Raw genomic sequence first — 114015 nt, forward strand, 5'->3', positions numbered from 1 at the left:
GCCGCAGCAGCATCGGGATCTGCGTGAAGGTGAACAGGAACGACAGCGCGCTCACCCCCCACAGCTTCACCATGAGCCAGGTGTCAAACGACAGCGTGTGGCGCAGCGCTTCGTTGAGGCCGGCGAGGAACAGGAAGAACCACGCCCAGTTGCGCGAAAGTTTCAGCCAGCCTTCGTCCGAAAGCCCGTCGAACGCGCTTTGCAGCATCATCTTGAGCATGGGCTTGCCGCGCAGGAGCCCGCCGAACAGCACGCCGGCAAACAGCAGGTAGACCGCGGTCGGCTTGATCTGGATCCACACCGGATCGCCCAGGAACACGGTCAGCGAACCGAACCCGATGATCAGGATCGTCGAAAGCCACAGCATCGGCGAGATGTGCCCAAGCCGCCACTTGGAAACGACCAGCGCGGCCACCGTCGCCACCATGAACACCACGGTGGACTTGGTGACTGCAACCACCGCGCCAAGGCTCTGGCTGTCCGGGTCCTTCGGGCTGAACCAGCGATAGGCGAGGAAGAACACCAGCAGCGGCCCGTAATCGACCAGCAGGTTCACCCACGATGATTTCGGCTTTGCCGCAGGCTCGCTCACCGCACCACTCCCGCAATCACCCGCGCGACAAGGTCGGGGTCGAAAGGCCTCAGGTCATCGATCTTCTCGCCCACGCCGATGGCATGGATGGGGAGGCCATACTGTTCCGCCGCCGCCACCAGCACACCGCCGCGCGCGGTGCCGTCGAGCTTGGTCATGATAAGGCCCGAAACGCCCGCCACTTCCTTGAACGTCTCGATCTGCTGCAGCGCGTTCTGTCCGTTCGTCGCATCGAGCACGAGCACCACATCATGCGGCGCTTCGGGATTGAGCCGGCCCAGCACGCGGCGCACCTTGGCCAGTTCGTCCATCAGTTCGCGCTTGTTCTGCAGGCGCCCGGCCGTATCCACGATCAGCGCATCGATGCCCTTGTCGGTCGCGGCCTTCACCGCGTCGAACACGATGGAGGCGGGATCGCCGCCTTCCGCGCCCGAGACGATCTCGATCCCCAGGCGGTCGGCCCAAACCCGAAGCTGCCCGATCGCCGCGGCGCGGAATGTGTCGCCCGCCGCCAGCATCACCGAATAGTCCTGCTCCTGAAACAGGTGCGCCAATTTGGCGATCGTCGTGGTCTTGCCCGAACCATTGACGCCGATCACCAGGATCACCTGAGGGCGCGGGAAGGCCACGATTTCCAGCGGCTTTGCAACCGGGCGCAGGATCGCGGCGATTTCCTCGGCCACCGCCTCTGCGAGCGCGGCTTCGTCCACGCCCTTTTCGAAGCGCGCCGAGGCGAGCTTCGCGCGTATCCGCGAGGCCGCGCGCGGGCCCAGGTCGGAGAGGATCAGCGCATCTTCCAGATCGTCGAGCTGCGCGTCGGTCAGCCGGGTGCCGCCGGCAAGGCCCGCAAGGTTCTCGGTCAGGCGCTCGGATGTCTTGCGCAATCCCCCCAGCAGGCGATCCGTCCAGCCGCTTTCGGTGGTTGCGCTGTCTTCAGGGGTCATTCCAGCAGGCCTTCGCGAATTCGGGTCGGGGTCAGCGTGACGAGTGTGCCCGGCGCGGTGCCTTCGGGCAGGCGGTAGGGCGCGAATTCGGGGGAATGGCCGGTTCCGTCGCGCTCGGCAAGCACTTCGCGCGTGGCGCCGATCAGCCCCTCCAGCCAGTGCGCGCGGGTCAGCGCCACGGCGGCGCGCACCTCGGCCGCCCGCTCGCGCACCACGGGTGGCGGTACTGGCGGCATCCGCGCGGCGGGCGTGCCGGGGCGGGGGGAGTAGGGGAACACGTGCCCGTGGACGATCCCGCAGTCTGCCACGATGGCCACATTGGCCGCGTGCATCGCCTGGTCCTCGGTCGGAAAACCCGCGATCAGGTCTGCGCCTATGGCGATATCCGGCCGCGCGGCACGCAGCCGCGCGCTGAGCGCCACCGCCTCGGCGCGCGTATGGCGGCGCTTCATGCGCTTGAGCGTCAGATCGTGCCCGGCCTGCAAGGAAAGATGCACATGCGGCATCACCCGCGCCTCGCCGGTGATCAGCTCGAACAGCAGACCGTCGATCTCCACCCCGTCGAGCGAGGAGAGCCTGAGGCGGGGCAGGGCGGGGAAGGCGCGCAGGATCGCCGCCACCAGATCGCCGAGGCGCGGCGTATCGGGCAAGTCGGCGCCCCAGCCGGTCACGTCCACGCCTGTCAGCACGACTTCGCGCACGCCGGCGCCAAGGTGTTCTTCAACAGTGCGCAACACCTCGGCGATGGGCTGTGACACGCTTTTGCCGCGCCCCGCCGGGATGATGCAGAACGTGCAGGCGTGGTCGCACCCCGTCTGCACCGGCACGAACGCGCGGGTGTGGCGTGAAGCGGGCAGCGGGGTCAGCGGCGGGGCGTGGAGCGGGGCGTGGAGCGGGGCAGGGGGCATCTCGGCCAGCCACGCCGCCGCATCCAGCTTCGCCGTATTCGCCACCACGCCGTCCACTTCGGGCATGGCGGTGAAGTCCCCGGGGCTGATCGTTGCCGCGCAGCCCGTCACCAGCAGCCGGGCATCGGGGTTCGCCGCGCGCAGCCGGCGCACCGCCCTTCGGGATTGCCGCACCGCCTCGGCTGTCACCGCGCAGGAATTGACCACCACCGTCGGGCGCTCCGCGACGGCGATCAGGTCCCGGATCGTCTCGCTCTCGGCCAGATTGAGCCGGCAGCCCAGCGTGACCACGCTCTCTGTCAAAGCCCGGCCCTCACAGGGGATAGTCGTCCTCGTCGAACGTGCCGGCAAAGCTGAACGCCGCCGGACCCGTCATCAGGATCGTGCCGCCCGGTTCCCAGGCGATCTCGAGTGGCCCGCCGGGCAGCTCTACGCGAACCGGACCCGTCACCAGCCGCCGCCGCAGCGCCAGCACCGCGGCCGCGCAGGCGCCCGTCCCGCAGGCGCGGGTCAGGCCCACGCCGCGCTCCCACACGCTCAGCCTGAGATGGCTCGGCCCCGTCACAGAGGCGACGCCGACATTGACCTTCTCCGGAAACAGCGGATCGGTCTCGATGACCGGGCCCAGCCGCGCGAGATCGACCGCATCCGCGTCCGGCACGAAGAACACCACATGCGGATTGCCGACATTCACCGCCGCGGGGTTTTCCAGCTCTTCCCAGCCGACCGGCATGTGCAGGGTGTCCATGGCATAGGCCAGCGGGATCTCGTCCCAGCCGAACCGCGCGGGGCCCATGTCCACGCTCGCGCCGCCGGCCGTCGCGGTCGAGGCCAGCATCCCGCCCAGCGTCTCGATCCGCTGCGCTCCGCCCAGCAGCATGCCGACCGCGCGCGTGGCATTGCCGCAGGCTTCCACTTCGCTGCCATCGGCGTTGAAGATGCGCATGCGCACGTCCGCTTCGGTCGAGGGCTCCAGCACGATCAACTGGTCGCAGCCGATCCCGGTGCGCCGCTCCGCCAGCGCGGCGGCGCGCGCGGCCGACATAGCCACGGGCCCGTTCCCGGACAGCGGGCGGGCGTCGATCACGATGAAATCGTTGCCGAGGCCGTGCATCTTGCGGAAAGCGACAGACATGGCGCCCGTCTAGGCACCAAGCGCCCGCTCTGCAATGGTTTCAGGCGCGCCGCGCAGTCGCGGTGTCGGTGATCGGTGCATCCGGTGCGGGCGCGTTTTCCGCGGTGCTTGTCAGCAGCCCCAGCGCCGCCAGTTCGCGTTTCACGTCCTCGGCCGAGGCGGGTTGGCCATAGAGGTAACCCTGGCCCTTGAACTGGCCAAACCGGCGCAGCGCGGCCAGCACGTCAGCCGTCTCGATCCCCTCCGCCGTGATCGGCAGTGCCATGCCCCGGCCCAGCGAGGAAATCGCCTCGATGATCGAGGCGCTGTCCGCGCTTTGCCCGAGCGAGGAAACGAAGCTGCGGTCGATCTTGATCCGATCGAAGGGCAGCGTGCGCAGCTGGGCCAGGCTCGAATAGCCGGTGCCGAAATCGTCGAGACTGATGCAGATGCCCTGGTTCTTCAGGCTGGTGATCAGCGTGCGCACCACCGCGATGTTTTCATGCAGGCACGTTTCGGTGATCTCTATTTCAAGCCGTGCCGGCAGGAAATTGGCCGCGACCAGCATCTTCAGCAGCCGCTGCGCGAACCAGGGATCGCGCAGTTGCAGCGGCGAGATGTTGACCGACAAGGTCAGGCGCGGATCCCAGGTCCGCGCATCCTCCAGCGCCAGCGCGATCAGCGCCTCAGAAAGCTCGGCGATCAGGCCGATTTCCTCGGCGACCGGGATGAACACTTCCGGGCTCACCAGGCCGTACTGCGGCGAAATCCAGCGTGCCAGCATCTCGAAGCCGGTGAGCTCGCCCGTCTCGAGGTCGATCTGCTTTTCGTAATAGGGCACGAATTCGCCGCGCTGCAGGCCTTCGCGGATGCCCTGCTCCAGCTCGCTGCGAAAGTGCAGTTCGGTTTCCATGTTCGGCTCGAACCACGCGAAGCGGTTCCGCCCGCGCCGCTTGGCCTGGTACATCGCAAGGTCGGCGCGGTGCAGCAGATCCTGCGAGACATGGGCAGCATTGGGCACCACCCCGCGTGAGCCGACGGCGATGCCGATCGAGGCTGTCACGGCGGCGCGCAGCCCGAACGCGTGGATCGGCTCGGCCAGTGCATCGTTGATCTGCAGCGCCAGCTGCTCGATCACGGTCTCGCTGTCCGGGGCGACCACTGCCGCGCAGATGAATTCGTCGCCGCCCAGCCGCGCGAGCAGCGCCCGCGGCGGCAACAGCGCCTCGATCCGCTGCGCGGTTTCGACCAGCACGGCATCACCCACCTTATGACCGAGCAGATCGTTCGAGCGCTTGAACTTGTCGAGGTCGATCATCATCACGGCGACCTCGCCCCCGCTCTCCGCCGCGCTGTCGACAAGGGCGATGATCGCCTCGTCGAGGCTGCGGCGGTTGAGGCAGCCGGTCAGCGCATCGGTGCGGGCAAGCCGGGTCGCATGTTCCTCGGCCTTGCGGCGTTCGGCAATCTCGCTGTTCAGTTCGGCATAGCGGCGCCAGCCGAAGAGCAGCAACGCGATGTTGAGGATCAGCGCATTGGTCAGCAGCACGTCGGGTTTGCCGACTCCGTAAATCCAGCTGCGCGCCATGCCGGTCAGGACAGTGGAGCCGGTGCCGACGAACAGCAATATGGCCGCAACGAGAATGCCCAGCGCCACGAGATCACGCTCGGCGCGGTGAAGCGGGGCCCCGCGCGCCGCCGTGTCCGTTGTGTCCTGCCCAACTGTCGCCATAAGCGGCTTGCCCATTCCTTTCCGGTGCAATCCGGATAGTTAGCCAAGTGCCCTGAAGTTTTGGTTAAGATCGTCTTGCCAAGCCGCTTTCGCGCTGGGGACTTGCGCTGGCGCGGCGTTTCGCGTAGGCGCGCCCCACTGACCGGCGGCTCTGGCTGCCTGTTCAGGACAGTTTGATCCCGGTTTCCGTGATGGACGCCATACGCTGGTCGGCGAGGTTTCGCCCACCGGCGTTTTTCGCGTTTCGCCACCGGTCACTCGGGAAGCAGGAGCAATGCGGCGTGTTCGATAGTCTGTCAGACCGGCTTGGAGGCGTTTTCGACCGCCTGCGCGGCCGCGGCGCGCTGCGCGAGGAAGACGTCACCGCCGCCATGCGCGAAGTGCGCATCGCGCTGCTCGAAGCCGATGTCGCGCTTCCGGTTGTTCGCCGTTTCATTGATAAGGTGACCGAGGAGGCCACCGGCCAGCAGGTCCTGAAGTCGGTCACGCCCGGCCAGCAGGTCGTCAAGATCGTCAACGACGCGCTGGTCGAGATGCTGGGCTCGGAAACCGCCGGTCTCGATCTCGCCGCGACGCCGCCGGTCGTCATCATGATGGTCGGCCTGCAGGGGTCGGGCAAGACGACGACAACCGCCAAGATCGGCAAGCTGCTCAAGGAAAAGCAGGGCAAGAAGGTCCTGATGGCCTCGCTCGACGTCAATCGTCCGGCGGCGCAGGAGCAGCTCGCGGTGCTGGGCGAGCAGGCCGGTGTCGCCACGCTGCCGATCGTCCCTGGCCAGAGCCCTGTCGATATCGCCCGCCGCGCGATCAATGCCGCCAAGCTGCAGGCGGTCGATGTGCTGATGCTCGATACCGCGGGCCGCCTCCACGTCGATCAGGCGCTGATGGACGAGATGAAGGCCGTCGCCGAAGTCTCGGCCCCGCGTGAAACCCTTCTGGTCGTCGATTCGCTGACCGGTCAGGACGCGGTGAACGTCGCGCAGAACTTCGCGGGCGAGGTTGATCTCACCGGCGTCGTGCTCACCCGCATGGACGGCGATGCGCGCGGCGGTGCGGCGCTTTCGATGCGCGCCGTCACCGGCAAGCCGATCAAGTTTGCCGCCACCGGTGAAAAGCTCGACGCGATCGAGCCGTTCAATCCGGAGCGGGTCGCCGGTCGCATCCTCGGCATGGGCGATATCGTTTCCATCGTCGAGAAGGCGGCCGCCACGGTCAAGGCCGACGAGGCCGAGAAGCTCGCGCAGCGTATGGCCAAGGGCCAGTTCGACATGAACGACCTGCGCACCCAGCTGCAGCAGATGCAGCGCATGGGCGGGCTCGGCGTGCTGGCAGGCCTCATGCCGGGCATGAAGAAGGCCAAGCAGGCGATGGCCAATTCGGGCATGGACGACCGCGTGCTGCTCCACATGGACGCGATCATCGGCTCGATGACCCCCAAGGAGCGCGAGCGCCCCGAACTCCTCAACGCCAAGCGCAAGATTCGCGTCGCGAAGGGCTCCGGCACGCAGGTGCAGGACGTCAACAAGCTCATCAAGATGCACATGGAAATGGCGAAAGCCATGAAGCAGATCCGCAAGATGGGCGGGCTCAAGGGCCTCGCTGCCATGTTCGGTGGCGGTGGGATGGGCGGTCTTGGCGGTGGTGGTGATGCCGGCCCCGGCCCCGGCCAGCTTCCCGGCGGCGGCATGGGTGCAGGGATGGGCGGCATGCCCGGAGGCCTTGGTGGTCTGCCCGGCCTTGGCGGCGGCAACATGCCGGCCAACCTCGGCGATCTGCTCAAGAAAAGATGATTTCGGTTTCAGTTCAAGTTTCAGTTTCACTCGGAAAGGTTTGAAGTATGTCGGTTTCCCTTCGTCTCTCGCGCGGTGGCTCGAAGAAGCGCCCCTACTACAAGGTCGTGGTCGCCAACAGCCGCTCGCCCCGCGATGGCGCCTACCTCGAGCAGGTCGGCACCTACAACCCGCTCCTCGCCAAGGATGACGCGAACCGCGTTCGCCTCGTCGAGGACCGCGTGCGCTACTGGCTCGGCGTTGGTGCCCAGCCGACCGACCGCGTTGCCCGCATGCTCGACAAGGCTGGCATCAAGGAGCGTGCGCCCACCAACAACCCGAACAAGGCCGAGCCCGGCAAGAAGGCCAAGGACCGCGCCGAAGAGCGCGCCGCCAAGCTGGCCGAAGCGGAAGAAGCACGCCGCGAGGCCGAGGAAGCTGCTGCCGCCGCGGCTGCTGCCCCCGCTGAAGAAGCCCCTGCTGAAGAGGCTCCCGCTGAGGAGGCTCCCGCCGAGGAAGCCGCTGCCGAGCAGGCCGAAGGCTAAGTCCGCATGAGCGCCCGCCCCGTCACGCTCGCCGCCATCAGCGGTGCGCATGGCGTGGGCGGCGAAGTGCGCCTGAAGCTGTTCGGTGAAGGGGTTGAAAGCCTCAAGCCCCACCGCGCCTTCAACGAGGGCGCGCTCACGCTCACCAAGCTGCGTGATGACGGCAAGGGCGGCGCGATTGCCCGCTTTGCCGAGGTGGCGGATCGCACCGCCGCCGAAAAACTGCGCGGCACCGTGCTGACCGTGCCACGCGCAAGCCTGCCGCCCCTGGCGGAAGGCGAATACTACTACACCGATCTCATCGGCCTCCCCGCCGTCTCGACCGCAGGCGAGGGGCTCGGCACCTGCATCGCTGTCGAGAACTTCGGCGCAGGCGATGTGCTGGAGATCGAAAGACCAGCCGAGGAAGGCAAGCCGCGCCGGCGCTTCATGGTGCCGATGCGGCCCGAGGCCGTGCCCGAATGGAACGGCGAGCGACTGGTGATCGAAGCCGCCTACGCCGCCGACTGACAGGTTCCCGCGTCGCCGCACGGCGCCTGGGCCTGCGGCAGGGCCGGTGGGCTGATCAGATCGCGCACCAGCCTGCGCAGATCATTCCACAGACTTGGCATAGGCTGACCGTCCCGCACCAGCGCCTCGTGCGCCTGCAAGGCTGCCTTGTGGGCTTCCATCCAGCCCCGGCTCCACACTTCATCCATCATCGCGCGTCTCCTCTGCGTGATGGCGGCATTGTGCCCGCAGGCAGCGCGCCCGGCCAACAAAAGCTCTGGCATGTTTCATAAGCTGGCCTTATCAATTTGGTGTGCCTGATCTGCCGCCGCTCTCCGCTGTCCGCGTGTTCGAAGCCGCCGCGCGGCTCGAAAACTTCAGCCGTGCGGCGGAGGAACTGGGCATGACGCAGGCCGCCGTCAGCTATCAGGTGCGCCAGTTGGAAGACCGCGTCGGCCGCCCGCTGTTCCTGCGCGAGAAGGGCCGGGTGCGCCTTTCCGAAGCCGGGCGGCGGCTCGCACCTGCCGTGTCCGCCGCGCTTGCCGATATTGCCGCCGCCTTCGCCCAGCTCAGCGCCGATGATAGCGGTGTGCTGGCGATCAGCACGATCCCCTCGTTCGGCGGAACCTGGCTCAGCGCGCGGATCGGGCGCTTTCAGGTCGCCATGCCCGATCTGGCGCTGCGTCTTGCCACCACCGGGCGCCTCACCGATTTCACGCGCGACGGCATCGATCTGGCGATCCGCTCCGGGGTCGGCCCGTGGCCCGGGCTCGCGGCCGAATTCCTCATGCGCTACCACGTCACGCCGCTCTGCTCGCCGGCCTTTGTCGAAGCACACGGCATCCGTGAACCCGCGGACCTCTTGCGGGTGCAGCGCCTAGCGCCCGATGATCCCTGGTGGGCCGGCTGGTTCGCGCTGTGCGGCGTCTCCGTGCCGCCCGCCGCGCCGCGCCCCGGCATCGCGCTCGATAGCCAGATGGAGGAAGCCCGCCTCGCCGGCTCGGGTTTCGGGGCGGCGCTGATGACACCGATCTTCTGGCGCGACGAGATCGCCGCCGGCACCCTCGTCCAGCCGTTCCCGCACGTCTATCTGGCCCCCGTCTCGCTCTGGCTGGTGCGCCCCGAAAGCCGCCACGGCGTGCGCAAGATCAAGCGGTTCCGCGAATGGCTGCTCGCCGAAATGGCCGCCGAACGCGCGCGGGGGCAGGCGCCGTCAGCCGTCTGGACCGCGCCCGAACAGCTTGGGTAGCCAAGCGCCCGCGCTTGCGGCAAACTGCGCGCCATGCTCGCCGTCCTGTCCGATATCCACGGCAATCTCCCCGCGCTTGAGGCGGTGGTGGCCGATGCCCGCGCGCGCGGCTGCACCCGGTTCGTCAATCTCGGCGATGTGCTCTCCGGCCCGCTCTGGCCGCGCGAGACTGCGGATTTCCTCATGGCGCTGGATTGGCCTACGATCAGTGGCAACCACGATCGCGAACTCGTCACCGGCACGCCAGAGACGATGGGCCGTTCCGACGCGCACGCCCTGGCCGAACTCACGGACCACCACCTCGCATGGCTGCGCAGCCTGCCCGCCGATCTCGCGCTGAGCGAAGACCTCTATCTGTGCCACGCCAATCCGGCGGACGATATCCACTACCTCATGCACCGCGTCGAGCCCGAGCGCATCCGCGATGCCCACACCCACGAGATTGCCGAGATGCTGGGCGGCCGGGATCACCCGGCGATCGGTTGCGGCCATTCGCATCTGCCGCGCCACGTGGTGCTGGAGGATGGGCGGCAGGTGTTCAATCCCGGCTCGGTCGGCCTGCCTGCCTATGCGTGGGACTACCCCCACCTCCACCGCATGGAGGAGGGCTCCACCCGGGCGCGCTATGCGATCGTTGCTTGGGAAGGGGAGGCACTGACCATCCACCTTCACGGCGTCGCCTACGATCACCTCGCTGCCGCCGCCCGCGCCGAGGCGAACGGCCGGATGGATTGGGCCATCCCGTTGCGCACCGGGTTCGTCGGCTAGAAACCGCTTGCCGCGACACACCTCGCTGCGCCACCCTTCACCGTGAAGTACGGGGAGAGCTGCGCATGAGATTCAAGGCACTGCTGTTGGCGCTTCTGACCGCCGCTCTGCCGCTGCCTGCGCAGGCGCAAGCAGCCGACCCCGCCCCGCTTGATGGCGAAATCGGCGCCATCCTGAGCAAGTGGATGGCTGAGAACCACATCCCCGGCATGGTCTTCGGTCTGGTGAAGGATGGCCGCCTCGCCTACGTCAAGGCCGAGGGGGTGCAGGATATCGCCCTCAAACGCCCCGTCACGCCGGATACCCTGTTCCGCATCGCCTCGATGACCAAGGCGTTCACCGCGATGGCGATCCTCAAGCTGCGCGATGAAGGTCGCCTCGCGCTCGATGATCCGGCAGACCGCTACGTCCCCGAAATGCGCGGCTGGACCTATCCCACCAGCGACAGCCCGCGCATCACGATCCGCGATCTCCTCACCCACAGCGCCGGTTTCGTCACCGACGATCCGTGGGGTGATCGGCAGACGCCCCTCTCGCAAAGCGCCTTCACCGCCTACTTGCGCGGCGGTGTCCCGTTCACCCGCGCGCCCGAAATGCGCCACGAATATGCCAACCTCGGCTACGCGATTCTCGGCCGCGTGATCGCCAACATCACGAAGGCCCCCTACCGTACGTTCGTCGAACAGCGCCTGCTAACGCCGCTGGGCATGACCGCCAGCGGTTTCGATGTCCTTGTCCATCCCAAGGACAAGCGGGCGGTGGGCTATCGCTGGGAAAACGAGGCCTGGGCCGAAGAGCCGACCATGAAGGACGGTGCCTTCAACGCCATGGGCGGCCTCGAGGTGAGCGCCACCGACTACGCCAAATGGCTCGGCTTCATCACCTCTGCCTGGCCTCCCCGGGATGGTGAGGATGTGGGCCCCGCCAAACGCGCCACCGTCCGGCAGATCATGCGCGGCGCCAACAACGCCGCCGTGTTCCATCGCTACGCCACCGGCGGCGACAAGCAATGTCCCGGCGCCATCGCCTATGGCATGGGCTGGCGGGTCATCACCGATTGCGATTACGGCACGGTGCTGGCCCACGGCGGCGGCTACCCGGGTTACGGAAGCCACGTCATGGTCCTTCCCGAATACGGCGCCGCGCTCTTCGCGCTGACCAACAAGACCTATGCCGGGCCCAGCCAGCCGGTGTGGGATATCGCCGCGCTCCTCACTGCCAAGGGCGTGCTGGTGAAGCGCACGGAGCCCGTCTCGCAAGACCTCGCGAGTTTTTACGCCGCTGCGCAGGCTGTTTGGGCCGCAGGCACAATTGACGCCCTCACTGGCCGCGTTGCGATGAACTTCCCGATGGACCGCACCGCCGCCAACTGGGCCAAGGTGCTGGCGGAAACCCGGACCAAGTCCGGCACGTGCGACACCGCCGCGCCCATCACAGCCGAGGGCGCGATGAGCGGCACTTTCACGTGGACATGCGAGAAGGGGAGCATCAAGGGGACAGTCTTGCTGGCTCCGACGAGGCCGATCACCTTGCAATCGCTGGGCTTTGCGTTCGAAGCCAAGGATTGACCGTTGCGTTCGATTTGTATATACGCGATGTATATACGGAGATGGCGATGAGCGACGAGTATCACGGCAAAGTGTTCAAGTCCGGCAATTCCGTCGCCCTGCGACTGCCCAAGGCGCTCGGTTTCGAGGAAGGCACTGAAGTGCGCATGGTCAAGGAGGACCGCATGACCTTCCGTGTCGAACCGGTGGACCAGCCCAAGCGCAAGATCGACATCAGCGGCTTCTGGGGAAAGGCCCGCGGCCTCACGCTCCCGCCGCGCGAGGATTTCGAGGAACGGCCCAGTACGATTGCGGCGCGCAAGGCAAAGCCTGAGGCGTGATCCGCTTCCTGATCGATAGCGACTGCGCGGTCTATGCCATGACCGCGCGGTTTGCTGCTCTTGGTGAGCGTCTGTCGCAGCTCGAGCCGGGAGAGATTGCGATTTCGTCGATCAGTTTTGCCGAAGTGGCTTTGGGAACCATCGCCGGCAAGCCGCCCGAACCGTCTGTTCTGGAAGCCTTTGTTGCCGTCATCCCGATCCTGCCCTTCGACGAAGCCGCCGCGCGCGAGTACGCTGGGCTGCCCTTCAGGCGCGCGCGCTTCGACCGCCTGCTCGCCGCCCATGCGCTCAGCATCGGGGCTACGGTGGTGACGAACAACGAGGCGGATTTCGCCGATGTGCCGGGGCTCAGGACCGAGAACTGGACGATTTAGAGGCTGCCGATTTGGAACTACTGTTCTTCCTTGCAGTGGGCGCGATAGCTGCGGCAATCGCCTTGAGAATGTTTGGCAGACCCTTGCCAGCACTCGGTTGTGCGCTGCTCGCTGGCGCAAGTGTCGGGCTTGTCCCCGCCGTGGCTGTCGGCATATTTTTCGCTGCATTTTCGCTTGATGAAGCGACAGGTTGGCGCTTCGTCCAAGTGTTTGGTGGCGTAACCTTGGCGATCTTCGCTCTCCTCTCCCTGACGGGCGGGGCAGTTTCCGTTCTTATCTGGAAATGGCGCAAAAATTGACCTTCCACGCCACCGTCCTCACGCTCTACCCCGAAATGTTCCCCGGCCCCCTCGGCGTCAGCCTTGCGGGCCGCGCCATGGCGGAGGGCAAGTGGGCCATCGATATCGTCCAGATCCGCGACTTCGCGGCGGACAAGCACCGCACCGTCGATGATACGCCCGCAGGCGGCGGCGCGGGGATGGTGCTGCGCGTCGATGTGCTGGCCAAAGCCATCGACCACGCGCGCGAAGGGGGCGCCAGCCGCCCCGTCATCGCGCTCACACCGCGCGGCAAGCCCCTCACGCAGGCCCGCGTGCGCGAACTGGCAGACGGCCCCGGTGTCATCCTGCTGTGCGGCCGGTTCGAAGGTTTCGACGAACGCATCTTCGAAGGGCGGGCTGTCGAGGAAGTCTCCGTCGGCGATATCGTGCTTTCCGGAGGCGAACCGGCGGCGCTGATGCTTCTCGATGCTTGCATTCGGCTGCTTCCCGGCGTAATGGGCGCGCCTTCCAGTGGGTCAGAAGAGTCGTTCGAGAACGGCCTCCTCGAGTACCCGCACTATACCCGACCCCAGGAATGGGAAGGGCGCACGATCCCTGAAGTGCTGCGATCGGGGGATCATGCGAAAATCGCTTCATGGCGGAAACGCCGGTCTGAAGACGATACCCGGTCACGCAGGCCGGACCTTTGGGAGCGCCACACCGGTGCTCGGGTCCAGTCTGCCTCTGGCGCGCAGCGTGAAGTGCAGGACGATTAAGTCATGAACATCATTCAGCAGCTCGAAGCTGAAGCCATCGCCGAATTCAAGGCGAAGAAGACCATCCCCGATTTCCGCGCCGGCGACACGCTACGCGTGGGCGTGCGCGTCGTCGAAGGTGAGCGCACCCGCGTCCAGGCCTACGAAGGCGTGTGCATTGCACGCTCGAACCGCGGCCTCGGCTCGAACTTCACCGTTCGCAAGATCTCGTTCGGCGAAGGCGTGGAGCGCGTGTTCCCGCTCTACTCGCCCAACATCGACAGCATCACCGTGGTCCGCCGCGGCGTGGTGCGTCGTGCCAAGCTCTATTACCTGCGTGGCCGCACCGGCAAGTCGGCGCGTATTGCCGAGCGCAAGACGATTAAAACCACTGCGGAAAGCTGACCGGGGCGGGCTGACATAGCCCACCGCCTGGGGCACCGCAGCGTGCTTCAAGAGGCGCCCCGGCAGAACCGCCGGGGCGCCTCTTTTCGTTTCGCCATACCTCCCGCAAGGACCATCGCACCCATGCGACTGCTGACCTCCCTGCTTGTTGCCAGCGCGCTTGTTGCAGCTGCGCCCGTCCTTGCCGCCGAGCCTAAGGAAACCGCCGTGACCGCACCGCAAGCCGCGCCTTCCCTGACCCTCGAGCGCGTCTTTGCCAGCCCCAGCCTTGCAGGCCCGGTGCCGCGAGCGGTCAAGCTCTCGCCCGATGGCCGCTATGTCACGGTGCTGCGCGGCCGGCCGAACGACCGCGAGCGCTATGATCTCTGGGGCTTCGACCGCAAGGCCGGGGCATGGCGCATGCTGGTCGATTCCCAGAAGCTCTCCTCGGGCCGCGAGCTCTCGGAAGCCGAAAAGATGCAGCGCGAGCGCCAGCGCATCGGCGATTTGAAGGGCATCGTCAGCTACGAATGGACGGCAGACAGCACCGCCGTGCTCGTCCCCATCGATGGCGATCTGCTGCTGGCCGGCCTCGATGGATCGGTGCGCAAGATCGCGGGCACCAAGGGCGGCGAGCTGGATCCCTCCCTCAGCCCCAGGGGCGGCCATGTCGCCTTCGTGCGCGACCAGCGCCTCTTCGTGGGGGCAGTGGACGGCAAGACCGAGCCGCAGGCCGTCACCCCCGCCGAAAGCGCCGCCACGGTGCACTGGGGCGAGGCCGAATTCGTCGCGCAGGAGGAAATGAACCGCTTCAAGGGCTACTGGTGGTCGCCCGATGGCGCGCGCCTTGCGGTCGAGCGCTTCGATGAGGCCAGGGTCGGCACCGTTACCCGCGCGGCCATTGGCGCGGAGGGCACGAAGACCTTCGAGCAGCGCTATCCCGCCGCCGGCACACCCAACGCGGAAGTCTCGCTCTGGGTGATCGGCGCGGACGGCCAGAGCCGGGTGCAGGTGGACCTTGGCGCCGAGAAGGACATCTACCTCGCCCGCGTCGATTGGGCGCCCGATGGCAAGGCGCTCTACGTCCAGCGCGAGGACCGCGCGCAGACGAAGCTCGACATGCTCAAGGTCGATCCCGCGACCGGCAAGGCGGAGGTTCTGTTCACCGAAGAGGCCGCGACCGGCAGCTGGATCAACCTCTCGGACGCCTACCGCTTCCTCGCCGATGGCAGCCTGATCTGGCTCTCGGAACGCGACGGGTTCGCGCACCTCTATCACTTCAAGGCGGGCCTCAACGGTGGCGGTACCTGGCATCAGCTGACCAAGGGCAACTGGGTCGTCACCGACCTCCTTGGTGTCGATCAGAAATCCGGCCGCGTCACTTTTGTCGGCACGAAGGATGATGTCCTCGCGCCGCAGGTCTATGCCTTCGATCTGAAGCACCCCGAACAGCTCGAGCGGCTGACCGATCCGGCCTTCCACAACAGCGCCGCGATGGACCGCAAGGGCCAGACCCTCGTCGTCACCCGCAGCGCCGACGCCCAGCCGCCGCAGTCCTACCTCGCCGATGCCTCCGGCAAGCGCCTTGCGTGGATCGAGGAAAACCGTGTCGAGGGTAGGCACCCTTATGCGCCCTACCTCGCCAGCCACCGCGCCGCGCAGTTCGGCACGATCCCGGCGGATGACGGCACCCCGCTCCACTGGATGATGATCACCCCGCCGCTGGAGCCCGGCAAGCGTTACCCTGTGTTCTCCTACCACTACGGCGGCCCGCACGCGCAAGTCGTGAGCAAGGGCTGGCAGGGCGCGCTGGCGCAGGCGATCGTCGACAAGGGCTATATCTACTTCGCCATCGACGGGCGCGGGTCCGACAATCGCGGCGTGGCCTTCGAGAGTGCGATCAACCGCGCGATGGGCACCGTTGAGGTGGCCGATCAGCTGGCCGGCGCGCGCTATCTGAAGTCGCTTGCCTTCGTCGATCCCAAGCGGGTCAGCACCTTCGGCTGGTCCTATGGCGGCTACATGTCGCTCAAGATGCTCGAAGCGCATCCGGACGAATGGGCTGCCGGCATCGCGGTCGCCCCCGTCACGCGCTGGGAGCTGTATGACACCCACTACACCGAGCGCTATCTCGGCGATCCCAACAAGCAGCCCAAGGTCTATGAAACCTCGGGCGCGCTTGCCGATGCCGCGAAGATCAGGGATCCGCTCCTGGTGATCCACGGCATGGCCGATGACAACGTCGTGTTCGAAAACTCGACCGCGCTCATCGCGAAGCTGCAGGCCGAGGCCGTGCCCTTCGAAATGATGCTCTACCCAGGCTTCACCCATCGCATCGGCGGGCCGAAGGTATCCAAGCATCTTTACGAAACCGTATTTCGCTTCCTCGATCGCAATGGCGTGGGTAGCGGGCAATAGTCATCTGGGGCCGCGGAGGCCGCCGCAAGGAGAATGCAATGGGTTACCGGGTAGTTGTCGCTGGCGCGACCGGCAATGTCGGGCGCGAGATGCTCAATATCCTCGCCGAGCGCGAGTTCCCGATCGACGAGATCGCGGCCGTCGCCTCTTCGCGCTCGCAGGGGACCGAGATCGAGTTCGGCGAGACGGGCCGGATGATCAAGGTCCAGAACCTCGAGAATTTCGATTTCGCAGGCTGGGACATCGCGCTCTTCGCCATCGGCAGCACGGCCACCCAGGTCCACGCCCCGCGCGCGGCGGCGGCCGGCTGCGTGGTGATCGACAACTCCTCGCTCTACCGCATGGATCCGGACGTGCCGCTGATCGTGCCCGAGGTGAACCCCGACGCCATCGACGGCTACAAGGCCCGCAATATCATCGCCAACCCCAATTGCTCGACCGCGCAGATGGTCGTGGCGCTCAAGCCCCTGCACGATGCGGCGAAGATCAAGCGCGTCGTCGTCGCGACCTACCAGTCGGTCTCGGGCGCGGGCAAGGAAGGCATGGACGAGCTGTTCGAGCAGAGCCGGGCGATCTTCGTCGGCGATTCTGTGGAGCCCCGCAAGTTCACCAAGCAGATCGCCTTCAACGTGATCCCGCACATCGACAGCTTCCTCGATGATGGCTCGACCAAGGAAGAGTGGAAGATGGTCGCCGAGACCAAGAAGATCCTCGATCCGAAGATCAAGCTCACGGCCACCTGCGTGCGCGTTCCGGTGTTTGTCGGCCACTCCGAGGCGATCAACATCGAATTCGAAGAGGAAATCTCCGCCAAGGAAGCCCAGGATATCCTGCGCGAGGCGCCCGGCGTCATGCTCGTCGACAAGCGCGAGAACGGCGGATACGTGACGCCGATCGAATGCGTCGGCGATTTCGCGACCTTCGTTTCCCGCGTGCGCGAAGACCCGACCGTCGACAGCGGCCTCTCGCTGTGGTGCGTCTCTGACAACCTGCGCAAGGGCGCCGCGCTCAATGCGGTGCAGATCGCCGAACTCCTCGGCCGCCGTCACCTCAAGAAGGGCTGAGGACGATGACGGAGACCTTCCCCGGATTTGATGGGGCACCGCTGGCGCTTCACCGCCTCGGGCCCGAAGTCGGGGAAGGTCGTCCCGTCATCCTCCTCCACGGCCTGTTTTCCTCCGCTGAGGTCAACTGGCTCAAGTTCGGCACCGCCGCGCAGCTCGCCGCCGCCGGGTTTGCGTGCCTCATGCCCGATCTGCGCGCCCACGGGATGAGCGCCGCGCCGCACGATCCTGCCGCCTATCCGCCCGATGTGCTGGTCCGCGATCTCGAGGCGCTGATCGCCCACTTCGGCCTTGCCGATTACGATCTGGTCGGCTTCTCGCTCGGTTCGCGCACCTCCGCCCGTGCCGTGATAGCGGGGGCGCAGCCCCGGCGGCTGGTGCTCGCCGGCATGGGCCTCGAAGGCCTCGCCGGCTGGGCGCGCCGCCAGCAGTTCTTCCGCGATATGCTGGACCGGTTCGGCACGATCCGCCCCGGCGATCCGGCCTATCTTTCGCAGCAGTTCCTCAAGAGCATGGGCACCGATCCCGCTGCCGCGCGCCTCCTCCTCGGCACGATGGAAGACACCCCGCCCGAAGCCCTTTCGGCAATCACCATGCCCACGCTCGTCCTCTGCGGCGACAAGGACGACGACAACGGCAGCGCCGACCGCCTCGCAGCGGCGCTTCCCGATGCCCGCCGCGCGGTGATCCCCGGCACCCATATGTCGAGCGTCACCGAGGCTGCGTTCGGCGCAGAACTGGTTTCATTTCTGACCGCTTGACGGCGCGCGGCACGGGCTTATCGGTGACGGCAAGGGCTGCCCGGGAGGCGGTCCACGCCCACTGACCGGAGAGCCAGTCCCATGAAAAGCCTCGTTTCCCTCGCCGCGCTCGCGGCCTCGCTCGTGGCCATGCCGGCCCTCGCGCATCAGCCGCCCCTGCCTGAGCAAGATGCCGCATCTGCCGAAATCTGGATAAAGGCTGCAGATCAGCGCTATTTCGACGAAACTGTCCGCGCCGGCCGCGTCCAGTGGGTCTATGAAACCAACATCACCGACGATACCGAAGCGCTTGTCGCTGCTTCCAATGCGCAGCAGAACACCTTCATGGTCTGGACCGCAACCGGAGCTGCGCGCATGGCCAAGGTTCCCGGTCTCTCCGCGGAAAACCAGCGCAAGCTCGTCATGATGCGCACCCAGATCACCAGCCCCGTGCCCACCACGCCCGGCGCGGCGGAGGAGTTCGGCACCCGCCAGGCGCGCATCCAGGGCCTCTACGGCAAGGGCCACGGCACCCTGCGGGGGCAGCCCATAAACGGCAGCGATATCGAGGCCGCGATGGGCACCAATCGCAACCCCGAAGAGCTCAAGGAAATGTGGCTCTCGTGGCATGACAGCGTCGGCAAGCCGATGAAGGCCGATTATGCCCGCATGGTCGAGCTTTCCAACGAAGGTGCGCGCGAACTGGGCTTTGCCGATACCGGCGCGCTGTGGCGCTCGAACTACGACATGGATCCGGCCGCTTTCGCCGCGCTCACCGAGAAGATCTGGAACGAGGTCAAGCCGCTCTACGTCCAGCTCCACTGCTACACCCGCGCCAAGCTAAACGAAAAATACGGCGACGCGGTGCAGAAGAAGACCGGCGCGATCCGCGCCGATCTGCTCGGCAACATGTGGGGCCAGGCCTGGGGCAATATCTACGATGTGGTCGCCCCCAAGGGCGCGGGCGATATCGGCTACGATATCGGCGATCTGCTCACCGCCAAGGGCTATGATCCCGTCAAGATGGTCAGAACGGGCGAGGGCTTCTACTCCTCGCTCGGCTTCGCTCCGCTTCCGGAAACCTTCTGGGCGCGCTCGCAGATCACGAAGCCGCGCGACCGCGAAGTCGTCTGCCATGCCTCGGCGTGGGATATCGACAACAAGGACGACCTGCGCATCAAGATGTGCACCAAGGTCAACTCGGACGATTTCGTGACGATCCACCACGAACTCGGCCACAATTACTACCAGCGCGCCTACAGCCAGCAGCCCTCGCGCTACTACATGGAAGGCGCCAATGATGGCTTCCATGAAGCCATCGGTGATACCATGGCGCTCTCGATCACGCCCGAATACCTCGTCCAGATCGGCCTGATGGGGCGCGACAAGGTGCCCTCGGCCGACAAGGACACCGGCCTTCTCCTGCGCCAGGCGCTCGACAAGATGGCGGCGATGCCGTGGACCCTGCTGGTCGATCGCTGGCGCTGGGGCGTGTTCGATGGCTCGATCAAGCCCGAGAACTACGAAGCCGCGTGGAACCAGATGCGTCTGAAGTATCAGGGCCTCGTCCCGCCGGCAGAACGCGGCGCCGATGCCTTCGATCCCGGCGCGAAGTTCCACATCCCCGCGGTCGTGCCCTATACGCGCTATTTCCTCGCCCGCGTGCTGCAGTTCCAGTTCTACGAGGCGGCGTGCAAAGAGGCCGGCTGGCAGGGCCCGCTCCACCGCTGCAGCTTCTATGGCAACAAGGCGGTCGGCGCGAAGCTGAACGCCATGCTGAGCATGGGCGCCAGCAAGCCCTGGCCCGATGCGCTGGAAGCCTTCACCGGCAGCCGGGAAATGAGCGGCAAGGCGATGATCCGCTACTTCGCCCCGCTGCAGAAGTGGCTCGAGGCGCAGAACAAGGGGCAGGCCTGCGGCTGGTAGTGTCAATGACCTCCCCGTCCCAAAGGGATGGGGAGGTGCGCACCCGGCGGGTAGTGGAAGGCCAATTCGCGCTCTAACCTTCCGGCAGGAGAATCGCCCCCATGCTCAAGACCCTGCTCGTCTTGCTGGCCTCGCTCGCGCTTGCCACACCCGCGCTTGCTGCCGAACCCCCGGTGCAGGTCATGGTCCTTGGCGCTTATCACTTCGGCAATCCCGGCCTCGACGTGAACAACGTCAAGATCGAAAGCGTGCTTACGCCGGAACGGCAGCGCCAGCTGGAAGCCGTCGCGCAGGCGCTGCTAACCTTCCGGCCCACGCGCGTGATGGTCGAGCGGGAGAGCAGCGCGCCGGATCTGGCCGTGGCCGATTATGCCGCCTTCACCCCCGCCAGGCTCCTCACCGATGCCAACGAGATCAGCCAGATCGGCTACCGCGTCGCCAGCCTCGCCAAGCTCCCCCTCGTCAGCGGCATCGACGAGCAACCGGCGGCGGGCGAGCCGGACTACTTCCCCTATGATCAGATGCAGGCCGCCGCGCAGAAGTTCGGCCAGCAGGCGCTGATCGATGAACCGCAGGCGGTGCTCAGGACACAGCTGGCCAGGTTCGAGGCCGATCAGAAGACCGCCAGCATCGCCCGGCTGCTGCTGCGGGTGAACACCGATCCGATCTACACCCGGATGGACGATTACTACACGTGGCTGCGCATCGGCGATCACGACAACCAGGCCGGGGCCGATCTCAACGCCATGTGGTATCTGCGCAATGCCAAGATCTGGGGCAAGCTCCTTTCCGTCGCCCGGCCGGGTGACCGGGTGCTGGTCATCTTCGGCGCCGGACACGGCTATTGGTTGCGGCATTTCGCTTCGGCGACCCCGGGCGTCGTCGCGGTCGATCCCGTGCCCTTGCTCAGGCAGGCCGCAGCCCGATCGCGCTGAGGGCCGCATAGCCCGCTCCGGCCGGCCCGGTTGCCAGAATCCGTTTTCCTACAGGCCCCGTCCTGCGGCATGTATCGTGCTGCTCTTTGAACCTGTGGTCCTGTCGCACCCTTCGGGTATGGCCCCGCCGTCCCCCCCGGAATCCGTTTCCCGCGCCGTCCGGACCGGGGGTCCAGAAATATCATAATAAATCAGTAATTTGAGCGGATTGGCCGGGGTTGACACATTTCCCTCAGGACTGTGTCAACCGTGTCAACTTGTCCCTCAGCGGAACGGCGGCTCGTTGAACGCGCGCAGCTTGCGGCTGTGCAGGCGCGCCCCTTCGGCCCTGAGCAGCGCGCAGGCGGTCGTGCCGATGGCGAGGTGGCTCGAGATCGCCTCCTCGTAGAAGCGGTTGGCCTGCCCCGGCAGTTTCAGCTCGCCGTGCAGCGGCTTGTCCGAAACGCACAGCAGCGTCCCGTAGGGCACGCGGAAGCGGTAGCCCTGCGCGGCGATGGTGGCCGATTCCATGTCGATGCCGACCGCGCGGCTGAGGCTCAGGCGCCGGGCCGAATGCGAATAGCGCAGCTCCCAGTTGCGGTCGTCGGTGGTGACGACGGTGCCGGTGCGCATGCGCCGCTTGAGGTCCGATCCGCCCGCGCCGCTGACGATCTCCGCTGCCCTTGCGAGGGCGACCTGCACTTCGGCAATCGCCGGGATCGGGATTTCGGGCGGCAGCACCGGATCGAGCACGTGGTCATCGCGCAGGTACGCGTGGGCCAGCACATAGTCGCCGATCTTCTGGGTGGGGCGCAGGCCGCCGCAGTGGCCGATCATCAGCCACGCCTCGGGCCGCAGCACCGCAAGGTGGTCGCAGATCGTCTTGGCGTTGGAGGGGCCGACGCCGATGTTGACGAGCGTGATCCCGCTGCGGTCCGGCGCGATGAGGTGGTAGGCCGGCATCTGGTGCCGCCGCCACGCGGTGTCCGACATGCGCTCGCGCGCATTGTCGGTCGGCGCATCGAGATGCAGGCCGCCGGCACCCGACAGCGCGGTGTATTCGCCCGTGCCCAGCTGTTTGCCTGCCCAGTCCACGAACTCGTCGACATAGCGGTGGTAGTTCGTGAACAGGATATAGCGCTGGAAGTCCTCGGCCGGCGTGCCGGTGTAGTGGGTCAACCGCGCAAGGCTGAAGTCGGTGCGCAGGCCATCGAACAGCGAAAGGGGCAGGGGGCCGTCGCCGACGTTGTACTCGCCGTCGGCAATCTCGTCGCCGATATGCGAAAGCTCCGCATTCGGGAAATGCCGCGCCAGCTCCTGCGGGGTGACACTCCCCATCTGCGCGCCGAGGCTGCCGTCGAGCACGTAGGCGAAGGGGATTTCCTGCCGCGAGGGCGCCGCCTCCACCGTCACGTCGAAGCCCTGCAGGATGATCGCGAGCTGCTCGGCCAGATAGTCGGCAAACAAGGCGGGGCGCGTCACCGTGCAGGCGTAGGTGCCCTTCTGGCTGAGCCGTCCGAACGAATGCCCGGTGGGCTCGATGCTCGGCTCGCCGCCGAAGTGGATGCGCAGCTCGGGATAGCAGTAGCTGCCATCATGCCGCCGTTCCTCCGGCGGCAGCGTGCCCTTGGCGGCAAAGGCCATCACATCCTCGCGCAGCCGGGCGACCGAGGCGGTGTAGATGCGCGAAAGCTCGTCGAGCACGGAGGCGATATGATCCATGCCCTAGGTGTAACTGCCTGTCGTGACCTTTGGAAGTCGGGGCTTCAGCGCATTCGTTTGAGCACCTTGGTCGAGACGACGTGGGCCTTGAGGTCTTCGGGATAGAACCACACCTCGCGCAAGTTGCCGGCGGCGTAGCGGTCCACCTGATCGCCGAAGTGGGGCGAAGCCGGATCGGCGCTGGTGCCGCCAATGCTCACCGCGCGGGCGCGTACCCTGGGGCCGAACTCGACCACCGCGACGAAGCTGTTGCCGCTGGTGCCGTACATCCGCTTCGTGCCCGGATAGCGCTGCGCCCCGAACGAGGCGAGGCTGCCCCAGTTGCCGCTGGCGAACGGGATCGGCGTGCTGGGCTTTGCATCATCGAAGGTCTGCGTGATGGCCCCGTCATTGCGCTGATAGCGGTTGAGCGCCCCCCACGGCACCCGCCACGAGCCGAAATCGCCGACAAGCCGGTTCACCGCATCGTCCAGCGCGGCAAGGCGCTGGGCATCGGTGATCCGATTGTTCATGCGCTCCCACAGGCTTTCCTCGTCGCCGTCGCTCATGGCTGAAACGCGGTTCCACAAGGCTTCGGCATAGCCGACCGCAAGGCTGGTGGCGGTGGAGCCGAGCGCCCACTTGTGGTCCCAGCCCTTCAGCAGCGTGATGGGGTCATCCCGCTTCGCATCCGGCGCTGCGGCGTGCGCAGCGAAGAGCGGCGGCAACAGGCGGTCGAACGCGGGGAGGGCGGGGTCATAGGCTGCCGCCATCAGCTTCTCGGGCGTGAAGTCGTGCCGGCCTTCCAGCACCGCAAGGGCGTGGGCTTCGCGTGCATTGGCGCCAACTTCATCCATGTAGCGCGGGTAGGCGTCCTTCTTCGGGCTGTCTGCCCCTGCGGCGGTCCACGGGGCATTGTTGACGTTGAAGACCCAGCCGTTGGCGGGCTTCAGCACGTTCGGCAGGCTCGAGAGAGGGTGAAGGCCCTGCCACCGGGCGGCCGGGTTGCTGCCGTCGACGGGTTTGCGCCAATCAAGGCTGTTGTCGCGGATGGGAATGAACTGCGGGTGCAGGTACGCGATCTCGCCCCTGGTATCGGCGAACAGGGTGTTGTTGCTCGAATTGGCCTGCAGTCCGGCCACCTTGAGGAAGCTCGCGAGATCGCGGGTCTTGGTGCGCAGGAAGCTCTGCTCCAGCGCCGGGATGGGCCGGTTCATCAGGCCGTAGGCAATCCACTTGCCGCCCTCCTCGCGCACCACCGGGCCATGCTCGCTGGCATAAGTCGTGAAGCTGCGCGGGGTGAACGAGCCGTCCGGCTGGCGAACCTTGATCGTGACCGACTGGGCAGAGAAGGGCTTCACGGCATCGCCGACACGGTAGGCGGGCGCCTTCCCCGGCTGCTGCACCACGGTTTCGGCAAATTCGTCGATCCGGTCCGCCCCCGTGGTCGTGTGCATCCAGCCTGCGTTCTGGTTGAAGCCCTGGTAGATGAAGAACTGTCCCCAGGTCGCCGCGCCATAGGCGTTGAGGCCCTCGCCACTCGTGACTTGCTGTTCGGCGCGGAAATAGAAGCTGGTGTGGGGGTTGATGAGCAGCAGCGCATGGCCGTTCGCGGTGCGTGAGGGGGCGATGGCGATGCCGTTGGAGCCGGCCGGTTCCGTGAGGCGGCGGCCCAGTTCCTCGTCGGTCATGGCAACCTGGCGGGCGCCGTAGAACGCCTCGACCTGCGAGACCGGCACGCGCTCGATATCGCCGCCGATGCTGCCTTCGGTGAAGCTGAGGGCCATCCACGGCTCGAAGTGCGTCAGGACCTTCGGTCGTACGTCCGGATGATCCGCAAGGTAGGCGTTCAGGCCGCCAGCCCAGGCATCCATCAATTTGCGGAGCCACGCGGGGCTTTTGGCATAGTCAGCCTTCAGTACAGCAGGGTCGATCCACAGCCGCTGGCGCAGATCCTGCCAAAGCGCTGCTTCGCCTTCGGCTTCGGCAAGACGACCCAGGCTCACGAGGTAGTTGCGCTCGATTCGGGGAAAGTCATCCTCCGCCTGCGCATAGATCATGCCAAAGACAGCGTCGGCGTCGGTCTTGCCCGAGACGTGCGCGATACCCCACTCATCGCGTTCGATTTTCGCTTCGCCGATTATTTCGGAACTTTTCCCGAGCGAGTTAACCGGTGCAGCACCGACAAGGAGTGCAACAACTGCGACGACATGTTCACGCTTCAAGGTATCCTCCACTCACTTCATCGCAGTCTAGGATTCCAAGTGTTTGGGATCAAACATTCTTTTCGCCACCGTGGAGATTGGTTCGATACGGTGAAATGCCCGAATTTTAAGCATCTAGGTTAACGCCTTAGGGGTATTCCGCAGCCATTGTACTTAAAACGTCCTTCGGCATGCTCTGCGCATAAGACGGACAGTCAAGGAGATGCGCGATGGGGATCATTGGAACTACTGGCACGGGACTCGACCGGGCCGTCGATTTGATTGCGAACGATTACGGTCTCAACATGGGCACATCCGGCGCGGCCATCCGTGAAGGTGCGGCTGCTGCCGATGCGATGAACGGCCTGATCGTGAATGCGATCCGGACGCTTGGGCTTGCCAACGATGGCGAGATCACCGTTTCGGACATCTACTCGCTCAACAGCTATCTGCGCGGCAACAGCCTCGCCAAGTTCACGGCGCTCTACGGAACCGAGACCAACGGCGTCGAAACCGGCTTCCAGCTTGTTTCGGGTGAGGGCGCGGTAACGCGGCTGTTCGGCGAGGCCGGCGTCGACCGGGTGCTCGACGGCATCTACGACATCGCCTTCGATATCAAGGACGGTCATCTCACCTCTCCCCGCAACTACTGGGGGCCGGGTGTCGATGATGTGGCGCATTGGCTCAACACCCTGCTCGCACCCGAACTCGCTGCCGGTACGCTCAAGAACACCAAGGCCGATCCGCAGGCGCATGGCACCACCGGCACCGGACTCGACCTGATCGCCGAGCGCCTGCTCGACGACATCGGGCTCAACCACCGTATCTCGCAAAAGCAGATCAACGATGCCTCTGTCTCGGCTGACGGGATGGCCAAGATCATGCTTCAGGCGATCAAGGCAACCGGTGTCGCGGACGACAACAAGCTCGATCCGATGGACATGGTCGATCTCAACCACTGGATCATCGTCAACAAGCTCGACGAATGGACCAAGCTCCACGGCGATGACGAAGGCGCGTTCGAAAGCGGCCTGCACTATGCGCAGGGCGATGGCGGCCGCGACTACATCTACGGCGACCTCTCGGTGGATACCGTGGCCGACGGCATCTACCATATCGGTTTCAAGATCAGCGGCGACCGCTTCGAGAACGAGGACGGCAATGCCAACCAGCGCATCACCGATACTTCGGACTGGATCAGCCTGTTGCTGAAGGACGATCTGGCATCGGGTTCGCTGCATTCGAACCATGCCGCAGTCGATGCCAACTCGCTCAAGCCCAATCTCGTGTTCAGCAAGGCGGGCCTTGTCACCGACGACGGCACCAAGGGCTCGGTCGATCTGGGCAAGCTGCCGACGACCAGCGTGGCCGAAGGCACCATCGCGCTGGACTTCGTAGCGAACCATGCCGACGACGGCGCGACCCATGTGATCTTCTCGAAGGATGGCGCTTCCAACGCGGATGGCGATATCACCACCTTCATCCGCGACGGCGAACTCTACGTCATCCTGCAGGATGGCAGCCGTGACTGGTGGCTCAAGGCAGAAGGCGTGACGATCGAGAGCGGCCGCCAGTATTCGCTCGCGATCACGTTCGGGCAGGATGGGCTCGGCCTGTTCCTCAACGGCAAGCGCGTGGCTGCCGATGTCGACGCGACGAGCGGTCTTGGACCCAACACCCGCGGTCTCGTGCTCGGTGCCGGCACCTGGGGCCGCGATGCCAGCCACATGAACCAGATGGACAGCCACCTCGATGGCAAGGTCGGCAATCTTGCGGTCTATGATCGCATTCTCGATCCCTTCGAGCTGCGGGCGATCAACCATTCGGGCGCACTGCCGGCCGAGTGGAACGGCACGGCCGCGCTGGAGGGCGATCAGCCCGCCGTTCGTGCCGGAACGGGCCTGAAGGGCGAGATCTTTGATCGCGGCACCAGTTTCGATTCGATCGACGATCTCATCGCGCAGACCGCGACGAAGAACGCCAACTACCACCTCACCGCATCGGCTGTGAACTTCGGCGGGTTCAAGGAAGTCGCCACGCTCGGCCAGTTCCTCGATGGCAAGGGCCAGATGACCGATGGCGGTGCGGACACCGCGATGAACACGATCGGCATGCGCCTGCAGGGCTACATCTGGCTCGAAAAGGGGCAGCACCTTGTCAACGTGCGCTCGGACGATGGTTTCCTGCTCAAGCTCGGTGGCGATGAATTGTCGAGCTTTGCCGGAAATCGCGGCTTCACCGGTACCAGCCAGACGATCACTATCGACAAGTCCGGGCTCTATGCCGTCGATCTCTACTATTTCGACAACACCGGTGCGGAAGGCCTGCGACTGGAACTCGACGGCGATCCAGTGGGCGCAGACCGGCTTTACGCCTCGATCGACGACTACAAGTCGGCGCTTGCCGCCAATGGCGCGATGCCCCAAGGCGGCCTGCCCTATGCCTATGACGGTCCGGTGGGTACGACGGGCACCGGGCTCGATCAGCTCATCCAGATCGTCGGCGAGGATGTCGGCCTGAAGAACAACATCTCCGCCGCGCAGATCCGCGAAGGTGCGGCGGCTGCGGACAAGCTCAACCACATCATCATCGATGCGATCAACGCCACCGGGGCCATGGATGATGGCCACCTGACCGTTGCGGAAACCTACGACCTTTCGGCGTGGATCCGCGCCAATCAGTCGGCCGCGTTCCTTGCCGCACATGGCAACGACGAAAACATGATCGAGACCGGCTTCCACAAGATCCAGGGCGATCACGGGGCCAGCTACCTGCTTGGTGACAGCGCGATCGATACGGTGATGGATGGCATCTATCACATCGGTTTCGCTACCAAGTGGGACCGCTTCCTCAACGAGGACGGGAACGCCAACGCGCGCGTCGAGACGGTGACGTACTGGCTCAACGAGCTTCTTGGCACCACGCCGCTTCCCGCGCCCGGCCCCGGGACATCGCCGCTGGTGGGCAGTGCCTCGGCACCCAATGTAACAGTCACTTCAGGGCTCAATGTGCGGCTGGCGGCAGAAGCCAAGTCGCTCATGCTGGGCGGGACCGCAGTCAACGGCACGGGCAATGCCAAGGACAACGTCATCACCGGCAACGAACAGTCCAACCTGCTCGAGGGCAAGGAAGGCAACGACAGGCTGGTCGGCGGGGGCGGCAATGATACGCTGATCGGCGGGACCGGTGCCGACACGATGATCGGCGGCACGGGCTCGGACGACTACTGGATCGACAATGTCGGCGACATCGTTTCGGAAGGGGCAGATCCCAATCCAGGCAGCGATACGGTTCACATCACCGGCAGCAGCATCACCAGCTTCGTGATCGGTGCCTATTTCGAGAACGTTGTTGTCGAGTCTTCGGTTGGCACGAAGCTCACCGGCAACGTCCTTTCCAACGAAATGACCGGCGGTGGCGGCAACGACGATATCTCGGGCGGCGTCGGCTATGACAAACTCTATGGCGGCGGCGGCAACGATATCCTGAATGGCGGCACCGGCGACGACCTGCTCGATGGCGGTTCGGGCAATGACACAATGACGGGCGGTACCGGCAACGATACCTTCGTGGTCTCGAGCAGCGGCGACAAGGTGATCGAACTGGTGGGCGAGGGCACCGACACAGTGATCAGTGCAGTAAACTATACGCTCGGTGCCACGCTCGAAAATCTGGTCCTTGATGGGTCTGCCACCAACGGCACCGGCAATGACCTCGCCAACAAGATCACCGGCAATGGCAACGCCAATTATCTCGACGGGCGAGGCGGTGCCGATATCCTGGCAGGCGGGGGCGGCAACGATGTCTACGTCGTCGACAATAGCGCCGACAAGATCATCGAGCAGGGCAACGATGGCGTGGACACGGTAAAGTCGACGGTGAGCTACACGCTCGGCGACAACGTCGAGAACCTTATCCTCATGGGCACGGCGGCTATCAATGGTACCGGCAACATGGGCAACAACGACATCAGCGGCAACGATGCAGCCAATACCCTGTCGGGCGGCGCTGGCATCGACACGCTGCGGGGCTTGGGCGGAAACGATATCCTGATCGGCGGTCAGGGGCTCGATTCGCTGTTCGGCGGCGCCGGAGCGGATACCTTCGTCTATACCAGCCTGCAGGATGCCGGCATCGATACGAAGTACCGCGACACCATCGGCGATTTCTCCCACGCGGAGCACGATATCATCGACCTGTCCAAGATCGATGCCAACGGGGCCGATGCGGGGGACGGCGTGTTCAAGCTGGTGACCGCCTTCGATGGCTCGCACGGCGCGCTGACGGTGACGGCGCAGGGCAGCCAGTGGCTGGTGCAGGGCGACGTGAACGGCGACAAGGTGGCCGATTTCGCGATCGTGGTGACCAGCAGTACCGCGCTGGTTGCGGCCGATTTCGTGCTCTAGGCCTGTCCTGCGGGCACGATACAAAAAACAGGGCGTCCCCACCGGGGGCGCCCTGTCTCGTTTTGGCGAGCGGACCTTCAGATCAGCACGATATCCGCAGACGTCAGCGTGGGCTTGCCCGAGAGCAGCGCGATCTGGACTTGCGCTGCGCCGCCGAGGCCGTCTGGGTCATAGAACAAGGCGCCCGTCGCGCTGTTGTAGATCAGATGCTGGTCTGCCGTCGCTGCGGCCGTGCCGGTGGTGAAGGCTGCCCCTGGGAGAGCACCGGCGGGATCGGCGCCAAAGGCGGCAAAGGCGGCGCGGCTGATCTCGATATGGTCGACTGCGTGGACGAAGTCCTTGATCGTGTCGAAATTGGCCGCGGTTTCCGCCACGTCGAAGCGAAACGCGTCTGCGCCCGCCCCACCAGTCAGCCGGTCCGCGCCAAGCCCGCCGCTGAGCGTATCGTTGCCATCGCCGCCGGTCAGGCTGTCATTGCCGCCCAGGCCCGCGAGGCGGTTGTCGCCGCCGTTGCCAAGAATGGCATTGGCGAGCGCATTGCCCGTGCCGTCGATTGCGGCGGTGCCGAGGAGCGTCAGTTTTTCGACGTTGTCGGCAAGGACATGGCTGACCGCCGCGGAAACGCTGTCATAACCTTCGCCGGCCGCCTCGATGACCTGATCGCCGGCGTCATCGACGACATAGCCGTCATTGCCGATGCCCCCGATCAGGATATCGGCACCGGTGCCGCCATCGAGCTTGTCGTTGCCGCTGTCACCCTCGAGCGTATCGTTGCCCGCGCCGCCCGAGAGCTTGTCGTTGCCTTCTAGGCCGCGCAGGTGGTTATCCGCGCCATTGCCGGTGATGCTGTTGTCAGCTTCATTGCCGGTGCCGTCGATCGCGGCCGAGCCGGTGAGCGTGAGCTTTTCGACATTGGCCGCGAGGGTGTAGCTGATCGAGGCCGTGACGCTGTCATAGCCTTCGCCGGCCGCCTCACTGACCGTGTCGCCGGCATTGTCGACTGTGTAGCCATCGTCGCCGATGCCGCCGGCCATGCTGTCGGCACCGGTTCCCCCGTCGAGCTTGTCGTTGCCGGCCCCGCCGACAAGCGTATCGTCGCCCGCGCCGCCGGACAGCTTGTCGTTGCCGCCGAGGCCCTGCAAGATGTTGGCCGCACCGTTGCCGTTGATGGTGTTGTCGCCGTCGTTGCCCGTGCCGTCGATCGCAGCGGTTCCCGAGAGTGTCAGCTTCTCGACATGGGCGGTCAGCGTATAGCTGATCGAGGCTGTCACGCTGTCGTTGCCCTCTCCGGCCTGCTCGGTGACGATGTCGCCCGCGTTGTCGACCGTGTAGCCATCGTTGCCGGCGCCGCCGACGAGCGTGTCCGCACCCGCGCCGCCGTCGATCTTGTCGTCGCCGGCAAGGCCCTTGATCAGGTTGTCTCCGGCATTGCCGGCCAGCTTGTCCGCAAACGCCGAGCCGGTGAGGTTGTCGAGCGCGCTCAGCGTGTCGGTGCCATGGCCGGTCTTCTGCGGGCCGGTGAGCGCCAGGTTCACCTTCACGCTGCCCAGGGCCAGCTCGTAGCTGACGGTCTTGATCGTGGCGGTCCCGACGTAGGTGTCGTCGCCCGGGGTGCTCAGATAGACCGCATCGTCGATGATGTAGTTGGAGGTCGGAACGGTCTGGTCGGCAAACTTGAGGAATTCCACATCGGAACCGACCTTGTCGGTGCCGTCCGGGCTGTTCGGACGGTTGTCGACCACGGTGAGATAGCCGGTCTTCTTGTCGTAGGTGATCGTGTAGTCGGCCAGGTTGCCCGAGAACGTGGCGCTGTCCTCTGTCCCCTCGCCGCCGTTGATCACGTCGTTGCCGGCCTCGCCGCTGCTCTGGTCGTTGCCGCCTTCGCCATTGATCACGTCATCGCCGCCGCCGGCCTTGATCGTGTCGTCACCGCCCCCGGCATTGAAGATCTGGTCGTTGTCGTTGCCCTGCAGGTCGTTGGGCTTGTCGTCGCCGTTGACATCGCTGAACAGGCCGCCGCCGCCACCACTGCTGATGAGCTGGAAGCCCGAAATGAACAGGCCGGAATCGAGAACGCCGTCATTCAGGTCTGCGATCGCGATCTTGATATCGTTGGCGCCCTGATTGAGCGGCACGATGAAGGTCAGCGTCTTGCTGATGCCGTCGTATTGCAGCGGCGCATAGGCGTTGCCCGCGTTGTTCTGGAAGTTGCCTGCCGAAAGATTGTTGGACGAGACGCTCAGCGGCTTGCTCGCCTCATTGTTGAACAGGGCATAGTTCTTGCCGTTCACGAATACGGCGGCGATGTCGGGATAGGAGTCCACAAATTCAGGGTACTCTTCCGATCCGAACACGACCGAGAACTGCAGCGAATTGACTGCCGTATCGCTGACATTGAGCGTGAAATGGAGTTCGGTGGCGTCGAAGGACTTCGTGCCGGCGAGGATGGCATCGAGCTGCGGATCGCCCGGCAGGCCATTGTTGACACTGAAGCCGGTTGAATTGTTCGTCGGCCCCGGGGTTCCGCCCGTCGTCAGCAGCAGGCCCGCGCCGATCCCAAGCTGGGCGATCGAGCCATCATAGAAGTTTGTCGAAGCCGGCTTGCCGGTGATCGTGATGTCCGTGAAATCCGCCGCCGTCAGCGTGGTCGTCCCGGCGATCAGCGCGGTAATCAGCGAAACCGGCGTCAGGCTCGGGTCGGTCGAAGGATCGTAGTTCTGAAACGTTGCCATGGCTTGCCCCCTGCTGTGTTAGCAGAAATCAAGCTGCCTTCGCCTTGATATCGGATCAATCGGAAGACCATTCGAATCCGATGTTTCAATGTGATGAAGAAAATATTGTTCCCGTAATTTCGATATTTTAATGAGAATGGATCGTGAACAGGCTGTGCAAATTATCTCTATTTCGGATTTTTGTTTTTATTATAGATATATACTAAGTTATTTGACTTATATATCCTCGCGTAGGTCTTTTGCGGAGGATCCTCGGCGGTTCGCCGGCTGCGGGTCAGCGCGGCAGACGCAACAAAAAAGGGCACCTCCCTGCGGAGGCGCCCCTCTTGTTTTCAGGTCGAAGCCTTGTCTCAGGCTTCGGTGCCCTCGGCACGCTCCTCGAGCAGGTCGGCCGGGATTTCGCCCGGCTCTGCATTGGGGTCGTACTCTTCGGTGAAGCCGCCGACTTCGGTATCGAACATCGCGTCGATAACGTCGACGCCCTGCGACTGCAGCGCGGCTTCGTCGGGCGAACGGGCGACGTTGACCTTGACCGTCACGCTCACTTCGGGGTGGAGCGCAACCTTCACGGTCGAAATGCCGATGGTCTTGATCGGGCGTTCCAGCACCACCATCGACTTCGTCACCTTGGCGCCCTGTTCGACCAGCGCGTCGACGATGTCGCGCACCGAAACCGAACCATAGAGCTGGCCGGCGTTGGACGAGGCGCGGATGAGGACGACTTCCTTGCCCTCGACGTTGCCGGCTTCAGCCTGCGCGTCGGTGCGACGTGCGGCGTTGTCGGCTTCGATCTTGGCGCGGTTGGCCTCGAACACCTTGCGGTTGGCTTCGTTGGCGCGGAGCGCCTTCTTGTTGGGCAGCAGGAAGTTGCGCGCGTAGCCGTCCTTTACGGTGACAACGTCACCGATGGAGCCCAGCTTCTCGATGCGCTCGAGCAGGATGATCTGCATGGTCTGCGCTCCTTACTTGACGATGTAGGGCAGCAGGCCGATGTGCCGGGCGCGCTTGATCGCCTGGCCCAGCTCACGCTGCTTCTTTGCCGAAACGGCGGTGATGCGCGAAGGCACGATCTTGCCACGCTCGGACATGAAGCCCTGAAGCAGGCGCACGTCCTTGTAGTCGATGACCGGGGCGCCCTTGCCCGAGAACGGGCACGACTTGCGGCGGCGGAAAAACGGACGAGCCATGGCTTATTCCCCTTCGCGTTCGCGGCGGCGGGTCCGCTCGCGGTCGTTCTTGCGCATCATCACCGAGGGGCCGGCTTCGTGTTCGTCGACGCGAACGGTCATGAAGCGGATCACGTCCTCGTTGATCGCGGTCTGGCGCTCAAGCTCGGCGACCACGCCGGCGGGGGCGTCGATGTCGAGCAGCACGAAGTGCGCCTTGCGGTTCTTCTGGATCTTGTAAGCCAGCGAGCGAAGACCCCAGGTCTCGGTCTTGACGACCTTACCGTTGTTGGTCTCGACGATTTCGGTGGCGGTGGCGGCAAGCGCGTCAACCTGAGCCTGGCTCAGATCCTGACGCGCAAGGAAAACATGCTCGTAAAGCGGCATGGGCCTTGCGTCCTTCATCAATCTAACCGATCGCTGGCTGATCCGCGGTATTGCGGGGCCCCTCCGGCTTTCTTCGAGTTTCCGCAGACGAAGCCGTCACCCCGCCTGCGGAAGCGCTGGCCCTTAGCGGGAATCGGTGAGGATGCAAGGCTAAACTGGCATTTCAGGCCGCGTGGCGTGTCGGCGGCTCGGCCGGACCTTGCTTGGCCGCGGCATCGGGTTCGGGCCGGCCCATCTCGAGCCGCTGCAAATGGCCGATCGCGAAATCGGCGACAAGATTGGCGAATACGGTCTCGTGCAGCGGCAGCTCGAATTCGAGACCCGTGGTCATGTCCTTCGACCAGGCCACGAAGGCCAGTTTGGGGGCGAGCTCAGGCAGGAACAACGTGACCGTATCGCCGATGCGCTGGCGGGGAATGCCCTCGATCCGGGCTCCGTGCGTGGTCATGTCCTTAAGCATGACCGTTGACCGGGTGAGGCCGTGCTTGCAGCGTACCGGGAGCTCGAACCCCACACGGCGCGCGCGCCGGTGGTTGATGTTTTCCACCCCGTCGAAGTCATCGAACATGGCCTGCTCCTGCCGCACGTGTTTACCACATGCATTGAGAACGGTGGCAGGCAGCGCGCCTTCAGGCCCTACGCATTCATCCGGTTACCGACCGGCCGGCACAGGCGGTGCATAGCGCATCGCCACGTCGCAGCGGGCATAGCGGGCGCCGTAATCGGCCATGATCCCGGCATCATGGCGGAACCCCAGCTTCTCGTAGAGATGGATCGCCGCCTCGCAGGTGTGGTTGGTCAGGAGGTAGAGCGGGTCGGCCCCGATTTCATTCGCCCGCGCGATGATCGCCTCCAGCAGGAATGCGCCGGCACCAAGGCCCCGCGCGCTCTCGCGAACGCCCATCTTGGTCAGTTCGTATCCGCCGCCGCCGGTGGGCTTGAGCGCGCACGTGCCAACGACGCCAAGTCCTGCTGCCGTGACGAAAAGGATAACCCCGCCCTGGGCAATGATCTTGTCCCGCGGATTTTCCAGCACTTCGCGGTCGACCGGTTCCAGCGCGAACATGGCCTGGATCCATTCCGCGTTTATATCGTGGAAGGCCTGCGCCAGCTCGTCGGAGTATTCGCGAATGGAGAGAAGCGGATCGGTCATGGCCGCAGCCCCTTTGTTGCCAGCTGTTGCTCCACCAGCGCGATGGCTGCCGCGATGGCCGCTTCGATCGGCAGCGCGGAGGTATCGAGCAGCGCCGCGCCCTCGGCCTGGCGCAAGGGAGCGGCGGTGCGGGTGCGGTCGCGTTCATCGCGGGCGGCGAGGTCAGCCTCGATATCCGCGCGCGTCACGGCCTCGCCGCGCCCCTGCATTTCCGCCCAGCGGCGCAGGGCGCGGGCGGCAACGCTGGCGGTGACAAAGAGCTTGGCCTCGGCCTCGGGCGCGATCACGGTGGCGATATCGCGACCGTCGAGCACCGCGCCGCCGGGCTGCCCGGCAAACGCCTGCTGGCGCGCGAGCAGCGCCGCACGCACGGCTGGATGGACCGACACCCGACTTGCCAGCGCGCCGGTCGCCTCGCTGCGCAGTTCCGGATCATCGAGCAGGCTCTCGGCAAAGGCGGCGGCGGCGAGGGCGTGATCGGGGTCGTCCGGGTTGCCGCCATTCAGCGCCACCTGCCGCCCCACTGCGCGGTAGAGCAGTCCGGTGTCGAGATGCGGCAGGCCATAGTGCGCGGCAATGGCCTTGGCGATGGTGCCCTTGCCCGAAGCGGTCGGGCCATCGATCGCGACGATCATGCGGCCCCGTCGGCTTCTGCCCGGCTTGCCCGCGCGAGGAGCGCCTCGAACACCGGGAAGCTGGTCGCGATGGGCCGCGTGTCGTCCACTTCGACGCCAGAACGGCTTGCGAGCCCCGCCACGGCCATCGACATGGCAATCCGGTGGTCAAGGTGCGTGGAGACCGCCGCGCCTTCAGGTGTGCCCGGCAGCGGCTCTGCGCCGGTGCCGTCGATGATGAGGCCGTCGGCGGTTTCGGTCACGGTCGCGCCGGCGAGCTCCAGCGCCGCGCGCATCACGGCGATGCGATCACTTTCCTTGACGCGCAGTTCCTCAAGACCGGTGGTCAGCGTGCGCCCGCTGGCGAGCGCCGCCGCCACGAACAGCACGGGAAACTCATCGACCATGCTCGGCACCACCGCCGGATCGACCGCAATGCCGGTCAGCGCCGAGTGCCTTACGCGCAGATCCGCGACCGGCTCACCGCCGACATTCCGCCGGTCCAGTTCCTCGATCTGCCCGCCCATGTCGCGCAGCACGCCGAACAGCGCGGCGCGGGTGGGGTTGAGCCCGACATTCTCGATCACGAGGTCGGACCCCGGCACCAGCAGCGCCGCGACCACGAAGAAGGCCGCGGACGAGGGATCACCCGGCACTTCGATGGTTTGGGGCCTCAGCTCCGCCTCGCCGACAAGCTGGATCGTCCGGGTCCCGTCCGGCGCGACATCGACGGACAGCTGCGCGCCAAAGCCCTTCAGCATGCGCTCGGAATGGTCGCGCGTGGGCACAGGTTCGATCACGGTCGTGATGCCGGGCGTGTTGAGTCCCGCCAGCAGCACCGCGCTCTTCACCTGGGCGGAGGCGACCGGCAGGCGGTAGCTGATCGGCACGGCGGGCGCGATCCCGCGCAGCGTGAGGGGAAGGCGGCCGCCCCCGTTGCCGCTGGGGGCAGCTGTGAAATCCGCGCCCATCTGCGAAAGCGGCTCGATCACCCGGCCCATCGGGCGCTTGGATAGGCTGGCATCGCCAATGAACGTGGCCGTGATCGCGTGGCTGGCGACAAGACCCATGAGCAGCCTCGTCGACGTGCCCGAATTGCCCATGTCGAGCGCCTGCTTCGGCTGGAGCAGACTGCCCACGCCGACACCGTCGATCACCCATTCCGGCCCGCTCGCGCCGTCCGGCAGGCGTTCGATGCTCGCCCCCATCGCGCGCATGGCGGCGGCGGTGGACATCACGTCCTCGCCTTCCAGCAGCCCCGTCACCCGCGTGCGGCCCACCGCCAGCGCGCCCAGCATGATCGAGCGGTGGCTGATCGATTTGTCACCGGGCACCCGGATCCGCCCGGTGAGCGGCCCGGCGGCCGTGAAGCGGCGGGGGCGCGGTGCGGATGTTGCGGCTGAATGCACGGCAGAGGTTCTTTCCGGGGTCGTGGAGCGTAGGAAGGCGGGCGCGCTTTTGACAGCGCCCCGCGCCTATGGCAAGGCGCGCGCCGCGCTTGATTCCCGGCCGCACGGCCCCCATCAAGCAAAACGCATTGATGCTCCCGCCATCTGTCGCGGGTGCAAGTTTAAGGATTTCGCATGGTCAAGCCTGAATGGGGCGCAAAGCACGGCTGCCCGAAGTGCGGCACCCGCTTCTACGACATGGGCAGGGACGAGCCGGTCACCTGCGTCGAATGCAAGTATTCCTGGACGCCCGAGCCAGTGCTCAAGTCCAAGCAGCCGATCCCCTATGAGGAGATCCAGAAGGAGAAGGTCGATGTCGCGCCCGACGTCGATCTGGCCGACGAGGATCTCGACATCGACGAGGATGCCGATTCGCCCGACAACGACGTAGACCTCGGCGGCGACGACGATCTCGGTGTCCCCGGCCACGACGGCGAGGACGAGGAAGTCTGAGTTGCCGCGCACCGGAGCGCTGGTGGTCTCTATGGCCCGGCGCTCCGGTGGCGATTTCGCGCTGGTGCAAAAATGTGTTGCCAGCGCGATGGGCCTCGCATAAAGGCGCGGTCCTCCGGCGGTTCGCCACCGGATTGCAGTGCCTCCAGCGGCACTCCGCAAAATTGGTATGGGGCCTTAGCTCAGCTGGGAGAGCGCCTGCATGGCATGCAGGAGGTCAGCGGTTCGATCCCGCTAGGCTCCACCATTCCCCTTGAAAATCGACAGGCCGCCGGCAGCCGGGGACGAACGCGTTCTCACGGGCGCGCGCGGCATTGACGCACATCACACCCCTGCCTAGGCATGCGCGCTATCGGGTTCATCGGCGATGCATATGTCGCCGCATAACAAAGGCCATGCTGCGGCGATCGAGGCCCCTGACCAACCGGGGCAAGGCGCGCCGCGCACATCAGGGGTGCCATTGGTGATGAACACGTCCGGACGATCTTCCCGCAGCCGCCGCGCCTGCGCCGTGGCCGTGCTCGCAGCCGGCTCGCTTGTCGCGACAAGCGCCAGCGCGCAGTTCGGCGGCTTCAGCTTCCCATCGCTGCCGAGCGCGCCGCCCTCTTCCTCCCACAGTTCGGACGGCTGCCCCAAGGGCCGGAGCAAGAGCGAGGGCTCGGCCATGCTGGGCGGCCTCATCGGGCAGGGCCTCGGCCGCGCCGCCAGCTCGGCCGGCCTTTCCAGCTATGTGCCCATTGCCGATGTTGCCGGCACGCTCACCAACGCGATCGCCTGCAGGCTCGATCCTGCCGAGCAGAAGCAGGCCGCCAACGCCACGATCGAGGCGACTCGCGGCGAGGGCGGCGATGCCGCGCCGCCGCCGGTGGGCGCATCCTCGGCATGGACATCCGAGACGCGCGAGAACGTGTCCGGCACATCCACCGTGGTTGCGCGCAACGACAACGACAAGGGCGGCATGCAGTGCATCACCGTCAGCGACGTGATCATCGTCAATGGCGAGGAAACCACCGCCGACAAGCGCATGTGCCGCAAGCCCGGCCAGACGCGCTATGCGTTGATGGCCTGAGCGATGGATCTGCTGCGCAACCTTGCCTTTGCCGCTGCCGGACTGGCGCTCGTCGCGGCCAAGCCGGCCGCGATTGTCATGGACAAGGACAATCCCTCCTGCCCCGCCGCGCCCGATTGGGGACAGGCCAAGGCCATCACGCTGACCGCGGCGGACATGGGCGGCAAGCACGTGCTGATCGCCGATGGCATCATCGATTCGACCTTGCCAAAGCGCCTCAAGGCCGCGCTCGATGCCGATGAGCGGATCGAGGAGATCTGGATCAAGTCGCGCGGGGGCGATGCGCGCGCGGGCAATCTCGCGGGCAAGGTGATCCGCAGCTATCCCGGCATGGTCACGCGCATCCCCCGGGGCTGGACCTGCTTTTCCGCCTGCAACTTCGTGTTCATGGGCGGCGACCGCCGCTTCGTCGATCCGGGCGGGGTGTTCATGGTCCACATGTTCACCCACACCGGCGACCGCGACACGATCGAGATTTCGGTCGAGGAAGGCAGCGCCGAAACCACCCGCCTGATCGGCCAGATCGAGCAGGACAGTGCGCTGCTGGCCAGCGAGGACAACGATTTCCTCATCCGCATGGGCATTTCGCGCAAGCTGCTGACCGAAGTGATGTACAGGCAGCAGGCCGTCGCCACCGCCGCCAACAAGACCACGCGCTATTGCCTGAGCCAGGACGAGGTGCGCAAATACAACGTCATGCCCAAGGAAACCGCGGGCTAGCGCGGGTGCCCTCCCGCCAATCTGGCACAATCTTGCGGACCCATGCTGCATCAGCATGCTTGTGGCAGGCACGGTCTGGGGCATAGTCGGCACACACGGAAACTGCGGAGCGCCCCAATGCCAGTGAGCCAGCCAGCAGGGGCCATCTCCAGCCTGTTCACCGGCCCCGTGGCCGATGCGATCCTCTCCGCCGACGGCAAGCGCCTGTTCGTCGCCACGGGCGAGAAGATCGTCGCGCTCGATATCGCGACCGGCGCGAGCGTGGGCGAGTATGTGTTGGGCGCGGCGGCCGGCGCGCTCGATGTCTCGGCCAATGGCAAGTACCTCGTCGTGATCGACGGCGCGAAGCAGTTCGAGCGGATCACGCTCGCCACCGGCGCGCGCGAGACCTTCACGATCACCGGCGACCGCCCGGCAGGCACGAAGCTGCTCGACATCGCGGTGGCCAAGGACGGCAAGGTCGTCCTTGCCGAGGGAACCAACTTCCTGCTCGCCTACGATACCGCCGCGAAAAGCTATACCGCGACTTACTCCGACGCCACGTCGACCACGCTCATCAGCAGCGCGGACCACGCCCGCGTGCTCGGCATGGCCGGCGGCGGCAGCGGCGTGCTCTATGCCAGCGGGCGCGGCATCATCGCCAAGCTCGTCTACAATCCCTATTCCAGCGCGACGGGCGGAGGCGGCGATCCGGCCCCGATCGGCGCGATCTCGCCCGACAACAAGCTGCTGGTGCAGGGCATCAACGGCACGCTGCGCAGCGCCGCATTTTCCAAGGTCGGCTATCTCGGGCTGTTTTCGGCGCAAGGCTATGCCTTCAGCCCCAAGGGCGATCTGCTCTATGTCGTCAGCACGGATGGCAATGTCATCGGGATCGATACCGCCACGCGCGAGATCGCGACGGCCTGGTTTCTCGATCCTGCGCTGAAGCCCGACGGCATCCTCAGCAAGCCGACCCCGGCCGACCCCGCCACCCAGCGCGGCAACGTGCTGCAGGTGAGTGACGACGGGCGCTACCTCATCGCACTGACGAGGGACGGGGTCGCGCGCTACGATCTCGACAAGCTCGCGCCGATGGCCACATCCGGCAACGACATCGTCAAGGACGGCCGCACGCTCTACGGGTTTGACGGCAATGACCGTCTCGGCGGGCAGGGCGCGCAGGCCCTGTTCGGTGGGCGCGGCGATGATACCTACGTGATCGGCAAGGGCGACAATGCGTTCGAAAAGCCGGGCGAGGGCATCGATACGGTGCTGGTCAGCACGCCGCGCGCCGTGATCGCCGACAACATCGAAAACCTCACCTACACCGGCAAGGGCGATGCCTTGATCACCGGCAACGCGCTGGCCAACGTGATCCACGCCGGCAATGGCAATGATCAGATCGGCACCGGCGGCGGCAACGACATCGTCGACGCACGCGGCGGCGATGATGTGATCTTTGCCGGTCTGGGCAACCAGGTGATCGATGGCGGCGCCGGCAACGATACGGTGAGCTATGCCTTTCTCCCCGCCGCCTCGCGCGGGCCGATCACCATCGATCTCGGTCTGACCGGGGAGCAGGATACCGGCGCGGCCGGCCATGTCACGCTGACCGGCGTGGAGAACGTGGTCGGTGGTCTCGCGCGCGACACGCTGACCGGCGATGCGGCCGACAATCAGCTTTTCGGTCTGCTCGGGAATGACGTGCTGGCCGGTGGCGGCGGCAACGATGTGCTCGATGGCGGGGCCGGTGGCGACACGATGTCCGGCGGTACGGGAAGCGATACCTATTATGTCGAAAGCGCCGGCGACAAGGTGATCGAGGCGGTGGGGGAGGGCACCGACACGGTCTTCACCGCGATGAGCTTCGTGCTGCCCGACAATGTCGAGATCCTCACCGCGATCGATACCGCGAACTACTACGAGCGGGCCGATACGCTGACCGGCAATGCGCTCGACAACGTGATCACCGGCGACCGCTGGAACAACGTGATCGACGGCAAGGACGGCCGCGACCAGCTTCATGGCGGAGAGGGCGACGATACGCTTTCCGGCGCGGACAAGGTGACCGCCGGCGGGGTGGGCGACGACCTGCTCGATGGCGGCGGCGGCAACGATACGGCGACCTACGCGGCAGCGGTGGGCGGCGTCACGCTCGATCTTGCGGCGGCCGGCGCGCAGAAAACCGGCGGTGCGGGGACCGATACGCTGCAATCGATCGAGAACCTGATCGGCAGTGCCTATGCCGATCGGCTGACCGGCACCGATGGCGCCAATGCACTGGCGGGTGGACGCGGCGCGGATGTGCTCATTGCGCTGGGCGGGAACGACACGCTCGACGGCGGGGCCGGGGCGGACAGCCTGTTGGGCGGCGCGGGCGACGACACCTACATGGTCGACAGCAAGGATGACCGCGTTTCCGAATACAGCGGCCCCACCGGCAGCAATCCCGCCGATGCGGGCGGGCATGATCTCGTCGTGTCCACGGTCTCGTTCAGCCTTGCGGCCAGCGGCGCGGTGAAGTTCGTCGAGGACCTCACGCTGGGCGGCTCGGCTGCGATCGACGGGACCGGCAACGATCTTGCCAACGTGATCACCGGCAACAGCGGCGACAACCGCCTCTCCGGCGGCGCGGGCAACGATACCCTCATCAGCAACGGCGGCAACGACGTGCTCGACGGCGGCAGCGGGGATGACAAGCTCTACGGCAACTACGGCAACGACACCTATGTCGTCGACAGCGCCGGCGATCAGGTGTTCGAAAGCGATCCGGTTTTCGGCACCGATCGGGGCGGGACCGATACTGTCCGGTCCAGCGTCAGCTTCGATCTCGGTGCAGGGGGTGCCAATGGGGTCGAAAACCTTGTGCTCACCGGGGCGGCGGCCATCAATGGCACGGGCAACCAGCTCGGCAATGTCATCACCGGCAATGCGGCGGCCAACACGCTTTCGGGTGGGGGCGGCTATGATACGCTGATCGGCGGCGGCGGGCGCGACATCATGACCGGCGGCGACTTCGGCGATACGTTTGTATGGACCGCGATGTCCGATTTTGGTGGCAAGACCGCAGAGGCGGCGGATCTCGTCACGGATTTCTCGCTGCGCGATCAGGACAAGATCGACCTGTCCGGCGTCGACGCGGTCGCCACCACGGCGGGGGTCAACGAGGCCTTCAGCTTCGTCGATACCGCCGCGTTCAGCGGCGTCGCCGGTCAGCTGCGCCAATACCAGTCGGGCACCATGACGTACCTTGCCGGCGACACCAACGGCGACAAGGCTGCGGACTTCGTGATCGCGCTTTCCGGCCTCATCAAGCTCACCGCCTTCGATCTTGTGCTCTAGGCCCGCAGCCCCCATGTCGGCACACCCGGCAAACAGAGGAGGCCGTGCCGATGAGCGTCGCATTCCGCCGCGAAAGCGATGACGAACATCTCGAACCCAAGTTCGAACTGCCGATCCCGCCCGGGCCGAATCTTGTCACCGAGCGCGGCCTGGCGCTGATCGCTGCGCGCGTCGAGGCGCTGGAGGCCGAACTGGCGGGCCTGTCGGACGAGGCCGAGATCAAGCGGGTGAAGCGCGATCTGCGCTATTGGCGCACGCGGCAGGCCACCGCGCAGATCATGGCGCCGCCGGAGGGCGGCACCGTGGCGTTCGGTTCCACCGTGACATTCCGGCTCAACGGCAAGGCGCGCACGATCACGCTGGTCGGCGATGACGAGGCAGACCCGTCCGCCGGCCTGCTCTCGTTCACCGCCCCGCTAAGCCGTGCGCTGATGGCGGCCGAGGCCGGCGACGAAATCGACTTTGCGGGAAAGGCCGGCGCGATCGAAGTTCTGGATGTCGGCTAATAGGTCCTGACCCTAGACCTTCAGGCCGATCTCGCGCAGGCGCTCGTGGAGATAGTCATCCGCGGTGATCGGCACCGGATAGCGGTCCGGGTTCTGCGCGCTCACGCAGCCGGTCAGGGTGCGGATCGAAAAATCGCTGCGCAGGTGCAGGAAGAACGGCATCGAATAGCGGCTGTGCGCGGCGCGCGCGCCATCGGGATTAAGCACGCGGTGCGTGGTCGAGGGCAGGACGTGGTTGGTCAGGCGCTGCAGCATGTCGCCGATATTGACCACCAGCGCGCCTGGCGGCGGGGAGGCGGGGATCCAGCGGCCTTCGCGGGTCAGGAGTTCGAGGCCGGCTTCCTCCGCCCCCAGCAGGAGGGTGATCAGGTTGATGTCCTCGTGCGCACCGGCGCGGATTGCCCCCCCCGTATCGCCGGGAATGGGCGGATAGTGCAGCAGTCGCAGGATCGAATTGCCGTCCGCGATGGCCGGATCGAACCAGTCGTGCGCAAGGCCGAGCCAGACCGCGATGTGCGAGAGGATGCCCGCGCCGATGCGGTCGAATGCGGCATAGAGCGCGGTGAAGGTCTCACGGAAATCTGCCGGTGCATCGGGCCAGACATTGGCCGGCATGGTCGCTGCCAGCGGATCGCCGGGCGCAAGCTCGCGGCCGACGTGCCAGAATTCCTTGAGGTCATGGACCGCTGCGCCCTTGGCGATTTCGGTGCCGAACGGGGTGTACCCGCGCTGCCCGCCGCCGCCCGGTACATGCCAGCGGCGCTTCGCGGCCTCGCCCTGCGCGAAAAACGTGGCGGTCAGCTCCCAGCCGCGCGCAACCAGCGCCGGATCGAGCCCGTGGTCAGCCACCAGCGCGAAGCCGAAGCGCTGGAAGCTCCTGCCCAGATCCTCCGCAAGATTGCCTGTTGGGGCGGCCAGCGAAAGCACCGGGAGAGTATCTGTGGTCATGGCTTGCACGTGCTCTGATTGCGATTAAGAGCCCTCCCATATCGCGATCCCGGAAGGCATGCATGAGCAAAATCGAGGCGACCGAGCAGGCTTGGCTGATGAAGTCCGAACCCGACGTCTATGGCTGGGACGACCTGATGGCCGAGGGCGAGGGGACGTGGGACGGCGTGCGCAATCACCTCGCCGCGCGCAACCTGCGCACCATGCAGGTGGGCGATCTTGCGTTTTTCTATCACTCCAACATCGGCAAGGAGATCGTCGGGATCGCGCGCATCAGCGTGGCGGGCCTGATCGATCCCACCGATCCCGATGGCAAGTGGGCGGCGGTGAAAGTGCGGCCCGTCGCCAAGCTGAAAGCGCCCGTCACGCTCGCCGCGATCAAGGCGACCCCGGCGCTTGCCGAGATGGAGTTGCTGCGCCTGTCACGCCTGTCCGTCTCGGCGGTGCGCGCGGCGGAATGGGACCTGGTCCTGGAGATGGCGGGAGGAACCGAATAGGTTTGTCCCATATCGGAACTGTCCCGCTTTAAGCAGCCGCAGCTGCGATTCGCGGCCTCCCCCCGTGGTAAATAAAGCGTTACCACGCAGCCATGTTCAAACGGCGCGCCCCGAATCCCGACCTTGCCGGCCATCCCTTCCGCCGGAGCTTGCCCGCACACGTGCTGCGGCCGCTGCCGATGTTCGAACCCGAAGTGGAAGCGGCAATGGCCGCGCTGCAGCTGCCTGAAGGCGTACGCTCGCGGCCGGTCGATCCGCGGCGGATCACGGTGCAGGACGTGAAGGATTTCCTGCTGGCCTACTGCGCCTGTTTCCTGGCGGTTTCGGCTTTCATCTTCTGATCATTCGAACGTGTGCTCGATCTCGCCCGCGTGGGCGCGTTCGGCCCGGTACAGCACGCGCGCCAGCCAGGCCGCGACAAGGCACATCGCCGCACCCAGCAGCAGCTGGTCCGCCAGCGCGACGCCGGCCGCGCTGAGGCCCACCGCAATCAGCGAACCCACCACCATCGCACCGGCATTGACGATGTTGTTCGCCGCGATCGTACGTGCGGTCTCGGCCTTGTCGACCACCGTGGTCAGGAAGGCGTAGAGCGGCACCACGAACATGCCGCCCGAAATGGCGATTCCCAGCAAGCTGAGCAGCAGCGGCACGGCCAGCGGCTGCATCACGAACTGCGGCACATCGAGCAGGGCCGAGCCGACCGCGTGCTGCCACATCTTGCACACGAAGTGGAAGGCGACCACGAACAGGCCCATCACGATCACCGAAATCGGGCCATAGCGGGCCGAAACGGTGCCCTTCAGGAGGTGGTTGATCGAGACCGAGCCGATGGCGACGCCGATCGAGAAGACCACAAGGAACAGGCTGGCCACTTCCTTGCTGGCCGAAAGCACGTTCTTCGCGAGCGGCGGGAACTGGATGAACAGCACCGCGCCGATCGTCCAGAAGAAGCTGATCGCTGCGATGGCGAGATACACGCGCGGGTGACGCGTCGTCATCCGCACCAAAGTGATCGAGGAGCGCAGCACGTTGAAATCAAGCGGCTGGGGCTCCATCTGCGGCGGCGCGGGGGGCACGAATTGCGCGGTGCAGAAGCCGACCATCGCTGTGCCGATGCAGATCATCGCGGCCCATTCCACCGGAATCCAGCCCGCGAAGATCGTGCCCGCGAGGATCGAGATATAAGTCCCCGCCTCGACCAGGCCTGTGCCGGCCAGCACTTCGTCCGCGTGGAGGTGCTGTGGCAGGATCGCGTACTTGATCGGACCGAAGAAGGTGGAATGCACCCCCATGGCGAGCAGCGCGGCGAGCATCAGCGGGATGGCGACGACCTCCACGGCCATGCCGCGCCAGGCCATGAACAGACCGGTCGCCCCCACCAGCATGATGCCGATTTCCGCGGCCTTCACGATGCGGATGATCCGCGCCTTGTCCCGCATGTCGGCCAGCTGGCCGGACAGCGCGGAGAGCAGGAAGAAAGGCAGGATGAACACCGCCGAAGCGATGGCCGAAAACCGCGCTTCGGCCGCCTCCGAGTGGTATACAGTGTAAACCACATAGAGGATCATCGCGTTCTTGTAGAGATTGTCGTTGAACGCGCCGAGGAGCTGGGTGGCGAACAGCGGCAGGAAGCGGCGTTTCCGGATGAGCAGCGCTGTCGTAGTCATTCGGGCGTTGTCATTCGGGTTTTACCAGCTTTCGCATCTTGTATTCATCCCATAGCGCCCCGTGCGGGGTGGACAAGGGGCATGTTCGGACCAACTTGCGGTTTCTTCGCGGTGCCATCATGCCTATGGTGGTGGCAAGATGCTGACTCTTCCAAACCTGCTGACGCTGTCCCGCATTGTCACCGTGCCGGTACTGGCGGGCCTGCTGTGGTGGCCCGAATGGCACCTGGGGTATGCCATTGGCTTTGCGGTCTATGTCCTGATGGGCGTGACCGACTATTTCGACGGCTATCTCGCCCGTGCCCAGGGCACGGTATCGAAGCTCGGCATCTTCCTCGATCCGATCGCCGACAAGATCATGGTCGCGGCCGTGATCCTCGTGCTCACCGCGCAGGGCGTGCTGTCGGGGCCCTATGTCGGTGATCTCCATGTGATCGCAGGGCTGATCATCCTGATCCGCGAGATCGCGGTTTCGGGCCTGCGCGAATTTCTCGGTGGCATTCAGGTTTCGGTGCCGGTCTCGCGGCTCGCAAAATGGAAGACGACGTTCCAGTTCGTGGCCCTCGGCGCGCTGATTCTCGGCGAAGCTGCGCCTGGCTGGACGGTCCTTGTCGGCGGGATCGATGCCAACGTGCCCCACACCGTCGGGCTGTTCACGCTGTGGGCGGCGGCGGCGCTGACGGTGATCACCGGATGGGATTATCTGCGCGTCGGCCTCAAGCACATGGACTAAGGCCTCAGCCGGCGTCGGCCTTCGAAAACAGATTGAGCACCAGCACGCCGGCCATGATCAGGCCAATGCCCGCCAGCGCGGGCGCATCGAGCTTCTGGCCATGCACCAGCCACGCCAGCGCGGTGATCAGCACGATGCCCACGCCCGACCAGATCGCGTAAGCCACGCCGGTCGGAATGCGCTCCAGCGTCAGCGAGAGGAAGAACAACGCGATGGCATAGCCCGCCACGCTCACCGCCAGCGGCAGCAGCTTGCTGAAACCCGCCGACTGCTTGAGCGCGGTCGTCGCGATGACTTCGGCGACAATCGCGATGGCGAGCGAGAGATAGGGCGGCAAGTTCATGGGGTGGCCAGTTCGGTCGCCAGCAGGCGAAACTCCTCGGCGCGCGGGGAGTTCTTGCGCCACACCAGCGCGATCTCACGGCTGGCGTGTTCGGATTCAAGCGGGCGGGCCACGATCTGGGTGCCCTGCAGGATGCCGGCCTTTACTGCCATTTCCGGCAGCATGGTGAGGCCGAGGCCATTGTCGACCATCTGCACCAGCGTGTGCAGGCTGGTGCCGATAACGCTCGCGCTCGCGCGCAGTTCGGGGCGGTTGCAGGCCGCGAGGACATGGTCCTTTAGGCAGTGGCCGTCTTCCAGCAGCAGCAGGCGCGCCTCGTCGATGAGGGCGGGCGCGATGCTTTGCGGGGGATCGCGCGGATCGTCCTTGGGGAAGGCGACCAGCAGGCGGTCATGGAACAGATGCGCCGCCTCCACCTCGCCGGTCGCGAAGGGCAGGGCGAGCAGCACGCAATCAGCGCGGCCATGGTGCAGCGATTCGACAGCGGCGGCGCTCGGCTCCTCGCGCAGGAAGAGCTTGAGCGAAGGCCGCTCGTGGCGCAGGCGCGGCAGAATGCGCGGGAGCAGGAAAGGCGCGATGGTCGGGATCACGCTCATGCGCAGCTCGCCCGACAGCGGCGCACCATGCGCCTGCACCAGCGCGGAGAGCTCCTCGCCCTCGCGCAGCAAGCGGTGTGCCTTGGCCACCACCTGATCGCCCAGCGCGGTGAAGCGCACCACGCGCCGCGTGCGCTCGACCAGCGTGACGCCCAGCAGCGTTTCCAGTTCGCGCAGGCCCGCCGAGAGCGTCGATTGCGAGACGAAGCAGGCATCTGCCGCGCGCCCGAAGTGGCCGTGTTCGTGGAGCGCCACGAGATATTGCAGCTGCTTGAGCGTGGGCAGGTAGGTGGTCATGCGGCGCAGGCTTTCATTCGGCTCCCGGCTCCCGGGCCTGATCGTCGTCCCAGTTCCGCCCGTCGCCCCCGTCACTCTCCTCGCCCCCGTCGGTGGTCAGCAGGATGGCGTCCTCGTCCTCCGCCGGCTCCGCCTCGTCAGCATTCCCGCCATCGTTGCCGCCGGCAATCGCATCGATATGCGCCATCTTGAGCTTGCCCTTGACCACAGCGAAGGCCAGCTTGCCCTCGACGAGCTCCAGCGCATCGCGCCCGAACTGTTCGAAGCGCCAGCCTTCGAGGATCGGCAGCCCCTTGCGCTGTCCGGCGGCCAGCGCCTCCAGATCGTCACTGCGGGCCAGCAACCGGGCGGCAATATCAATCTCGCGGCTGCGGATCTTGAGCAGCAGCTTGAGGAGATCGGCGACCAGCGCGCCTTCCTTGCCCAGCGGCGCGCCGCGCGGCGCGCGCGGGGGCAGTTCGGCATCGGTGAGCGGCTTGGCATCGGCAATCGCCTGCATCAGGCGGCGGCCGATGTCGTTATCCTTCCATCCCGCCGAAAGCCCGCGCACCTTGGCAAGCTCGTGCTGCTCGCGCGGGGGATGGCTGGCGATATCGGCCAGGGTCTCGTCGCGCATGATCCGTCCGCGGGGGATGTTCTTGTCCATCGCCTCGAGCTCGCGCCAGGCGGCGATGGCCTTCAATCGTCCGAGCACGGCAGAATTGCGGCTGGGCGCGCGAATCTTCTGCCAGACGGTTTGAGGATCCGAGCGATAATTCTCGGGATCTGCGAGCTTTTCCATCTCGGCATCGAGCCATTCGCCGCGTCCGGTCTTGATCAGCCGCTTGAGCATGCGCGGGAAGATCTTCGAAAGGTGCGTCACGTCGCCGATGGCATATTCGATCTGCCGCTCGGTCAGCGGGCGGCGCGACCAGTCGGTAAAGCGCGCGCCCTTGTCGACCGTGAAACCCAGCCAGCTCTCGACGAGGTTGGAATAGCCGATCTGTTCGGACTGGCTGATCGCCATCATCGCGATCTGGGTATCGAAGATCGGATGCGGGGTGCGCCCGGTCAGGTTGTAGATGATTTCCACATCCTGCCCGCCGGCGTGGAAAACCTTGAGCACGTCCTCGTTGTCGACCAGCAGTTCGAGCAGCGGGGCAAGATCAATGCCCGGCGCCAGCGGGTCGATCGCGGCGGCTTCCTTGTCATCGGCGATCTGCACCAGGCACAGTTCCGGCCAATAGGTGTTCTCGCGCATGAATTCGGTGTCGACCGTGATGAAATCGGCCTTGGCCAGGCGTTCGCACAGATCGGCGAGGGCCGGGGTCGTGGTGATCAGCGGGTGTATCTTCATCGTGCTTTTCTGATTGCGCGCCCGGCCAGACCCTCATGCCTGACCGGTGCTGGTGGTGACCCCGTCCGGGGCCTGCGGCTTGACAAATCCGCGGCCATCGCCTCTTGGCCGCTGGCCATCACTGCCCGAATGCTGGCCGGTTTGCCAGCCAAATTGGAACCTAGCCTCATGCATCCATATCGTTCCCATACCTGCGGCGCGCTGGCACAGGCGGATGTCGGGCAGACCGTGCGCCTCTCGGGCTGGGTGCACCGCAAGCGCGACCATGGCGGCGTGCTCTTCATCGATCTGCGCGACCACTACGGCATCACCCAGATCGTGGCGGATAGTGACAGCGCGGCGCTGGCCGTGCTCGAGGCCGCGCGCACCGAAAGCGTGATCACCATCGACGGCGAGGTGAAGGCCCGCAGCGAAGGCACGGTGAACGCGGCGCTCGCGACCGGCGCGATCGAAGTCTACGCCCGCGGCGCGACTGTTCTGTCCGCTGCCGAGGAACTGCCGATGCCGGTGGCGGGCGAGCAGGAATACCCCGAGGATATTCGCCTGCGCTACCGCTTCCTCGATCTGCGCCGCGAGACGCTGCACGCCAACATCATGACGCGCACCAAGGTGATCCGCGACATGCGCACCCGCATGGAAAGCGCCGGCTTCACCGAATACTCGACGCCGATCCTCACCGCCTCCAGCCCCGAAGGCGCGCGCGACTTCCTCGTGCCGAGCCGCATCCACGCGGGCAAGTTCTACGCGCTGCCGCAGGCGCCGCAGCAGTACAAGCAGCTGCTCATGGTTGCCGGTTTCGACCGCTACTTCCAGATCGCGCCCTGCTTCCGCGACGAGGACCCGCGCGCCGACCGCCTGCCGGGCGAATTCTATCAGCTCGATCTCGAGATGAGCTTCGTCACCCAGGAAGAAGTGTGGGAGACGATGGAGCCCGTCATCGGCGGCGTGTTCGAGACCTTTGCAAACGGCAAGCCGGTCACGCCTTCGGGCAGCTTCCCGCGCATCGCTTACGATGATGCCATGCTGAAGTACGGCTCGGACAAGCCGGATCTGCGTAACCCGCTCATCATCAGCGATGTCGCCAGCCACTTCACCACCTCGGGCTTCGGCCTGTTCGAGAAGATCGTCGCAGGCGGCGGCACCGTGCGCGCAATTCCCGCACCCGGCACCGCGGACAAGAGCCGCAAGTTCTTCGACGACATGAACGAGTGGGCGCGCAGCGAAGGCCACGCCGGCCTCGGCTATGTGACGCGCAAGGGTGGCGAGTTCGGCGGCCCGATCGCCAAGAACCATGGGCAAGAAGGCATGGAGGCGCTCTATGCCGCACTCGGCCTTGGCCCCGATGACGGCCTGTTCTTCGCCGCCGGAAAGCCCGAGCAGGCGGCCAAGCTCGCTGGCGCCGCCCGCACCCGTGTCGCCGAGCAGCTGGGCCTGATCGACAAGGACCGCTTCGCGCTGTGCTGGATCGTCGATTTCCCGTTCTACGAATGGGACGAGGACGCCAAGAAGGTCGAGTTCGCGCACAACCCGTTCTCGATGCCGCAGGGCGGGATGGCGGCGCTCGAAGGCCAGGATCCGCTGACGATCAAGGCCTTCCAGTACGATCTCGTCTGCAACGGCTACGAAATCGCGTCGGGCTCGATCCGCAACCAGTCGCCCGAACTCATGGTCAAGGCGTTCGAACTCGTCGGCCTTTCGAAGGCCGACGTCGAGGAGCGCTTCGGCGGGCTCTACCGCGCGTTCCAGTATGGCGCGCCGCCGCACGGCGGCATGGCGGCGGGTGTGGACCGTATCGTCATGCTCGTCTGCGGCGCGCAGAACCTGCGTGAGATCACGTTGTTCCCGATGAACCAGCGCGCCGAGGACTTGCTGATGGGCGCGCCTTCGCCGGCGAGCCTGCAGCAGCTGCGCGAATTGCACTTGCGGACGGTGGAACCCTCCAAGGGTTGATGTGCCGGGCGGACACGGGCGGGCCCGGCTGTATGCCTGCCCGCCCTGCCTCTCTGCCCACCGCCTGTCACAAGCGGTGCACATCTCGTCCACAATGCGGCACTTGCCAGCCTGCAATCGGGACATTAGGGCGAACGCCAGATTTGATTAAACCAACCCAGTTCCTTGAAGGGGCAAAAGAATGAGCGATACCGCCGACCGCGTGAAGAAGATCGTTGTCGAGCACCTCGGGGTAGAGGCCGACAAGGTCACCGAAGACGCGAGCTTCATCGACGATCTCGGTGCCGACAGCCTCGATATCGTCGAGCTGGTCATGGCGTTCGAAGAAGAGTTTGGTGTCGAGATCCCTGACGATGCGGCCGAGAAGATCGCCACCGTTTCGGACGCGATCAAGTACATCGACGACAACAAGGGCTGATCCTTTCGGATTGCCAACCCGTCCGCACCTTTCCGTCATGTCCCGGCTGCGGGGCGCGGCGGAGGCGGCGGTCGTCCCCCGGCGTTGAAGCGCCGGGGCTTCGACAGGCTCGGTCCCGCAAGGGGTCTGGGCCTGTTGTGCTTCAAGGTCCGTTCGCCGATTGCGGGCGAACGTTTCGGAGACTGAAATGCGCCGTGTCGTGATCACCGGACTTGGCCTCGTCACCCCGCTGGGGGCCGATGTCGAAACCACGTGGGCAAATCTTCTTGCCGGCAAGTCGGGCGCGGGGCGGATCACCCGCTTCGATACCACGGGTCAGAAGTGCCTGATCGCCTGCGAAGTGAAGCCGGCTGACCACCCCTATGGTTTCGACCCCAACAAGCGCGTCGATTTCAAGGTGCAGCGCCAGGTCGATCCGTTCATCGTCTACGGCATCGACGCTGCCGGCCAGGCGCTTGAAGACGCGGGCCTCACCGACATGGACGAGGCCCTCAAGCTGCGCACCGGCTGCTCGATCGGTTCGGGCATCGGCGGCCTTCCGGGCATCGAGAGCGAATCGATTGTCCTGCACGAGAAGGGTGCGGGCCGTGTCAGCCCGCATTTCGTCCACGGCCGCCTGATCAATCTCATCTCGGGCCAGGTTTCGATCAAGTACGGCCTCATGGGCCCCAACCACGCGGTGGTGACGGCGTGCTCCACCGGTGCGCACTCGATCGGCGATGCCGCGCGCATGATCCGCGATGATGACGCCGATATCATGCTGGCGGGCGGCTCCGAAAGCACGATCAACCCGCTCGGCGTTGCCGGCTTCGCGCAGGCCCGCGCGCTCAATTGCAGCTACAACGACCGCCCCGAACAGGCCAGCCGCCCCTATGACAAGGACCGCGACGGCTTCGTGATGGGCGAGGGCGCCGGCGTCGTCGTGCTTGAGGAATACGAGCACGCCAAGGCACGCGGTGCGAAGATCTACGCCGAAGTCGTCGGCTATGGCCTCTCGGGTGATGCCTACCACGTCACCGCCCCGCATCCTGAAGGCAAGGGCGCGGAGCTTGCCGTGCGCATGGCGCTGCGCAAGGCCGGCATGGGCCCGGGCGACATCGACTATGTCAACGCCCACGGCACCTCGACCATGGCGGACACGATCGAACTCGCCGCGGTGAAGCGCGTGCTGGGCGATGATCTCTCCGGCGCGTCGATGAGCAGCACCAAGTCTGCCATTGGCCACCTTCTCGGCGGGGCCGGCGCGGTCGAGACGATCTTCTGCGTGCTGGCGATCCGCGATCAGATCGTGCCGCCCACGCTCAATCTGGATACCCCGGATGAGGGCTGCGAAGGCGTCGATCTCGTCCCCAAGGTTGCGAAGAAGCGTGTCGTGCGCGCCACGCTCAACAACTCGTTCGGCTTTGGCGGCACCAACGCCAGCGTGATCGTCAAGGCGATCTGAGCCCGAAGCGCAGGAGGCGGCGTCCGATGCACAAGTCAGGCCGCCTCAGGATCTTCGTGTTTGCCGCCGCACTGGTGGTGGCCGTCTTTGGCGTCCACTTCCTCTACGGCTGGTATGGCAGCGGCCCGCTGGTCAAGGAGGCGACACTCTCTGTTCCCGATGGCGCGACTCTGGCCAGTGTCGCGGAAAAGCTGGAAGCGCAGGGCATTGTCGCTTCGGCCAGCACCTTCCGGCTCCGCGCGCGTCTGCTTGGGGGCAACGAGCCGCTGAAAGCCGGCGAGTACTATATTCCCGCCCATGCCAGCGGCTCGTCCGTGCTGGCGATCCTGCAGGGCGAGGGCGGCGAGGTGCGCCGCATGGTGACCATCCCCGAAGGCATGCCCGCGATCATGGTGCAGGAACGGCTCGCGGCTGTCTCTCTGCTCACCGGTCCCGTTCCCACGCTCGCCGAGGGATCGGTGCTGCCGGATACCTACGCCTTCCAGCGCGGGGAAAGCCGCACGGCTCTGGTCACCCGCATGCAGCAGGCCATGGCCCGCACGCTCGACAAGCTATGGGCTGATCGCGCCCCCGATACGGTCGCGCGGAGCAAGGAGGAAGCGGTGATCCTCGCCTCGATCGTCGAGAAGGAAACCGGCAAGCCTTCCGAACGTCCGATGGTTGCCGGGCTCTATTCGAACCGGTTGCGTCAGGGAATGATGCTCCAGGCCGATCCGACGATCATCTACCCGATCACGCACGGCAAGCCGCTGGGCCGCCGCATCCGCCAGTCGGAAATCCAGGCGGTCAATTCCTACAACACCTACACGATGGTTGGCTTGCCAGCGGCGCCGATCACCAATCCGGGCAAGGATTCGATCGCGGCGGTGCTGCACCCGGCGCGCACCAACGCGCTCTACATGGTGGCCGATGGCAAGGGCGGACACGTTTTCGCGGCCACGCTGCAGGAACACAACGCCAATGTCGCGCGCTGGTTTGCGCTCCGCCGCGCCCGCGGAGAGTTGTAGACGGCGCCTGGCCGGAGGTGCCTAGCGGCTGCTGCTGGACGTCGCGGTAACCTGCTGGGCGGTCACCAGGGTCGAAGTTGTCACCGCCGCATCCGAGCGCAGCGGCACGCCGGTCGCGCTGCTGCCCACCAGCACATTGCTCGTCTGGTTGCTGATGATGACCGAGACCGCTCCGGTCGAAGTGACGGAAATGGCACCGCGCGAGCCGCCGATGGCCGAGACGAAGCGCCCGGCGGTGGGATCATAAACCGCAGGAACCATGCTGGGAGAATTTTCCAGCGACGGCGGCGCAATGCTCAGCGCTGCCTGGCGCGCGCGGCCATCAAGGCTGGCGGCTGTTATCGTCGGTTGGGCGATCGATCGCAGCGTGATGTCGTAGGCGGTCTGCGCCTCGGCTGTCGGGGCGACAAACAGCGCGGCGCAGGCAACACCGACCGCGCCGGCAACACGCGGAAACTTCGTCAAGGTCTTGCGCACCTGTGTCATCGGAACGGCCCCCGGCTCCTGCATGATCGCATCGTCTTTAGAATGTCACGACTATGCCCCAAGAGCGCGAACTTGGCAATAAATCGTCCTTCTTCTGCCTTTGTCCGCAGTCTGGGCAGGTCTGCCCGAAAAATATTGGGGAAGCATGGCTTTGCGGCGACCCTAAGGGGTATCCGCAGCTTGACGGTCCTCCCTGTTGATAGGGCGTGTTCAGGTTTTGCTTTCTCCTGCGATATACGAGGCTGGCGTGAGGCCGAGGTGATTCGCGGTGCCGGCCCTCCCGAAGGAGAGCCTTGTGGACAGCGTTGACCCGTTGATGGCCGGCGGTCCTGTCATGGCGCCGACTGCTGCACTCGTGATCACCGCCGAACTGCCGGCCCCGCTGCATGGCCGGGCAGAAGGTTTACGCCGTGCGCATTATCCGCCTGAGCGCAACCACGTTCCGGCCCACCTCACGGTCCTGCGCGCCCTGCCGCCCTTCGTTGAAGCGGAAGCCCGCGATCTGCTCGCCGCCCTTGCACGGGAAATGCCCGCGCCCCCCGCGCGCCTTGCCGGCATCATGGACCTTGGCACCGGCACCGCGCTTGCCATCGAAAGCCCGGCCTTGCTCGAGATCCGGGCGATGATTGCCGAGCACTTTCACGGTATGCTCACCCTGCAGGACCAGGGACTGCCGCGGCTTCATGTCACCGTGCAGAACAAGGTCACGCGGGCCGAGGCCAAGGCCCTGCAGGCCGCGCTGCGGCCGGTCATCCTGCCCGAGGGGTTCGCCTTCGCCGCACTCGCACTCCAGCGCTATCGCGGCGGCCCGTGGGAGCAGGCAGGCCGCTGGCCATTTCGGGGCCGCACGCGGCGATGAGATTGCCATGCAGGTCAACCGATTCCGCTGTTGACCCGCTACGCCACCCCGCCTAATAGGCCCGCCTGCCTAGGCTGCGGAGGTTTCCGTTGTCCTGCCAGATCCCTTCGGGGCGGAGTAGCTCAGCCGGTTAGAGCAGCGGAATCATAATCCGCGTGTCGGGGGTTCGAGTCCCTCCTCCGCTACCAAAAATCAATGACTTACGAGATCGCCCCGTAGCCGGTTTACAAACTGCGTAAACTTTCGGGTTGGCCTGCGCCTAGCGCACGTCTCTGACGCCAGAACAGTGATCGAAAGAAGGGGGGCGCTGGTTTAGAGCGAGAACGAGGCAGCCGCGCCAATCGCGTTCGCGGACCAGCTGATGCCGAAGCCATCAGGGATCGCAGGGTGGTCCATCCCGCCGGAGACGCGGATTGGTGCGGTGTTGAGCACACTGTAGTTCACCTCTCCGTACGTGCCGTGGAAGGAAACGGCTTCACCGGTGTAGTTGATAAATTTCACCGAATTGCCCATGGTAACACCAATTGCGCCAGCGCTAACGCTGTTCTTGCCTTCAAACGATGAACCGGTAATCGAGACATTGGCCTCGACAAGGCCGGTGTTCTCGACGTCGAAGTTCACATCGCCGAAGGCAACTGAGGGCACATCGCTACCCCCATCAGAGCCACTCACGCCAAAGTTAACTGATGGCACTGCGCTGCCCGCATAAACGACGGTCGTGCTGTTGACCGAGCCGCTCGCGCCAATTGCCATGAGTGAAATGCTGCTATCGACACTATCTCCACTTATAGTGGCACCGTTCAACGTGGTATCTTGTGTCGGATCGTCGACAGAGCCAATCCTAATATTGCCGCTATTGTGCGCGTGCACGCTTATTCCGCTGTCAACACCTATTCCGATGTCAGAAGAGTAAGTGCCATCATCGACAATGGTCAAGACCGAGATGCCGGCTGATGCACCAAGTGCGGTGCCAGAGAACGCATTGCGCGTACCCCCGTTGATCGACACGCCGTCGCCGTTACTGCCGACAGCGATCTGCAGGTTCACGTCGCCGGTGTTGTCCGCGTTAAGCGAGATGTCGCCATTAACGGTAAGGGAGCGGCTAACCGTGGCGCCTCCCAAGACGTCATCGGTGACGCTGAATTGGGCCGAAGCACCCACTGCCGAGACCGAGATCGTATTGTCGTGGCCTTGCTCGATTACGGCGCCGTCGATTGTGCCGGAGACGTTAATGGTGCTGTTCAGGTTGGAGGCAGAAACCGTGATGTTGCCATCAACGCTGTCGGTCATCTCCACATCCTGAAAAGTTACGCTGCTATTGCTGACCGAGGCCGAGGCACCGATAGCGGTCACGCTGATGGTGTTGCGTGAACCATCAGCGATCGATGGAGCATTCATTAAAATGCCCTCTGAAGGGGCCACTGAAACCGTCGTATCTTCGTTTGTCGCGCTCACGGTGATGTCGCCACCCATGGCCCAGCTTTGCGCAATCTGGGCAGTACAAATTGGAGAAAAAACTATCGATTGGCAGGTAGCTAAGAGCAGGCCAACAATGATTTGCGACTTCCGACCAAGGGTGAAGCATTTCTGTAAAAATGACATAAATTTATCACACACTTGCTCGAGCTGAGTTGAGGGAAAAGCCCTCCGGTGTGATGCGGTGCATGCCATTTGCACTGGGCAAACAAAGGTTCATTTAGTCCAATGTTGGATAATATTCCGATCTCGAAAGCTGAGGCGTGCCGCATTTTGGCAACTGAGGGTTGGCTGGCGACCGCAGCGGCTGATTTCCGTTCGGAGTTTCTGGCTAAGGGCCAGATCCGAACATTCACATCAGGATCTCAGATCTCGACAGCGGGCGATGACGACTCGATCGGCTCCGGAATGTACGGTATCGTGGCCGGCCAAGTGGCCGTTGTGCCGGGTATGGGGCCAGCAGATACGCCGGTCGCTCTGTTGTTCCATAAAGGCGACTGGGGCGGTTATGCGCCGCTGTTTTTGCCTGCCAATGTGGCGCACATCCATGCCGTCATACCGACAACCATTTTGTGCCTGAGCATCGGCGAGGTACGTAGTATGCTGCACGAGCGGCCTGAATGGTGGAAGGAAATTGCCAAACTGAGCTTTGAAGCCGGAATAAGATATGCGGGCGTGGGTGTCGACCAACTCATTCCCAATTCCGGCCGTCGACTAGCAGCCCTACTACTGCATCTGGCCAACTGCCGGCATTCTGGCGCAGCAAAGCCCATACATCTCAGCCAAGAAGAAATCGGTCAGACGGCAAAACTGTCTCGCCACCCAACCCGGCACCTGCTCCGGGACTTCGATGCGAGGGGTTGGATCAGCCAATCCTACCGTTGCATCGACATTATACAGCCTGAACATTTACGCGCATGTGCCAATTCAGACTGACACCGTGACATAGCATTCTAAAGATCGACTGGCCCTTCAGGAAGATCGGGGAAGGGCTGCGCTGCAAGTCTGATCGCAGCCGGTGCTGATCAACGCGAGACGTGTGCCATTTTCCACATCGGATTGTGCGGGCGCGGCAAACCGCGGAACAGCACCGAGGCGCTGTTCCAGATAACCAGATCCCCGGGCTCCCAGGTGTGCCGGTAGACAAAGGCTGGCTTGGTCACCCACTCGCGCAAGCCGTCGATAAAGGCTTCGCTTGCGGAAAATTCCATGCCCATGATCTGGATGGCGGTATCGTCGACCAGCAGGCAATGACGCCCGCCTGCCATGCGCGCTACCAGGGGCAGTTCGGCGCTCTCGCGCGCCATCCATTGCATCAGGGCATCGTGCCGAGGCTCCCGCTCGTGATACAACCGGTCGTGCCAGAAACCATGGAGCACGGTGAGCGGGGCCAAGGCGCGCTGCTCGAAGTGCGGCAAGGCATCCCACGCAGCGGCCGTGCATGCAAAATCGGTCTGGGCCGCAATTCTGTCTTCGTCGGGAATAGCCATGATTGAGGTGCCCCCCGGGGCACGGCCCAGCACCTGGTCGTTTTCCCAGACTCGGCCATTGCGCACAAATTCGGCAAGCGGCGAGGCATTGGGGTCGCCCACGATGAGGTAGTCCTCTGCCGACGGCTGTTGCACCGCGCCAAATTGACCGTGAAGTGCACATTCCAGCCGTTCGGCGAAGGATAGCAATGCGCGTTGCGGACAGAAGGCATTGCGGACGACGATGACTTCCAGATCTTCGAGTTGCGTCTGCAGCTTGTCGCGGTCGCTGATCAACAGATCGGGCAGATTGCTCCGATCAAGCGTAACGGCAGCCCTGTCATGACCGGGACCCTGATTGCCATGTGCTGTCCCGGTGGCCATGAACCCGGCCTATTCCCCGTTCGCCATACGCGGCGTCAAGGTCACCACCATGCCGACTTCCAATGTCACTCCTGAAGGAAGGCGGGTGTAGATGCGTCCATCATGGGCCACGTTGAAGCGCAAGCCGTCAGATTGAAACGACCAGGCATAGTCGCTTGAGGTAGGAAATGTTTTTCTCGAAATTGCCGTTCTTAAGCCATTATATGAATCGATGCGTCCACCTTTTGTAATATAATAATCAATCGGATCATTATAAATGATTATCCGATATTTTAAGGGGGCATCGGAATTTTCATTTCGAAGACTATTTGCATCATAATTAATCTGCGCTACTGGCAATAAGCCCGGGTGTCTTTTGATGTTTTCAATCTCGGCATTCATCAGGGCTTTGGCATTCTGCCAGCCATGGACGATTGCGGCGATGCGATCGGCTCGGCCTGGATGTGTTGAGGTTGATTGTTCGGGCAAGATGCGGGCGGCTGCGGATGTGGCCTCAGCCAGTGTGGCGCCAAGCCGCGCCAGCACGAACCCGGAGAAATCGTCCGCCTCGAGCTCATCGCGCCAAGGCTCGGTGGTTTGCCGGAGGGTATGACCGGCGAGATGATGGCCGACTTCGTGTGCCAGAATGCTTGTCGCGCCCCAGTCCGGGCAAATGCGATCCGCCACCTGCGCCATAAAATGTGGGTCGAACAGGATCACGCGCCGTCCGTTTATGATCTCAGCTGCAGCGGGTGTGGAGGTGGCTGCGATCAGGTCGAAGTTCATTTCCAGCCCGCTTACGCGAACGACCCGTTCGACCTGTGTTCGGGCTTCAGCAAGATCTGCGTTGGGTACGGTATCGGTCTGCCCGATGTAGCCCAGCTTGCCAGCGCTGCGTATGTGTGCCTCGCTCGGCCAGTAGTCGAGCAGGCGTGCTTGCGACCATTCCCTGCTCACTGCGCATTTGTCTTCGTCGCGAAGATCGCGCTGAGTCTCGGCTGGAAGCGTACGGCCACCCGAAATTGAGCCGAGAGACGGGCTGGCGGCGGCTGGCGTTTGCGATGCGGCTATCAGCCCAAAGGCCAGGAAAAGCCGTAGCGCGCTTCTGCCGCTGCCACGGGATGGTGGCGAAGTGTGCGAACAAATCGTCCTTGCGCTAAAGCGCTGAGTGCCAAGCGTGCACTCGAAGGGGGTACATTTCCTCCCAGGCCTTCCTTGCATCAGGTGCCTCCAATGTACTGATTTGTGGTTAAAATTTACACCTAATCCGACATGCTCCAATACCTACTATCCGCCGTTTTGGTAATTTTTTGAAAAATCTAAAATATTGAATCAAAAGCTAATCAGATAAAATAAGTAATAAAATAATCATAATGGCGACAAATAGACTGCGCATAATACTCATATCTTGGGGTGGGGGTGATCAAGGCGTGTCAGGCCGATTCGGTTCGCCCGCGCCGTACCAGGTTTGCCGCAGCAGATGATCATGTCGGTCGGTTCGCGCGCCACGCGCCGGCCAAAGGCACGCCGGCAGGGCCCTGAAACAGGGCTGCGCTATCGCGTCTGTCCCGGGTAAGCCAATTCCAGGTGGCCGGGGCCAAGCAAAGCAGTGGTGCAGGGCCTCGCGGGGCCCTCTCGATCAATCGTAGATCGGGCGTAGTTCGGTATCGAGGTGATACCGGGTTAGCGCCATCGAGGCGAGCAGGTCGGGCGACCCATCGTATTCGATCGACATCCAGCCCTTGAATGCGTGCTTCTTGAGCAGGCGGTAGAGGCCCTTGAGATCAAGCTCGCCCTCGCCCGGTTCCCAGAACCAGCGGTGGCCGTCATCGGCGATTTCGGGGTCCTGCGCATAGCGCACGCTGTCGGGCTGCCGGGCCGAGGCGGTGTCCTTCAGGTGGAAGGTGCTGATGCGGTCGTGGTAGTCCTCGTAGAACGTCAGCAGGTCTTCGCCCAGAATGGCGATCTGCGCGGTGTCGATGCAGTAGTGGACCAGCGCGGGGTCGGTCGATTCGATCAGTTCGCGGTGGTTGGGCAGGTTGATCGCGCAGAAGAACTCGTTGTGCAGGCCGATCTTGACGCCGTGGTCGGTGGCATAGCGGCCGATCTCGTTCATCACCCTGGCGCAGTTCTGCACCTCGTCGCGGCTCAGCGGGCCGGTGCCGAAGTAATTCTGCGTCGGGCAGGTGTTCATGTAAGTGCCGCCGAACCGCACGATCGTGTCCACCGCCTCGCGTCCCGAACGCACGGCTTCGTCGAAATGGTCCGCCGCGTGTGAGGCGTGCGCGCCGTGGAACATGCCGATGACCTCGACGCCGCGCTCCGTGGCAAACGCGGTGAAGGCTTCGGGCGAGCCGAACAGGGGGAGGATGTCGGCAAGGTCCCACGGGGCGATCTCGATCCCGTGGAAACCCAGCGCGGCCTGGTATTTCAGGATCTTGTCCCAGTCCGAATAGTAGGCGCTATTGGTCCGGTCCTCGTAGTAGAACTCGCGGAAGTTGGGGATCTGCCGGTAGGGGATCGCCTTCCAGTGGCACATGTTGGCGTAGCGGATGTTGGGCATGGTCAAGGTTCCGTCCGGCTCAATTCTGGATGCGCTGAAGCAGCGCACGGGTGCGCAGCAGGGCGCGGAAGGGATCGCGCGTCTGGCGGGCGCTGGCGGTCACCGGGCCGGCATAGCCAAGCCTCGTCAGCACCGCGGCAATCCCTGCAAGATCGACCGAGCCGGTGCCCGGATCACGGAAGACCTGCGTGGCGCGGGTTTCGGGAAACTCGGGATTGGCGGTCTTCCAGATGCCTTGCGTATCGACGAAGTTCGTGTCGGTGAGGTGGACGCAGCCGATGCGGGCGATGTGCGCCGTCAGAAAGTCCGCCGCCGAAAGCCCCGCGACGTGGAGGCTGGCGGTGTCGCAATCCAGCTTCACGGATGCGGGCAGCGCATCGAGCAGCGCGAGGATCCGCGCGCCGCGAAACAGGCTCCAGTATTCATGGCGCAGCACCAGCGTGACGCCGAGCCCTTCCGCTTTCGTGGCGAGCCCGCCGAGCAGGTCCACCGTGCGCTGGGTGAACACGTCCAGCTTGCTCTCCAGATCGGGGTGATGATGCGCGGCGCGGCCATAGCAGGGCGATGGGCTGATCGCGAGGTAGTCCGCCCCCAGATCGGCGGCGTGGGCCAGCGCTTCACCGGCGAAGTGGCCGGACGCGCCGAAGAAGAAATCCAGATTGCCGTTGCGCATGAAAAGGTTGGGATCGAAGGTCACGCCGCTGACCCGGTCGATCCCGCTGGCGGCAAGCGTCTTGCGGTAGGCGGCGGCACTGCCGTACTTCGTGTTCACGCAGTAGCGGTTCATCGGCACGCCGCTGCGCCCGCCGAATTGCCACACCAGCTCATAGGGAATCTCGATGGCCCGGAAACCCGACGTGGCCAGCATCGGGTAGAGCTCTTCCCAGAAATACCGGCTTTCGAACCGGTTGCGGTTCGGTTCCTGATAGTGGCGGTTGATCAGATCGAGGCTGATCGCGATCTCGTTCGTGTTCATCGGGAAAGTCCCATTCCTGCGGTTGTCCTGCCCTGCGGCAAGCCCCGCTTGTTCTGATCGAGCGGGGGCCGGCGGCAGCCGGTCAGCAGCCCAGCGTCTGACGGGTGAGCGAAAGGGACGCAGCCATCGGCAGGCTGGGGAAGTATTCCAGCCCGATGGCCCCCCGATAGCCCAGGTCCCGCAAGGTCTGCATGGCCTTGGCCCAGTCGAGCGTGCCTGTGCCCGGCTCGTGGCGGTCGTCCATGTCGGCAACCTGCACATGCGCGATCAGATGCACCCGGCCTGCCAGCACTTCGGCGATATCCTCGTCCATGCAGGCGCTGTGCCACACATCGTAGAGCAGGCGCAGGTTGGGGCTGCCCACCGCCTCGACCAGATCGAGGCCGAGCTTCGTGCTGACCAGATACATCGCGGCGAACAACCGGGTGTTGAGCGGTTCGAGCAGTAGCATCACGCCGGCCTCCTCGGCCGCATCGGCGGCTTCGCGCAGGGCCGTGACGGCATTGGCGAAGTGCTCTTCCTCGCTCATCCCCTCGATCCGGAAGCCCGAGGCGACGATCAGCGCCGGTTTGCCAAGGCACCGCGTGGCCGCGATCGTCTCGCGCACCGCGGTGACCATTTCGGCGCGCTCGGCGGGATCGACGATGGACCGCCGCGGATCGACACACACGCCGGTCAGACCCATGCCGGTTTCGGCAAGGGCTTCGGCCAGCGCCGCGATCGGCTTGTCGCGCCAGAGGTGGAATTCGGCAAGCTCGAAGCCCGCCGCTTTCGCCGCGCGCAAACGCGCATCAAGCGCGCCGGCGTCGGTGAACTGCCATTCGATACAGGAAGAGAGTGCATAGGCCGCAGACATAGGATCGTTTCCCATTCTACGGCCCCGCCGCGCCTTCGCACGCGTTTGCCTGGCGGGAGCTGTTCCCCGCTACTTTGTCCCGCCGCCCATTGCCCACTGCCGGGAAAAAATCAAGCCGTCCGCGCGGTGCCGGCTATCCTGTCCGCAGCGTGTTCCACCTGTCTAGGCAGAGGCCCGGCGCAGTGCACCGCCGCCATTCATTTGCTGTACCAGGGCGGCCACGGCGCCTGCAGGCACCGGGCGGCTGATGAGGTAGCCCTGGACAAGATCGCAGCCTTCGCGGCGCAGGGCGTCCATGGTTGCTTCCAGTTCGACGCCTTCGGCCAGCGTTTCGATGCCCAGCGCGGCGGCAAGCGTTGTGATCGCGCGGATGATCGCGTGGGCGCTGGCATCGTTGCCCAGATCGCGCACGAAGCTCTGGTCGATCTTGAGCTTGTCGAAGGGAAACGAGCGCAGATAACTGAGCGACGAATAGCCGGTTCCGAAATCATCGAGCGCGATGCGCACACCCAGCGTGCGAAGGCCGTGGAGCATACCGAGTGTCCGCTCCACGTTGCCGATGAAGATGCTTTCGGTGATTTCGAGTTCGAGCCGGTGGGCGGGAAGGCCCGCGGCGGCGAGCGACTGGACGATGGTCTGCGCCAGCACCGGGCTCGAGAACTGGCGCGGCGAGATGTTGACCGCGACCGAGATGTCTCCCGGCCATGATGCTGCCTGCGCGCAGGCCTGCCGGATCACCCATTCGCCGATCGGGATGATGAGGCCGGTTTCTTCCGCGAGCGGAATGAAGTCCGCAGGGCTGATGCGGCCGCGCTCGGGGTGGTTCCAGCGGATCAGGGCCTCGAAGCCTTTGAGGCGCTGCTGCGTCATGCTGTAGAGCGGCTGGAAGTGCAGCTCGAAGTGGCCTTCGCGCACCGCTTGGCCGAGATCGAGTTCCAGCTGGCGGCGGCGGCGGGCTTCCTCGTCGAGCGAGGCTTCGAAGAAGTGGTAGGTGCTCTTGCCTTCGCTCTTGGCGCGGTAGAGCGCGAGATCGGCGTTCTTGAGCAGTTCGTCGCCGCTCGTGCCGTCCTGTGGGCCCACCGCCACGCCGAAGCTGGCGGTCAGCTGCATGGCTCGGCCGCCGACGGTGACATCCGCGTTGAGCGCGCTGTGGATCTTGCGCGCCAGCGAGGCCGGGTCCGCGCCTTCGCCCAGACCGGTGACGAGCAGGCCGAACTCGTCGCCGCCGAAGCGTGCGACCATGTGATCGGGGAACAGGTCCTGCAGCCGCTGTCCGGCCTCGCGCAGCAACGCATCGCCAACGGGGTGGCCCATCGTGTCGTTGATCACCTTGAAATTGTCGAGATCGACGAAGACGGCCATCGTGCGGTGCGCCGCGCTCTGGCGCGCGACCGCGCGGTCGAGCTTCTCGATGAAGAAACGGCGGTTGGGCAAGCCCGTCAGGCCATCGTGGAGCGCGCTGTGGACGATCTGGCGTTCGCGTTCCTCGATCGCATCGACCATCGCGTTGAAGCTCTGCGCCAGCGCCGCGACCTCGGCATCGCCCGCAACATCGACCTTGGCGACGGTGCCGCCGGCATAGCGCCGCGCCGCTTCGGCCAGCTGGCTGAGGGGCCGCGTGACGCTTCGCGCAATGCGCAGGCCCAGCGCGAGGCCGGCGAGCGTGCCGGCCAGCGCGATGCCGACAAGCGCGGCGTTGAGCGCGCGGTAGGCCTGCATCGCGGAATCGAGCGAGTGGCTGAGGATGAGGCGCGGCTCGATCCCGCGCTGGAGGCTGGGCAGCGCGGAGAGCCGCACCAGCTGGCGACCCTGCGGCGAGGGCAGCTCGCCGATGGTGCCAAGGCTCAGCGCGGTCTGCTCCGGCGCAAGCGCGCTGGCGGGGGCGACCTTGGCCTCGATCGGCACGGCGGAAAGGCGGCTGAGCGCGCCGAGGTCCTGCGTGCCGAGCGGCTGGGCAAGCACCAGCCAGCCGGCGAGATCGGGCATTTCGATGGGGGCGGCGACGGCGAGCGCAAGCTGGCCCCCCTGCGCGATAACGCCGCCGTTCCTGCCTGCATCAAGCGCGGGGAGGAGGGCGGCGCCATCGAGCGGCGGCGCGCCCGGGCTTGTGACCACCGCGCCATCGAGCGAGACGACCGCCGCGACCGAGGCGCCGGTGCGGGTCGCAAGGGTGGCGAGCGCGGAGCCGAGCGTGGCCTTGTCGCCCCCGGCAACGGCGCTGCGGAAGCCGAAATCGCGCGCGACGACGGAAGCGGATTCGCGCATCTGCCCTTCGCGGGTGGCGATCAGCTGTTCGAACACGCGGGCATTGGCGGCCATGTCGCGTTCGGCGACGCGGTGGGCGAAGAGGCTGATGCCGCTGCCCGCAACGAGCACCGAAACCGCCATGACCCCGGCCAGCAGCGCCATCAGCAGAACGGCGATGCGGGCGCGCAGCGTGCGGGGACGCAAGTGGGCGATGCGGGCAAGGAGCGGGTGCGCCATTGGCTCAGCGCAGCTCTATGCTGAGGCGCGTGGTCGAGCCGGGCGCGATCTTGATGGTCTGCACCGCCTCGTTGCCATTGCCGCGAAGACGCGGGTGCCACACCGTGACGCGGTAGGTGCCGGGAGCCAGTCCTTCGATCTGGCCGCGTCCGTTGAGATCGGTGGCGGCGGCGTAAGGCGTCGATACCACGCGGATATAGCCGCGCATCTTGTCGTGGATGTTGCAGCCGAGCGCGACGGTGCCGGTGATCGCAAAGCGCTGCGAGCGCGTCTGATCGCGGCCGTAGAGATCGATCTGGAACCGTGCGGGCTTGGAAAAGCTGTAGATGCTGTGGCGCACGGTATCGAGGTTGGGGAAGGCGACATTGGCGCCCTGGGGGACAATCAGCGTGCCCGGAACAAAGGTCTGGTTGCGCTGCGCCATCGCGCTGCGCCACGGGAAGGCGATGGGCCGGTTGCTGCCGGGCGGCGGAGGCACTTCGATGACGACGCCCTCTACGGGCAGACCGCGCTGATCGAAGACCTGGATGGTGCCCGTCTGGGGGCCCGTCGCCGAGACGGCAAACAGGCAGGCAAGCCCGAGTGGCAGGCGTCGCATGATACATTTTACCATGGCGGCGGTATCGCACGACTATCCTAAGATTCAGTCTATTACCCCAATGCGTTGCTTTACGAATCCGCAAGAGGCCTGTGGTTAATCAGCGCGTTGTGACTAACTTTCGATCCTTGGCCGCCATGCCCCTGATCTCTGGCGCGCTGGCGCTCGCCGCCCCTTGCGCTGCGCGTGAGGCGATCACGTTCGATGGGGCCAAGCTTATCCTGACGAACGGCATCACCTCGGTCGAGGGCAGTGGTGGCGGCGGGCTTGCCACCTGGGCGACGATCTCCGGCATGGGCACGAACCGCGCCATCGGCGTTTCAGCCCATGTGACAGGGGTGGAACTGCCCGATTTCCGGCTCGACACCCACGGCGTGGCCATCGGCATTCGCGACCGGGTGGAGCTTTCCTACGCGCGGCAGAATTTCAACACGCGGCAGATCGGCGCGGCGCTGGGGCTGGGCAAGGGGTTTCAGTTCAATCAGGATATCTACGCCGCCAAGGTGCGGCTTGTGGGCGATCTCGTCTATGGGCCCGGCTGGTTGCCGCAGATCAGCGTGGGGGTGGAGCACAAGCGCAACCTTGATGGCGCGGTGGTGCGCGCGGTGGGGGCGCGGGCCTCGGCCGGCACGGACTTTACCGTAAGCGCGACCAAGCTCTTCCTGGGGGCGAGTGTGCTTGCCAATGCCACCGTGCGGCTGACCAAGGCCAACCAGTTCGGCCTGCTCGGCTTTGGCGGCGACAGGAAGGCCGCGCGCAGCGTGCAGTTCGAAGGCTCGCTGGGCTATCTGGTGACACCGCGGCTGGTGATCGGCGGCGAATGGCGCACGCGGCCCGATAACCTCGGGATTGCGCGAGAGGATGATGCCAAAGACCTGTTTGCCGCATGGGCGGTCAGCCGGCACGTGACCGTGACCGCCGCCTATGTCGACGTGGGATCGGTGGCGACAGTCGCGAACCAGCGCGGCGGGCTGCTTTCCCTCCAGCTAGCCTATTGAAGGGGCCGATGATGCCGTTTCTCCTGCCCTTGCTGCTGGCCGCCGCGCCGCTGGCCGAACCCCCGGTCGCCGCTCCCGCGCCGACCGAAACCGAAGCTCCGGTCGATTGGGACAAGGAGTTCGGCGTGGTCCGCAAGGCGCGCGATCCCGCGACGGGGGAGATTCCGGTCGATCCCTATGTGCAAGGCGATGCCAATGCCGGGGCGCATCCGTTTGCCGGGGATGGCATGGCACGTGCCTTTGGCGGACAGGCGGGCATCCGCCGGATCACTGATCGCACGCTCGATCTCAGCGTGGCGGACCCGCGCATCAAGGCGATCTTCGAGGAGCACGACATGGTGCGGCTGCGGCGCACGCTGTTCGAGCAGGTCTGCTTCATCCTGAATGCGGGTTGCCGCTATTCGGGCCGCGACATGAAGGTGGCGCACAAGGGCCTCGGCACCACGCGCGCCGATCTCAATGCGCTGGTCGAACACTTGCAGCAGGCCATGCGCGAGGCCCATGTTTCGTTTCCGGCGCAGAACCGGCTGCTGGCCAAGCTGGCGCCGATGGACCGGACTGTCACCGAACGCTGAGCGTCCGCACGGTCGGCGGACCTTGATCAGATACCTTCAGGACCTCAACCCCGCGGGGTCTGCAGTCTGCTTGGACCCGCACGTTGCCACGGCGCGGCGATTCGGTGATAGCCGCCCGGCTGCCGCCGGTGCATTGTCGGCAGCCCCAGCCGTTTAGGGAGGCCCACAGCCCGCCCGAAGCTGCTAGAGGGCCCCCCGCAATGAAGGCAATGTCCGATGGTGGTGCGATCTGCTGTTATGGCGCATCCGGCAGGGACTGGTTTGAGGAAGGCTTGAAGACATGACGATCAGCAGCGAAGCGCTGGAGATGGCGGCGAAGGTCGAAGCCTTCGTGCGGGAGAAGATCTTTCCCTACGAGCAGGACCCGCGCCGCGATCATCACGGCGCACCGACCGATGAACTCGTCATGGAAATGCGCGAGCTGGCCCGCGCAGCGGGGGTGCTGACGCCGCATATCAGGCCCGATGGGAGCCATTTCAACCAGCGCGAGACGGCGGTGATCCTGATCAAATCGGGCCTCACCCCGCTGGGCATGCTCGCCTGCAACACCCAGGCACCGGACGAGGGCAACATGTACCTCATCGGCCATGTCGGCAGCCCGGAGCTCAAGGATCGGTTCCTGAAGCCGCTGGTGGAGGGCCGCGCGCGCTCGGCCTTCTTCATGACCGAACCGGCCGAACTGAACGGCGCGGGCGCGGACCCTTCGATGATGCTGACGACCTGCCGCAAGGACGGCAACCACTGGGTGGTGAACGGCAAGAAGTGCTTCATCACCGGGGCGGAAGGGGCCAAGGTCGGCATCGTGATGGCCAAATCCGAAGATCCGGACAGCAAGGGCGGGGCGTGCATGTTCCTCGTCGATCTGCCCGATCCTGCGATCCAGATCACCGGCGTGCCCAACACCATCGACAGCTCGATGCCCGGCAGCCACGCCGAGATCACCATCGACAACTTGCGCATTCCCGCGGACCAGATGCTGGGCGATGCCGGCGAAGGCTTCAAGTACGCGCAGATCCGCCTCAGCCCGGCGCGCCTCTCGCACTGCATGCGCTGGCTCGGCGGCTGCATGCGCGCGCAGGAAATCGCGACCGACTATGCCAACCGCCGCACGGCCTTCGGCAAGACGCTGATCGACCACGAGGGCGTCGGCTTCATGCTCGCGGAGAACATGATCGACATCAAGCAGTGCGAACTGATGATCGACTGGTGCGCAGGCGTGCTGGATACGGGCTCGCTCGGCACGGTCGAAAGTTCGATGACCAAGGTCGCGGTCTCCGAAGCGCTCATGCGCATTGCCGACAAGTGCGTGCAGGTGATGGGCGGCCTCGGCGTCACCGACAAGACCATCGTCGAGACGATGTTCCGCGAAGTGCGCGCCTTCCGCATCTATGACGGCCCGACCGAGGTCCACAAGTGGAGCCTCGCCAAGAAGCTGCGCCGTGACTGGAAGGCAGCGCAATGACAGCAGACCTGGCAGCGGCGAATACCGGTGCAGGCAAGGTCCGCGTCGCGTTTGACGAGGCGGCGCTCGGGGCGTGGATGGCGGCAAACGTGGAAGGTTTTGCCGGGCCGCTGACGGTCGAGCAGTTCAACGGCGGGCAGTCGAACCCGACGTACAAGCTGACCAAGCCGGCGCAGCGCTATGTGCTGCGCCGCAAGCCCCCGGGGCCGCTGCTGAAAGGCGCACACGACGTGCTGCGCGAAGCGCGCGTGCAGCAGGCGCTGGCCGCGACCGACGTTCCCGTCGCGCGTATCTTCGCCGTCTGCGAGGACGAGAGCGTGATCGGCAGCGCGTTCTACGTGATGGACATGGTGGAGGGGCGGATCTTCTGGGACGCGGCCTTCACCGATGTGCCCAAGGACCAGCGCGCGGCGTACTTCGACGAGATGAACCGCGTGATCGCCGCGCTCCACTCGGTCGATGTGGCAGCCGTGGGGCTTGGCGATTACGGCCGCCCGGGCAACTACTTCGCGCGCCAGATCGGGCGGTGGTCGAAGCAGTACCTCGAGGACGAACTCGCCGGCCGCCTGCCGGACATGGATGCGCTGGTCGAATGGCTGCCCACCGCGATCCCGGAAGGCGACGAGACCACCGTGGTCCACGGCGACTTCCGCTGCGACAACATGATCTTCGCGTCCGGCGAGCCGCGCGTGCTGGCGGTGCTCGATTGGGAGCTCTCGACGCTGGGCCATCCGCTGGCGGACTTTGCCTATCACGCGATGATGTACCGTATGCCCGGCGATATCGTCGCGGGCCTCGGCGGCGCGGACCCTGTGCCGCTGGGCCTGCCGACCGAGGCGGACTACATCGCCGCCTACTGCGCGCGCACGGGCCGGGAGAGCATCCCCAACTGGGACTACTACCTCGCGTTCAACTTCTTCCGCCTCGCCGCGATCATGCACGGGATCAAGGGCCGCGTGCTGCGCGGCACCGCATCCAACGCGCAGGCGAGGGAACGCGCCGAAGCCCTGCCGCGCCTTGCAGCCCTGGCCCGCGAAGCCATGGAGAAATGCCGGTGAGCGCCGCAGCATCCGCCGTGCACGTGCACAAGGTCACCTCCGCGGACGGCCTCGTCCTCGTCGCCGATGATCTCGGGCCGCGCGAAGCACCGGCTGTCATTCTGCTCCACGGCGGCGGACAGACCCGCCACAGCTGGTCCGGTGCCGCAACGGCGCTCGCGCAGCGCGGCTACCGCGTCATCAACTTCGATGCGCGCGGGCATGGCGAAAGCGAATGGTCGGAGGCCGGCGCCTATTCGCTCGACGACCGCGTGGCCGATCTTGCGGCGATTACCGGCGGCCTTGATCAGCCCTTCGCGCTGGTCGGCGCCTCGCTCGGCGGGGCGACATCGATCCATTCGGTCGCGCTCGGTCTGCGCCCGGCAGCGCTCGTGCTCGTCGATATCGTGCCCCATCCCGAGCCGCAGGGCATCAGCCGGATCGTCGGCTTCATGCGCGCGCATCCGGACGGGTTTGCCACGCTGGAAGACGCGGTCGATGCCGTCGCCGCCTACAACCCGGATCGGCCCCGTCCGCGCGATCCCAAGGGCCTGCTGCGCAATCTGCGCCGCCGCGCCAATGGCAGGCTCTACTGGCACTGGGATCCGCGCATCGTCGCGTCGCGCCCGGAGGACCTCCACGCCATGGTGCAGGAATCCGCCGCCGTGCTGCCGCAGACCGGCATCCCCGTCCTCCTCGTGCGCGGCCTCAACAGCGATGTGGTGAGCGACGCCGGCATTGCCGCCTTCCGCGCCATCCTGCCCGGTCTCGAAGTCGCCGATGTCGGCGGGGCTGGCCACATGGTCGCCGGTGATCGCAACGACGCCTTCAACGGCGCGGCGATGGCCTTTCTCGATCGGCACCTTCCGCTCTAGCCGGTCCCGTACCCGCGCCGGTGCCGCCGCCGCGCCGGTTTGGCTTGCCCTCAATTTGATCAGCGTTTAGATTGACCGGCGGCGGCACTGTGCCGTCCCGGATTCGCGCGGGGGTTTGCGGCAGATGGGTTCTCTGAAATACGGCGTCTCGGTCTACAGCTACGTCAATGATTTCGGCTCGGTGATGACGCTGGAAGATGCCTTCGATCACATTGCCGATACCGGCGCGACCGGCATCGAAATCCTCGGCGAGGGCCAGGTCGAGGGCTATCCCGAACCGTCCGCCGCGTGGCTCGATACGTGGTTCGGCCTCGTTGATCGCTACAAGCTCGAACCCACCAACATGTGTTCGTGGATCGACACGCGCGTCACGCTCACCCGCAATCTCACCGTGGAGGAAGGCGCGGCCGATCTCGCGCAGGATCTCAGGCTGGCGCACCGGCTCGGCTTCAAGTTTCTCCGGCCCAAGTTCGGCGTCACCTCGCACGAACTCGATCCCGATCCGCAGTGGGAGGCCTATGTCGAGCGCAATCTCGATCTCGCTCACCAGCTCGGCGTGGTCATCTGCCCGGAAATCCATGCGCCCACGCCGATCAAGCACCGCGTCACCGATGCCTATATCGCCTTCATCGAACGCACCGGCACGAAGAACTTCGGCCTGATGATCGATACCGGCATCTTCCAGGATCGCCCGCTCACGCACTGGGGCTCGCACCAGATCAACGACGAGATGCGGCAGCACATGGCGTTCCTGAACGGCATCGCGGTGCCGCCCGAGCAGTTCCTCGAGATCGCGCAGTATGTCGTGTTCATCCAGGCCAAGTTCCACGATATCGACGACAGCCTCGAAGACCTCAACATCCCGTGGCGCCCGGTGATGTCGGCCATTCTGCGCTCGGGCTATTCGGGCTGGCTTTCCAGCGAATACGAAGGGCTGCGCAGCCCGTGGCGCGCCATCGATCAGGTTCGCCGCCAGCAGGTCCTGCTCCGCAAGCTCGAAGCCGAATACGAAGCCGGCCTCCTCGCCTGATCCCAGCCATTATCCGGGAAACACCCCCCATGCTCGAACATCAGCTCATCCAAAGCACCGGCTTCCGCAACATTGGCCCCGTCGGCGCGCGCACCGGTTTTGCCGTGCGCATCCGCATCCCCAACTACCACGGCACCCGCCTCTCGCAGCTTGATGGCTTCACCGTCACCGTCGATGGCGAGGTTTTTCCTTTCGAGCACAACCGCCTCGGCATCCGCGATGAAGTCTACACGCTGGCCGAACTGCGCGAGGAAACCAGCGCGCGCTGGGGTCTGCTCGAATGGGGCGAGATTCTCGTCGACAAACCCGGCGGTCTCGCTGCCGGCATCCACAAGGTCGAAGTGCTCGCCCGCATCCGCTATTCCTACTTCCCGCCCGATGTGCACGTGTTCCCGATGCACGAAGCGCGCCTCGCCACGCTCTGCATGGCCTAGGGTCTCGTCCGAGACCGGCTGGCATCGGCGCCGAATGGTGGTAGGACTGCGCCTGCAGCAGGATGGCGCATGGCGACGAAGAAGCCCTATCACAAGGAAGACCTCAGGGGCGATCTGCTCAAGGCCGGCCGCGCGTGGATCGCGGCGAACGGGCATGTCGGCTTCTCGATGCGCACGCTTGCGCAGCAGGTCGGCGTGTCGCCCGGCGCGCCCTATCACCACTTCCCCGATCGGCGCGCCTTCCTCCTCGCCCTCGCGCTGGATGGTTTCCGCGAAATGCTCGCCCGCTCGGATGCGATCGCCGCAACCTTCGATCACCCGGCGGACAAGCTGCGCGCGCTGGGCGCGGTGTTCATCCAGTTTGCCGAAGAAAGCCCGCACCTCGTTGATCTGATGTATGAAAGCGAGCTGACGACGCCCGCGATCGATCCCGAGCTCCTCGCCTTCCAGATGAGGGGGCACACCGCCGTGCGCGCCGCCGTCGCGGCCAGCATACCCGGCCTTGATGAGGAGGCGATCGAACTGCGCACCCTTGCCTTCTGGTCGGCGATCTACGGGTTCGCCTCGATGCGCCGCAAGGGCGTGATCCGTCCCGTTCCCGGCAGCGTCTCCGGCGCCATGATCGCCGACAAGCTGGCCGAGGCCATTGCCGAGCGCGCCATCGTTGCGGCGCTTGCCCCCTGAACGGAAAGGCCCGCATGGACAAGCTCGATCGCCAGCTGCTCGCCCTGCTCCAGGCCGATGCCTCGCGCGCGCATGCCGATCTGGCCAAGCTCGTCGGCCTTTCGCCCAGCCAGATCTCGCGCCGCGTGGCCCGGCTCGAGGCGGACGGGTACATCCGTGCCACCGTCGCGCTGCTCAGCGAGGCCGCGCTCGGCCTGCAGGTCGAAGCCTATGTCGCGGTCGCCATGGCAAGCTACGCGCCCGATGTCGTGCGCGGCTTCCATGCGCGCATTTCCGCGCTCGATGAAGTGCTCGATTGCCGCGCCACCACGGGCGATTCCGATTATCTCCTGCGCATCGTCGCGCGCGATCTCGCGTCCTACTCGCGGCTGATGAACGAGCAGCTCCTCGGCCACGGCGATGTCGCCAGCGTGCGCTCCAGCGTGGTGCTCGACCGGATCAAGCACACCACCAGCCTGCCACTGCCCCCCGTCACGGGCTGAAGCGCTTGCCGACCGGATCAAGCCGCGCAATAGATCGGCGGACAAGAATAAACGGGGGAGCACACCACATGCCGACAATCGCCGACAGCCTCACCTTGCCTTGCGGCGCGGTCCTGCCCAATCGGCTTGCCAAGGCGGCGATGACCGAGGGTCTCGCCGATCCGCAAGGCCGCGCGACGCCTGAACTGGAGCGGCTCTACGGCCTCTGGTCCGATGGCGGCTCGGGCCTTCTTATCAGCGGCAATGTCCAGATCGACCGCGACCACCTCGAACGCCCGGGCAACGTGATCATCGAGGGCCCGCAGGATGAAGCGGCGCTTGCGGGCCTGCGCGCGATGGCGGCGGCGGGCACGCGCGCCGGTGGGCATATCTGGATGCAGATCAGCCACGCCGGCCGCCAGACCCAGGTCACCGTCAATCCGCATCCCAAGGCGCCTTCCGCGGTTCCCGTCGGCCTTCCGGGCAAGCAGTTCGGCGTCCCCGAGGCGCTGACCGAGGCGGAGATTCTCGATCTCGTCGAACGCTTCGGCCACGCGGCCGAAGTGGCGAAGGAAACCGGCTTCACCGGTGTCCAGATCCACGCCGCGCACGGCTATCTCCTCTCGCAGTTCCTCAGCCCGCGCGCCAACTTGCGCACCGACCAGTGGGGCGGCTCCCTCGAAAACCGGGCACGGATGCTCATGGCTGTGGTCGCGCGGGTGCGGGCAGGGGTGGGGCCGGCCTTCCCCATCGGCGTGAAGCTCAACTCGGCCGATTTCCAGCGCGGCGGCTTTGCCTTCGAAGACAGCATGGTCGTCGCGCGCTGGCTGCAGGATGCGGGCGTTGATCTGCTCGAAATCTCCGGCGGTTCCTATGAACAACCCGCGATGATGGACATCGCCGGCATGGAGGCGCCCGATGCGCCGCCGCGCGCTGCCTCCACGATCGCGCGCGAGGCCTATTTCGTCGATTTCGCCAAGACCATGCGCGCCACGCTCACGATGCCGCTCCTCGTCACTGGGGGCTTCCGCAGCCGCCACGCGATGAACATGGCGCTCGAGACCGGCGGCGCCGACGTGATCGGCCTCGGCCGCCCGCTCTGCGTCGATACCGCCGGCCCCGCCAAGCTCCTCGCGGGCGCAGAGGAACTGGATCGCTGGGAAAACCGGCTCAAGCTCCTCCCGCCGTGGCTCTCGTTCCTTGGCGGCCTCAAGATGATCCGTGCGGTCGAAGGATTCGCCGTAACCTACTGGTACTACGCCCAGATCGATGCGATTGCGCGCACCGGGCGCGCCAACATCGGCATTGCCCCGTTCAAGGCGCTGCTCACCATTCAGAACGCCGGCAAGGCCTGGCTGAAAGCAAGGAAAGGCTGACCGCCATGATCAAGCTCACCTTCTGCCTCCACCGCCTGCCGCACCTCAGCCGCGCGGAATTTCAAGACTACTGGTTCACCAACCACGCGCCCTTGGTCGCCAGCGTGCGCGATGCTTTGAAGATCCGGCGCTATGTCCAGCTTCATTCGCTGCCGAACGCGGAGGATGCCCCCTTCGCGCAGGTGCGCGGCGCGCCGGGGCCTTACGACGGCGTCGCCCAGCTGTGGTGGGACAGCCTCGAAGACCTCGCCACCGACACGCCCGAAGCCCGCGCGGCAGGCGCACTGCTGCTGGAAGACGAGCGCAAGTTCATCGATCTTGCTCGCTCGCCGCTCTGGCTGGGCGAGGAAAAGGTCATTTTCGGCTAGGTCCCGATCCTAGGCCGCCACCAGCGCCTCGGCATGGCGCTTCAGCGCATCGCCGCCGATCCCGCGCATCCCCTGCGCCGTGAGTGCGGCGACGACCCGCGCCGGATCGAGCGCCTGCACCGGCATACCGTCCGTGAGCGCCAGTGCCGCCGCCGTGCCCGCGGCCTGGCCCATCGCCATGCACTGCGGCATCCCCCGCACCGAGGCGAAGGCTGCCGGGTCCGCGCAGACCAGCCGCCCGGCAAACAGCAGGTTCTCCACCCCCGCGGGCACCATCGCGCGGAAGGGGATCGTGTAGTAGTCCCCCTTCGCCACGATCGCATCGTGGGTCATGTCCGCGTCCCCGCGCATCACGTCGTCGATGGGATTGTCGCAGGCCACGATGCCGTCCGCAGGCTTTGCTCCGGCGCGCAGGTCCTGCGCCAGAATGCGGTGCACTGCCTCCAGCTTGCGCGTCTCGCGCACGCCCACCGTCGGTCCCAGCCCGCTCATCCGCGCGGCTTCGAAGCCGGGCACGTGGCCGACGAGGAACCGCGCCAGCTGGTGGCAGCGCCGCCGCCCCTCCTGCGTCGCCCGCGCTACGGCCTGCGGGTCGGTCCCGTCCACGCCGCGGATATGCACCGAATTGCAGAACACCGTATCCCGGTGAAAGCCCTTCATCAGATAGAGCTTGGCAAGGTCCGGATGGAGCAGCCCCGCCGCGATGCCCGCCGCCGCTTCCGCCTCGAAATAGGGATCGCCCTTCGCAAACACGCGCGCCCAGTCCGCCCCCACCATCGAGAACGAGAGCGTCACCCCCATCATGTTGCCGCGCCCGTCGCCCACCATGAAGGGCACGCCCGCCCGCGCCGAGGTATCGCCGTCGCCCGAAGCGTCGATCACCATGCCGGCCGCGATCACCAGCGGCCCGGTCCGGTCGGTGCACTCCACCCGCGCGATCCGCCCATGCTCCAGCACCGGCGCGCCCGCAAAGGTGTTGAGATGCACCTCGACGCCGGCATCCTCCAGCATCTGGAACATCGCAAAAACAGCCGCTTCGTGGTCGTAGATCACCTCGTACCCGAAGTTCTCCAGCGTCGAGGGGCGCACCTCGGCCATCGGCGGCTCCATCGAGAGGAGCTGGTCAGTCAGTTCGCCGAACACCCCGCCGATGCTCCGCCCGGTGGGATAGCCGCCGCCCCAGGGCATCCCCGGGCAGAACGCCATCACGCCGCCCACCTTGCTCGTTCCTTCGATCACGCGAACCTTGGCGCCAGCCCGCGCCGCGCCCAGCGCCGCGCCGAACCCGGCGGTGCCCCCGCCGATCACCAGCACATCGGTTTCAAGCTGCCGCTGCATCACTGCCATCCTGCCCGTTCCTGAGGCCTTTTCCGCATGTTTCAAACGCCGCAGACCTCGCAGAGTGCGCAGAGCCCGGCAAGTGCGATGTGGGCCTGCGCTGGCCTTGGGGGAAGGCCGGTCCTCCCAACCGATCCGGACCATAAACCGGATGACGGCGGTACGGGTCTTTGCCATCGTTTCGGTCAAGGCTGCGCATGAGGGGACATGTATCATGGGTACGTTTACGGGAACTGCGGGGTATGACACGCTCGTCGGCACGGCCGGGGCTGATTTCCTGCAAGGTCTTGGCGGCAACGATACCTATATCGTCAATGATATTGCCGATGGTGTATTAGAGTTTCCCAATGAAGGAACCGATACGATAGAGACTTCGGTGCTGGATGTGCGCGGCGAATACTCGCTGAGCTACTACGGAACCAACGTCGAAAACCTCACGTACACCGGCGTCGTCGGCGCGACTTTGATCGGCAGCTCCGATGGCAATATCATCAGCGCGAACAACACGGTTGCCGCAGCCGATATCCTTTTTGGTGGAGGGGGGAACGACTATCTCTACGGCTTCGGCGGAAACGACCGTCTGATCGGGGGCGCCGGCTTGGACTATCTGGATGGGGGCGCCGGAGCCGATGTGATGATCGGAGGAATCGGTGACGATACCTATTTCATCGATGATCTTGGCGACCGGATCTACGAAACCCGCACCGGGGGCAAAGACACAGTTATGTCTGCCGTGTTCACGGATTTGCGCGCGACATGGGCACTGCACGTTGAAAACCTGACATACACTGGTTCGGCGCCGGTGGCCCTGTTCGGCAACGCCGGGGACAACACACTCCGGTCTAACTCGGGCAGCAAGGACACGCTCCAGGGCCTTGACGGCAATGATACCCTCGTGGGTGGGGCGGGCGTCGACACGCTGATCGGCGGGCGCGGGGACGACTACTACCAGGTGACTGCCGATGACATCGTGATCGAGGACCGCAACGGCGGGATCGATACGATTGCGGGCGCATGGACCAGCCTTGCAACGCCGGGGCTGAGGCTCACGGTCGAAAATCTCTTCTATTCCAACGGTGCAATCGGTGCAAAGCTGAGCGGCAACGGCCTTGATAACAAGATAGCGGGTTCCGGCGGTGCCGATACCATCAACGGCGCGGCGGGCAACGATACGCTTTTCGGCGACGACGGAGCTGACCGGATCAACGGTGGCGACGGGGATGACATTCTGGTGGGTGACCGCCTCGCGACCCTGGACATCAACAGCCGTCAATTTGATGATCGTGCGGTCGATACCCTGGTCGGCGGCAGGGGCAACGATCGCTACCTGATCGCGGAGCTGCGCGACAAAGTGGTCGAGACGGATATCGGCGGCTTTGATGTCGTGGTTACCTCGATCAACAACAGCCTTTCGCGCTATGCCAATGTCGAGGCGATGACGATCAAGTCCGGCGAACTGGTCGATTACATCAAGGGCACTGCCGGCAACGATGTCATGGTCGGCAACGAGCAGAGCAATCTGATTTTGGGCGGCGACGGGGCGGATACGCTCTCCGCCTGGGGCCTCGATGCGGGCGCTGCGAACCAGAACGATACGATCGATGCGGGCGCGGGCAACGATGTCATCGTCGCCTATGATTTCGCCGCGCAGAACGGCACCAGCCTCACCATCTTCGGCGGGCAGGGCGATGATCTCTATGTCATCGGCACCGGCGCCAGCATTGTCGGCTTTGACGAAGGCGGCAACGATACCGTGGTCATCGTCGGCAATGGCGGCACCGGCGGGGTCGATGGCGTGGAGAACTTCGTGCTGTTCGGCAGCGGCAATACCGAGCTTGATGCCACGGCCTCTGCTGCGCTTACCACCGTCGCCAATGCGGCCCGGGCCGGCGGCATCGCGCTGGGCAGCCTTGTCGCCACCACCGTCACCGGCAACGACGGGGACAACACGATCTCCGGCAACACCGCCGACAACTCCATCCACGGCGGCTTCGGCGATGATGTGCTCTTCGGCTTCGACGGCGCGGATTCCGTATCGGGCGACGAGGGCGATGATATCCTCAACGGCAACAATGGCGCGGATATGCTCGACGGCGGCGAGGGGCAGGATATCCTGCGCGGCGGGGCGGACCGCGATACGCTGATCGGCGGGGCCGGGGATGACACGGTCTATGCCGGCGACATTTCCGGCGGCGGCGACGTGTTGTGGGGCGACAATCCCGGCGGCAACGGCACGCTGGGGGCCGACGAGTTCGCCTTCGAGGACGTGTCCATCTCGAACGGCGTGACCGAGACCGCCGTCGGCTCGGGCGTCTACCAGTTTGCCTCGGCGCATCTCATCCGCGATTTCGCGCCCGGCAGCGATACGATCAGCGTCCTCGGCGAACTGGTCGGCAACGGTGATGATGTGATCGATGGCACACAGGTCGTCACCTCCGGGACCTTTTCTGCTTCATCGGAACTCGTGATCTTCCGCAACGATGCGGCGGGCACCTTCACGACCGAGGACCTCTTCACGCCGATCGGCGCATCGGCTGTCACCACTGTGATCGGCTCGGCCGATGGCGCCTTTGCCGACGGGCAGTCCCGCATCTTTGTCATCGACAACGGCACCGATTCCGCCGTGTTCCTGTTCCAGTCGAGCGACGGCGATGCGAACGTGACGGCGGACGAACTCTATCTGCTCGGTGTCGTCAGCGGTCAGCCCGCGCTGACCCCGGGCGATTTCCTGCTGGAATGACAGGGGGAGGGGCGCGGGGCGCGCGCCACCCCGCGCCCTTCACTTCCTCTCGAACACCACCTTGCCGCCAAACAGCGTCATCATGCAGCGCATGTCCTTGAGGCTCGCCGTCGGCACAGCATAAGGGTTGCGGTCCCAGATCGCCACGTCCGCCAGCTTGCCCACCTCGAGCGAGCCCGTCTCCTTCTCGAGGAACAGCTGCCGCGCCGCCCAGATCGTGTGGCTCCTCATCGCGGTGTGGATGTCCACCGCCTCTGCCGTCCCGAACGGTGCCTTGCCGAAGCGGTCGCCATCAGGCTCGCGCGCCACGGAGGACCACAAGCCATAGCGCGGCGCATAAGGCGTCACCGGATAGTCCGATCCGTCGCTATAGAGGATGCCGCGCTTCACATAGGTCGCAAACGGCATCATCTTCACGCTGCGCTGCGGCCCCCATCCCGCCGCCAGCGCATCGCCGAGGAACCACAGGAACTCCGCCTGCGCCTCGGGATAGCCGGAATCGTAGGTCTTCTGGAGGCTCGCCATCACGTCGATGGCATGGTCGGTCGGCAAGTTGGCGTGGATCAGGCTGTGGCGCAGGCCCTGCTTCGGATAGGCCTTCAGCGCCGCGGCATAGGCATCGACCACGGTGTCGATCGCGCGGTCGCCGATGGCATGGGTGCCGATCGGCATGCCTTCCTTTGTGAACAGCATGACCATGTCGCGGTAGACCTCGGGCGCCATCTGCGGCAGCCCCGTGCCCGGATTGGCATGCGCGGCATCCGCCTCGAACGGCAGGTAGACCCACGCGGTGCGCCCCGCGCCCGATCCATCGAGGAAGATCTTCACCCCGCACACATCGAGGTTGCGGCCCTTGAGCCCGGCCAGCTCCCGCTTGCGCTGGCGATAATCGTCCACCGCCGCGTGTGCCGCGGTCATGTCGGTCTGCGCGAAGGTCAGCGTGCAGACATGCACGTTCAGCGGCGCCTGCCTGGCCGCGGCGGCATAGACGTCCCACTGCAGCCGCCCGGTGCGCGGGTCCTTGAAGCCGGTCAGCCCCTCGGAAAGCGCACCCTCGATCACATGCGCCAGGCCCTTCGCGCGCGTCGCCGCATCGACCGGCGGCACCAGCTTGTCGAGCACATCCTGCGCGCTGTCATAAAGCACGCCGTTGAGCGCCCCGCTCGCGTCCTTGTCAAAGCGGCCGCCCGCCGGATCGGGCGTCTGCGCGGTGATCCCTGCCAGCGTGAGCACCGCGCTGTTGACCAGCGTGTAGTGCCCGGTGGTGTTCCCCAGCGCCACCGGGTGCCCGCCCGCTACCGCATCCAGCTCCGCCAGCGAGGGCGGCCGGTGTTCGGCAATGCGGCTCTCGTTCCAGCCCGAACCCGTCAGCCACGCCCCCGGCGGCAATTGCGCCGCGCGCGCCTTCACCCGCGCCAGAAAGTCGGCGACGCTGGAGGCCTCGCCCAGTTGCAGGTTGGCAACCTCGTCGATCCCGCCTTCCAGGGCGTGGGCATGGGCATCGATCATTCCCGGCGTCGCGGTGCGGCCTGCCAGATCGATCACCTTGGTGCGCTTGCCGATGAAAGCGCGCACCGCCTTGTCGCTCCCCAGCATCACGATCCGGCCGCCCCGGATCGCCATGGCCGAAACCACGCGGTCCTGCGCATCCACCGTCAGGATCGTCCCGCCGCGCAGCACCGTATCTGCTGTTGCCGGAGCCTTCGCCCAGGCAGGCCCCGCCGCCAAAGCCAGCGCGAGCGCGCCTGAAACCGCCAACTTACGCATCACAAGGCCCCCCAAAGTCATCCCCAAGGCAGAGTGCCTCACGGCATCATGCGCTGCAATTCCTTCTCGCCGTCGATGAACTGGTGCTTCAGCGCGCCGATCACGTGAAGCGCAAACAGCGCCCACAGCGCATAGCCCAGCACTTCGTGCGCTGCGCCAAAGCTGTCGTGCACGCTCTTCTTGGTCGCTTCATCCAGCCCCATGACCATGCTGATGCGCGGCCATTCGAACAGGCCGAACCACTGCATCGGATGGGTTGCCGCGTCCTTCCAGGCCGAATCCATGATCCAGCCCGTCAGCGGCATGGCGAAGATGAAGGCATAAAGCGCCCAGTGCGCCGCGTGGCTCGCCTTCACTTCCCACGGTTTGTAGCTGGCGGGAAGCGCCGGGGGCCTGTGCGTCAGCCGCCACAGCAGCCGCATCACGGCCAGGCCCAGCACCGTTACCCCGATCGATTTGTGCGCATCGATCAGCGGCCGCACGTTCGCGTCGCCCGCCGCTTCCCAGATATTCGGCAGCAACAGATTGATGAAAATGCCCAGCGCGATGATCCAGTGAAAGGCAATCGCTACGCCGCTGTATTTCTTGATCATGATGGTCTGCGCTCCGCTCGAACGATTGCCGATTGTTCACGTAACTGCCCCTCAAACGCAATAGCCGGTTCAGCTTGGCAAGGCTATGGCCCGCGTCCATGCCTTCCCTGAACGCCGTCCTGCTCGCCGAGTCTCCGCGCTTCACGCCGCGCCCGGTCCCCCTTGTCAGCCGCCTGATCGGGATTGCCGCGCCGCTGCTTTTCGTGGCGCTCACGGCGCAGGCGTTCTACCGGCAGGGCCTCGGCATGTGGTCGGTGGGCGTGGTCTATATCCTCTATGATACAGCGCTGCTGCTGTTCACCGCCTGGCAGATCAGAAAGCTCGTCGCTGATACTGTCCGCCCGGTGCCCCACACGGCCGATGCCCCCACCCTGGGCGTGATCGTCGCCGCGCACAACGAAGCCGGGGTGATCCACCTCACCATCAACCGCCTCCTGGCGCAGGCCCAGCCGCCCGAGGCGATCCTCATCGCCGACGATGGCTCGAGCGACGGCACGCCCGCCGTCATGCTCGAGACTTACGGCCTTGCCGCCCCCTGCATCGGCGGCATGGCGGAGACGGTGATCGGCGCGACCCGCCTGCAATGGCTGCGCCTGCCCCACGGCGGCAAGGCCCGCGCGCTCAACCAGGCGCTGCAGCACGCGCCCACCGATGTCGTGCTCACCGTCGATGCGGATACGCTGCTCGAACCCGGCGCGATTGCCGCGATGCGCGGTGCCTTCCTGCGCGATCCCGCGCTGGTGGCCGCCACCGGCGTGCTGCAGCCGATCTGCGGCCCCTCGCTCTCCGGGCGCCTGTTCGAATGGTTCCAGTCCTACGAATATGTGCGCAATTTCCTCTCGCGCCATGCGTGGATGCAATTGAACGGACTGCTGCTGATCTCCGGCGCCTTCGCCGCCTTCCGGCGCGAGGCGGTGCTCGCCGTCGGCGGGTTCGATCCTGATTGCATGGTGGAGGATTACGAGCTCATCCACCGTCTTCACCGCCATTCGAATGACCACGCCCTTGGCTGGCATGTCGGTGTCGTCGGCGGCGCGCTGGCCCGCACCGATGCTCCGGCCACGATCCGGGGCTTCCTCAAGCAGCGCCAGCGCTGGTTCGGCGGCTTTCTGCAGACGCAGCACTGGAACCGCGACATGGTGGGCAACAGCCGCTACGGCCTCGTCGGCACGCGGATGCTGCCGGTGAAGGCGCTCGATACGCTCCAGCCGATCTACGGTCTGGCGGCCTTCGCGATCCTCATCTTCCTCGTCGCCACAGGCCGCTTCTATCTGGCCTTCCCGATCCTGCTCGTGATGGTCGCCAAGATCATCGTGGACCTCACCTTCCACCTCTGGTCGCTTGGCATCTACAAGCGCTGGACCGGCCGCAGCGAAGGGCTGCGCCTAGGCCCCGCGCTTATCGCCGCGCTGGCCGAACCCTTCACCTTCCAGCTCCTGCGCCACACCGGCGCTCTGCTCGGCTGGTATGCCTTCCTCACCGGCAGCCAGACCTGGACCCGCGCCACCCGCACCGCGCTCGAGCATCAGGCCTGAGGCGAGCGCGCCGCCCGGAGCGGGGTAGCCTGCACAAACCATTTTCCTACAGCGCCGCATTCATGGCACGAACCGGGCTTGGCTCTTTGAATCGTCAAGTCGCTGAAATCGTTCGATGGAACCGGATCGGATTTTTCGCTCTGGACCGTGTCAACCGTGTCAACCGTAAGGAATCCCGACAGGCCCGGTTCCGGCGCCCAAAGTTCCCTTGCCAGCGCCGCGCCAAGCCCGCACGATGCGCGGTGAAACAGGGCAGGGGGCAAGCGGACCATGGCAGCATCACTCGCACTCACGCGGCGCGGTTTCATCGCCTCGGGCGGGGCGCTGGGGCTGGCCGGCATCTCGCCCCGCGCCTTGGGGGCGATCCTCGATCCCGCGCCGACGCTGATCTATCGCGGTGCGCGCATCCACACGCTCGATCCGGCGCTGCCTGCGGCCGATAGCCTTGCGATTGCCGGCAGCCGCATCGTCGGTGTGGGCACCTGGGCCGAACTGAAGGCGCTGGCCACCCCCCGCACGCAGGTCGTCGACCTCGGCGGGCAAACGATCGTCCCCGGCTTCAACGATGCGCATCTCCACGCGGTCGGCGAAATGCTGCTCAACGCCGTGCTGGTGGGCAATCCGTTCGAGGTGGAGTTCTTCACCATCGACCGGATTGTCGCGCTGCTGAAGCAGCGGGCTGCGATCACGCCGCCGGGCCGGCTCGTCAGCGGCGAGTTCTACGATGATACCAAGATCAAGGATGGCCGCCCCGTTCTGATGGCGGACCTTGATCGCGTCTCCACCCAGCACCCGGTCATCATCACCCACCGCGGCGGCCATACTTATGTGGTCAACAGCGTGGCCTTCAGGCTGGCCGGGATCACCCGCGATACGCCAAATCCGTTCGGGGGCACCTATGATCGCGACGCCAATGGCAATCTCACCGGGCGTGTCACCGATCTGGCCATCGATCCGATCAAGGCTCTGACCAGAGAGCCCGATCTCACCCCCGAACAGCTGCGTGCCCGCGCCCTCGCCGGGGCGGCGAAGATCAGCCAGGAATTTGTCCGCTACGGGCTCACCAGTGTCTGCCACACCGCGCCGGGCCTTGTCGGGGGCGGGGTTTCCACCGCCGATGATTTCGCCGCGCTGCAGCAGCTGCGCCGCGAGGGCAAGCTGCACCACCGCGTGTCCTACGAGACCTCGGGCGCCATGCTCGATGCCCTGATCGCCAATGGCGTGCGCACCGGCCTTGGCGATGAGTGGATCCGCATCGGCGCGACGGCTGAGCAGTTTTCTGACGGTTCGTTCTCTGAACGCACCATGTCGCGCGCAACGCCTTATCCGGGCCGCACGCCGCCCTACTACGGCAATCTCACGCAAACGCAGGACGGGCTCGACGCGCTCGTCGAAAAACAGTTCCGCGCCGGCATCCAGCCCAATTTCCACGCCAACGGCGATGTGGCGATCGGCATGGTCCTCGATGCCTACGAACGCGGCGCAAGGCTGGTGCCGGGTGCGGACCGCCGCCCCAAGATCACCCACTGCACCAACGTTTCACCGCAGCTCGTCGCGCGGATCAAGGCGCTGGGTGTCGTGCCCGCGCTCTTCACCAGCTACGCCTACTACAACGCGGACAAGTTCCATTTCTACGGCGCGGAGATGATGGAACACATGATGGCGTACCGCATGATGATCGATGCAGGCGTCCCCGTCTGCGCCGGCTCCGATTTCCCGCCCGGGCCTTTCGCGCCGCTGATGGGCCTTCAGGGTATGGTCACGCGCAAGGGCTGGAACGGCGAGGTGTGGGGGCCCAGCCAGAAGATCACCGTGATGGAGGGCCTCAGGGTGCTCGCCGCCAATGGCGCGCACGCCACCTTCGAGGAAGATATCAAGGGCACGCTCAGCCCGGGCAAGCTCGCCGACATGGTCGTGCTCGATGGTGATCCCGCCGCCGTGGACCCGGAAAAGATCAAGGACATCCGCGTTCAGCAAACCATTGTCGGCGGCGAAGTGCAGTACAAGGCATGAGCAGCACCATGACCTACCGCGTCGAATTCGTCGAACGCACCGGCCTCGAGCTTCTGGAAGGCGGACGAGGGACGGCACGCTACCGGATGCCGCTCGCCGGCAACGAAAACCACGTCGGCGTAATGTACATGGGCGCCTTCACCGTGCTCGCGGAGGCGACCGCGGCGATCCCCGGCATCTCGATCCTCGATACCGCGCGCTTCTACCCGATCATCAAGGATATCGCCGTCTCGTTTCACAAGATGGCCGCGAGCGACGTCTTTGCCGAGTTCGCCCTCGATGAGCCCACGCTCGAAGGCATTCTCGCCGATCTCGAGCGCAAGGGCAGCGCCACCTACCTCGCCGAGTTTCCCATGCACGATGCGGGCGGCGGCGTCGTCGCCACGGGCAAGGTCACCGTGAAGCTCCTCTCCCACGGCTGGCAGAAGGACTGACGCGGCGCGGTCGGCACCCGGTCGGTGCGCCCGGCCCGTCGCCGCCGCGTCCTGTCAGGCAAGCACGAAGTCGCTCGCGTCGAGTGCAGGCTTGCCGGCAAAGAGGCCGATCAGGATCTGGGCTGCGCCGCCCTTGCCATCGGCATCGTAGTACAGCGTCCCTTTGTCCGCATTGTAGATCAGATGCATCGCGCTGGTGGCCGCGCGCGCGCCGATCCCGAATTCATCGGCGTCCAGCACCCCGTTCTGACCGGAAAGCGCGGTGAAGACCGTGGCCGACAGGCTGATCTTGTCTGTGCCATGCACAAAATCGAGAATGCTGTCGCGCTGCCGTGCCGTTTCCAGCGTATCGAAAGCAAACGTATCGGTGCCCGCACCGCCGCGCAGCAGGTCTGCTCCGGCGCCTCCGATCAAGGTGTCGTTGCCCGCGCCGCCGGTCAGCCGGTCCGCGCCGCCCAGGCCCGAGAGCACGTTGGCGGCATCGTTGCCGACGATCTGGTTGGACAGCGCATTGCCGGTCCCGTCGATCGCCGCCGTGCCTTTCAGGGACAGGTTTTCAACGCCATCGCCCAGTACGGTGTTGGCCACGGCGATGACGAGATCGGTGCCTTGGCCGGGCATCTCGACCTCGGTGTCACCGGCGTCATCCACGTAGTAGATATCGTTTCCGGCACCGCCGATCAGCGTGTCGGCGCCGCCTAGCCCGTCGAGCCGGTCGTTGCCAGCGAGGCCGGTGATGACATTGTCGAACGCATTGCCGATAAGCCGGTCGCCGAAGGCCGAGCCGATGAGGTTCTCAACATCCGGGACATAATCGCCGGACGTGGCATCGAAGTTGAATGTGATCTGGTCGACACCCGCGCCACCGGTGTACTGGCGCGCTTCGAGATCAAGGCTGAACTTCACCGCCCCCGCGCTGTTGGCATAGGTGATCGTGTCGGTACCATCGCCACCGGAAAACGTGTCGTTTCCGGCACCGCCGTCGAGCGTGTCATTGCCTCCGCGTCCGGCAAGATAATCGTCGCCGCCATTACCTGTCAGCACATCGTCGACGTAGGATCCAGTGAGGAAATCGCGGCCATCCGTGCCCACGGCATTGTTGGGATCATCGTCAAAGACGAGCACACCGGCCGACGCGCTGGCCCCGATCTTGTCGGACGTGAAGTACAACTCGAACCACTTCGCGGCCGCTTCGAAAGTGGTGTCGCCGGCAATCACCATCTTGAGCACGGTGGTTGCTTTGCCTGTCTCGAACCGGACCGTGCCACTGGGCGCGAGGCCGGAAAAGTCATCGGCATTCACATTGGGAAACTGGGTCTTGTAGTAGGACTTCAGCGAGTAGTTCACATCCAGCGCTGCCGCGAGCGAACCAGTGCGGGTCAGGGTGAAGGTGACTTCGGTGCCTTTGCCGGTGCCCTCCGCCATGCCTTGGAGTGTGTAGGGTTCAAAGTTCGAAAGCTCGTTGCCCTCGAACGTCTGCACGGTGAGCTTGGTGTGCAGCTTGGCCGAAATCGTTGCCAGATTGTCCTGGCGAACCTCGTACACGAAGATGCCGGGCCGGCCGATGTTGCTGGCGTTGGGCAGGTTCATGAGGGCGATGGGGTCGCCCGCACCTGTGGTTCCAGATCCGGGCAGATCGATCGAATGGGCGCCATTGGTGCTGCGGAAACCCGCATAGCCATAATCGATGTAGTCACCCGCCGGTTGGTAGTATTCCGCCAGATTGATGGCTTCGTAGCGCAGCACGATGTCGAAATCGCCGGGCTTGCCGAGCGCGCTCTTGTCCACGATCCTGAGCTGATAGGCATTCTGCCCCGAGATATCGTCCCAGGTGATCGTCAGGCTTTTCTTGACGGGGTCGATGTCCCAGTAGATCGCGTTGGAGCCGGTCGATGTTCCGCCCGGGGTCGGCGTCTGCGGCCCGAGCACCGGGTCCTCGTAATACATCGAGAAGGCGGAGATAAAGGCCTTGTTCTGAAAGTCGTTCGGCCCATTGGCGAACGTCACGCCGCCATCGTTGATCTTCACGCCGCTGTAGACGTATCCGAAGAAGTTCAGACCGTTGGGGAAAATCGATTTCAAATCGATATAGGAAGGGGCGGCCGATCCGAACGCGTACGTGTTTTCGCCGAAGCCAGCCTCGCCGCCAAGGCCCTTGATCAGATCTGCCATGAACTCTCCCCGGTTCCGGGGCTGGTTCAAAGAAGCCCCCAGCTCGACTTGCAGTCAAACGCTAGGTGATTCTCGCATAATTGCCAAGACGGCACAAATATTCACTGGAAAAGTAACTGGTTTTCGGGATATTTCGCCCAATTTTGCCTCAGCCAACTGCGTTTGCGCCGGATAGCGGCGCCGCATGGTCCAGCATGCCGGCGCCGCTCCGTTCCGCGTGGGGTCAAGCCGCGTCGAGCGCCGCACCCAGATCGGCAAGGATATCGTCGATATGCTCGATGCCGATCGAAAGCCGCACGTAACCCGGCGTCACGCCGCTCGCCGCCTGTTCGTCCACCGAAAGCTGCGAATGCGTGGTCGAGGCGGGATGGATCGCGAGGCTGCGCGCGTCGCCGATGTTCGCCACGTGGTAGAATAGCTGTAGCGCGTCGATGAAGCGCTTGCCGGCTTCCGCCCCGTCCTTGAGCTCGAAGCCGACCAGCCCGCCCTGGCCGCGCGTGAGGTACTTCGCCGCCAGCTCTGCCGCCCGGCCGGTCGCGACCGAGGGGTGGATCACCGAAGCCACCTTGGGATGGCTCTTGAGAAACGCCGCCACCTTCACCGCGTTCTCGCAGTGCCGCTCCATCCGCAGCGGCATTGTCTCCAGCCCCTGGATGAGCTGGAACGCGTTGAACGGCGAAAGCGCCGCGCCCACGTCGCGCAGCAGGATCACCCGCGCGCGGATGATATAGGCAATCGGGCCCAGCGGCTTGATGTCGCGCGCCCAGACCGCGCCGTGATAGCTGGCATCCGGCGTGTTGAGGTGCGGCTGGCGCTCGGGCAAGGCTTCCCAATCGAAGTTGCCGCCATCCACGATCATGCCGCCGATCGAGGTGCCGTGCCCGCCGATATACTTGGTAGCCGAATAGACCACCACCGCCGCGCCATGCTCGAACGGCTTGATCAGCTGCGGCGCCGCCGTGTTGTCCATGATCAGCGGGATGCCGTATTCGCGGCCGATCGCGGCCACCTCGGCGATGGGGAACACCTCCAGCTTCGGATTGGGCAGCGATTCCGCGTAGTAGGCCCGTGTCTTGTCATCGGTCGCGCGGCGGAAACCTTCCACGTCCGCCGGGTCGACAAACCGCGTCTCGATGCCAAGGTCGCGCAGCGTGTTCGCCAGCAGGTTCCACGTACCGCCGTAAAGGTTTGTCGAGGCGACGATGTTGTCGCCCGCCTTGGCAAGGTTGAGGATCGACAGCGTGGTCGCCGCCTGGCCCGAGGAAACCGCCAGCGCCGCCACGCCGCCCTCCAGCGCCGCCACGCGCCGTTCCAGCACGTCGGTCGTCGGGTTGCCGAGGCGGGTGTAGATATTGCCCAGCTCCTTGAGCGCAAACAGGTTCGCCGCGTGCTCGGTCGAATGGAACTGGTACGACGTCGTCTGGTGGATCGGCACCGCGACCGAACCGGTCGAGGGATCGGCGCGCCAGCCGGCGTGCAGGGCAAGGGTTTCGGGCTTCGCGTTGGATAAGTCGGTCATGGCGGGAATCCTGCTCCGTAGGTTTGTGGTTATAGTCTATCAATTCACTTGAGTTGGCAAGCGCCGGTAGAGCACGCTGTCGCTTGTCGCGCGCAGCGGTTCCCAGCCCTGCAGGCGCGTCGCGGGATCGATGCGGATTACCCACAAGTACCGCGCCGCGCGCGGGACTGCGGCGACCGTGGCCGGAAGGCCGGGCGATTCCCCGCACGGCTCCAGGAACGTGATCGTGGAAGGGTCGCGGTCGAACGGCGCAAGGCGCGGATTGTGGATCGCGATCAGCTGCCCGCTCGGCAATTGCCACTGTCCATTGTCGAACAGGTGCCGCCGCGCGAGGCCGTAGCCCATGATGTGCCGCCGCCGGTCGGTGCTCCAGCCCTTGCATTCATCGACATAGAGCGAGACGAGGTTCGACCCCCGCGGTACCGCCTCGATGGCCGTCAGGGTCTCGGCAAACTGGTTGCCGGCAAGCGCCATGCTCACGCTGTTGCTCGCAACGCGCGCGCCGCCGAACACCAGGCCGCCGATCAGCAGCCAGCGCGTCAGGCGCGGGTCGACCAGCGGGCCGGGGGCAGATGCCAGCACGAACAGCGCCAGGATCACCGGCCCCAGCCGCATGTCGGCAAAGCGCGAGCCCATGATCGTATCGGGCATCAGCAGGAACAGGCCCAGCAGCGCCAGCGCCGACAGCATCAGGCCGGGGTGCACGTGGAACCCGCGCGTGCGCAGGCTGATGTAGATGACGAAGGCGATCACGGCCGCACCCGCCGCATCCCACACCAGCCAGCGGTCGGCCATCGCCATGATCAGCCACACGATCTTGCGCGGCGCATCGTTGTTGGCGAGCAGCGCGATCGCTTCCGCGCCTTCCTTGGGCTGCAGCGCGCCGATCACCGGGCCCAGCAGCAGCGGTGCGGTCATCAGCCCGGTCGCGATCACGGTGCCGATAACGCGCTTGCCGGCGCGCCAGTTCGCCACCAGGGCGGTCATGCCTGCCACCAGGCTGAACACCGCCCAGCCGACAAGGTGGCACAGCCACAGCAGGAACCCGATCGGCACGAACAGCGCGGTGCGCAGCACGGGCCGCGGCTCCAGCGCGATCCACAGCGCCATGGCGTGGAAGGCCAGCGCGATCGACAGCGCGAAATTGGCAAAGCCGTAAAGGTAGGGCAGCGAGATCGCCAGGGGCAGCGCATAGAGCGCGTTCACCCCGATCCGCCCATGCGCCGCGCGCGACAGCAGCAGCATGCCCGAAACCATGAGCGGCGGAATCGAACCGACGATGAAATGGACCGCCGGCTCCAGCCCCATGACCGGCGCCAGCAGTTGCACCAGCAGATCGACGCCGAGGTTGGGCAGGAGCCCCCATTCGAACGTATACCAGGCGCGCAGGACTGCGGAGTGCCCGCCATCGAGCTGCACCGCATAGCGCCCGACATGGCCGCCCAGATCGGTCAGCGGCAGCACGGGCGCGAGAATGGCGGGGATGGCGGCCAGCGCGCTCAGCAGGAAAATCAGGGCAAGCTCGCCCAAAGGCTTGTCGCGCGCCGACAGCGGGCGCGTATCCAGCAATACCGAGAACGGCCGAACCCTCATCCCGTCCGCCTTTACGGGCGCATCGGCGCTGCTGTCAAAGGCGCACACGAACCCGCGCAAAATCGGCGCGCGATGACAGATCAGACCGCACAGCGCGACATGCCCTTGAGGACAATTGTCGGCAAGTCATTCGGCGTGAAGATTAAATGTGTGTAAGGAACCATGCCCAGAGCGGCGGTGCCGCGTTTGCTGGTTGCCGGTGTGGGATTTTCGTCATAATCGTTCAGCAGTTTTGCAACTGCCCCAGTTTTCTTGAAGGAGTGGCCATGAGCAATTTGAGAGGATACCTCGGTCTGATCGCGCTGTCTGCCGCCCTGGCGGCTTGCGGTGGCAAGAAGGAAGAAGCTGCGGCACCCGCCGAAGCCCCTGCTGCGGCCGCTCCGGCTGCTGCCCCCGCCGCTGATGCTGGCGCTGCGACCACCAAGGTGGCCGCCGACAACACCGACACGCTCGACGGCACCAAGTTCGCCGACATGAAGGGCGATGCCAAGCACGGCGAAGCGGTCTTCACCCAGTGCAAGACCTGCCACGTGATCGATGCCGGCGTGAACCGCATCGGGCCCTCGCTCCACGGCATCATCGGCCGCAAGTCGGGCCAGATCGCCGGCTTCTCCTATTCGACCGCGAACAAGGAAAGCGGCATCACCTGGACGCCCGCGAAGCTCTACCAGTACCTCGAAAAGCCGGCCCGCGTCGTCCCCGGCACCAAGATGGCCTTCGCCGGCCTCGCCAAGGGCCAGGACCGCGCCGACGTGATCGCTTACCTGACCGAAGCGACCAAGTAAGTCTCTCTGCGATCAGCGCACAAAAAGAGCGCCGCTCCCGAAAAGGGGCGGCGTTTTTTGTGCGGATGGCTGACTCCCACTCCGGCAATACCGGCATCTTCTACCCATGATCCTTCCCCTCGTCATTGCGAGCGCAGCGAAGCAATCTAGGGCGGCTTTGCGCAGGCTCTGGATTGCTTCGCTGCGCTCGCAAGGACGAGGTGTGGTGATTGTAGCATCGGGAAAGGCCGCGCGGACAAGATCAAGCGTCTGCCTGTGCCCAGTTGCGAACGTGGCAGAAGGATGCGAGGTTTTTGCGATGAATCGACTTTCGGGGAAACAGCGTGGTCCGATTTTTTCGCGTTCATGGCGTTGCTGTTGGTTTCCGAACCATCTTTTGCGGATGATTATGACGCACCGACCCAGCTTGTTCTGAAGGTGCCTGAGATTTCGAAGAAGGAATTGCAGAGAGGGCAAAGTTATGCGTCGTGCATGAGTACGCCTTGGCTCCCGACCGCCGATCAATTCGATACAAAAGCACGATCCTGCGCGGATTTGAGATTGCCCCGCTCGTCAAAACTAAAGGAGGCAATGGGTTGGGTCGATCATGTTGCCACTCGGTTCTCCGGCGCAGAGATGGAACTTCGGATTCAGCAGCAATAGCAGCGACCGCTACCCACCAATGACGGCCGTTGGCGCTCTGTGCTTGCAAACAACCCAAGCACCAAAGAAAAACCCGGCCCCCCGCACCTGCAGGGAACCGGGCCTCTCAAGTCAAATCACCTCAAGCCGCGTGGCTGCGCCGTGCCAGTTCGCACTGCGACCAGATGTCGCTCAGCGCATCCAGCAGCCGGTCGATATCGCCGTCGGTGTGAACGGGTGAGGGCGTGATGCGCAGGCGCTCGGTGCCGCGCGGGACCGTGGGATAGTTGATCGGCTGGACGTAGATGCCGTGGTTGTCGAGCAGCCAGTCGCTGATCATCTTGCACTTGCGCGCGTCGCCCACCATCACCGGGATGATATGGCTCGGGTTGTCGAGGTGCGGGATGCCCAGCGCGTTGAGCTTGCGGCGCACCGTGCTCACCCGGTCGCGGTGGCGGGCGCGTTCGTAGCCGCTCACCTTCAGGTGCTGGATGCTGGCGCAGGCACCCGCGGCGAGGGCCGGGGGGATCGCGGTGGTGAAGATGAAGCCCGAGGCGAAGCTGCGGACATAGTCGCACAGCGCCTCGGAGGCCGCGATATAGCCGCCCATCACGCCGAAGGCCTTGCCCAGCGTGCCTTCTATCACGTCGATCCGGTCCATCAGGCCTTCGCGTTCGGCGACGCCGCCGCCGCGCGGACCATAGAGCCCGACGCCGTGAACTTCGTCGATGTAGGACAGCGCGCCGTGCGCCTCGCAGACTTCGATGATCTCGCGGATCGGCGATATATCACCGTCCATCGAATAGACGCTTTCGAAGGCCACCAGCTTGGCGCGGCCGGGAGCGACCTGGCTCAGCTTGGCGTCGAGATCGCGCCAGTCGTTGTGCTTCCAGATCACGCGTTCGGCCTGGCTGTGGCGGATGCCCTCGATCATCGAGGCATGGTTGCCCGCGTCCGAGAACACCACGCAATCGGGCAGGCGCGAGGCGAGGGTGCCCAGCGCCGCCCAGTTCGAGACATAGCCCGAGGTGAACAGCAGCGCGGCTTCCTTGTGGTGGAGGTCGGCGAGTTCGGCTTCCAGCAGTGCGTGGTGGCGGTTCGTGCCCGAAATGTTGCGCGTGCCGCCGGCACCGGCGCCGCACTCGTCGAGCACCTTGTGCATCGCGTCGAGCACCTTGGGGCTCTGGCCCATGCCGAGGTAGTCATTCGAACACCACACGGTCACTTCCTGTGTGCCGCCGTCCACGTGGCGCGTCGCCTTGGGGAAGGAGCCGCGATGGCGCTCCAGTTCGGCGAAGATGCGATAGCGCCCTTCGCCGCGGATGCCCTCGAGTTCCTGTGTAAAGAAGGCCTCATAATCCATGGCCGAAATACCCCTTCCCTTCAAAACTCAGATCTGGGCCCTCAAGCGCCCAGGTGATTGCGGCGACCGGGCAGAGCCCAGCCCCAGAGTGCGCCGTCGCGAAACGGCAAGGCGAGAAACACGTGTTCGAGAACGCCGAGCGCGGCCATCGCGAAGAGCAGGCTGGCGCGGACGGCTTCGGTGCTGCCCGCGGGCGCGGCGAGCGCGGCATTGCCGAGCAGACCGGCAAGGACCACCGTGAAAACGAGAGCTGCGCCCAGCGCCGGCGAAAAGCGGCGCGGGCCAAAATAGCTGCGCAGATAATCGAGGTGCGGGGGCAAGAGATCGCCGACCTGGCTCGGCACCCCGGCAAACAGCGCCAGCTTGCTCGCAACGCGCAGCGCCAGCAGCAGCACGAAGACTTCCGCGCCGGTCGGGTTGATCGCGTTCCAGCCCAGCGAAAGCAGCATCAGCGCGGTGAGGGCGAGGGCGACCTCGTGGTAGATCAGCGTCGATCCGGCATCGATGAAGCGGTCCCAGCCGCGCGCTGCGGGATTGCTCGGCTCGCGTCGGGGCCCGGCGACCGCACCCATCAGGAAGCTCGCCTCGTGCCACGACCACACCATGAGCGCGCCGATGAAGCCGATATAGGCTCCCGCCATGCTGGGCATGACCGAGCCGACCACGACCGCGACGAGCCCGGCGATGCCGCCCGCCCCCGCCAGCGCCAGCGCTCGCGGGAAGGTGGCACGGTCGCGGTTGTCCAGCCACGCGATCAGCCCGGTGGCGAAGAACCACACGAGCAGCGTGACCATCATGGGCACGGCGTGGCCGGAAAGGCTTACCACGAAGGCTGCATCCGCACGCTCGCAGGCAGGACGTTCGGGCGCGTGCGGTGGAAGTACATACGGGCAAAGGCGAGCCCCGCTCCGGCAATTCCGGCCACGCGCTGGATCGCACCCACCACCCCGCCACGCGCTGTGGCGGCGGCAATGCGGTCGCTGGCCAGCCGCAGGTTCTCCATCTGGCGGCGGAAGGCGGGATCGTCGGTTTCCAGCTCGATCGGGAAGACCTGGCGGGTGATCGCGGTGCAGACCGTGAAGACCTTGTAGTCATACTCGGTCGGATCGACGCCCAGCGCGGCGTGGAACACGGGGCGCGAATGGTCGCGCACATACATCGTCGCGTAGACCGAGAGCAGGAAGAAGCGGATCCACAGACGGTTGAGCCCGGTCAGCAGCTTCGGGTCCGCGCGCATGAGGAGGGCAAAGGCCTCGCCGTGGCGGAACTCGTCGTTGCACCATTCCTCGAACCACGAAAAGATCGGGTGGAAGCGGTGCTCGGGGTGCTTGGCAAGGTGCCGGTAGATCGTGATGTACCGCGCGTAGCCGATCTTTTCCGAAAGATAGACGGCATACCAGATGAACTTCGGGCGGAAGTAGGTGTACTTCTTGGATTTCGTCAGGAAGCCCAGATCTACGCCGATGCCGGCATCCTTCAGCGTCTCGTTGATGAAGCCGGCATGGCGGCTTTCATCGCGCGCGAGGAGCTTGAACAGCATCTTCATGTCCGGATTGCGGGTGCGCCGGGCCATTTCGGAATAGAGCACGCAGCCCGAGAATTCCGAGGTCATCGAGCTCACCAGAAAATCGGTGAATTCCTCGCGCAGCGCAGGTTCCAGGTTCTCGATGATCCCGGCAAAGCTCTCCTTGCGCTTGAAGTGGAGCTTGTTGCGATCCGCCTGCATCTCCGCAATGAGGTCGTCCCACTCGGCGCGCACCGGGGAGACGTCGATCGCATCGAGCGCGTCGAAGTCGGTCGTGTAGAACCGCGGGCTCAGCACCGTTTCCTTGGCGGCCATGGCCATCGTATCGAGCGAGCCGCTGGTGCCAAGGTCAAGCCCCGCGGCGGCAGCGGCGCGGCTGAATTCGCCGTGATCGGGGGAGGCAGGGTCGATCTTGGTAGGGGCGTTCATGACACTCTCCCAGGCGTGAAGCTGACTTCGTAGAGTTCGGTAAGGTCGAAATAGGCGGTCAGCCTGATCCACGCCCGCGCCAGCGGACCCGCCCGAGTGACCGTTGCCATCCGGTCGATCGCGAGGCTTTGACCGAAATCAACCCGGATCGGCGCGCCATGGACCTTGACGCGGTCTCCCGGCTGCAGCTCGATATCACCGGCCAGGCGCACATGCGCGTGGAAGTGCTCGCCTGTCTGCTCGATCTCGATGCGGCAGGGGGTATCGAACCGGCTCCGACCAGACAGGAATTCGGCCATCAGCCGGCGCCTCCGGGCAGCAGCGCGGCAAAGGCAGCGCGGTTGTCCGGCCCGAATGAGCCGAGCTCGATCGAGCGGCCGGTGCTCTTGTCCTCAAGGCTCAGCGTGCGGTTCTTCCACAGCGTGAGCGTGAAGGGCGGGGCCATGCCGACGCCGCGGATGTGCCGCTCGCGCGCCATCCCGCGCATCACGCCGCGCACGAAGCCGTTGCCGGGCACGCCGTCGACCAGCACGCGCACCGTCTCGCCGGTCGTCACATCGCGCACCACCACCGCGCCGTCGGCGCGGTCGGTGAAGGAGATCTGGCGGACCACCACCGGGGCGACATGCGCCTCGCTGCGGGCGAGCGCCGGGACGGCCTCACGGCTGAGCACACCGACCTTGACCAGCGTGGTCAGGGCCAGCGCCGTCACCACCAGCACCAGCGCCGAGGTGAGGGCTCCCTTGGGGATCGTCTGTTCATGATCGTGAACCAGGCTCATGCTGTTGCCTCCCTCACGCCCAGTGCGGGACGCGGCGTGTTTGCCGCAGGTGCAGCGGTTTCGCTGCGCTGCTGCACCGGCATGATCGCGGCGGTCGCCTTGGCCAGAATACGGGCCACTGCGGCGGCGTCGGGCAGGGCGCGCAGCATCGGCTGCGGTGCGGCGAGGCGGAAGGGCCGGGCATGGGGCCACAGCATCGCATAACCGAGCAGGCTCGAACCCTGAAGCGACAGCGCGATATCGCCATAGCCCGCGCCAAGCCCGCGCAAGTCTGCCGCGCTCAGCTTGACCAGCGGCAGATTGATGCATTTGCTGAGCGCGACGCCGATACGCAGCACCACGCGGCGATTGGTGATCGTGTAGACCGTGCTGCGCGCCACCATCCACGCAAAGCCATAGACAAGGCCGAGTGCCAGCACGCCGAAGCCCGCCGTGAGCGCAGCGCCGAGCAGGGTGCCGCCGACCATTGCCCAGGCCACGAGGAGCGCGAAGTATCCGCCGATCCACCGCGCGCCCAGCGCGCTGCGGGCGAACACCCGCGCGTCGGGCGCACCCTGCCAGAGGATCGCCTCTCCAGGAGGCAGATCACCCGGCAGGCCGCGGATCGGCTCGATATCGTGTTCCCTCACAGGAACGGCTCCTGCCGGCCGGCGTTGGCGTAGAGGTACCCACCGCCGAAGTAGCCGATCACGCGCTCTTCCTCGTAGCGGGTGATCTGGCCTGCGGTTTCCAGCTGCGGCACCGCGTCATAGTCGGCTGCGTTGATCGCATCGATCTCGATGCCCGCCGCGCTGACCGAGGCCATCGCCATCGGGGCGAGCACGGTCTTGCCGCTGGCCGTCTCGACCGAAAGGTAGCGGATCTGGTGCTCGGCGCGGTCGATCCACAGATCGGTCACGGTGCCGGCCACCTTGCCGTCAGCCGCGGTCACCTTCATGCCGCGCGGATCGGGCCCGCCCTTCCACACCGAAATGTGGTCCTCGGTCGAAAGCGGCACGATGCGGTTGCGACCATGCGCATCCTGATCGGGCCACTTGGCGCGGTTGGCATAGGCCGCCGGGCCGATTCCGTCGACCAGCGGATTGCCGGTCGGCACATAAGGCGCGCCGGGGAAGTTTTCGAAGCGCTTTGCGGCGATGTCCACCGGCTCGCGGCCTTCCTCGCGCGGCAGCGGATAGCTTACGGTGCCGCGGTCGAAGGGCAGGCGGAAGGTCTTGGGCAGCGCGGTCGAAAGCGGGCCGCCCACGCTTTCGATGAACCCGTTCATCTCGTCCTCGAGCGGATAGCCCTCGCGGCGATCCTCGCGGCGCAGCCAGAACACCAGGGCGACGAAGAACAGGAAGAATGCCCAGAGAGCGATCTCCGCCACATCGATCGAGCCAACTACATATGCCGTTTTCATCGAACTTTCCTTTCCCGGATCAGGGCCCCGGAGGCCACAAGTCCCACCACCACTCGTTTTGGAAACACACTCATGTCGGAAACTCCGGCAGGACCATCTGCCCGCCGGGCAACTCTCCCGTGAGGCCGAGGCGCTTGCCGGCCAGTGGCCCGAGGACCACCAGCGCTGCGATCAGCATCACGATTTCAAGACTGTAGACCGTGGCATAGCCCGCCGCGCGGCCGCCCGGGCCGCTGGCCCAGCTCACCGTGTCGCGGATCACCCCGCCCACCGCGAGCGCGCTGCCAGCTGCGGTCGCCTGCACGGCGCCCCATGCACCCAGCGCCACACCGGAATCGCCGCGCTGCGCCAGCGACATCGCCGCGATCAGCGTGCCGACCGAAAACAGCCCGATCCCGAACCCGATCGCGCCCGCGCCCATCGTGAGCAGCATGGGGGAGGCGAGCGGCGCGGCGAGGAGCACGAGAATGAACGCGCAGATCCCGCCGACCATGCCAGCACCGGCGAGGCGCAGCGGATCGAACCCGCGCTCCAGAACACGCGTCGAAAGCGAGAAGCCGGCGATGGCGCCGAGCGCCCACGAGCCTGTCAGCATGGTGGTCGACCCGACCGCCAGGCCCAGCAACTCCGCGCCATAAGGCTCGAGCAGCGCGTCCTGCATCGCAAAGGCCGCCGCGCCGAGGCCGATGGCGGAGAGCAGGCGCACGGTGTTGGGCTTCGCCACGAATTCGCGCCAGACATCGCCGAATTCCGGCGTCTCGCGATCCTTGGCGGTCTTGCCGGGATTGCGGCCCTCCTGCTTCCACAGCGCGGTCAGGTTGAGAACGAGCGTGACGACCGCCGCGCCCTGGATCACCTGCACCAGCCGCGTCGGGCTGAAGGGCACCAGCAGTCCGCCGATGACGAAGGCCGAAACCATCATGCCCACCAGCAGCATCACATAGAGCAGCGCCACCGCGCGCGGGCGCTTGTCCTCGCGGGCAAGGTCCGTCGCGAGCGCAAGGCCCGCCGTCTGCGTCACGTGGAGTCCCGCGCCCGTCAGCAGGAACGCCAGCGCCCCGCCGCCGAGGCCGGTGTAGAACGTGCGCTGCTCGCTCATCAGCAGCAGCGCGAAAGGCATGATCGCGAGGCCGCCCCACTGCATCAGCGTGCCGAACCAGATGTAGGGCACGCGCCGCCAGCCCAGCACTGAGCGGTGGGTATCGGACTTGTGCCCGATCAGCGCGCGCAAGGGGGCGAACAGCAGCGGCATCGCGATCAGCAGCGAAACCAGCCAGGCCGGGGTATGCAGTTCCACGATCATCACGCGGTTGAGCGTGCCGTTCAGGAGAACCGTCGCCATGCCCACGCTCACCTGAAACAGCGCGAGGCGCAGCAGGCGGGGGAGGGGCAGTTCGGCACTGGCGGCATCGGCAAACGGCAGCCAGCTCACCGCCACACGCGTCCACTGGCCCGCCATCCGCGAAAGGCGGGTCTGCGGGGCAGTTTCGGCCAAGGCGGGGGTTCCGGTCATCGTCAGTCGCGCACCAGTTCGAGGGCATTGGAAATGTAGAAGCCCGTGCCGATCCGCTGGCTGCGACCGATATGCCAGCCAGGCAGGGCTTTCTCGATCATCGCGACGAGGTCGGCATCGCGCACCGGGACGATCGCGGGCGCGCGGTCGCTGCGCGGGAACAGCAGGCCCATCGTGTGCATCGCGCGCAGCATCGGCGTCGATGGCGCATGAGTGAAAACGATCGAGCCGTCGCAGCGCTCGGCGAGCGAGACCAGCGTCGCGACAATGTCCTCAGGGCGGTAATGGATCAGCGAATCCATCGCGACGACGTGATCGAAGCGGCCATGCGCCGGATCGAGCATGTCGCCCACACGCCAGTGGATGCGGCCGTGGCCGAGGAACGAGGGGCAGCGTTCGTGCGCGATGGCCACGAGTCCGCCGGCAACATCGACGCCGACCACTTCGGCCCCGCGCCGCGCCGCCAGCACGCTGAGCGCGCCCGTGCCGCAGCCGGCATCGAGCACGCGGCAGCGGCGAAGGTCGCGCGGCAGCCAGCCCAGCAGGACGTCGCGCATCGCATCGCGCCCGGCGCGCACCGTTGCGCGGATGCCGCTGACCTTGGTGTCCGACGTGAGGTCGATCCACGCCTTGCGGGCCGTGCTGTCGAAATAGGTCGTCAGCTTGTCGCGCTGGGCTTCGAAGCGCGAGCCGTGCCGGGAAACCTGGCTGTCAAAGCCGGAAGATGCGCGCGTTGCCATCATTCAAACCCCAGGAAATCGAAGATATCGCGGTCCTTCATCGCCTGCGCTTCGAGCGCGGGCGCCCCGGCCCAGAGCGTGCGGGCAAGGTTCAGATATTCCTCGCGTGCCTTGATCACTTCGGGGCTGTCGGGCATTTCGAAGAGCGTGCACTTCTTGAGGCGCGAGCGGCGGATCTCGTCGAGATCCTTGAAGTGGGCGAGCCGACGCAGGCCGATCGCGCTGTTGAAGCGGTCGATCTCGTCGGTGCCGGCCGAACGGTTGGCGACGATGCCGGCAAGGCGCACGTCGTAGTTCTTCGACTTGGCATTGATGGCCGCGACAATGCGGTTCATCGCGAAGATGCTGTCGAAATCGTTGGCGGTCACGATGATCGCGCGCTCGGCATGCTGGAGCGGGGCGGCAAAGCCGCCGCAGACCACGTCGCCCAGCACGTCGAAGATCACCACGTCGGTGTCTTCCAGCAGATGGTGCTGCTTGAGGAGCTTGACCGTCTGGCCCACGACGTAGCCGCCGCAGCCGGTGCCCGCCGGCGGGCCGCCGGCTTCGACGCACATCACCCCGTTGAAGCCTTCGAACATGTAGTCCTCGGGCCGCAGTTCCTCGGCATGGAATTCCACGGTTTCGAGGACGTCGATCACCGTCGGCATCAGCTTCTTGGTGAGGGTGAAGGTGGAATCGTGCTTGGGATCGCAGCCGATCTGCAGCACGCGGTGGCCCAGCATCGAGAACGCGGCGGAGAGGTTCGACGAGGTGGTCGACTTGCCGATGCCGCCCTTGCCGTATACGGCAAAGACCTTGGCGTTGCCGATGCGGTCGGCGGGATCGAGCCGGACCTGCAGGGACCCGTCGCCGTCTGGCTTGCGGGTAGGGGGATCGAGTAGCGCCATGGGTGGTTTCCTTTATGCCGCGACGGCTTCGACGCCCGCGGGGAGCACGCCTTCGAGGCGGTCCTCGAGTTCATCGCTGGCGGCGTGGAGGGCTGCGAGAGTGGCTTCGTCGGGCGACCAGAACTTGCGGTCGACCGCTTCGAGAAGGCGGTTTGCGACGCGGGCCGAAGCGCGCGGATTGAGGGCTGCCAGGCGCTCGCGCATGGCAGCGTCGAGCACGTAGGTTTCGCTGATGCGCTGGTAGACCCAGGGATCGACTTCGCCGGTGGTGGCCGACCAGCCCATCGTCGTCGTGACATGGCCCTCGATCGCGCGCACGCCTTCATAGCCGTGGCGCAGCAGGCTTTCGGTCCACACCGGATTGAGGATGCGGGTGCGGGTTTCGAGCGCGACCTGCTCCTGCAGGCTGCGGACCTTGCCCGATCCTTGCGTCTGGTCGCCGATGTAGACCGGCGCGGCCTCGCCGCCCTTGGCCCGCGTCACCGCGCGGCTGATCCCGCCCAGCGCATCGACATACTGGTCGATCGAGGTCACCCCGAGTTCGACGCTTTCGAGGTTCTGGTAGGCGCAGTCGACGGTCTTGAGCGCCGAGGCGAGGATCGCGGCCTGCCGGATCGGCACACCCTTGACGCCGTAGGCGTAGCCCTTCTGGCGTTCGAAGCTGTCAGCCAGTTCATCGGGATCGGTCCAGGCGCCGTTGTCGATCATCAGATTGACCTGCGCGCCATAAGCCCCTTGCGCGTTCGAGAAGACGCGCAGCGCCGCCGTCTCGAAATCGCACGCATGCTCGTTCTGGTGCGCGATGGCGTGGGCCCGCACGAAGTTCATCTCCAGCGGTTCGTCCGCGCTCGCCGCCAGCAGCGCGGCTTCAGCGAGCATCCGTGTTTGCAGCGGCAGCAGGTCGCGGAACACGCCCGAAAGCGTCGCGATCACGTCGATCCGCGGGCGGCCCAGCTCTTCCAGCGGGATGAGTTCGGCACCGGCAAGGCGGCTGTAGCTATCAAAGCGAGGACGCGCCCCGATCAGCGCGAGGACCTGCGCGATCTGGGCGCCTTCGCTCTTGAGGTTGTCGGTGCCCCACAGCACCATCGCCACGGTCTGCGGCAGGTGGCCGCTGTCGGCAAGGCTGCGCTCGATCAGCTTGCGCGCCTGCTCCGCCCCGTCCTTCACCGCGAAGGTGCTGGGCAGGCGGAACGGATCGAAGCCGTGGATATTGCGCCCGGTCGGCAGGATTTCCGGCGCACGCAGCACGTCACCGCCGGAGACGGGACGCACAAACCGTCCGGCCAGCGCGCGAACGATGCCGTCCAGTTCGTGATTGGTGGATAGCGCCGCGTTCAGCGCGCCCATGTCCTTCAGCAGCGGCGTATCGAGCTTGATCCGGCCATCGACCAGCAGCTCGGCCGTGTGTGCCGCCAGCGGCTCGCCGCGTGCTTCGGCGCTGGCGCGGACCATGTCGATGCGCTCCTCGCGGCTCGCGGCCTGCCCGGCCACATGCAACCCCTGCGGAATGAGTTCGCGCTCGATCTCGTAGAGCCGCGCGGCGAGTGCCGGCACGTCGGTGCCATCGAGGTCGAGGGCTTCGGCCTGCTCGGCGATCAGTTCGGCCAGCAGCGCGGCCTGCTCGTCGCCCGGGGGCAGCGAGCGCCAACGCTCGACCGAGGCCTTGAGATCGGCAAGGCCCTTGTAGACGCCCGAGCGGGTAAGCGCTGGGGTGAGGTAGCTCACCAGCGTCGCGCCTGAACGGCGCTTGGCGAGCACGCCTTCCGAAGGGTTGTTGGCGGCGTAGAGATAGACATTCGGCAGATCGCCGATCATCCGGTCCGGCCAGCACTGCGCGGTGAGGCCGGTCTGCTTGCCGGGCATGAATTCAAGGCTGCCATGGGTGCCGAAGTGGAGCACGGCGTGGGCCTGGAAATCCTCGCGCAGCCAGCGGTAGAATGCGGCGAACGCGTGGCTCGGGGCAAAGCGGCCCTCGAACAGCAAGCGCATTGGATCGCCTTCGATGCCGATCGCGGGCTGGATGCCGACGAAGACATTGCCGAACTGCGCGCCAAGTACCTGCACCGCGCTGCCGTCAGACTGCAGCTTGCCGGGCGCCGGACCCCAAGAGGCCTCGATGTCCTTGAGCCAGGTTTCGCGCGACACGATGGTATCGGCCATGATCCGCGTGTGGACATTGGCCTCGGTGCCATAGCGCGCCGAATTGCCGATCAGGATCGCATTGCGCAGCGCATCGACGCTTTCCGGCACTTCGACCGAATAGCCTTCAGCCGCCAGCCGCACGAGCGTGTTGTGGAGCGATTCGAACACGCTGAGGAACTGCGCCGTGCCCGCTGCGCCCGCATTGGGCGGGAAATTGAACAGCACCACGGCAACCCGCCGCTCCGCTGCCGCCGCGCGGGCCAGATCGATTTGCTTGACCACGCGCGCGGCAAGCGCCTCGGCACGTTCGGCGCAGCTTTCCATCTGGCGGACACCGGCGGTGCCGGAGCCTGCGAAGGTGCAGCCGTTGGCGCAGCCGGTGCAGGCCTCGCCGCTGCCGTCCGCGCGGCCGCCGAACACCATTGGCTGGATCGCGCCGTCAAGCTCGGGGATCGCGATCATCATCGTCGATTCCAAGGGCAGCAGCCCCTGAGGGTTCGCGCCCCAGGCCTGCAGGGTCTGGAACTCGACCGGATGCGCGGCGATATAGGGCCGGTCCAGCTTGGCGAGGATCGCCTCGGCCGCCGCCGTATCGTTGTAGGCAGGGCCGCCGACAAGGCTGAACCCCGTCAGGTTCACCACCGCATCGACGATCGCCTTGCCGTCCTTCATGAACAGCGCCTCGATCGCCGGGCGCCCGTCGAGCCCGCCGGCAAAGGCCGGGATCACGCGGAGGCCACGTGCCTCCATCGCCGCGATCACGCCGTCATAATGGCGCGCATCCTTGGCGAGGACGTAGGAGCGCAGCATCAGCAGACCAACCGTGCCGCGCTTGCCGACACGCGCGCTGGCGGGCAGGGCTGCCGCGCTTGTCGCCATGCGCGGTGTCATTGCCGGGTGATAAACCCCGACTTCGGGATATTCGCGCGGCGCCTCGGCCTTCATCGCGCCGCGAAGCCCTGCGCGGTCGCCGGTGGCATAGCGGTCGATCAGCGCGCGGATCATGTCCACCACGTTGTCGTCGCTGCCCGCCAGCCAGTATTGCAGCGTCAGGAAATAGGCGCGCACATCCTGCGCGGTGCCGGGCACGAAACGCAGCAACTTGGGAAGGCGGCGCAGCATGGCCATCTGGCCCTTGCCCGAGCTTGCCCCCGGCTTGCCCGATCCGCGCAGCTTCTTGAGCAGGCCCATCATGCCCGTCGCGGGCTTGTCCATGCGGTAGTCACCCATGCGGGTGAGTTTGACCACTTCGCCGGCCGACATGAGGCCGACGATCGCGTCGCAATCCTCGCGGCGGGCTTCCAGCGCCGGCATCACCGCGCGGATATGGTCCTCGAGGAACAGCATCGTGCACAGGATGATGTCGGCCCGGGCAATGTCCTCACGCGCGGCGTCAAGCGAGCCGGGCTTTTCTTCCCAGTCGGCCGCCGCGTGGAAGCCGATCGTCACGCCCGTACCGGCGCGGGCGAAGTGGCCCTGCGCGCGCTGGAATGCACCGGAAAGGTGATTGTCGAGCGTGATGACGACAACCCGCACCGGCGTGTCCGGGGTGATGATGGGGGCTTTACCGCGCATAGTGGGCTTTGGCCTCGTAGAGCGTGTCGAGCGTGATAGCCGGCAGCCCCATTTCATTCGCGTACTTCTCGGTGTTGCGCTTGGCCTTGCCGCGCACGAAGAACGGGATCTTGCGCAGCTCTCGCTCGGCCTCGTTGGTCCAGCCGAGCGTGCCGTCTGCTGCCGCGACGGGTGCGGCGTCCTCGCGCACCAGAATGTCGCCCGCCGGCGCCAGCACCGGTTCGGCCTTGCTGTGCGAGGGCGCGGAGCCATGCAGGTGCGAAGGGCCCGCCGCGTCGCTGAACTCGAAATCGTCGCGGAACATGGTGAGCAGGTGCTCTTCCAGCCCCATCACCAACGGGTGCACCCAAGTGTCGAAGATCACGTTCGCGCCTTCGAAGCCCATCTGCGGGCTGAAGCGCGCGGGGAAATCCTGCACGTGGACCGGCGCTGAGATCACCGCGCACGGCACGCCCAGCCGCTTGGCAATATGGCGCTCCATCTGCGTGCCCAGTACCAGTTCGGGCGCGGCGGCGGCGATGGCTTCCTCAACGGTCAGGTGATCGTCGGTGATCAGCGGTTCGAGGCCGTATTCCTTGGCGGCACCCCGGATATCGCGGGCAAATTCGCGGTTGTAGCAGCCAAGGCCGCAGACGGTGAAGCCAAGCTCCTCGCTCGCGATGCGCGCGGCGGCAACGGCATGGGTCGCATCGCCGAAAATGAAGACGCGCTTGCCCGTGAGGTAGGTGGAGTCGACCGACCGGCTCCACCACGGCATGCGCGAGGAGGGATCATCGAGTGCCAGAGCCGGATCGACCCCGGCCAGTGCGGCCACTTCGGCGATGAAGGCGCGCGTCGCGCCCACGCCGATTGGCACGGTGCGGATGGCCGGTTGGGCGAACGTCTTGTCGAGCCAGCGCGCGGCTTCGTCGCCGATCTCGGGATAGAGGACGATGTTGAAGTCTGCCGCGCCGATGGTGCGGATATCGTCCGGCGATGCGCCCAGCGGCGCGACGAGATGGACGTCGATGCCGAGCAGATCGAGAATGCGGCGGACCTCGCGCACATCATCGCGGTGGCGGAAGCCGAGCGCGGCGGGGCCGAGCAGGTTGACCCGCGGGCGGCGGCCTTCGCGCGGGGCGGGCCGTACCGAGGTATCCGCCAGGTGGCGCACGATCTGGTAGAAGGTTTCCGCCGCGCCCCAGTTCTCCTTGCGCTGATAGCTTGGGAGTTCGAGCGGGATCACCGGGCAGGGCAGGCCCATGTTGTCGGCAAGGCCGGCGGGATCATCCTGAATCAGCTCGGCGGTGCACGAAGCGCCTACCAGCAGCGCCTGCGGCTTGAACCGCTCCACCGCATCGCGCGCGGCGTTCTGGAACAGGCTGGCGGTGTCCTTGCCCAGATCGCGCGCCTGGAACGTGGTGTAGGTCACGGGCGGGCGCGCGCTGCGCCGTTCGATCATCGTGAACAGCAAATCGGCGTAAGTATCGCCCTGCGGCGCGTGCAGCAGATAGTGCACCCCGCGCATCGCCGTCGCAACCCGCATGGCGCCGACATGCGGCGGTCCTTCATAGGTCCAGACGGCAAGCTGCATGGGGCTAGATCCTCAGCACATCGCGGCGGCGCAGGGGCCGGGCGAACAGTTCGGCGAGGTCACCCGCCTGGTCGAAGCCGTGAACCGGCGAGAACACCAGCTCGATCGACCACTTGGTGGCAAGGCCTTCGGCCTCCAGCGGATTGGCGAGGCCAAGCCCGCATACGGTGAGGTCCGGCCGGTCGGCACGTACGCGGTCCAGCTGACGCTCCACGTCCTGCCCTTCGCTGATCCGCGTTGCGGCGGGCAGGCGGGCCAGATCGGCGGCCAGATGGGCGCGGTGAAGATAGGGCGTGCCGACTTCGACCGGCACCATGCCCAGTTCGGTGGCGAGGAAGCGGGCGAGCGGGATTTCCAGCTGCGAGTCCGGCAGGAAGGTGATGCGCTTGCCTTCCAGCGCCGGCTTGTAGCGCTCCAGCGCGCGCTTGGCCCGTTCCCGGCCCGGGGCGATCACGCGGTTCACATGCATCTCGTCGATGCGGAATGCAGCAGCAGCAGCAGCGAGCCAGGCCGCTGTGCCGTCCGCGCCAAAGGGGAAGGGGGCGTCGATGCGCACCGCGCCACGGTCTTCCAGCGCGCGGGCTGTCTCACCAAGGAACGGTTGCGCCAGGATGTAGCGCGTGTTCGGGCCGACCGGCGGAAGGGCGCCGGCGCGGCGTGCGGGCAGCACGCCGACACTTGCGATGCCCAACTCGCCGAACAGGCGCAGGAACTGGTCTTCGACGATATCGGGCAGCGCCCCCACCATCACCAGCGAAGGGGCGGCATCCGCCGCTTCCGCCGGCATTTCCGGCACCAGCGTGGTCAGGCAGGCGTCCTCGCCCTCGGTAAAGGTCGTCTCGATGCCGCTGCCCGAGTAGGCGAGGATGCGCACGCCCTCTCCGGTTTCGCTGCGCAGATGCCGCGCGCCGATGCGCTGGGCGGCATTGCCAAGATCGAGCTTGATCACTTCCGAAGGGCACGAACCCACCAGAAACAGCGTGCGGATTTCCGGGCGACGTGCCAGCAGGCGGTCGACCACACGGTCGAGCTCGGCGTGGCAATCGGCCATGCCTGCCAGATCGCGCTCCTCGATGATCGCGGTGGCAAAGCGCGGCTCGGCGAAGATCATCACGCCCGCCGCCGATTGCAGCAGGTGGGCGCAGGTGCGCGATCCGACAACGAGGAAGAACGCGTCCTGCATCTTGCGGTGGAGCCAGACGATGCCGGTCAGCCCGCAGAACACCTCGCGCTGGCCGCGTTCGCGCAAGACTTCGAGCGTGCCGTCGCGCGGGCTTGCCGCGAGGGCGGATGCCTGGGCCGGGCTCATGCCGCTGCTCCCGTCGCCTGGAGCCGCGCCGCGCGCAGCTTCAGCAGGAACTGCGCGGCGTTGACCACATAAGTGAGGTATGCGGCGAGCGCGACGGTGAGCCGCGCCTCGAGCGTGCCGACCTTGCCCAGCAGCATCACGAGGTAGGTCGTGTGCAGCGCGATCACGAGCATCGAGACGACGTCTTCCCAGAAGAACGCCGGGGCGAAGAGCCATTTGCCGAACACGACCTTTTCCCAGATCGAGCCGGTCACCATGATGGTGTAGAGCGTGAGCGTCTTGGCGATCACCGAAAGGTCTGCGGCAAATGCCCCCTCGCCGGTCAGCAGGCAGCGCACCACCAGGACCAGGCTGACGAGAAACACGAGGAACTGGAACGGCGCGAGAAGGCCCTGGACCAAGGTCCACGACGTGGTGTCGCGTCGCTGCTTCTCTTCAGGTGTGTAGAGCGGGCGGGCCTGCCGGGCCAGTCCGCGAGCATTCTGGCGGTGATCCGTTCCGGACCTGAATCCGCGCAGCGCTGCCGTACGAGCTTCCGACATTTCGTGCGTCCCATCCTCTTCGCAACGAGCAACTTACGACTCGTTCGAACGGACTGTCAATAAAATTGGACGACAAGAAAAATTGACATGATTGGGTTTGCCATGGTCCCGGAATGGGCGTACGTCTTGGTCACGGGAAAGAGTCGGAGTGTCTTTAACCACTATCCCCACGCGGCCATGTCGTCGCGGCAGACGGGAGAGTCTGGCATGGACTTGGCGATAGGCAAGGGTGGCCAGGGGGCCCGCAAGGCGGATCCTGCGAGCCAGCACGACGATCATTCGGGCGTTCCGGCAAGCAGCCGGCGCAAGAGCAGCAGTTCCGGCAACGGTCGGGGCGGCAGCAGCACGCGGCGCCAGCGCAGCGGTTCCAATTCTGCCATCAGCACGCTGATCGAAGGCGAGATCATCCCCCAGCTCCTGGTGGCGCATCGCATGCGTCCCGGCCGTGCGCCCGGGATTGGCGGCGGTGTCATCACGCCTGAGGATGTCGCGCGCTTCTCGCCGTTGCCGCTCACCCTGCAGGCCGATGAACTCCTCGTCCATGTGGAAGAGTACGTCGCCCGCGGCATTGGCATCGAGGCCATCTTCGTCGATCTCCTCGCGCCCGCCGCGCGCCGCCTCGGCGTGCTGTGGGAAGAGGACCTGTGCGACTTTCTCGATGTCACCATCGGCCTGTGGCGTCTTCAGGAAGTGATGCGCGAGATTGCCTGGGGCAGTCCGATCATCACCGGTCCGATCAGCGCGCCGCGCCGTGCGCTGTTCTCGCCCATGCCCGGGGAACAGCACAGCTTCGGTGCCACAATGGTACACGAAGTGTTCGTCCGCGCGGCGTGGGACAGCGAGGTGCTGGTCGCGCCAGACATGCGCCAGCTCGTCGCGAAAGTTGCCAACAAATCCTACGATCTGGTCGGCTTGACCGTATCTTGCGAAATTACTACCGATTCCCTCTCAAGAACGATCAAGGCGATCCGCAGCGTGTCCATGTGCCAAGATGTCAGCATTCTGGTGGGAGGACATGCAGTGAATGCCAATCCGGTAATGGCTCTTGAAGCCGGCGCCGATGGCTCGGCGGTTGATGCACCCGGAGCGCTCGCTCTCGCCAACCGTCTGGTCGGCGCGGCCACGCACCGGATCGTGAATGCCGGCTAGGGCCGGTTGCAATCGTGATAGAACCCGAACGCGCCATCGCGGATAACCCGGCCTTTTCCCTCTCGCCGGCTTTCGACGGGATTGGTCCCGACGATGCCTTGCGTCTCGTGCTGGCGGCGGGCGACATCACGCTGTCGCTCGATCCGGATGGCCACATCCTCGATGTGGCCGCCAGCCGGCAGGATTTCCCCGGCTGCGACAGCTGGATCGGCCAGCATTTCAATGCCACGGTCACCGTTGAAAGCCGCGGCAAGATCAAGGATATGCTGGCCCTTCTGCCCGGCAGTGCCGGCAATCGCTGGCGCCAGATCAATCACACCAGCCCGGCCGGCGATATTCCGGTCCGCTACCTCATCGTCAGCCTCGGCGGCGGCAAGCGCCTGATTGCTGTCGGGCGTGACATGCGAAATGCCGTGGTGTTGCAGCAGCGCCTGCTGCAGGCCCAGCAATCGCTTGAGCGCGACTACATGCGGCTGCGCCAGATCGAGACACGGTATCGCCTGCTGTTCGATCTTTCCACCGAGCCGGTGCTGCTGGTCGAGGCGGACAGCCAGCGTATCCAGGAAGCCAACCCGGCGGCCCACACGATGCTCGACGCGCGGCCCGGCAGCCTCGTTGGCGGCAAGCTCTCGGGCCTTGTCGCGCGCAGCTCGCGCGATGCCCTGATCGCCTATCTCGGCGCGGTGCTGACAACGTCCGAAGTTTCGCCGCTCCTCGTCGAACTGGAGCGGGCGCGCCAGCAGCTCACCATTTCGGCCACCGGCTTCCGACAGCTCGGCGGGCGTTATCTGCTCGTCCGGCTGAGCAGTGCCACCGAACGCACCACCGAAGGCGCGGCCACACTGCTCGATATCGTCGAGCGCATGCCTGATGCCTTCGTCGTCGCCAATTCGAACATGCGGATCATCGCGGCCAATATCGCCTTCCTCGAACTCGCCCGCGCCGCCTCGCTCGATCAGATCCGGGGCCGCCCGCTCGGCGAATTCGTCGGCCGGCCTGGAATCGATCTCGATCTCATCGAAGGCCAGCTCACCAAGTACGGGCTTGCCCGCAATGTCAGCACCGTGGTTCGTGCCCGCGATTCCGAACTGGAAGAGCCGGTGGAGCTTTCCGCTGTGCGCACATCCGGCGATTCCCCTTGCTATGGCTTTGCAATCCGCGAGATCGGTCGCCGGCTTCGCGATCTGCCGCCCACGCCGCTTGATCTCCCGCGCTCGGTCGAACAGCTGACCGAACTCGTCGGCCGCGCCAGCCTCAAGGAAATCGTGCGCGAGAGCACCGACCTCATCGAGCGCCTCTGCATCGAGGCGGCACTTGCCTACACGTCGGACAACCGCGCCTCGGCGGCGGAAATCCTCGGCCTCAGCCGGCAGAGCCTCTATTCCAAGCTGCACCGCTACGGGCTCGGCAACCTCGTGGGCGAGAGCGAATAGCGAAAATCTCGCAAGTGTAAGAATCAATTGACACTTGTGGGTGTCAACCATACCCTTGCAAGGTATGACGCAGCCTGCCACTTCGGCCCGTACGATGGCTCTCACGGTTCGCCGTCCCGCCCCGCGCGATGTGCTGGAGCTTCTCAAGCCGATCACCTGGTTCCCGCCCATCTGGGCCTTTCTGTGCGGTGTGGTCTCCTCGGGACAGCCGGCCTCCGGCCACTGGGTTCCCATCATCTTCGGCGGCCTGCTCGCGGGTCCGCTCGTCTGCGGCAACAGCCAGGCGATCAACGACTGGTTCGATCGCCACGTCGATGCCATCAACGAGCCGAACCGCCCGATCCCTTCGGGCCGCATCCCGGGGCGCTGGGGGCTGTGGATCGCCTGCGCGGGCTCGCTCCTCTCGTTCGCAGTGGGCGCGGCGCTCGGGCTCTGGGTCATGGTCGCCACCCTTGTCGGCCTCGCGGCTGCCTGGGCCTACAGCGCGCCGCCCTTCCGCCTCAAGGCCAGCGGCTGGTGGGGGCCGATGCTTGTCGGCCTGACCTATGAAGGCCTGAGCTGGTTCACAGGTGCCGCCGTGATGACCAGCACCCTGCCGTCAATCCCGGTCCTCATCGTTCTTGTTCTCTACAGCCTCGGCGCGCACGGCATCATGACGCTCAACGATTTCAAGGCGGTAGAGGGTGACCGGCAGACCGGCGTGCGTTCCCTGCCCGTCGTGCTTGGCGTGCGGGGCGCCGCGCTCTTTGCCTGCGCCGTCATGGCGCTCGCCCAGGTCATCGTCGCGATCTACCTCGTCCAGCAAGGCCTCCTGCTCTCCGCCGGGATCGTCGCGTTCGTCCTCGCCGCCCAGTTCGCGCTCATGCCCAAACTGCTTGCAGACCCGGCCGGCCGCGCGCCGTGGTACGGGGCGAGCGGCGTCAGCCTCTATGTGCTGGGTATGCTGGCTGCGGCCGGCGGCCTCGGCGGGCACTGGTGATGGGGCCCCTGAGCACGTCATCCGGCTTCGGCTGGTTTTCGATTGTCCGCCTCGGCCTTGTGCAGGCAGCTATCGGCGCGGTGGTCATGCTGGCCACGTCGCTGCTCAACCGTGTCATGGTGGTCGAATACGGGATGGCCGCGGCCGTTCCCGCCGGCCTTGTCGCGCTGCATTATGCCGTGCAGCTCGCGCGGCCGGTCTGGGGGCATGGCTCTGATCGCGGCCGCGCCCGTACGCCCTGGATCATCGGCGGGGTGGCTGTGCTCGGCCTCGGCGCGATGCTGGCCGTCCTTGCCCTGCCGCTCGCTCCGCTTCCCGCCAACGCGCTGCTGCTAGCGGGTTTCATCCTGATCGGCGCGGGCGTGGGCGCGGCCGGCACGTCGCTCCTCGCACTGCTGGCCGCCGGTGTCGCGCCGCAGCGCCGCGCCGCCGCGGCTGCCGTCACCTGGATCATGATGGTCATGGGAATCGTGATTTCGGCAGGAACGGCCGGCGCGCTGCTCGAACCGTTTTCCTGGGCGCAGCTTGCCAAGGTGTCGGGCGGCATCGCGCTCGGCGCGCTCGTCCTCACCCTGCTCGCCACCTTCCGGCTGGAGCGCGGCGCCGCCTTCGCCGCACCGGAACCGGGGCACGAGGCCAGCCTCGGCGAAGCCCTGCGCACGGTGTTTGCCGAACCGGCAGCGCGCCGCTTCACGGTCTTCGTCTTCCTCTCGATGCTCGCTTATTCGATGCAGGATCTGATCCTTGAACCCTTCGCCGGAATCGTCTTCCGGATGAGCCCCGCGCAGTCCACCTCGCTTTCCGCCGTGCAGCATAGCGGCGTCTTGCTGGGCATGATCGTCGCGGGTATCGGCGGCAGCGCCTTTGCGGGCCGCGCCGCCGGAGAGCTGCGTGGCTGGATCGCGGCGGGCTGTATCGGCTCGGCGCTCGCACTTGCCGGCCTCGCGGTCGGCGCGGGCGCTGGCCCCGGCTGGCCGCTCGCCGCCAATATCGGCGCGCTCGGCTTTGCCAACGGCGTGTTTGCGGTCTCCGCCATCGGCGCGATGATGAGCCTTGCGGGTGAGGGCAAGCGGGCGGATACCGGGCTGCGCATGGGCATTTGGGGCGCGGCGCAAGGCATCGCATTCGGGCTCGGCGGCCTCATGGGCGCCGTTGGTGTCGATCTCGCGCGCCACGCGACAAGCGATGGCCGCGCCTTCCAGACGATTTTCACGTTCGAGGCCCTGCTGTTCATGGCCGCAGCGGTGATGGCAGCGCGCCTTGCAGGGCAGGGTGCAAGGGTTAACTTGCGGGAGGCGGAAGCATGAGCGGGATTGAATTCGACGTCGTCGTGGTGGGCGGCGGGCCCTCCGGTGCCACTGCCGCAACCGATCTTGCCCGCCTCGGGCACCGCGTCCTGCTGCTCGACCGCGCGGGCCGCATCAAGCCCTGCGGCGGTGCCGTGCCGCCGCGCCTGATGGACGAGTTTGCGATCCCTGACAGCCTGCTGGTCGCCCGCGCCCGGTCCGCGCGCATGGTTGCGCCGTCCGACCGGGCGGTCGACATGCCGGTGGGCGAGATCGGCTATGTGGGCATGGTCGACCGCGATGTCTTCGACGAATGGCTGCGGAACCGCGCGGCGCAGCTGGGGGCCGAGCGCCGCACCGGCACCTTCGAACGCATCGAGCGCGACGGGGCGGAAGGCGCGGTCGTCGTCTACCGCGAAAGCCGCACCGGGCCGGACCTGCGCGTGCGCGCCCGCCTGGTGGTCGGCGCGGATGGCGCCCGCTCGGGCGTCGCGCGCGATAGCCTCCCCGGCAGCGAGAACGTGAAGTGCGTCTTCGCCTATCATGAAATCATCAAGTCGCCGCCCGCCAACGACCGGGGCTATGATCCCTCGCGCTGCGACGTGATCTACCAGGGCCGGGTCTCGCCCGATTTCTATGGCTGGGTCTTCCCGCACGGCGAGACCGCCAGCATCGGCGTCGGCAGCGCCAACAAGGGCTTTTCGCTGCGCGGCTCGGTCGCCACGATGCGCCAGGAAATGGGCCTCGATACGTGCGAAACGGTGCGCAGCGAGGGCGCCCCCATTCCCCTCAAACCCCTGAAGCGCTGGGACAACGGACGCGATGTCATCGTCTCTGGCGATGCTGCCGGTGTCGTCGCGCCGGCCTCGGGCGAGGGGATCTACTA

General features: G+C 65.6%; 102 protein-coding genes and 2 tRNA genes (2 of these 104 only partly in view). 54 read left to right on the forward strand and 50 right to left on the reverse strand.

Annotation, left to right across the window (positions count from 1 at the left end; genetic code table 11):
- The 5 genes in view from AQZ52_RS08310 to AQZ52_RS08330 are tightly spaced (at most 40 nt apart) and all read right to left on the reverse strand, a layout consistent with a single transcriptional unit that may run on beyond the window.
- Nucleotides 1–592 carry the 5' portion of an inner membrane-spanning protein YciB gene (locus tag AQZ52_RS08310; protein ID WP_067908351.1) on the reverse strand. 56 nt of this gene lie to the left of the window's left edge, so the window shows 592 of its 648 coding nt (coding positions 1–592); it begins with the start codon at nt 590–592; its stop codon lies off the left edge, out of view.
- Nucleotides 589–1536 (reverse strand): signal recognition particle-docking protein FtsY, encoded by a 948-nt coding sequence (ftsY, locus tag AQZ52_RS08315; RefSeq protein ID WP_067908352.1) that lies wholly within the window; start codon nt 1534–1536, stop codon nt 589–591. The genes AQZ52_RS08310 and ftsY overlap by 4 nt, the downstream gene beginning before the upstream one ends.
- The gene (locus AQZ52_RS08320) at nt 1533–2747 is read right to left on the reverse strand and encodes a MiaB/RimO family radical SAM methylthiotransferase (protein ID WP_067908355.1); all 1215 of its coding nucleotides are present in this window, start codon (nt 2745–2747) and stop codon (nt 1533–1535) included. The genes ftsY and AQZ52_RS08320 overlap by 4 nt, the downstream gene beginning before the upstream one ends.
- A gap of 10 nt (nt 2748–2757) precedes the next feature.
- Nucleotides 2758–3579, reverse strand: a complete 822-nt coding sequence (gene dapF, locus AQZ52_RS08325; RefSeq protein WP_067908357.1) for a diaminopimelate epimerase — start codon at nt 3577–3579, stop codon at nt 2758–2760.
- Between the two features lie 40 nt (nt 3580–3619).
- On the reverse strand, nt 3620–5290 hold the full coding sequence (locus tag AQZ52_RS08330) for a putative bifunctional diguanylate cyclase/phosphodiesterase (protein WP_067909715.1): 1671 nt from the start codon (nt 5288–5290) through the stop codon (nt 3620–3622).
- A gap of 281 nt (nt 5291–5571) precedes the next feature.
- On the opposite strand from AQZ52_RS08330, the gene ffh reads away from it, so the two are divergent.
- Genes ffh through rimM form a run of 3 tightly spaced genes read left to right on the forward strand, consistent with a single transcriptional unit; the run spans nt 5572 to nt 8114 of the window.
- Complete coding sequence (gene ffh, locus AQZ52_RS08335; RefSeq protein ID WP_067908359.1) at nt 5572–7080, forward strand: signal recognition particle protein; 1509 nt, start codon at nt 5572–5574, stop codon at nt 7078–7080.
- A 47-nt stretch (nt 7081–7127) separates the two neighbouring features.
- Nucleotides 7128–7604, forward strand: a complete 477-nt coding sequence (rpsP, locus tag AQZ52_RS08340; protein ID WP_067908363.1) for a 30S ribosomal protein S16 — start codon at nt 7128–7130, stop codon at nt 7602–7604.
- A 6-nt stretch (nt 7605–7610) separates the two neighbouring features.
- Nucleotides 7611–8114: a ribosome maturation factor RimM gene (gene rimM / locus AQZ52_RS08345; protein ID WP_067908365.1), complete on the forward strand. Its 504-nt coding sequence runs from the start codon at nt 7611–7613 to the stop codon at nt 8112–8114.
- Here the strand turns inward: rimM and AQZ52_RS08350 are convergent.
- A complete protein-coding gene (locus AQZ52_RS08350; protein ID WP_156424818.1) occupies nt 8099–8305 on the reverse strand; it encodes a hypothetical protein in 207 nt (68 codons plus the stop codon). The two genes, rimM and AQZ52_RS08350, sit on opposite strands and share 16 nt — an antisense overlap.
- A gap of 101 nt (nt 8306–8406) precedes the next feature.
- On the opposite strand from AQZ52_RS08350, the gene AQZ52_RS08355 reads away from it, so the two are divergent.
- From AQZ52_RS08355 to AQZ52_RS08410, 13 genes are all read left to right on the forward strand, one after another.
- A complete protein-coding gene (locus AQZ52_RS08355; protein ID WP_067908371.1) occupies nt 8407–9342 on the forward strand; it encodes a LysR substrate-binding domain-containing protein in 936 nt (311 codons plus the stop codon).
- Nucleotides 9343–9375: 33 nt separating this feature from the next.
- Nucleotides 9376–10110, forward strand: coding sequence for a metallophosphoesterase family protein (locus AQZ52_RS08360; RefSeq protein ID WP_067908374.1), 735 nt, complete (start codon nt 9376–9378; stop codon nt 10108–10110).
- A gap of 65 nt (nt 10111–10175) precedes the next feature.
- Nucleotides 10176–11678, forward strand: a complete 1503-nt coding sequence (locus AQZ52_RS08365) for a serine hydrolase domain-containing protein (RefSeq protein WP_067908377.1) — start codon at nt 10176–10178, stop codon at nt 11676–11678.
- A gap of 47 nt (nt 11679–11725) precedes the next feature.
- The gene (locus tag AQZ52_RS08370) at nt 11726–11998 is read left to right on the forward strand and encodes an AbrB/MazE/SpoVT family DNA-binding domain-containing protein (RefSeq protein WP_067908378.1); all 273 of its coding nucleotides are present in this window, start codon (nt 11726–11728) and stop codon (nt 11996–11998) included.
- Nucleotides 11995–12372 carry a type II toxin-antitoxin system VapC family toxin gene (locus AQZ52_RS08375; protein WP_082697634.1) on the forward strand — a complete coding sequence of 126 codons (378 nt, stop codon included), beginning with the start codon at nt 11995–11997 and terminating at the stop codon, nt 12370–12372. The genes AQZ52_RS08370 and AQZ52_RS08375 overlap by 4 nt, the downstream gene beginning before the upstream one ends.
- An 11-nt stretch (nt 12373–12383) precedes the next feature.
- Nucleotides 12384–12671 carry a hypothetical protein gene (locus AQZ52_RS18455; RefSeq protein WP_156424819.1) on the forward strand — a complete coding sequence of 96 codons (288 nt, stop codon included), beginning with the start codon at nt 12384–12386 and terminating at the stop codon, nt 12669–12671.
- Nucleotides 12668–13408: a tRNA (guanosine(37)-N1)-methyltransferase TrmD gene (gene trmD, locus AQZ52_RS08380; protein ID WP_067908381.1), complete on the forward strand. Its 741-nt coding sequence runs from the start codon at nt 12668–12670 to the stop codon at nt 13406–13408. The genes AQZ52_RS18455 and trmD overlap by 4 nt, the downstream gene beginning before the upstream one ends.
- A 3-nt stretch (nt 13409–13411) precedes the next feature.
- Complete coding sequence (gene rplS / locus AQZ52_RS08385) at nt 13412–13792, forward strand: 50S ribosomal protein L19 (RefSeq protein ID WP_067908384.1); 381 nt, start codon at nt 13412–13414, stop codon at nt 13790–13792.
- A 123-nt stretch (nt 13793–13915) separates the two neighbouring features.
- The gene (locus AQZ52_RS08390; protein ID WP_067908386.1) at nt 13916–16189 is read left to right on the forward strand and encodes a S9 family peptidase; all 2274 of its coding nucleotides are present in this window, start codon (nt 13916–13918) and stop codon (nt 16187–16189) included.
- A gap of 38 nt (nt 16190–16227) precedes the next feature.
- The gene (locus AQZ52_RS08395; RefSeq protein ID WP_067908390.1) at nt 16228–17253 is read left to right on the forward strand and encodes an aspartate-semialdehyde dehydrogenase; all 1026 of its coding nucleotides are present in this window, start codon (nt 16228–16230) and stop codon (nt 17251–17253) included.
- Nucleotides 17254–17258: 5 nt separating this feature from the next.
- The gene (locus tag AQZ52_RS08400) at nt 17259–18014 is read left to right on the forward strand and encodes an alpha/beta fold hydrolase (protein ID WP_067908393.1); all 756 of its coding nucleotides are present in this window, start codon (nt 17259–17261) and stop codon (nt 18012–18014) included.
- 81 nt (nt 18015–18095) lie between these two features.
- Nucleotides 18096–19919 carry a M2 family metallopeptidase gene (locus tag AQZ52_RS08405; protein ID WP_067908396.1) on the forward strand — a complete coding sequence of 608 codons (1824 nt, stop codon included), beginning with the start codon at nt 18096–18098 and terminating at the stop codon, nt 19917–19919.
- A gap of 101 nt (nt 19920–20020) precedes the next feature.
- A complete protein-coding gene (locus AQZ52_RS08410; RefSeq protein ID WP_067908399.1) occupies nt 20021–20854 on the forward strand; it encodes a DUF5694 domain-containing protein in 834 nt (277 codons plus the stop codon).
- A gap of 264 nt (nt 20855–21118) precedes the next feature.
- On the opposite strand, the gene AQZ52_RS08415 is transcribed toward AQZ52_RS08410, so the two are convergent.
- Nucleotides 21119–22555, reverse strand: coding sequence for an AMP nucleosidase (locus tag AQZ52_RS08415; protein ID WP_067908402.1), 1437 nt, complete (start codon nt 22553–22555; stop codon nt 21119–21121).
- Between the two features lie 44 nt (nt 22556–22599).
- A complete protein-coding gene (locus AQZ52_RS08420) occupies nt 22600–24759 on the reverse strand; it encodes a penicillin acylase family protein (protein WP_156424820.1) in 2160 nt (719 codons plus the stop codon).
- A 209-nt stretch (nt 24760–24968) separates the two neighbouring features.
- On the opposite strand from AQZ52_RS08420, the gene AQZ52_RS08425 reads away from it, so the two are divergent.
- Nucleotides 24969–29144 carry a LamG-like jellyroll fold domain-containing protein gene (locus AQZ52_RS08425; protein WP_067908407.1) on the forward strand — a complete coding sequence of 1392 codons (4176 nt, stop codon included), beginning with the start codon at nt 24969–24971 and terminating at the stop codon, nt 29142–29144.
- A 77-nt stretch (nt 29145–29221) separates the two neighbouring features.
- Here AQZ52_RS08425 and AQZ52_RS19070 read toward each other — a convergent pair whose 3' ends face one another.
- From AQZ52_RS19070 to aroA, 8 genes are all read right to left on the reverse strand, one after another.
- A complete protein-coding gene (locus AQZ52_RS19070; RefSeq protein WP_067908410.1) occupies nt 29222–31876 on the reverse strand; it encodes a choice-of-anchor L domain-containing protein in 2655 nt (884 codons plus the stop codon).
- A gap of 350 nt (nt 31877–32226) precedes the next feature.
- On the reverse strand, nt 32227–32826 hold the full coding sequence (rplI, locus tag AQZ52_RS08435) for a 50S ribosomal protein L9 (RefSeq protein ID WP_067908412.1): 600 nt from the start codon (nt 32824–32826) through the stop codon (nt 32227–32229).
- Nucleotides 32827–32838: 12 nt separating this feature from the next.
- On the reverse strand, nt 32839–33063 hold the full coding sequence (gene rpsR, locus AQZ52_RS18460; protein ID WP_054121790.1) for a 30S ribosomal protein S18: 225 nt from the start codon (nt 33061–33063) through the stop codon (nt 32839–32841).
- Between the two features lie 3 nt (nt 33064–33066).
- The gene (rpsF, locus tag AQZ52_RS18465) at nt 33067–33429 is read right to left on the reverse strand and encodes a 30S ribosomal protein S6 (protein ID WP_067908416.1); all 363 of its coding nucleotides are present in this window, start codon (nt 33427–33429) and stop codon (nt 33067–33069) included.
- Nucleotides 33430–33592: 163 nt separating this feature from the next.
- Entirely contained in the window at nt 33593–33997 is a 405-nt protein-coding gene (locus AQZ52_RS08450; RefSeq protein WP_067908419.1) for a PilZ domain-containing protein, read from the reverse strand.
- An 84-nt stretch (nt 33998–34081) separates the two neighbouring features.
- Nucleotides 34082–34582, reverse strand: coding sequence for a GNAT family N-acetyltransferase (locus AQZ52_RS08455; protein ID WP_067908421.1), 501 nt, complete (start codon nt 34580–34582; stop codon nt 34082–34084).
- Nucleotides 34579–35217 (reverse strand): (d)CMP kinase, encoded by a 639-nt coding sequence (locus AQZ52_RS08460; protein ID WP_067908424.1) that lies wholly within the window; start codon nt 35215–35217, stop codon nt 34579–34581. Before AQZ52_RS08460 ends, AQZ52_RS08455 begins: the two co-directional genes overlap by 4 nt.
- Nucleotides 35214–36605: a 3-phosphoshikimate 1-carboxyvinyltransferase gene (aroA, locus tag AQZ52_RS08465; protein WP_067908426.1), complete on the reverse strand. Its 1392-nt coding sequence runs from the start codon at nt 36603–36605 to the stop codon at nt 35214–35216. The genes AQZ52_RS08460 and aroA overlap by 4 nt, the downstream gene beginning before the upstream one ends.
- A 174-nt stretch (nt 36606–36779) precedes the next feature.
- Here aroA and AQZ52_RS08470 point away from each other — a divergent pair, with 174 nt between their 5' ends.
- The 6 genes from AQZ52_RS08470 (at nt 36780) to AQZ52_RS08495 (ending at nt 42716) form a co-directional block, all read left to right on the forward strand.
- Nucleotides 36780–37097, forward strand: a complete 318-nt coding sequence (locus AQZ52_RS08470) for an FYDLN acid domain-containing protein (protein ID WP_067908429.1) — start codon at nt 36780–36782, stop codon at nt 37095–37097.
- A gap of 171 nt (nt 37098–37268) precedes the next feature.
- Nucleotides 37269–37344, forward strand: a tRNA-Ala gene (locus AQZ52_RS08475).
- Nucleotides 37345–37563: 219 nt separating this feature from the next.
- Entirely contained in the window at nt 37564–38166 is a 603-nt protein-coding gene (locus AQZ52_RS08480; protein WP_067908432.1) for a hypothetical protein, read from the forward strand.
- A 3-nt stretch (nt 38167–38169) separates the two neighbouring features.
- Nucleotides 38170–38886, forward strand: coding sequence for a COG3904 family protein (locus AQZ52_RS08485; protein WP_067908435.1), 717 nt, complete (start codon nt 38170–38172; stop codon nt 38884–38886).
- A gap of 117 nt (nt 38887–39003) precedes the next feature.
- Nucleotides 39004–42210: a calcium-binding protein gene (locus AQZ52_RS08490; protein ID WP_067908438.1), complete on the forward strand. Its 3207-nt coding sequence runs from the start codon at nt 39004–39006 to the stop codon at nt 42208–42210.
- A gap of 50 nt (nt 42211–42260) precedes the next feature.
- Nucleotides 42261–42716, forward strand: coding sequence for a GreA/GreB family elongation factor (locus AQZ52_RS08495; protein WP_067908442.1), 456 nt, complete (start codon nt 42261–42263; stop codon nt 42714–42716).
- 12 nt (nt 42717–42728) lie between these two features.
- On the opposite strand, the gene AQZ52_RS08500 is transcribed toward AQZ52_RS08495, so the two are convergent.
- A complete protein-coding gene (locus AQZ52_RS08500) occupies nt 42729–43664 on the reverse strand; it encodes an isopenicillin N synthase family dioxygenase (protein WP_067908445.1) in 936 nt (311 codons plus the stop codon).
- A 62-nt stretch (nt 43665–43726) separates the two neighbouring features.
- On the opposite strand from AQZ52_RS08500, the gene AQZ52_RS08505 reads away from it, so the two are divergent.
- Both AQZ52_RS08505 and AQZ52_RS08510 read left to right on the forward strand, forming a co-directional pair.
- On the forward strand, nt 43727–44161 hold the full coding sequence (locus AQZ52_RS08505) for an EVE domain-containing protein (RefSeq protein ID WP_067908448.1): 435 nt from the start codon (nt 43727–43729) through the stop codon (nt 44159–44161).
- 92 nt (nt 44162–44253) lie between these two features.
- Nucleotides 44254–44502: a hypothetical protein gene (locus AQZ52_RS08510; protein ID WP_067908451.1), complete on the forward strand. Its 249-nt coding sequence runs from the start codon at nt 44254–44256 to the stop codon at nt 44500–44502.
- Here the strand turns inward: AQZ52_RS08510 and AQZ52_RS08515 are convergent, their stop codons facing one another.
- On the reverse strand, nt 44503–45831 hold the full coding sequence (locus AQZ52_RS08515; RefSeq protein WP_067908454.1) for an MFS transporter: 1329 nt from the start codon (nt 45829–45831) through the stop codon (nt 44503–44505).
- A 139-nt stretch (nt 45832–45970) separates the two neighbouring features.
- Here AQZ52_RS08515 and pgsA point away from each other — a divergent pair, with 139 nt between their 5' ends.
- Nucleotides 45971–46564 carry a CDP-diacylglycerol--glycerol-3-phosphate 3-phosphatidyltransferase gene (gene pgsA / locus AQZ52_RS08520; RefSeq protein WP_067908458.1) on the forward strand — a complete coding sequence of 198 codons (594 nt, stop codon included), beginning with the start codon at nt 45971–45973 and terminating at the stop codon, nt 46562–46564.
- Nucleotides 46565–46568: 4 nt separating this feature from the next.
- On the opposite strand, the gene AQZ52_RS08525 is transcribed toward pgsA, so the two are convergent.
- The 3 genes from AQZ52_RS08525 to rnd are packed head-to-tail and all read right to left on the reverse strand — an operon-like array spanning nt 46569 to nt 49136.
- Nucleotides 46569–46907, reverse strand: coding sequence for an SMR family transporter (locus AQZ52_RS08525; protein ID WP_067908461.1), 339 nt, complete (start codon nt 46905–46907; stop codon nt 46569–46571).
- Nucleotides 46904–47800: a hydrogen peroxide-inducible genes activator gene (locus AQZ52_RS08530; RefSeq protein WP_067908464.1), complete on the reverse strand. Its 897-nt coding sequence runs from the start codon at nt 47798–47800 to the stop codon at nt 46904–46906. The genes AQZ52_RS08525 and AQZ52_RS08530 overlap by 4 nt, the downstream gene beginning before the upstream one ends.
- Nucleotides 47801–47813: 13 nt before the next feature.
- On the reverse strand, nt 47814–49136 hold the full coding sequence (gene rnd / locus AQZ52_RS08535) for a ribonuclease D (RefSeq protein WP_067908467.1): 1323 nt from the start codon (nt 49134–49136) through the stop codon (nt 47814–47816).
- A gap of 168 nt (nt 49137–49304) precedes the next feature.
- On the opposite strand from rnd, the gene aspS reads away from it, so the two are divergent.
- From aspS to mltG, 4 genes are all read left to right on the forward strand, one after another.
- The gene (gene aspS, locus AQZ52_RS08540; protein ID WP_067908470.1) at nt 49305–51086 is read left to right on the forward strand and encodes an aspartate--tRNA ligase; all 1782 of its coding nucleotides are present in this window, start codon (nt 49305–49307) and stop codon (nt 51084–51086) included.
- Between the two features lie 181 nt (nt 51087–51267).
- Entirely contained in the window at nt 51268–51504 is a 237-nt protein-coding gene (locus AQZ52_RS08545; RefSeq protein WP_054121351.1) for an acyl carrier protein, read from the forward strand.
- 187 nt (nt 51505–51691) lie between these two features.
- Nucleotides 51692–52948 carry a beta-ketoacyl-ACP synthase II gene (gene fabF / locus AQZ52_RS08550; protein ID WP_067908473.1) on the forward strand — a complete coding sequence of 419 codons (1257 nt, stop codon included), beginning with the start codon at nt 51692–51694 and terminating at the stop codon, nt 52946–52948.
- Nucleotides 52949–52974: 26 nt separating this feature from the next.
- Nucleotides 52975–53955, forward strand: a complete 981-nt coding sequence (gene mltG, locus AQZ52_RS08555; protein WP_067908476.1) for an endolytic transglycosylase MltG — start codon at nt 52975–52977, stop codon at nt 53953–53955.
- Nucleotides 53956–53976: 21 nt separating this feature from the next.
- Here the strand turns inward: mltG and AQZ52_RS08560 are convergent, their stop codons facing one another.
- The gene (locus AQZ52_RS08560) at nt 53977–54465 is read right to left on the reverse strand and encodes a hypothetical protein (protein ID WP_067908479.1); all 489 of its coding nucleotides are present in this window, start codon (nt 54463–54465) and stop codon (nt 53977–53979) included.
- Nucleotides 54466–54736: 271 nt separating this feature from the next.
- Here AQZ52_RS08560 and AQZ52_RS08565 point away from each other — a divergent pair, with 271 nt between their 5' ends.
- Together AQZ52_RS08565 and AQZ52_RS08570 are read left to right on the forward strand one after the other, a co-directional pair.
- The gene (locus AQZ52_RS08565; RefSeq protein ID WP_240481484.1) at nt 54737–55300 is read left to right on the forward strand and encodes a 2'-5' RNA ligase family protein; all 564 of its coding nucleotides are present in this window, start codon (nt 54737–54739) and stop codon (nt 55298–55300) included.
- 111 nt (nt 55301–55411) lie between these two features.
- A tRNA-Met gene (locus tag AQZ52_RS08570) sits at nt 55412–55488 on the forward strand.
- Between the two features lie 124 nt (nt 55489–55612).
- Here AQZ52_RS08570 and AQZ52_RS08575 read toward each other — a convergent pair.
- Nucleotides 55613–56773 carry a hypothetical protein gene (locus AQZ52_RS08575; RefSeq protein WP_156424823.1) on the reverse strand — a complete coding sequence of 387 codons (1161 nt, stop codon included), beginning with the start codon at nt 56771–56773 and terminating at the stop codon, nt 55613–55615.
- A 231-nt stretch (nt 56774–57004) separates the two neighbouring features.
- On the opposite strand from AQZ52_RS08575, the gene AQZ52_RS08580 reads away from it, so the two are divergent.
- Nucleotides 57005–57712: a Crp/Fnr family transcriptional regulator gene (locus AQZ52_RS08580; RefSeq protein ID WP_067908485.1), complete on the forward strand. Its 708-nt coding sequence runs from the start codon at nt 57005–57007 to the stop codon at nt 57710–57712.
- A gap of 89 nt (nt 57713–57801) precedes the next feature.
- Here AQZ52_RS08580 and AQZ52_RS08585 read toward each other — a convergent pair whose 3' ends face one another.
- The 7 genes from AQZ52_RS08585 to AQZ52_RS08615 form a co-directional block, all read right to left on the reverse strand.
- A complete protein-coding gene (locus AQZ52_RS08585) occupies nt 57802–58629 on the reverse strand; it encodes a TauD/TfdA family dioxygenase (protein WP_067908488.1) in 828 nt (275 codons plus the stop codon).
- A 9-nt stretch (nt 58630–58638) separates the two neighbouring features.
- Complete coding sequence (locus tag AQZ52_RS18470; RefSeq protein ID WP_156424824.1) at nt 58639–59565, reverse strand: M48 family metalloprotease; 927 nt, start codon at nt 59563–59565, stop codon at nt 58639–58641.
- 682 nt (nt 59566–60247) lie between these two features.
- A complete protein-coding gene (locus AQZ52_RS08595) occupies nt 60248–61171 on the reverse strand; it encodes a sugar phosphate isomerase/epimerase family protein (RefSeq protein WP_067908495.1) in 924 nt (307 codons plus the stop codon).
- Nucleotides 61172–61190: 19 nt separating this feature from the next.
- Nucleotides 61191–62147: a sugar phosphate isomerase/epimerase family protein gene (locus tag AQZ52_RS08600; protein ID WP_067908498.1), complete on the reverse strand. Its 957-nt coding sequence runs from the start codon at nt 62145–62147 to the stop codon at nt 61191–61193.
- An 82-nt stretch (nt 62148–62229) separates the two neighbouring features.
- On the reverse strand, nt 62230–63003 hold the full coding sequence (locus tag AQZ52_RS08605) for a TIM barrel protein (RefSeq protein WP_067908501.1): 774 nt from the start codon (nt 63001–63003) through the stop codon (nt 62230–62232).
- Nucleotides 63004–63165: 162 nt separating this feature from the next.
- Nucleotides 63166–65487 (reverse strand): putative bifunctional diguanylate cyclase/phosphodiesterase, encoded by a 2322-nt coding sequence (locus AQZ52_RS08610; protein WP_067908505.1) that lies wholly within the window; start codon nt 65485–65487, stop codon nt 63166–63168.
- Nucleotides 65488–65491: 4 nt separating this feature from the next.
- The gene (locus tag AQZ52_RS08615) at nt 65492–66085 is read right to left on the reverse strand and encodes a plastocyanin/azurin family domain protein (RefSeq protein WP_067908508.1); all 594 of its coding nucleotides are present in this window, start codon (nt 66083–66085) and stop codon (nt 65492–65494) included.
- Nucleotides 66086–66222: 137 nt separating this feature from the next.
- On the opposite strand from AQZ52_RS08615, the gene AQZ52_RS08620 reads away from it, so the two are divergent.
- From AQZ52_RS08620 to AQZ52_RS08670, 11 genes are all read left to right on the forward strand, one after another.
- Complete coding sequence (locus tag AQZ52_RS08620) at nt 66223–67083, forward strand: DUF3034 family protein (protein WP_082697635.1); 861 nt, start codon at nt 66223–66225, stop codon at nt 67081–67083.
- An 8-nt stretch (nt 67084–67091) separates the two neighbouring features.
- Entirely contained in the window at nt 67092–67658 is a 567-nt protein-coding gene (locus tag AQZ52_RS08625; RefSeq protein WP_240481485.1) for a group I truncated hemoglobin, read from the forward strand.
- 280 nt (nt 67659–67938) lie between these two features.
- Nucleotides 67939–69120 carry an acyl-CoA dehydrogenase family protein gene (locus AQZ52_RS08630; RefSeq protein ID WP_067908511.1) on the forward strand — a complete coding sequence of 394 codons (1182 nt, stop codon included), beginning with the start codon at nt 67939–67941 and terminating at the stop codon, nt 69118–69120.
- Nucleotides 69117–70178: a phosphotransferase family protein gene (locus tag AQZ52_RS08635; protein WP_067908514.1), complete on the forward strand. Its 1062-nt coding sequence runs from the start codon at nt 69117–69119 to the stop codon at nt 70176–70178. Before AQZ52_RS08630 ends, AQZ52_RS08635 begins: the two co-directional genes overlap by 4 nt.
- The gene (locus AQZ52_RS08640; protein ID WP_240481486.1) at nt 70175–71032 is read left to right on the forward strand and encodes an alpha/beta fold hydrolase; all 858 of its coding nucleotides are present in this window, start codon (nt 70175–70177) and stop codon (nt 71030–71032) included. Before AQZ52_RS08635 ends, AQZ52_RS08640 begins: the two co-directional genes overlap by 4 nt.
- Before the next feature lie 124 nt (nt 71033–71156).
- A complete protein-coding gene (locus tag AQZ52_RS08645) occupies nt 71157–72062 on the forward strand; it encodes a sugar phosphate isomerase/epimerase family protein (RefSeq protein ID WP_067908520.1) in 906 nt (301 codons plus the stop codon).
- Nucleotides 72063–72091: 29 nt separating this feature from the next.
- The gene (locus tag AQZ52_RS08650) at nt 72092–72496 is read left to right on the forward strand and encodes a C-glycoside deglycosidase beta subunit domain-containing protein (protein WP_067908523.1); all 405 of its coding nucleotides are present in this window, start codon (nt 72092–72094) and stop codon (nt 72494–72496) included.
- Nucleotides 72497–72565: 69 nt separating this feature from the next.
- A complete protein-coding gene (locus AQZ52_RS08655; protein ID WP_067908526.1) occupies nt 72566–73180 on the forward strand; it encodes a TetR/AcrR family transcriptional regulator in 615 nt (204 codons plus the stop codon).
- Nucleotides 73181–73194: 14 nt separating this feature from the next.
- Entirely contained in the window at nt 73195–73662 is a 468-nt protein-coding gene (locus AQZ52_RS08660) for an Lrp/AsnC family transcriptional regulator (protein ID WP_067908529.1), read from the forward strand.
- 68 nt (nt 73663–73730) lie between these two features.
- Entirely contained in the window at nt 73731–75017 is a 1287-nt protein-coding gene (locus AQZ52_RS08665) for an NADH:flavin oxidoreductase/NADH oxidase family protein (RefSeq protein ID WP_067908532.1), read from the forward strand.
- 5 nt (nt 75018–75022) lie between these two features.
- Nucleotides 75023–75385 (forward strand): EthD domain-containing protein, encoded by a 363-nt coding sequence (locus AQZ52_RS08670; RefSeq protein ID WP_067908535.1) that lies wholly within the window; start codon nt 75023–75025, stop codon nt 75383–75385.
- Nucleotides 75386–75394: 9 nt separating this feature from the next.
- On the opposite strand, the gene AQZ52_RS08675 is transcribed toward AQZ52_RS08670, so the two are convergent.
- Nucleotides 75395–76732, reverse strand: coding sequence for an FAD-dependent oxidoreductase (locus tag AQZ52_RS08675; protein ID WP_205626423.1), 1338 nt, complete (start codon nt 76730–76732; stop codon nt 75395–75397).
- 205 nt (nt 76733–76937) lie between these two features.
- Here AQZ52_RS08675 and AQZ52_RS08680 point away from each other — a divergent pair, with 205 nt between their 5' ends.
- Entirely contained in the window at nt 76938–79463 is a 2526-nt protein-coding gene (locus tag AQZ52_RS08680; protein WP_169793726.1) for a calcium-binding protein, read from the forward strand.
- Nucleotides 79464–79502: 39 nt separating this feature from the next.
- Here the strand turns inward: AQZ52_RS08680 and AQZ52_RS08685 are convergent, their stop codons facing one another.
- Together AQZ52_RS08685 and AQZ52_RS08690 are read right to left on the reverse strand one after the other, a co-directional pair.
- Nucleotides 79503–81230 carry an amidohydrolase gene (locus tag AQZ52_RS08685; protein WP_067908542.1) on the reverse strand — a complete coding sequence of 576 codons (1728 nt, stop codon included), beginning with the start codon at nt 81228–81230 and terminating at the stop codon, nt 79503–79505.
- Nucleotides 81231–81268: 38 nt separating this feature from the next.
- Nucleotides 81269–81823, reverse strand: coding sequence for a cytochrome b (locus AQZ52_RS08690; RefSeq protein WP_067908545.1), 555 nt, complete (start codon nt 81821–81823; stop codon nt 81269–81271).
- A gap of 98 nt (nt 81824–81921) precedes the next feature.
- Between AQZ52_RS08690 and AQZ52_RS08695 the strand changes: the two genes are divergently transcribed.
- The 3 genes from AQZ52_RS08695 (at nt 81922) to AQZ52_RS08705 (ending at nt 85805) form a co-directional block, all read left to right on the forward strand.
- Nucleotides 81922–83358, forward strand: a complete 1437-nt coding sequence (locus tag AQZ52_RS08695) for a glycosyltransferase family 2 protein (protein ID WP_067908548.1) — start codon at nt 81922–81924, stop codon at nt 83356–83358.
- Between the two features lie 270 nt (nt 83359–83628).
- A complete protein-coding gene (locus AQZ52_RS08700) occupies nt 83629–85371 on the forward strand; it encodes an amidohydrolase (protein ID WP_067908551.1) in 1743 nt (580 codons plus the stop codon).
- The gene (locus AQZ52_RS08705) at nt 85368–85805 is read left to right on the forward strand and encodes a PaaI family thioesterase (RefSeq protein WP_067908554.1); all 438 of its coding nucleotides are present in this window, start codon (nt 85368–85370) and stop codon (nt 85803–85805) included. The genes AQZ52_RS08700 and AQZ52_RS08705 overlap by 4 nt, the downstream gene beginning before the upstream one ends.
- 54 nt (nt 85806–85859) lie before the next feature.
- Here the strand turns inward: AQZ52_RS08705 and AQZ52_RS08710 are convergent, their stop codons facing one another.
- From AQZ52_RS08710 to AQZ52_RS08720, 3 genes are all read right to left on the reverse strand, one after another.
- Nucleotides 85860–87977 (reverse strand): M10 family metallopeptidase C-terminal domain-containing protein, encoded by a 2118-nt coding sequence (locus AQZ52_RS08710; protein WP_067908556.1) that lies wholly within the window; start codon nt 87975–87977, stop codon nt 85860–85862.
- A gap of 223 nt (nt 87978–88200) precedes the next feature.
- Nucleotides 88201–89496: an O-acetylhomoserine aminocarboxypropyltransferase/cysteine synthase family protein gene (locus AQZ52_RS08715; RefSeq protein ID WP_067908559.1), complete on the reverse strand. Its 1296-nt coding sequence runs from the start codon at nt 89494–89496 to the stop codon at nt 88201–88203.
- 39 nt (nt 89497–89535) lie between these two features.
- On the reverse strand, nt 89536–91089 hold the full coding sequence (locus tag AQZ52_RS08720; RefSeq protein ID WP_156424827.1) for a GtrA family protein: 1554 nt from the start codon (nt 91087–91089) through the stop codon (nt 89536–89538).
- 266 nt (nt 91090–91355) lie between these two features.
- Here AQZ52_RS08720 and AQZ52_RS08725 point away from each other — a divergent pair, with 266 nt between their 5' ends.
- The gene (locus AQZ52_RS08725) at nt 91356–91874 is read left to right on the forward strand and encodes a c-type cytochrome (protein ID WP_067908565.1); all 519 of its coding nucleotides are present in this window, start codon (nt 91356–91358) and stop codon (nt 91872–91874) included.
- A gap of 763 nt (nt 91875–92637) precedes the next feature.
- Here AQZ52_RS08725 and hemA read toward each other — a convergent pair.
- The 14 genes from hemA to bchF all read right to left on the reverse strand — a co-directional run bounded on the left by hemA (nt 92638) and on the right by bchF (nt 108282).
- Nucleotides 92638–93858, reverse strand: coding sequence for a 5-aminolevulinate synthase (gene hemA, locus AQZ52_RS08730; protein WP_067908568.1), 1221 nt, complete (start codon nt 93856–93858; stop codon nt 92638–92640).
- A 41-nt stretch (nt 93859–93899) separates the two neighbouring features.
- Nucleotides 93900–94685: a putative photosynthetic complex assembly protein PuhE gene (gene puhE, locus AQZ52_RS08735; RefSeq protein ID WP_067908570.1), complete on the reverse strand. Its 786-nt coding sequence runs from the start codon at nt 94683–94685 to the stop codon at nt 93900–93902.
- A complete protein-coding gene (acsF, locus tag AQZ52_RS08740) occupies nt 94679–95704 on the reverse strand; it encodes a magnesium-protoporphyrin IX monomethyl ester (oxidative) cyclase (RefSeq protein WP_067909732.1) in 1026 nt (341 codons plus the stop codon). Before acsF ends, puhE begins: the two co-directional genes overlap by 7 nt.
- A gap of 104 nt (nt 95705–95808) precedes the next feature.
- The gene (locus AQZ52_RS08745) at nt 95809–96111 is read right to left on the reverse strand and encodes a hypothetical protein (protein WP_067908573.1); all 303 of its coding nucleotides are present in this window, start codon (nt 96109–96111) and stop codon (nt 95809–95811) included.
- On the reverse strand, nt 96111–96593 hold the full coding sequence (puhC, locus tag AQZ52_RS08750) for a photosynthetic complex assembly protein PuhC (protein ID WP_067908575.1): 483 nt from the start codon (nt 96591–96593) through the stop codon (nt 96111–96113). Before puhC ends, AQZ52_RS08745 begins: the two co-directional genes overlap by 1 nt.
- Nucleotides 96590–97222, reverse strand: a complete 633-nt coding sequence (gene puhB / locus AQZ52_RS08755) for a photosynthetic complex putative assembly protein PuhB (RefSeq protein WP_067908578.1) — start codon at nt 97220–97222, stop codon at nt 96590–96592. The genes puhC and puhB overlap by 4 nt, the downstream gene beginning before the upstream one ends.
- Nucleotides 97219–97995 (reverse strand): photosynthetic reaction center subunit H, encoded by a 777-nt coding sequence (puhA, locus tag AQZ52_RS08760; protein WP_067908581.1) that lies wholly within the window; start codon nt 97993–97995, stop codon nt 97219–97221. The genes puhB and puhA overlap by 4 nt, the downstream gene beginning before the upstream one ends.
- Before the next feature lie 70 nt (nt 97996–98065).
- Complete coding sequence (locus tag AQZ52_RS08765) at nt 98066–99508, reverse strand: BCD family MFS transporter (protein ID WP_082697638.1); 1443 nt, start codon at nt 99506–99508, stop codon at nt 98066–98068.
- A gap of 2 nt (nt 99509–99510) precedes the next feature.
- The gene (bchM, locus tag AQZ52_RS08770) at nt 99511–100248 is read right to left on the reverse strand and encodes a magnesium protoporphyrin IX methyltransferase (protein ID WP_067908585.1); all 738 of its coding nucleotides are present in this window, start codon (nt 100246–100248) and stop codon (nt 99511–99513) included.
- Entirely contained in the window at nt 100248–101138 is an 891-nt protein-coding gene (bchL, locus tag AQZ52_RS08775; RefSeq protein ID WP_067908590.1) for a ferredoxin:protochlorophyllide reductase (ATP-dependent) iron-sulfur ATP-binding protein, read from the reverse strand. Before bchL ends, bchM begins: the two co-directional genes overlap by 1 nt.
- A 12-nt stretch (nt 101139–101150) precedes the next feature.
- Nucleotides 101151–104858, reverse strand: coding sequence for a magnesium chelatase subunit H (locus AQZ52_RS08780; RefSeq protein WP_067908593.1), 3708 nt, complete (start codon nt 104856–104858; stop codon nt 101151–101153).
- On the reverse strand, nt 104848–106431 hold the full coding sequence (bchB, locus tag AQZ52_RS08785; protein ID WP_067908596.1) for a ferredoxin:protochlorophyllide reductase (ATP-dependent) subunit B: 1584 nt from the start codon (nt 106429–106431) through the stop codon (nt 104848–104850). Before bchB ends, AQZ52_RS08780 begins: the two co-directional genes overlap by 11 nt.
- 4 nt (nt 106432–106435) lie before the next feature.
- Entirely contained in the window at nt 106436–107740 is a 1305-nt protein-coding gene (locus tag AQZ52_RS08790; RefSeq protein ID WP_067908600.1) for a ferredoxin:protochlorophyllide reductase (ATP-dependent) subunit N, read from the reverse strand.
- Nucleotides 107737–108282, reverse strand: coding sequence for a 2-vinyl bacteriochlorophyllide hydratase (gene bchF, locus AQZ52_RS08795; protein ID WP_082697639.1), 546 nt, complete (start codon nt 108280–108282; stop codon nt 107737–107739). The genes AQZ52_RS08790 and bchF overlap by 4 nt, the downstream gene beginning before the upstream one ends.
- Nucleotides 108283–108369: 87 nt before the next feature.
- On the opposite strand from bchF, the gene AQZ52_RS19215 reads away from it, so the two are divergent.
- The 5 genes from AQZ52_RS19215 to AQZ52_RS08820 all read left to right on the forward strand — a co-directional run.
- Complete coding sequence (locus AQZ52_RS19215) at nt 108370–109431, forward strand: cobalamin B12-binding domain-containing protein (RefSeq protein WP_276203266.1); 1062 nt, start codon at nt 108370–108372, stop codon at nt 109429–109431.
- 14 nt (nt 109432–109445) lie between these two features.
- The gene (ppsR, locus tag AQZ52_RS08805; protein ID WP_240481488.1) at nt 109446–110864 is read left to right on the forward strand and encodes a transcriptional regulator PpsR; all 1419 of its coding nucleotides are present in this window, start codon (nt 109446–109448) and stop codon (nt 110862–110864) included.
- 94 nt (nt 110865–110958) lie between these two features.
- Complete coding sequence (gene chlG, locus AQZ52_RS08810) at nt 110959–111843, forward strand: chlorophyll synthase ChlG (RefSeq protein WP_082697640.1); 885 nt, start codon at nt 110959–110961, stop codon at nt 111841–111843.
- Nucleotides 111843–113150, forward strand: coding sequence for a BCD family MFS transporter (locus tag AQZ52_RS08815; RefSeq protein ID WP_067908608.1), 1308 nt, complete (start codon nt 111843–111845; stop codon nt 113148–113150). Before chlG ends, AQZ52_RS08815 begins: the two co-directional genes overlap by 1 nt.
- Nucleotides 113147–114015, forward strand: partial view of a geranylgeranyl diphosphate reductase gene (locus AQZ52_RS08820; protein WP_205626424.1) — the 5' portion only. Its footprint extends 328 nt past the window's final position; only the first 869 of its 1197 coding nucleotides appear in the window; its start codon is at nt 113147–113149; the stop codon falls past the right edge of the window. Before AQZ52_RS08815 ends, AQZ52_RS08820 begins: the two co-directional genes overlap by 4 nt.

Source organism: Novosphingobium fuchskuhlense (assembly GCF_001519075.1).
Lineage (GTDB): Bacteria > Pseudomonadota > Alphaproteobacteria > Sphingomonadales > Sphingomonadaceae > Novosphingobium > Novosphingobium fuchskuhlense.

Bases quoted from the DNA above. Each gene is read 5' to 3' on its own strand.
- AQZ52_RS08690 (WP_067908545.1), bottom strand. From the start codon at position 81,823: ATGATCAAGAAATACAGCGGCGTAGCGATTGCCTTTCACTGGATCATC.
- AQZ52_RS08595 (WP_067908495.1), bottom strand. From the start codon at position 61,171: ATGCCCAACATCCGCTACGCCAACATGTGCCACTGGAAGGCGATCCCC.
- AQZ52_RS08790 (WP_067908600.1), bottom strand. From the start codon at position 107,740: ATGAGCCCGGCCCAGGCATCCGCCCTCGCGGCAAGCCCGCGCGACGGC.
- AQZ52_RS19070 (WP_067908410.1), bottom strand. From the start codon at position 31,876: ATGGCAACGTTTCAGAACTACGATCCTTCGACCGACCCGAGCCTGACG.
- AQZ52_RS08455 (WP_067908421.1), bottom strand. From the start codon at position 34,582: ATGACCGATCCGCTTCTCTCCATTCGCGAATACTCCGACGAGCTGGCG.
- AQZ52_RS08515 (WP_067908454.1), bottom strand. From the start codon at position 45,831: ATGACTACGACAGCGCTGCTCATCCGGAAACGCCGCTTCCTGCCGCTG.
- AQZ52_RS08650 (WP_067908523.1), top strand. From the start codon at position 72,092: ATGCTCGAACATCAGCTCATCCAAAGCACCGGCTTCCGCAACATTGGC.
- AQZ52_RS08675 (WP_205626423.1), bottom strand. From the start codon at position 76,732: ATGGCAGTGATGCAGCGGCAGCTTGAAACCGATGTGCTGGTGATCGGC.
- AQZ52_RS08655 (WP_067908526.1), top strand. From the start codon at position 72,566: ATGGCGACGAAGAAGCCCTATCACAAGGAAGACCTCAGGGGCGATCTG.
- bchM (WP_067908585.1), bottom strand. From the start codon at position 100,248: ATGGCAACGCGCGCATCTTCCGGCTTTGACAGCCAGGTTTCCCGGCAC.
- AQZ52_RS08670 (WP_067908535.1), top strand. From the start codon at position 75,023: ATGATCAAGCTCACCTTCTGCCTCCACCGCCTGCCGCACCTCAGCCGC.
- AQZ52_RS08815 (WP_067908608.1), top strand. From the start codon at position 111,843: ATGGGGCCCCTGAGCACGTCATCCGGCTTCGGCTGGTTTTCGATTGTC.
- AQZ52_RS08505 (WP_067908448.1), top strand. From the start codon at position 43,727: ATGAGCAAAATCGAGGCGACCGAGCAGGCTTGGCTGATGAAGTCCGAA.
- rpsF (WP_067908416.1), bottom strand. From the start codon at position 33,429: ATGCCGCTTTACGAGCATGTTTTCCTTGCGCGTCAGGATCTGAGCCAG.
- AQZ52_RS08615 (WP_067908508.1), bottom strand. From the start codon at position 66,085: ATGCGACGCCTGCCACTCGGGCTTGCCTGCCTGTTTGCCGTCTCGGCG.
- AQZ52_RS08620 (WP_082697635.1), top strand. From the start codon at position 66,223: ATGCCCCTGATCTCTGGCGCGCTGGCGCTCGCCGCCCCTTGCGCTGCG.
- rplI (WP_067908412.1), bottom strand. From the start codon at position 32,826: ATGCAGATCATCCTGCTCGAGCGCATCGAGAAGCTGGGCTCCATCGGT.
- AQZ52_RS08530 (WP_067908464.1), bottom strand. From the start codon at position 47,800: ATGACCACCTACCTGCCCACGCTCAAGCAGCTGCAATATCTCGTGGCG.
- acsF (WP_067909732.1), bottom strand. From the start codon at position 95,704: ATGGCCATGGCCGCCAAGGAAACGGTGCTGAGCCCGCGGTTCTACACG.
- AQZ52_RS08500 (WP_067908445.1), bottom strand. From the start codon at position 43,664: ATGACCACAGATACTCTCCCGGTGCTTTCGCTGGCCGCCCCAACAGGC.
- AQZ52_RS08395 (WP_067908390.1), top strand. From the start codon at position 16,228: ATGGGTTACCGGGTAGTTGTCGCTGGCGCGACCGGCAATGTCGGGCGC.
- AQZ52_RS08575 (WP_156424823.1), bottom strand. From the start codon at position 56,773: ATGGGTGGCGACATCACCGTGAGCGCGACAAACGAAGATACGACGGTT.
- puhC (WP_067908575.1), bottom strand. From the start codon at position 96,593: ATGAGCCTGGTTCACGATCATGAACAGACGATCCCCAAGGGAGCCCTC.
- AQZ52_RS08370 (WP_067908378.1), top strand. From the start codon at position 11,726: ATGAGCGACGAGTATCACGGCAAAGTGTTCAAGTCCGGCAATTCCGTC.
- AQZ52_RS08630 (WP_067908511.1), top strand. From the start codon at position 67,939: ATGACGATCAGCAGCGAAGCGCTGGAGATGGCGGCGAAGGTCGAAGCC.
- mltG (WP_067908476.1), top strand. From the start codon at position 52,975: ATGCACAAGTCAGGCCGCCTCAGGATCTTCGTGTTTGCCGCCGCACTG.
- aspS (WP_067908470.1), top strand. From the start codon at position 49,305: ATGCATCCATATCGTTCCCATACCTGCGGCGCGCTGGCACAGGCGGAT.
- rpsR (WP_054121790.1), bottom strand. From the start codon at position 33,063: ATGGCTCGTCCGTTTTTCCGCCGCCGCAAGTCGTGCCCGTTCTCGGGC.
- AQZ52_RS08480 (WP_067908432.1), top strand. From the start codon at position 37,564: ATGAACACGTCCGGACGATCTTCCCGCAGCCGCCGCGCCTGCGCCGTG.
- AQZ52_RS08490 (WP_067908438.1), top strand. From the start codon at position 39,004: ATGCCAGTGAGCCAGCCAGCAGGGGCCATCTCCAGCCTGTTCACCGGC.
- AQZ52_RS08360 (WP_067908374.1), top strand. From the start codon at position 9,376: ATGCTCGCCGTCCTGTCCGATATCCACGGCAATCTCCCCGCGCTTGAG.
- AQZ52_RS08485 (WP_067908435.1), top strand. From the start codon at position 38,170: ATGGATCTGCTGCGCAACCTTGCCTTTGCCGCTGCCGGACTGGCGCTC.
- AQZ52_RS08330 (WP_067909715.1), bottom strand. From the start codon at position 5,290: ATGGCGACAGTTGGGCAGGACACAACGGACACGGCGGCGCGCGGGGCC.
- AQZ52_RS08660 (WP_067908529.1), top strand. From the start codon at position 73,195: ATGGACAAGCTCGATCGCCAGCTGCTCGCCCTGCTCCAGGCCGATGCC.
- AQZ52_RS08765 (WP_082697638.1), bottom strand. From the start codon at position 99,508: ATGACCGGAACCCCCGCCTTGGCCGAAACTGCCCCGCAGACCCGCCTT.
- AQZ52_RS08745 (WP_067908573.1), bottom strand. From the start codon at position 96,111: ATGGCCGAATTCCTGTCTGGTCGGAGCCGGTTCGATACCCCCTGCCGC.
- AQZ52_RS08605 (WP_067908501.1), bottom strand. From the start codon at position 63,003: ATGTCTGCGGCCTATGCACTCTCTTCCTGTATCGAATGGCAGTTCACC.
- AQZ52_RS08510 (WP_067908451.1), top strand. From the start codon at position 44,254: ATGTTCAAACGGCGCGCCCCGAATCCCGACCTTGCCGGCCATCCCTTC.
- bchF (WP_082697639.1), bottom strand. From the start codon at position 108,282: ATGTCGGAAGCTCGTACGGCAGCGCTGCGCGGATTCAGGTCCGGAACG.
- bchB (WP_067908596.1), bottom strand. From the start codon at position 106,431: ATGCAGCTTGCCGTCTGGACCTATGAAGGACCGCCGCATGTCGGCGCC.
- AQZ52_RS08365 (WP_067908377.1), top strand. From the start codon at position 10,176: ATGAGATTCAAGGCACTGCTGTTGGCGCTTCTGACCGCCGCTCTGCCG.
- AQZ52_RS08710 (WP_067908556.1), bottom strand. From the start codon at position 87,977: ATGGCAGATCTGATCAAGGGCCTTGGCGGCGAGGCTGGCTTCGGCGAA.
- rplS (WP_067908384.1), top strand. From the start codon at position 13,412: ATGAACATCATTCAGCAGCTCGAAGCTGAAGCCATCGCCGAATTCAAG.
- AQZ52_RS08610 (WP_067908505.1), bottom strand. From the start codon at position 65,487: ATGGCGCACCCGCTCCTTGCCCGCATCGCCCACTTGCGTCCCCGCACG.
- AQZ52_RS08525 (WP_067908461.1), bottom strand. From the start codon at position 46,907: ATGAACTTGCCGCCCTATCTCTCGCTCGCCATCGCGATTGTCGCCGAA.
- AQZ52_RS08685 (WP_067908542.1), bottom strand. From the start codon at position 81,230: ATGCGTAAGTTGGCGGTTTCAGGCGCGCTCGCGCTGGCTTTGGCGGCG.
- AQZ52_RS08470 (WP_067908429.1), top strand. From the start codon at position 36,780: ATGGTCAAGCCTGAATGGGGCGCAAAGCACGGCTGCCCGAAGTGCGGC.
- pgsA (WP_067908458.1), top strand. From the start codon at position 45,971: ATGCTGACTCTTCCAAACCTGCTGACGCTGTCCCGCATTGTCACCGTG.
- chlG (WP_082697640.1), top strand. From the start codon at position 110,959: ATGGCTCTCACGGTTCGCCGTCCCGCCCCGCGCGATGTGCTGGAGCTT.
- AQZ52_RS08415 (WP_067908402.1), bottom strand. From the start codon at position 22,555: ATGGATCATATCGCCTCCGTGCTCGACGAGCTTTCGCGCATCTACACC.
- AQZ52_RS08700 (WP_067908551.1), top strand. From the start codon at position 83,629: ATGGCAGCATCACTCGCACTCACGCGGCGCGGTTTCATCGCCTCGGGC.
- bchL (WP_067908590.1), bottom strand. From the start codon at position 101,138: ATGGCGCTACTCGATCCCCCTACCCGCAAGCCAGACGGCGACGGGTCC.
- AQZ52_RS08625 (WP_240481485.1), top strand. From the start codon at position 67,092: ATGATGCCGTTTCTCCTGCCCTTGCTGCTGGCCGCCGCGCCGCTGGCC.
- rpsP (WP_067908363.1), top strand. From the start codon at position 7,128: ATGTCGGTTTCCCTTCGTCTCTCGCGCGGTGGCTCGAAGAAGCGCCCC.
- AQZ52_RS08600 (WP_067908498.1), bottom strand. From the start codon at position 62,147: ATGAACACGAACGAGATCGCGATCAGCCTCGATCTGATCAACCGCCAC.
- AQZ52_RS08390 (WP_067908386.1), top strand. From the start codon at position 13,916: ATGCGACTGCTGACCTCCCTGCTTGTTGCCAGCGCGCTTGTTGCAGCT.
- ftsY (WP_067908352.1), bottom strand. From the start codon at position 1,536: ATGACCCCTGAAGACAGCGCAACCACCGAAAGCGGCTGGACGGATCGC.
- AQZ52_RS08780 (WP_067908593.1), bottom strand. From the start codon at position 104,858: ATGCGCGGTAAAGCCCCCATCATCACCCCGGACACGCCGGTGCGGGTT.
- rimM (WP_067908365.1), top strand. From the start codon at position 7,611: ATGAGCGCCCGCCCCGTCACGCTCGCCGCCATCAGCGGTGCGCATGGC.
- AQZ52_RS08695 (WP_067908548.1), top strand. From the start codon at position 81,922: ATGCCTTCCCTGAACGCCGTCCTGCTCGCCGAGTCTCCGCGCTTCACG.
- AQZ52_RS08410 (WP_067908399.1), top strand. From the start codon at position 20,021: ATGCTCAAGACCCTGCTCGTCTTGCTGGCCTCGCTCGCGCTTGCCACA.
- AQZ52_RS08645 (WP_067908520.1), top strand. From the start codon at position 71,157: ATGGGTTCTCTGAAATACGGCGTCTCGGTCTACAGCTACGTCAATGAT.
- AQZ52_RS08665 (WP_067908532.1), top strand. From the start codon at position 73,731: ATGCCGACAATCGCCGACAGCCTCACCTTGCCTTGCGGCGCGGTCCTG.
- AQZ52_RS08715 (WP_067908559.1), bottom strand. From the start codon at position 89,496: ATGACCGACTTATCCAACGCGAAGCCCGAAACCCTTGCCCTGCACGCC.
- AQZ52_RS08680 (WP_169793726.1), top strand. From the start codon at position 76,938: ATGGGTACGTTTACGGGAACTGCGGGGTATGACACGCTCGTCGGCACG.
- AQZ52_RS08585 (WP_067908488.1), bottom strand. From the start codon at position 58,629: ATGGCCACCGGGACAGCACATGGCAATCAGGGTCCCGGTCATGACAGG.
- dapF (WP_067908357.1), bottom strand. From the start codon at position 3,579: ATGTCTGTCGCTTTCCGCAAGATGCACGGCCTCGGCAACGATTTCATC.
- AQZ52_RS08495 (WP_067908442.1), top strand. From the start codon at position 42,261: ATGAGCGTCGCATTCCGCCGCGAAAGCGATGACGAACATCTCGAACCC.
- fabF (WP_067908473.1), top strand. From the start codon at position 51,692: ATGCGCCGTGTCGTGATCACCGGACTTGGCCTCGTCACCCCGCTGGGG.
- AQZ52_RS08560 (WP_067908479.1), bottom strand. From the start codon at position 54,465: ATGCAGGAGCCGGGGGCCGTTCCGATGACACAGGTGCGCAAGACCTTG.
- AQZ52_RS08425 (WP_067908407.1), top strand. From the start codon at position 24,969: ATGGGGATCATTGGAACTACTGGCACGGGACTCGACCGGGCCGTCGAT.
- AQZ52_RS19215 (WP_276203266.1), top strand. From the start codon at position 108,370: ATGATTGGGTTTGCCATGGTCCCGGAATGGGCGTACGTCTTGGTCACG.
- AQZ52_RS08545 (WP_054121351.1), top strand. From the start codon at position 51,268: ATGAGCGATACCGCCGACCGCGTGAAGAAGATCGTTGTCGAGCACCTC.
- AQZ52_RS08450 (WP_067908419.1), bottom strand. From the start codon at position 33,997: ATGTTCGATGACTTCGACGGGGTGGAAAACATCAACCACCGGCGCGCG.
- AQZ52_RS08580 (WP_067908485.1), top strand. From the start codon at position 57,005: ATGTTGGATAATATTCCGATCTCGAAAGCTGAGGCGTGCCGCATTTTG.
- AQZ52_RS08460 (WP_067908424.1), bottom strand. From the start codon at position 35,217: ATGATCGTCGCGATCGATGGCCCGACCGCTTCGGGCAAGGGCACCATC.
- AQZ52_RS08725 (WP_067908565.1), top strand. From the start codon at position 91,356: ATGAGCAATTTGAGAGGATACCTCGGTCTGATCGCGCTGTCTGCCGCC.
- rnd (WP_067908467.1), bottom strand. From the start codon at position 49,136: ATGAAGATACACCCGCTGATCACCACGACCCCGGCCCTCGCCGATCTG.
- puhA (WP_067908581.1), bottom strand. From the start codon at position 97,995: ATGAAAACGGCATATGTAGTTGGCTCGATCGATGTGGCGGAGATCGCT.
- AQZ52_RS08705 (WP_067908554.1), top strand. From the start codon at position 85,368: ATGAGCAGCACCATGACCTACCGCGTCGAATTCGTCGAACGCACCGGC.
- AQZ52_RS08720 (WP_156424827.1), bottom strand. From the start codon at position 91,089: ATGAGGGTTCGGCCGTTCTCGGTATTGCTGGATACGCGCCCGCTGTCG.
- AQZ52_RS08405 (WP_067908396.1), top strand. From the start codon at position 18,096: ATGAAAAGCCTCGTTTCCCTCGCCGCGCTCGCGGCCTCGCTCGTGGCC.
- AQZ52_RS08635 (WP_067908514.1), top strand. From the start codon at position 69,117: ATGACAGCAGACCTGGCAGCGGCGAATACCGGTGCAGGCAAGGTCCGC.
- AQZ52_RS08400 (WP_067908393.1), top strand. From the start codon at position 17,259: ATGACGGAGACCTTCCCCGGATTTGATGGGGCACCGCTGGCGCTTCAC.
- AQZ52_RS08350 (WP_156424818.1), bottom strand. From the start codon at position 8,305: ATGATGGATGAAGTGTGGAGCCGGGGCTGGATGGAAGCCCACAAGGCA.
- hemA (WP_067908568.1), bottom strand. From the start codon at position 93,858: ATGGATTATGAGGCCTTCTTTACACAGGAACTCGAGGGCATCCGCGGC.